General features: G+C 70.3%; 130 protein-coding genes, 3 tRNA genes, 4 pseudogenes and 1 riboswitch (1 of these 138 only partly in view). Of the genes and pseudogenes, 85 read left to right on the plus strand and 52 right to left on the minus strand.

All coding sequences use genetic code 11. From position 1 onward, the window contains the following. On the plus strand, positions 1-370 hold the 3' end of the coding sequence (locus tag RHODO2019_RS10390) for an SURF1 family cytochrome oxidase biogenesis protein (RefSeq protein WP_265381731.1). The gene continues 578 nt to the left of window position 1, outside the view; the window shows 370 of its 948 coding nt (coding positions 579-948); its start codon lies off the left edge, out of view; it ends in the stop codon at positions 368-370. Here RHODO2019_RS10390 and RHODO2019_RS10395 read toward each other — a convergent pair. From RHODO2019_RS10395 to RHODO2019_RS10410, 4 genes are all read right to left on the minus strand, one after another. Next, positions 299-1246, minus strand: coding sequence for a cobalamin biosynthesis protein (locus RHODO2019_RS10395; protein WP_265381732.1), 948 nt, complete (start codon positions 1244-1246; stop codon positions 299-301). The two genes, RHODO2019_RS10390 and RHODO2019_RS10395, sit on opposite strands and share 72 nt — an antisense overlap. Continuing rightward, positions 1243-1809, minus strand: a complete 567-nt coding sequence (locus RHODO2019_RS10400) for a hypothetical protein (protein WP_265381733.1) — start codon at positions 1807-1809, stop codon at positions 1243-1245. Before RHODO2019_RS10400 ends, RHODO2019_RS10395 begins: the two co-directional genes overlap by 4 nt. Positions 1810-2132: 323 nt before the next feature. Further along, on the minus strand, positions 2133-4256 hold the full coding sequence (locus RHODO2019_RS10405) for a DEAD/DEAH box helicase (RefSeq protein WP_265381734.1): 2124 nt from the start codon (positions 4254-4256) through the stop codon (positions 2133-2135). Between the two features lie 533 nt (positions 4257-4789). Next, complete coding sequence (locus RHODO2019_RS10410) at positions 4790-5029, minus strand: helix-turn-helix transcriptional regulator (RefSeq protein ID WP_265381735.1); 240 nt, start codon at positions 5027-5029, stop codon at positions 4790-4792. Between RHODO2019_RS10410 and RHODO2019_RS10415 the strand changes: the two genes are divergently transcribed. After that, positions 5021-5533: a putative inorganic carbon transporter subunit DabA gene (locus RHODO2019_RS10415; RefSeq protein ID WP_265381736.1), complete on the plus strand. Its 513-nt coding sequence runs from the start codon at positions 5021-5023 to the stop codon at positions 5531-5533. The genes RHODO2019_RS10410 and RHODO2019_RS10415 overlap by 9 nt on opposite strands. Then, entirely contained in the window at positions 5530-5853 is a 324-nt protein-coding gene (locus RHODO2019_RS10420; protein ID WP_265381737.1) for a P-II family nitrogen regulator, read from the plus strand. Before RHODO2019_RS10415 ends, RHODO2019_RS10420 begins: the two co-directional genes overlap by 4 nt. Positions 5854-6326: 473 nt before the next feature. Here the strand turns inward: RHODO2019_RS10420 and RHODO2019_RS10425 are convergent, their stop codons facing one another. Beyond that, positions 6327-7661 (minus strand): phosphatase PAP2 family protein, encoded by a 1335-nt coding sequence (locus RHODO2019_RS10425; protein ID WP_265381738.1) that lies wholly within the window; start codon positions 7659-7661, stop codon positions 6327-6329. A 165-nt stretch (positions 7662-7826) separates the two neighbouring features. Here RHODO2019_RS10425 and RHODO2019_RS10430 point away from each other — a divergent pair, with 165 nt between their 5' ends. From RHODO2019_RS10430 to RHODO2019_RS10465, 8 genes and pseudogenes are all read left to right on the plus strand, one after another. Further along, positions 7827-8123, plus strand: coding sequence for a putative quinol monooxygenase (locus RHODO2019_RS10430; RefSeq protein WP_265381739.1), 297 nt, complete (start codon positions 7827-7829; stop codon positions 8121-8123). A gap of 208 nt (positions 8124-8331) precedes the next feature. Beyond that, positions 8332-8463: pseudogene (locus RHODO2019_RS10435) on the plus strand (CoA transferase); the annotation flags it as partial. A 105-nt stretch (positions 8464-8568) separates the two neighbouring features. Further along, the gene (locus RHODO2019_RS10440; RefSeq protein ID WP_265381740.1) at positions 8569-9585 is read left to right on the plus strand and encodes an LCP family protein; all 1017 of its coding nucleotides are present in this window, start codon (positions 8569-8571) and stop codon (positions 9583-9585) included. Between the two features lie 936 nt (positions 9586-10521). Further along, the gene (locus tag RHODO2019_RS10445) at positions 10522-10767 is read left to right on the plus strand and encodes a cupredoxin domain-containing protein (protein WP_265381741.1); all 246 of its coding nucleotides are present in this window, start codon (positions 10522-10524) and stop codon (positions 10765-10767) included. After that, positions 10764-11201, plus strand: a complete 438-nt coding sequence (locus RHODO2019_RS10450) for a hypothetical protein (RefSeq protein WP_265381742.1) — start codon at positions 10764-10766, stop codon at positions 11199-11201. Before RHODO2019_RS10445 ends, RHODO2019_RS10450 begins: the two co-directional genes overlap by 4 nt. Before the next feature lie 166 nt (positions 11202-11367). Then, positions 11368-12138 carry a hypothetical protein gene (locus tag RHODO2019_RS10455; RefSeq protein WP_265381743.1) on the plus strand — a complete coding sequence of 257 codons (771 nt, stop codon included), beginning with the start codon at positions 11368-11370 and terminating at the stop codon, positions 12136-12138. Between the two features lie 51 nt (positions 12139-12189). Continuing rightward, complete coding sequence (locus RHODO2019_RS10460) at positions 12190-12879, plus strand: class F sortase (protein ID WP_265381744.1); 690 nt, start codon at positions 12190-12192, stop codon at positions 12877-12879. Positions 12880-13207: 328 nt separating this feature from the next. Then, positions 13208-13762 carry a hypothetical protein gene (locus tag RHODO2019_RS10465; protein WP_265381745.1) on the plus strand — a complete coding sequence of 185 codons (555 nt, stop codon included), beginning with the start codon at positions 13208-13210 and terminating at the stop codon, positions 13760-13762. A 255-nt stretch (positions 13763-14017) separates the two neighbouring features. Here RHODO2019_RS10465 and RHODO2019_RS10470 read toward each other — a convergent pair whose 3' ends face one another. The 4 genes from RHODO2019_RS10470 to RHODO2019_RS10485 form a co-directional block, all read right to left on the minus strand. Then, the gene (locus tag RHODO2019_RS10470; RefSeq protein ID WP_265381746.1) at positions 14018-14746 is read right to left on the minus strand and encodes a TVP38/TMEM64 family protein; all 729 of its coding nucleotides are present in this window, start codon (positions 14744-14746) and stop codon (positions 14018-14020) included. Between the two features lie 95 nt (positions 14747-14841). After that, entirely contained in the window at positions 14842-15009 is a 168-nt protein-coding gene (locus RHODO2019_RS10475; protein WP_265381747.1) for a YbbN family protein, read from the minus strand. Between the two features lie 207 nt (positions 15010-15216). Continuing rightward, positions 15217-15771, minus strand: a complete 555-nt coding sequence (locus RHODO2019_RS10480) for a MerR family transcriptional regulator (protein ID WP_265381748.1) — start codon at positions 15769-15771, stop codon at positions 15217-15219. Positions 15772-16198: 427 nt separating this feature from the next. Next, the gene (locus RHODO2019_RS10485) at positions 16199-16372 is read right to left on the minus strand and encodes a hypothetical protein (RefSeq protein WP_265381749.1); all 174 of its coding nucleotides are present in this window, start codon (positions 16370-16372) and stop codon (positions 16199-16201) included. A 133-nt stretch (positions 16373-16505) separates the two neighbouring features. Between RHODO2019_RS10485 and RHODO2019_RS10490 the strand changes: the two genes are divergently transcribed. Further along, positions 16506-17213 (plus strand): HAD hydrolase-like protein, encoded by a 708-nt coding sequence (locus tag RHODO2019_RS10490; RefSeq protein ID WP_265381750.1) that lies wholly within the window; start codon positions 16506-16508, stop codon positions 17211-17213. A gap of 30 nt (positions 17214-17243) precedes the next feature. On the opposite strand, the gene RHODO2019_RS10495 is transcribed toward RHODO2019_RS10490, so the two are convergent. After that, the gene (locus RHODO2019_RS10495) at positions 17244-17825 is read right to left on the minus strand and encodes a TetR/AcrR family transcriptional regulator (RefSeq protein ID WP_265381751.1); all 582 of its coding nucleotides are present in this window, start codon (positions 17823-17825) and stop codon (positions 17244-17246) included. Positions 17826-17901: 76 nt separating this feature from the next. Here RHODO2019_RS10495 and RHODO2019_RS10500 point away from each other — a divergent pair, with 76 nt between their 5' ends. Continuing rightward, on the plus strand, positions 17902-18519 hold the full coding sequence (locus tag RHODO2019_RS10500; protein WP_265381752.1) for a hypothetical protein: 618 nt from the start codon (positions 17902-17904) through the stop codon (positions 18517-18519). A 163-nt stretch (positions 18520-18682) separates the two neighbouring features. Here the strand turns inward: RHODO2019_RS10500 and RHODO2019_RS10505 are convergent, their stop codons facing one another. Continuing rightward, positions 18683-19567, minus strand: a complete 885-nt coding sequence (locus tag RHODO2019_RS10505) for a sensor domain-containing diguanylate cyclase (RefSeq protein ID WP_265381753.1) — start codon at positions 19565-19567, stop codon at positions 18683-18685. A gap of 409 nt (positions 19568-19976) precedes the next feature. Between RHODO2019_RS10505 and RHODO2019_RS10510 the strand changes: the two genes are divergently transcribed. Beyond that, entirely contained in the window at positions 19977-20621 is a 645-nt protein-coding gene (locus tag RHODO2019_RS10510; RefSeq protein ID WP_265381755.1) for a GNAT family N-acetyltransferase, read from the plus strand. Positions 20622-20658: 37 nt separating this feature from the next. On the opposite strand, the gene RHODO2019_RS19340 is transcribed toward RHODO2019_RS10510, so the two are convergent. After that, on the minus strand, positions 20659-21867 hold the full coding sequence (locus RHODO2019_RS19340) for a mycothiol transferase (RefSeq protein ID WP_354005529.1): 1209 nt from the start codon (positions 21865-21867) through the stop codon (positions 20659-20661). A gap of 135 nt (positions 21868-22002) precedes the next feature. Between RHODO2019_RS19340 and RHODO2019_RS10525 the strand changes: the two genes are divergently transcribed. The 3 genes and pseudogenes from RHODO2019_RS10525 to RHODO2019_RS10535 all read left to right on the plus strand — a co-directional run bounded on the left by RHODO2019_RS10525 (position 22003) and on the right by RHODO2019_RS10535 (position 25213). Continuing rightward, the gene (locus RHODO2019_RS10525; protein WP_265381756.1) at positions 22003-22233 is read left to right on the plus strand and encodes a ribbon-helix-helix domain-containing protein; all 231 of its coding nucleotides are present in this window, start codon (positions 22003-22005) and stop codon (positions 22231-22233) included. Beyond that, positions 22220-22562: pseudogene (locus RHODO2019_RS10530) on the plus strand (type II toxin-antitoxin system PemK/MazF family toxin). Before RHODO2019_RS10525 ends, RHODO2019_RS10530 begins: the two are co-directional and overlap by 14 nt. Before the next feature lie 383 nt (positions 22563-22945). Further along, a complete protein-coding gene (locus RHODO2019_RS10535) occupies positions 22946-25213 on the plus strand; it encodes a glycosyltransferase family 2 protein (protein ID WP_265381757.1) in 2268 nt (755 codons plus the stop codon). Between the two features lie 510 nt (positions 25214-25723). Here the strand turns inward: RHODO2019_RS10535 and RHODO2019_RS10540 are convergent. From RHODO2019_RS10540 to RHODO2019_RS10550, 3 genes are all read right to left on the minus strand, one after another. Next, positions 25724-26464, minus strand: a complete 741-nt coding sequence (locus tag RHODO2019_RS10540; protein WP_354005599.1) for an ABC transporter permease — start codon at positions 26462-26464, stop codon at positions 25724-25726. Positions 26465-26552: 88 nt separating this feature from the next. Further along, positions 26553-27593 (minus strand): aliphatic sulfonate ABC transporter substrate-binding protein, encoded by a 1041-nt coding sequence (locus RHODO2019_RS10545; RefSeq protein WP_265381759.1) that lies wholly within the window; start codon positions 27591-27593, stop codon positions 26553-26555. Between the two features lie 65 nt (positions 27594-27658). After that, positions 27659-28450 (minus strand): ABC transporter ATP-binding protein, encoded by a 792-nt coding sequence (locus tag RHODO2019_RS10550; RefSeq protein WP_435532111.1) that lies wholly within the window; start codon positions 28448-28450, stop codon positions 27659-27661. 313 nt (positions 28451-28763) lie between these two features. Beyond that, positions 28764-28876, minus strand: a riboswitch (SAM riboswitch). 204 nt (positions 28877-29080) lie between these two features. On the opposite strand from RHODO2019_RS10550, the pseudogene RHODO2019_RS19345 reads away from it, so the two are divergent. Together RHODO2019_RS19345 and RHODO2019_RS10560 are read left to right on the plus strand one after the other, a co-directional pair. Further along, positions 29081-29427 (plus strand): annotated as a pseudogene (locus tag RHODO2019_RS19345) (heme-binding protein). Positions 29428-29871: 444 nt separating this feature from the next. Then, a complete protein-coding gene (locus RHODO2019_RS10560; RefSeq protein WP_265381761.1) occupies positions 29872-30357 on the plus strand; it encodes a hypothetical protein in 486 nt (161 codons plus the stop codon). A gap of 71 nt (positions 30358-30428) precedes the next feature. Here RHODO2019_RS10560 and RHODO2019_RS10565 read toward each other — a convergent pair whose 3' ends face one another. Next, positions 30429-32543: a phosphoinositide-specific phospholipase C-related protein gene (locus RHODO2019_RS10565; protein WP_265381762.1), complete on the minus strand. Its 2115-nt coding sequence runs from the start codon at positions 32541-32543 to the stop codon at positions 30429-30431. A 14-nt stretch (positions 32544-32557) separates the two neighbouring features. Then, a pseudogene (locus tag RHODO2019_RS10575) lies at positions 32558-33354 on the minus strand (SDR family NAD(P)-dependent oxidoreductase). Positions 33355-33636: 282 nt separating this feature from the next. Here RHODO2019_RS10575 and RHODO2019_RS10580 point away from each other — a divergent pair. The 4 genes from RHODO2019_RS10580 to RHODO2019_RS10595 all read left to right on the plus strand — a co-directional run bounded on the left by RHODO2019_RS10580 (position 33637) and on the right by RHODO2019_RS10595 (position 34954). Then, a complete protein-coding gene (locus RHODO2019_RS10580) occupies positions 33637-33906 on the plus strand; it encodes a hypothetical protein (RefSeq protein WP_265381765.1) in 270 nt (89 codons plus the stop codon). Continuing rightward, positions 33903-34271, plus strand: coding sequence for a hypothetical protein (locus tag RHODO2019_RS10585; protein WP_265381766.1), 369 nt, complete (start codon positions 33903-33905; stop codon positions 34269-34271). The genes RHODO2019_RS10580 and RHODO2019_RS10585 overlap by 4 nt, the downstream gene beginning before the upstream one ends. 147 nt (positions 34272-34418) lie before the next feature. Next, on the plus strand, positions 34419-34694 hold the full coding sequence (locus RHODO2019_RS10590) for a type II toxin-antitoxin system Phd/YefM family antitoxin (RefSeq protein ID WP_265381767.1): 276 nt from the start codon (positions 34419-34421) through the stop codon (positions 34692-34694). Next, positions 34691-34954: a type II toxin-antitoxin system RelE family toxin gene (locus tag RHODO2019_RS10595; protein ID WP_265381768.1), complete on the plus strand. Its 264-nt coding sequence runs from the start codon at positions 34691-34693 to the stop codon at positions 34952-34954. Before RHODO2019_RS10590 ends, RHODO2019_RS10595 begins: the two co-directional genes overlap by 4 nt. An 88-nt stretch (positions 34955-35042) precedes the next feature. On the opposite strand, the gene RHODO2019_RS10600 is transcribed toward RHODO2019_RS10595, so the two are convergent. Then, complete coding sequence (locus RHODO2019_RS10600; protein WP_265381769.1) at positions 35043-35348, minus strand: hypothetical protein; 306 nt, start codon at positions 35346-35348, stop codon at positions 35043-35045. 361 nt (positions 35349-35709) lie between these two features. On the opposite strand from RHODO2019_RS10600, the gene RHODO2019_RS10605 reads away from it, so the two are divergent. Beyond that, positions 35710-37118 (plus strand): IS3 family transposase gene (locus tag RHODO2019_RS10605; protein ID WP_265381770.1). Its coding sequence is split into 2 segments (ribosomal slippage): positions 35710-36070 and positions 36070-37118, totalling 1410 coding nucleotides; the frame shifts between segments, so codons are not numbered across the junction. A 176-nt stretch (positions 37119-37294) separates the two neighbouring features. Here RHODO2019_RS10605 and RHODO2019_RS10610 read toward each other — a convergent pair. Beyond that, positions 37295-38281, minus strand: a complete 987-nt coding sequence (locus RHODO2019_RS10610; RefSeq protein ID WP_265381771.1) for an alpha/beta hydrolase — start codon at positions 38279-38281, stop codon at positions 37295-37297. Positions 38282-38536: 255 nt separating this feature from the next. After that, entirely contained in the window at positions 38537-39151 is a 615-nt protein-coding gene (locus RHODO2019_RS10615; RefSeq protein ID WP_265384914.1) for a hypothetical protein, read from the minus strand. Between the two features lie 561 nt (positions 39152-39712). Between RHODO2019_RS10615 and RHODO2019_RS10620 the strand changes: the two genes are divergently transcribed. Further along, positions 39713-40315, plus strand: a complete 603-nt coding sequence (locus RHODO2019_RS10620) for a Pr6Pr family membrane protein (RefSeq protein ID WP_265381772.1) — start codon at positions 39713-39715, stop codon at positions 40313-40315. Positions 40316-40497: 182 nt separating this feature from the next. Here the strand turns inward: RHODO2019_RS10620 and RHODO2019_RS10625 are convergent, their stop codons facing one another. The 4 genes from RHODO2019_RS10625 to RHODO2019_RS10640 all read right to left on the minus strand — a co-directional run bounded on the left by RHODO2019_RS10625 (position 40498) and on the right by RHODO2019_RS10640 (position 43678). Further along, on the minus strand, positions 40498-41652 hold the full coding sequence (locus RHODO2019_RS10625; RefSeq protein WP_265381773.1) for a DUF2252 domain-containing protein: 1155 nt from the start codon (positions 41650-41652) through the stop codon (positions 40498-40500). Positions 41653-42537: 885 nt separating this feature from the next. Then, positions 42538-42609: transfer RNA gene (locus RHODO2019_RS10630), tRNA-Val, on the minus strand. Between the two features lie 90 nt (positions 42610-42699). Beyond that, positions 42700-43164 carry a peroxiredoxin gene (locus RHODO2019_RS10635; protein WP_265381774.1) on the minus strand — a complete coding sequence of 155 codons (465 nt, stop codon included), beginning with the start codon at positions 43162-43164 and terminating at the stop codon, positions 42700-42702. A 94-nt stretch (positions 43165-43258) separates the two neighbouring features. Continuing rightward, on the minus strand, positions 43259-43678 hold the full coding sequence (locus tag RHODO2019_RS10640) for a DUF3052 domain-containing protein (RefSeq protein WP_265384730.1): 420 nt from the start codon (positions 43676-43678) through the stop codon (positions 43259-43261). 303 nt (positions 43679-43981) lie between these two features. On the opposite strand from RHODO2019_RS10640, the gene aceE reads away from it, so the two are divergent. Beyond that, entirely contained in the window at positions 43982-46744 is a 2763-nt protein-coding gene (gene aceE, locus RHODO2019_RS10645) for a pyruvate dehydrogenase (acetyl-transferring), homodimeric type (protein ID WP_265381775.1), read from the plus strand. Positions 46745-46859: 115 nt separating this feature from the next. On the opposite strand, the gene bluB is transcribed toward aceE, so the two are convergent. Next, a complete protein-coding gene (gene bluB, locus RHODO2019_RS10650; protein WP_265381776.1) occupies positions 46860-47504 on the minus strand; it encodes a 5,6-dimethylbenzimidazole synthase in 645 nt (214 codons plus the stop codon). Then, a complete protein-coding gene (locus tag RHODO2019_RS10655) occupies positions 47501-47980 on the minus strand; it encodes a hypothetical protein (RefSeq protein WP_265381777.1) in 480 nt (159 codons plus the stop codon). Before RHODO2019_RS10655 ends, bluB begins: the two co-directional genes overlap by 4 nt. 142 nt (positions 47981-48122) lie before the next feature. Between RHODO2019_RS10655 and RHODO2019_RS10660 the strand changes: the two genes are divergently transcribed. From RHODO2019_RS10660 to RHODO2019_RS10685, 6 genes are all read left to right on the plus strand, one after another. Next, a complete protein-coding gene (locus tag RHODO2019_RS10660) occupies positions 48123-49298 on the plus strand; it encodes a PucR family transcriptional regulator (protein WP_265381778.1) in 1176 nt (391 codons plus the stop codon). A gap of 240 nt (positions 49299-49538) precedes the next feature. Continuing rightward, positions 49539-50462, plus strand: a complete 924-nt coding sequence (locus tag RHODO2019_RS10665; protein ID WP_265381779.1) for an ACP S-malonyltransferase — start codon at positions 49539-49541, stop codon at positions 50460-50462. Continuing rightward, positions 50459-51448, plus strand: a complete 990-nt coding sequence (locus tag RHODO2019_RS10670) for a beta-ketoacyl-ACP synthase III (protein WP_265381780.1) — start codon at positions 50459-50461, stop codon at positions 51446-51448. Before RHODO2019_RS10665 ends, RHODO2019_RS10670 begins: the two co-directional genes overlap by 4 nt. A 37-nt stretch (positions 51449-51485) precedes the next feature. Then, the gene (locus RHODO2019_RS10675) at positions 51486-51725 is read left to right on the plus strand and encodes an acyl carrier protein (RefSeq protein WP_265381781.1); all 240 of its coding nucleotides are present in this window, start codon (positions 51486-51488) and stop codon (positions 51723-51725) included. After that, a complete protein-coding gene (locus RHODO2019_RS10680) occupies positions 51722-52978 on the plus strand; it encodes a beta-ketoacyl-[acyl-carrier-protein] synthase family protein (protein ID WP_265381782.1) in 1257 nt (418 codons plus the stop codon). The genes RHODO2019_RS10675 and RHODO2019_RS10680 overlap by 4 nt, the downstream gene beginning before the upstream one ends. A 40-nt stretch (positions 52979-53018) precedes the next feature. Further along, the gene (locus RHODO2019_RS10685; protein ID WP_265381783.1) at positions 53019-54479 is read left to right on the plus strand and encodes an acyl-CoA carboxylase subunit beta; all 1461 of its coding nucleotides are present in this window, start codon (positions 53019-53021) and stop codon (positions 54477-54479) included. A 94-nt stretch (positions 54480-54573) separates the two neighbouring features. Here the strand turns inward: RHODO2019_RS10685 and RHODO2019_RS10690 are convergent, their stop codons facing one another. Both RHODO2019_RS10690 and RHODO2019_RS10695 read right to left on the minus strand, forming a co-directional pair. Beyond that, complete coding sequence (locus tag RHODO2019_RS10690) at positions 54574-55089, minus strand: DUF3145 domain-containing protein (protein ID WP_265381784.1); 516 nt, start codon at positions 55087-55089, stop codon at positions 54574-54576. 129 nt (positions 55090-55218) lie between these two features. Continuing rightward, complete coding sequence (locus RHODO2019_RS10695; protein ID WP_265381785.1) at positions 55219-56127, minus strand: SCO6745 family protein; 909 nt, start codon at positions 56125-56127, stop codon at positions 55219-55221. A 3-nt stretch (positions 56128-56130) separates the two neighbouring features. Between RHODO2019_RS10695 and RHODO2019_RS10700 the strand changes: the two genes are divergently transcribed. Beyond that, positions 56131-56307 carry a hypothetical protein gene (locus RHODO2019_RS10700; protein WP_265381786.1) on the plus strand — a complete coding sequence of 59 codons (177 nt, stop codon included), beginning with the start codon at positions 56131-56133 and terminating at the stop codon, positions 56305-56307. 86 nt (positions 56308-56393) lie between these two features. Here RHODO2019_RS10700 and RHODO2019_RS10705 read toward each other — a convergent pair. Both RHODO2019_RS10705 and RHODO2019_RS10710 read right to left on the minus strand, forming a co-directional pair. Next, a tRNA-Ile gene (locus RHODO2019_RS10705) sits at positions 56394-56468 on the minus strand. Between the two features lie 251 nt (positions 56469-56719). Beyond that, a tRNA-Asn gene (locus RHODO2019_RS10710) sits at positions 56720-56792 on the minus strand. A gap of 141 nt (positions 56793-56933) precedes the next feature. Between RHODO2019_RS10710 and RHODO2019_RS10715 the strand changes: the two genes are divergently transcribed. Next, on the plus strand, positions 56934-57179 hold the full coding sequence (locus RHODO2019_RS10715) for a hypothetical protein (RefSeq protein WP_265381787.1): 246 nt from the start codon (positions 56934-56936) through the stop codon (positions 57177-57179). A 110-nt stretch (positions 57180-57289) separates the two neighbouring features. Here RHODO2019_RS10715 and RHODO2019_RS10720 read toward each other — a convergent pair whose 3' ends face one another. Both RHODO2019_RS10720 and dnaG read right to left on the minus strand, forming a co-directional pair. Continuing rightward, positions 57290-57820 carry a hypothetical protein gene (locus tag RHODO2019_RS10720; RefSeq protein ID WP_265381788.1) on the minus strand — a complete coding sequence of 177 codons (531 nt, stop codon included), beginning with the start codon at positions 57818-57820 and terminating at the stop codon, positions 57290-57292. Positions 57821-57850: 30 nt separating this feature from the next. After that, on the minus strand, positions 57851-59740 hold the full coding sequence (gene dnaG / locus RHODO2019_RS10725) for a DNA primase (RefSeq protein WP_265381789.1): 1890 nt from the start codon (positions 59738-59740) through the stop codon (positions 57851-57853). Between the two features lie 85 nt (positions 59741-59825). Here dnaG and RHODO2019_RS10730 point away from each other — a divergent pair, with 85 nt between their 5' ends. The 3 genes from RHODO2019_RS10730 to RHODO2019_RS10740 all read left to right on the plus strand — a co-directional run bounded on the left by RHODO2019_RS10730 (position 59826) and on the right by RHODO2019_RS10740 (position 63516). Further along, positions 59826-61457 (plus strand): long-chain fatty acid--CoA ligase, encoded by a 1632-nt coding sequence (locus RHODO2019_RS10730; protein WP_265381790.1) that lies wholly within the window; start codon positions 59826-59828, stop codon positions 61455-61457. Next, positions 61454-62863: a recombinase family protein gene (locus tag RHODO2019_RS10735; RefSeq protein WP_265381791.1), complete on the plus strand. Its 1410-nt coding sequence runs from the start codon at positions 61454-61456 to the stop codon at positions 62861-62863. The genes RHODO2019_RS10730 and RHODO2019_RS10735 overlap by 4 nt, the downstream gene beginning before the upstream one ends. Positions 62864-63048: 185 nt before the next feature. Beyond that, positions 63049-63516: a hypothetical protein gene (locus tag RHODO2019_RS10740; protein WP_265381792.1), complete on the plus strand. Its 468-nt coding sequence runs from the start codon at positions 63049-63051 to the stop codon at positions 63514-63516. A gap of 540 nt (positions 63517-64056) precedes the next feature. On the opposite strand, the gene RHODO2019_RS10745 is transcribed toward RHODO2019_RS10740, so the two are convergent. The 18 genes from RHODO2019_RS10745 to RHODO2019_RS10830 all read right to left on the minus strand — a co-directional run bounded on the left by RHODO2019_RS10745 (position 64057) and on the right by RHODO2019_RS10830 (position 76504). Continuing rightward, on the minus strand, positions 64057-64677 hold the full coding sequence (locus tag RHODO2019_RS10745; protein WP_265381793.1) for a DUF6378 domain-containing protein: 621 nt from the start codon (positions 64675-64677) through the stop codon (positions 64057-64059). Then, positions 64670-65128, minus strand: a complete 459-nt coding sequence (locus RHODO2019_RS10750) for a hypothetical protein (protein WP_265381794.1) — start codon at positions 65126-65128, stop codon at positions 64670-64672. Before RHODO2019_RS10750 ends, RHODO2019_RS10745 begins: the two co-directional genes overlap by 8 nt. A gap of 14 nt (positions 65129-65142) precedes the next feature. Continuing rightward, positions 65143-65562: a hypothetical protein gene (locus RHODO2019_RS10755; RefSeq protein ID WP_265381795.1), complete on the minus strand. Its 420-nt coding sequence runs from the start codon at positions 65560-65562 to the stop codon at positions 65143-65145. 1 nt (position 65563) lies between these two features. Beyond that, positions 65564-65803, minus strand: a complete 240-nt coding sequence (locus RHODO2019_RS10760) for a hypothetical protein (RefSeq protein ID WP_265381796.1) — start codon at positions 65801-65803, stop codon at positions 65564-65566. Between the two features lie 37 nt (positions 65804-65840). Beyond that, positions 65841-67559 carry a hypothetical protein gene (locus tag RHODO2019_RS10765; protein ID WP_265381797.1) on the minus strand — a complete coding sequence of 573 codons (1719 nt, stop codon included), beginning with the start codon at positions 67557-67559 and terminating at the stop codon, positions 65841-65843. 85 nt (positions 67560-67644) lie between these two features. After that, entirely contained in the window at positions 67645-68214 is a 570-nt protein-coding gene (locus tag RHODO2019_RS10770; RefSeq protein ID WP_265381798.1) for a hypothetical protein, read from the minus strand. Positions 68215-68231: 17 nt separating this feature from the next. Next, positions 68232-68501, minus strand: coding sequence for a hypothetical protein (locus RHODO2019_RS10775; protein WP_265381799.1), 270 nt, complete (start codon positions 68499-68501; stop codon positions 68232-68234). 204 nt (positions 68502-68705) lie between these two features. Then, positions 68706-69143 carry a hypothetical protein gene (locus tag RHODO2019_RS10780; RefSeq protein ID WP_265381800.1) on the minus strand — a complete coding sequence of 146 codons (438 nt, stop codon included), beginning with the start codon at positions 69141-69143 and terminating at the stop codon, positions 68706-68708. A 102-nt stretch (positions 69144-69245) separates the two neighbouring features. After that, positions 69246-70439 (minus strand): DNA polymerase III subunit beta, encoded by a 1194-nt coding sequence (dnaN, locus tag RHODO2019_RS10785; RefSeq protein ID WP_265381801.1) that lies wholly within the window; start codon positions 70437-70439, stop codon positions 69246-69248. A gap of 111 nt (positions 70440-70550) precedes the next feature. Continuing rightward, positions 70551-71177, minus strand: a complete 627-nt coding sequence (locus tag RHODO2019_RS10790) for a hypothetical protein (RefSeq protein ID WP_265381802.1) — start codon at positions 71175-71177, stop codon at positions 70551-70553. A gap of 13 nt (positions 71178-71190) precedes the next feature. Beyond that, positions 71191-71457 (minus strand): hypothetical protein, encoded by a 267-nt coding sequence (locus RHODO2019_RS10795; RefSeq protein WP_265381803.1) that lies wholly within the window; start codon positions 71455-71457, stop codon positions 71191-71193. 13 nt (positions 71458-71470) lie between these two features. Then, a complete protein-coding gene (locus RHODO2019_RS10800; protein ID WP_265381804.1) occupies positions 71471-71623 on the minus strand; it encodes a hypothetical protein in 153 nt (50 codons plus the stop codon). Continuing rightward, positions 71620-71910 carry a hypothetical protein gene (locus RHODO2019_RS10805; RefSeq protein WP_265381805.1) on the minus strand — a complete coding sequence of 97 codons (291 nt, stop codon included), beginning with the start codon at positions 71908-71910 and terminating at the stop codon, positions 71620-71622. Before RHODO2019_RS10805 ends, RHODO2019_RS10800 begins: the two co-directional genes overlap by 4 nt. Further along, on the minus strand, positions 71910-72443 hold the full coding sequence (locus RHODO2019_RS10810) for an antirestriction protein ArdA (protein WP_265381806.1): 534 nt from the start codon (positions 72441-72443) through the stop codon (positions 71910-71912). Before RHODO2019_RS10810 ends, RHODO2019_RS10805 begins: the two co-directional genes overlap by 1 nt. A 103-nt stretch (positions 72444-72546) precedes the next feature. Next, the gene (locus RHODO2019_RS10815) at positions 72547-73230 is read right to left on the minus strand and encodes a hypothetical protein (RefSeq protein WP_265381807.1); all 684 of its coding nucleotides are present in this window, start codon (positions 73228-73230) and stop codon (positions 72547-72549) included. A gap of 85 nt (positions 73231-73315) precedes the next feature. Next, a complete protein-coding gene (locus tag RHODO2019_RS10820) occupies positions 73316-74008 on the minus strand; it encodes a hypothetical protein (RefSeq protein ID WP_265381808.1) in 693 nt (230 codons plus the stop codon). Between the two features lie 96 nt (positions 74009-74104). Continuing rightward, positions 74105-74275 (minus strand): hypothetical protein, encoded by a 171-nt coding sequence (locus RHODO2019_RS10825; protein ID WP_265381809.1) that lies wholly within the window; start codon positions 74273-74275, stop codon positions 74105-74107. Between the two features lie 2085 nt (positions 74276-76360). Further along, entirely contained in the window at positions 76361-76504 is a 144-nt protein-coding gene (locus tag RHODO2019_RS10830; protein WP_265381810.1) for a hypothetical protein, read from the minus strand. Positions 76505-77030: 526 nt separating this feature from the next. Here RHODO2019_RS10830 and RHODO2019_RS10835 point away from each other — a divergent pair. From RHODO2019_RS10835 to RHODO2019_RS10975, 28 genes are all read left to right on the plus strand, one after another. Continuing rightward, positions 77031-77438, plus strand: coding sequence for a phage terminase small subunit (locus tag RHODO2019_RS10835; RefSeq protein WP_265381811.1), 408 nt, complete (start codon positions 77031-77033; stop codon positions 77436-77438). Positions 77439-77463: 25 nt separating this feature from the next. Beyond that, positions 77464-78009 (plus strand): HNH endonuclease, encoded by a 546-nt coding sequence (locus RHODO2019_RS10840; protein ID WP_265381812.1) that lies wholly within the window; start codon positions 77464-77466, stop codon positions 78007-78009. A gap of 9 nt (positions 78010-78018) precedes the next feature. Next, on the plus strand, positions 78019-78291 hold the full coding sequence (locus RHODO2019_RS10845) for a hypothetical protein (protein ID WP_265381813.1): 273 nt from the start codon (positions 78019-78021) through the stop codon (positions 78289-78291). A gap of 157 nt (positions 78292-78448) precedes the next feature. Continuing rightward, entirely contained in the window at positions 78449-79654 is a 1206-nt protein-coding gene (locus RHODO2019_RS10850; RefSeq protein WP_265381814.1) for a terminase large subunit domain-containing protein, read from the plus strand. 14 nt (positions 79655-79668) lie between these two features. Next, positions 79669-81120: a phage portal protein gene (locus RHODO2019_RS10855; RefSeq protein WP_265381815.1), complete on the plus strand. Its 1452-nt coding sequence runs from the start codon at positions 79669-79671 to the stop codon at positions 81118-81120. Further along, complete coding sequence (locus RHODO2019_RS10860) at positions 81117-82256, plus strand: VG15 protein (protein ID WP_265381816.1); 1140 nt, start codon at positions 81117-81119, stop codon at positions 82254-82256. The genes RHODO2019_RS10855 and RHODO2019_RS10860 overlap by 4 nt, the downstream gene beginning before the upstream one ends. Next, on the plus strand, positions 82253-82858 hold the full coding sequence (locus RHODO2019_RS10865) for a hypothetical protein (protein ID WP_265381817.1): 606 nt from the start codon (positions 82253-82255) through the stop codon (positions 82856-82858). The genes RHODO2019_RS10860 and RHODO2019_RS10865 overlap by 4 nt, the downstream gene beginning before the upstream one ends. Before the next feature lie 87 nt (positions 82859-82945). Further along, entirely contained in the window at positions 82946-84001 is a 1056-nt protein-coding gene (locus RHODO2019_RS10870; RefSeq protein ID WP_265381818.1) for a phage major capsid protein, read from the plus strand. Positions 84002-84076: 75 nt separating this feature from the next. Next, complete coding sequence (locus tag RHODO2019_RS10875; RefSeq protein ID WP_265381819.1) at positions 84077-84553, plus strand: hypothetical protein; 477 nt, start codon at positions 84077-84079, stop codon at positions 84551-84553. Further along, a complete protein-coding gene (locus RHODO2019_RS10880; protein ID WP_265381820.1) occupies positions 84550-84885 on the plus strand; it encodes a hypothetical protein in 336 nt (111 codons plus the stop codon). Before RHODO2019_RS10875 ends, RHODO2019_RS10880 begins: the two co-directional genes overlap by 4 nt. Beyond that, entirely contained in the window at positions 84885-85208 is a 324-nt protein-coding gene (locus RHODO2019_RS10885) for a DUF5403 family protein (RefSeq protein ID WP_265384731.1), read from the plus strand. The genes RHODO2019_RS10880 and RHODO2019_RS10885 overlap by 1 nt, the downstream gene beginning before the upstream one ends. A gap of 37 nt (positions 85209-85245) precedes the next feature. Continuing rightward, positions 85246-85728, plus strand: a complete 483-nt coding sequence (locus tag RHODO2019_RS10890) for a hypothetical protein (RefSeq protein WP_265381821.1) — start codon at positions 85246-85248, stop codon at positions 85726-85728. Between the two features lie 11 nt (positions 85729-85739). After that, positions 85740-86492, plus strand: coding sequence for a phage tail tube protein (locus tag RHODO2019_RS10895; protein WP_265381822.1), 753 nt, complete (start codon positions 85740-85742; stop codon positions 86490-86492). A 129-nt stretch (positions 86493-86621) separates the two neighbouring features. Then, complete coding sequence (locus RHODO2019_RS10900) at positions 86622-86981, plus strand: phage tail assembly protein (protein WP_265381823.1); 360 nt, start codon at positions 86622-86624, stop codon at positions 86979-86981. A 110-nt stretch (positions 86982-87091) separates the two neighbouring features. After that, the gene (locus RHODO2019_RS10905) at positions 87092-87349 is read left to right on the plus strand and encodes a hypothetical protein (protein ID WP_265381824.1); all 258 of its coding nucleotides are present in this window, start codon (positions 87092-87094) and stop codon (positions 87347-87349) included. Positions 87350-87351: 2 nt separating this feature from the next. Then, positions 87352-90840, plus strand: a complete 3489-nt coding sequence (locus tag RHODO2019_RS10910) for a phage tail protein (protein ID WP_265381825.1) — start codon at positions 87352-87354, stop codon at positions 90838-90840. Further along, a complete protein-coding gene (locus RHODO2019_RS10915) occupies positions 90837-91691 on the plus strand; it encodes a phage tail family protein (protein ID WP_265381826.1) in 855 nt (284 codons plus the stop codon). Before RHODO2019_RS10910 ends, RHODO2019_RS10915 begins: the two co-directional genes overlap by 4 nt. 1 nt (position 91692) lies before the next feature. After that, a complete protein-coding gene (locus RHODO2019_RS10920; RefSeq protein WP_265381827.1) occupies positions 91693-92997 on the plus strand; it encodes a siphovirus ReqiPepy6 Gp37-like family protein in 1305 nt (434 codons plus the stop codon). After that, positions 92998-93306 (plus strand): hypothetical protein, encoded by a 309-nt coding sequence (locus RHODO2019_RS10925; protein WP_265381828.1) that lies wholly within the window; start codon positions 92998-93000, stop codon positions 93304-93306. It abuts the gene before it with no gap. Beyond that, positions 93306-93647 carry a hypothetical protein gene (locus tag RHODO2019_RS10930; protein ID WP_265381829.1) on the plus strand — a complete coding sequence of 114 codons (342 nt, stop codon included), beginning with the start codon at positions 93306-93308 and terminating at the stop codon, positions 93645-93647. Before RHODO2019_RS10925 ends, RHODO2019_RS10930 begins: the two co-directional genes overlap by 1 nt. 12 nt (positions 93648-93659) lie before the next feature. Then, a complete protein-coding gene (locus RHODO2019_RS10935; RefSeq protein ID WP_265381830.1) occupies positions 93660-94037 on the plus strand; it encodes a hypothetical protein in 378 nt (125 codons plus the stop codon). Next, positions 94031-94249 (plus strand): hypothetical protein, encoded by a 219-nt coding sequence (locus RHODO2019_RS10940; RefSeq protein ID WP_265381831.1) that lies wholly within the window; start codon positions 94031-94033, stop codon positions 94247-94249. The genes RHODO2019_RS10935 and RHODO2019_RS10940 overlap by 7 nt, the downstream gene beginning before the upstream one ends. 75 nt (positions 94250-94324) lie before the next feature. Next, positions 94325-95761: a tail fiber domain-containing protein gene (locus tag RHODO2019_RS10945; RefSeq protein WP_265381832.1), complete on the plus strand. Its 1437-nt coding sequence runs from the start codon at positions 94325-94327 to the stop codon at positions 95759-95761. Continuing rightward, entirely contained in the window at positions 95758-96252 is a 495-nt protein-coding gene (locus RHODO2019_RS10950) for a hypothetical protein (protein ID WP_265381833.1), read from the plus strand. Before RHODO2019_RS10945 ends, RHODO2019_RS10950 begins: the two co-directional genes overlap by 4 nt. Further along, positions 96240-96656 (plus strand): hypothetical protein, encoded by a 417-nt coding sequence (locus tag RHODO2019_RS10955; RefSeq protein ID WP_265381834.1) that lies wholly within the window; start codon positions 96240-96242, stop codon positions 96654-96656. The genes RHODO2019_RS10950 and RHODO2019_RS10955 overlap by 13 nt, the downstream gene beginning before the upstream one ends. 78 nt (positions 96657-96734) lie before the next feature. Continuing rightward, positions 96735-97577: a peptidoglycan-binding domain-containing protein gene (locus RHODO2019_RS19220; RefSeq protein ID WP_290428869.1), complete on the plus strand. Its 843-nt coding sequence runs from the start codon at positions 96735-96737 to the stop codon at positions 97575-97577. Then, positions 97574-97708, plus strand: coding sequence for a hypothetical protein (locus RHODO2019_RS10970; RefSeq protein ID WP_265381835.1), 135 nt, complete (start codon positions 97574-97576; stop codon positions 97706-97708). The genes RHODO2019_RS19220 and RHODO2019_RS10970 overlap by 4 nt, the downstream gene beginning before the upstream one ends. 20 nt (positions 97709-97728) lie before the next feature. Further along, positions 97729-98010: a hypothetical protein gene (locus RHODO2019_RS10975; RefSeq protein ID WP_265381836.1), complete on the plus strand. Its 282-nt coding sequence runs from the start codon at positions 97729-97731 to the stop codon at positions 98008-98010. 73 nt (positions 98011-98083) lie between these two features. On the opposite strand, the gene RHODO2019_RS10980 is transcribed toward RHODO2019_RS10975, so the two are convergent. Beyond that, on the minus strand, positions 98084-98320 hold the full coding sequence (locus tag RHODO2019_RS10980; RefSeq protein ID WP_265381837.1) for a hypothetical protein: 237 nt from the start codon (positions 98318-98320) through the stop codon (positions 98084-98086). 121 nt (positions 98321-98441) lie between these two features. On the opposite strand from RHODO2019_RS10980, the gene RHODO2019_RS10985 reads away from it, so the two are divergent. From RHODO2019_RS10985 to RHODO2019_RS11080, 20 genes are all read left to right on the plus strand, one after another. Next, positions 98442-98891, plus strand: coding sequence for a hypothetical protein (locus RHODO2019_RS10985; RefSeq protein WP_265381838.1), 450 nt, complete (start codon positions 98442-98444; stop codon positions 98889-98891). A gap of 275 nt (positions 98892-99166) precedes the next feature. Then, positions 99167-99520: a hypothetical protein gene (locus RHODO2019_RS10990; RefSeq protein WP_265381839.1), complete on the plus strand. Its 354-nt coding sequence runs from the start codon at positions 99167-99169 to the stop codon at positions 99518-99520. Then, a complete protein-coding gene (locus tag RHODO2019_RS10995) occupies positions 99517-100419 on the plus strand; it encodes a PD-(D/E)XK nuclease family protein (protein WP_265381840.1) in 903 nt (300 codons plus the stop codon). Before RHODO2019_RS10990 ends, RHODO2019_RS10995 begins: the two co-directional genes overlap by 4 nt. Before the next feature lie 40 nt (positions 100420-100459). Beyond that, complete coding sequence (locus RHODO2019_RS11000; RefSeq protein ID WP_265381841.1) at positions 100460-100978, plus strand: hypothetical protein; 519 nt, start codon at positions 100460-100462, stop codon at positions 100976-100978. After that, positions 100975-101241 (plus strand): hypothetical protein, encoded by a 267-nt coding sequence (locus RHODO2019_RS11005; protein WP_265381842.1) that lies wholly within the window; start codon positions 100975-100977, stop codon positions 101239-101241. The genes RHODO2019_RS11000 and RHODO2019_RS11005 overlap by 4 nt, the downstream gene beginning before the upstream one ends. Before the next feature lie 13 nt (positions 101242-101254). Continuing rightward, positions 101255-101452 carry a hypothetical protein gene (locus RHODO2019_RS11010; protein WP_265381843.1) on the plus strand — a complete coding sequence of 66 codons (198 nt, stop codon included), beginning with the start codon at positions 101255-101257 and terminating at the stop codon, positions 101450-101452. Positions 101453-101501: 49 nt separating this feature from the next. Further along, positions 101502-101942, plus strand: a complete 441-nt coding sequence (locus RHODO2019_RS11015; RefSeq protein WP_265381844.1) for a hypothetical protein — start codon at positions 101502-101504, stop codon at positions 101940-101942. A 74-nt stretch (positions 101943-102016) separates the two neighbouring features. Further along, positions 102017-102775 carry an AAA family ATPase gene (locus RHODO2019_RS11020; RefSeq protein WP_265381845.1) on the plus strand — a complete coding sequence of 253 codons (759 nt, stop codon included), beginning with the start codon at positions 102017-102019 and terminating at the stop codon, positions 102773-102775. 15 nt (positions 102776-102790) lie between these two features. Further along, a complete protein-coding gene (locus RHODO2019_RS11025) occupies positions 102791-102952 on the plus strand; it encodes a hypothetical protein (RefSeq protein WP_265381846.1) in 162 nt (53 codons plus the stop codon). After that, the gene (locus RHODO2019_RS11030; protein WP_265381847.1) at positions 102949-103494 is read left to right on the plus strand and encodes a RuvC family protein; all 546 of its coding nucleotides are present in this window, start codon (positions 102949-102951) and stop codon (positions 103492-103494) included. Before RHODO2019_RS11025 ends, RHODO2019_RS11030 begins: the two co-directional genes overlap by 4 nt. After that, on the plus strand, positions 103491-103880 hold the full coding sequence (locus tag RHODO2019_RS11035) for a CHC2 zinc finger domain-containing protein (RefSeq protein ID WP_265381848.1): 390 nt from the start codon (positions 103491-103493) through the stop codon (positions 103878-103880). The genes RHODO2019_RS11030 and RHODO2019_RS11035 overlap by 4 nt, the downstream gene beginning before the upstream one ends. Next, complete coding sequence (locus RHODO2019_RS11040; protein WP_265381849.1) at positions 103867-104370, plus strand: toprim domain-containing protein; 504 nt, start codon at positions 103867-103869, stop codon at positions 104368-104370. Before RHODO2019_RS11035 ends, RHODO2019_RS11040 begins: the two co-directional genes overlap by 14 nt. After that, on the plus strand, positions 104371-104709 hold the full coding sequence (locus RHODO2019_RS11045) for a hypothetical protein (protein WP_265381850.1): 339 nt from the start codon (positions 104371-104373) through the stop codon (positions 104707-104709). Next, entirely contained in the window at positions 104706-104876 is a 171-nt protein-coding gene (locus RHODO2019_RS11050) for a hypothetical protein (RefSeq protein ID WP_265381851.1), read from the plus strand. The genes RHODO2019_RS11045 and RHODO2019_RS11050 overlap by 4 nt, the downstream gene beginning before the upstream one ends. A 235-nt stretch (positions 104877-105111) precedes the next feature. After that, on the plus strand, positions 105112-106293 hold the full coding sequence (locus RHODO2019_RS11055; protein ID WP_265381852.1) for a hypothetical protein: 1182 nt from the start codon (positions 105112-105114) through the stop codon (positions 106291-106293). A 14-nt stretch (positions 106294-106307) separates the two neighbouring features. Beyond that, positions 106308-106604: a hypothetical protein gene (locus RHODO2019_RS11060; RefSeq protein ID WP_265381853.1), complete on the plus strand. Its 297-nt coding sequence runs from the start codon at positions 106308-106310 to the stop codon at positions 106602-106604. Further along, positions 106601-106999 (plus strand): RNA polymerase sigma factor sigma-70 region 4 domain-containing protein, encoded by a 399-nt coding sequence (locus RHODO2019_RS11065; protein WP_265381854.1) that lies wholly within the window; start codon positions 106601-106603, stop codon positions 106997-106999. The genes RHODO2019_RS11060 and RHODO2019_RS11065 overlap by 4 nt, the downstream gene beginning before the upstream one ends. Beyond that, on the plus strand, positions 106996-109125 hold the full coding sequence (gene nrdJ / locus RHODO2019_RS11070) for a ribonucleoside-triphosphate reductase, adenosylcobalamin-dependent (protein WP_265381855.1): 2130 nt from the start codon (positions 106996-106998) through the stop codon (positions 109123-109125). Before RHODO2019_RS11065 ends, nrdJ begins: the two co-directional genes overlap by 4 nt. A gap of 81 nt (positions 109126-109206) precedes the next feature. Continuing rightward, a complete protein-coding gene (locus RHODO2019_RS11075; RefSeq protein ID WP_265381856.1) occupies positions 109207-109359 on the plus strand; it encodes a hypothetical protein in 153 nt (50 codons plus the stop codon). Between the two features lies 1 nt (position 109360). Continuing rightward, entirely contained in the window at positions 109361-109582 is a 222-nt protein-coding gene (locus RHODO2019_RS11080) for a hypothetical protein (protein ID WP_265381857.1), read from the plus strand. A 55-nt stretch (positions 109583-109637) separates the two neighbouring features. Here RHODO2019_RS11080 and RHODO2019_RS11085 read toward each other — a convergent pair whose 3' ends face one another. Then, positions 109638-110180: a hypothetical protein gene (locus RHODO2019_RS11085; RefSeq protein ID WP_265381858.1), complete on the minus strand. Its 543-nt coding sequence runs from the start codon at positions 110178-110180 to the stop codon at positions 109638-109640. Between the last annotated feature and the right edge of the window lie 291 nt (positions 110181-110471).

Consider the following 110471-nt stretch of genomic DNA (forward strand, 5'->3'; position numbering starts at 1 on the left):
CGGCGACGGCGCACCCGGCGTGCTGGGCGTGCTCCCGCTGCCGCCGACCGACTCGGGGCCGTACCTGTCCTACGGGCTGCAGTGGCTCGCGTTCGGGATCATGGCCCCGCTCGCCCTGGCGTACTTCGTCCGGGCCGAGATCAAGGAGCGCCGGCGCGACGACGAGGACGCGGATCCCTCCACGACACCCGAGCGCGAGCTCGTCGGCGCCGCGAGCGGTGGACGGGCGCGCAGCAAGGAGCGCAACGCCGCCCTGCGCGACGCCCTCGCCGGGGAGTCGCCGCCCGTCGAGCCCGTGTCAGCGCCGACGGAGCCGGTGGAGAGCAGCGTGCAGGCCCGGATGAGCGACCGCTACGGCAAGCGCCGCTGAGACCAGCGCCGCCCCCGCCTGCACCGCGGTCGACAACCGCACGGCCCGCTCCAGGTCCGCGGGAACGGGGCCGCGACCGGAGCCCAGGCGTGGCCGCTGCTCCACCCGGTGCGGGTACACCGTCTCCCCGCCCAGCTGCACGCCGAGCGCACCCGCGGCCGCGGCCTCCACCACGCCCGCGTTCGGGCTCGGGTGTGCAGCCGCGTCCGCCCGCCACGCCGCCCGGGCCGCGCGGGGCGAGCCGCCGACCACCGGGGCGCACAGGACGGTGAGCACCCCGGCCACCCGGGCCGGCACCAGGTTCGCCACGTCGTCCAGACGCGCGGCCGCCCACCCGAAGCGGGTGTAGCGGTCGTTGCGGTAGCCGACCATCGCGTCGAGGGTGTTCACCGCGCGGTAGGCCAGCAGGCCCGGCACCCCTGCCACCGCACCCCACAGCAGGGGCGCCACGGTGGCGTCGGAGGTGTTCTCGGCCACCGACTCCAGCGCGGCCCGCGCCAGGCCGTCGGTACCCAGCGACGCGGGGTCCCGGCCGCACAGCGAGGGCAGCCTGCGCCGGGCTGCACCCAGGTCGGCCGCCCCCAGCTCCGCTGCCATCCCGCGCCCCTCGCGCACCAGCGACGTGCCGCCCAGCACCGCCCACGTCGCCGCCGCCGTGGCCAGCGTGGAGCGGGGCGGGGCCAGCGCACCCAGCGCCGCCGCCCCACCGACGAGCACCAGCACGTGCAGGGCCCCGGCCGACCGGGCGTCGGCGTAGGTCCGCCGCTCCAGCGCCGCGGCCACCGTGCCGAAACCCGCCACCGGGTGCCCGCGACGGGGATCACCCAGCGCACGGTCCACCGCCACTCCCAGGAGCAGCCCTGCCGCCCGGCTCACGGGTGTGGTGCTCCCCGGGTGGCGGTGAGCAGCGCCCCCGTCCCGCCCAGCGCGGTCAGCGCCGCACCGAACAGCGCCAGGTACCCGCCCAGCCCCAGGCCGAGGGTGAGGCCGAGATCGGCCTGCGGCGCCGTGGACGTGCCCAGCACCTTCACCACGGCGACCACCAGCAGCGCGACGGACGCCACCCCGGCCCCGGCGGTGACGGCCAGTACCGGGGTGCGCTCCCCCACCACCAGCCCCGCCAGCGCGGCGATGCCCGCCAGCACGCCCGCAGCGATGCCCACCAGCAGCACCGTGGTGGGCCAGTCCGACTCGACGGCGCGCACGCCGTCGGTGTCGGCCAGCACGGCGGTGAAGTCGCCGGTGGAGCTCAGCCCGGCCCCGCCGAGCTGGTCGCCGAAGGTCGGGTCGACGGTGAACGAGGCGTGCCCGCGTGCGCCCACGTCCATGGCGTAGCCGAGGTCCGCCGTCAGCGGGCTCGACGCCCACGCCACGAACGCCGACGTCCCCACGATCACCCCGCCGAGCAGCGCGAGCACGAGCGCGGCCGTGACTGCCACGCTGCGCGGTCGCAGGGCAGGGGGCCGCCGACCGCGCGGGCGCCCCTCGGGTCGACGTGGAGGAGGGGGCATTCCCCAGACGGTCCCAGGCCGGCGCCTCCGGGGCCAGTCCCGCCGCGCGGTCCGCACCGGCATCTACCCCCGGGCCGCCCCGGGCTCGGGACGGACCGGGTCTCCCCCACCGCCGCCCACCAGCGCGGAGCACGTCACACGGGTGGTCCACCGGGCGGCCGCCCGTCCCCGGCGAGGCCGTGACGTCGACGCCGTGGGCGGGCTCGCGAACGTGGGCCGGCGCGCCGTGGCGGTGCTCGGCGCGACAACCGTCACAGCACGTCGACCCCGGCGAGGAGGTCGGGCCCGGGCGCCGAACCGGTCTGAACCCCCACCTGCGCCTCCATCAGCGCCTCGGTCAGCAGGCCCACCAGCGCCTCCAGCTGGACGTCCACCGACGAGCCGACCTCCTCCTCGGACCCGTCCAGCGCCCGGGCGGCCAGCCCGGCCTTGCTGTCGATCAGTGCGGCGATCCGGGCGTCGATGGTCTGGGCGGCGATGATCCGCCAGGCGGTGACGGGCTCGGTCTGCCCGATGCGGTGGCAGCGGTCGATGGCCTGGGTCTGCTCCGCCGCCGTCCAGGAGAGCTCGGCCAGCACGATGTCGGAGGCCACCTGGAGGTTCAGGCCCACCCCCGCCGCGGTGAGCGAGCAGACCGCCACGGCCACCTCGGGGTCACCCACGAACGCATCGATGTTCGCCTGCCGGACGGTGGGGGTCTGGTCGCCGCGGATCGAGGAGAAGCGGACCCCGAGCCGCGTGAAGGTCTCCTCGGCGGCGTCCATCACGTCGACGTGCTTGGCGAAGAACACGACCTTGCCGGCGCTGCGGGCGAGCTGGGCGGCGTAGTCCGCCGCGAGCCCGGCCTTGGCCCGGCCGATGTGGCGCATCATCGTGAACACGTTCTCGCCGGCCTTGGACGAGCTCGCGTCCTTCTGCTCCCACCGGGCCACCTGGCGGACCAGCCCGTGGTCGACGCCCTCGACGACGACCCCGGACGTGCGGTTCGCCAGCGCCGTCTCGTACCGGGTGACCATCCGACGGGCGAGGTCGCGCTCGGCGGCACGGAGGGAGCGCCCGGCCCGCTCGTCGAGCTCCACCGGCAGGTCGGCCACCCGGCGGGCGGGGATGTCGGCGGCGACGTCGACCTTGCGGCGCCGGACGATGCCGAGGTCGATGACGCTCTGCCGGGCCGCGAAGTAGAAGCCCTGGTCGGCCGGGCTGAGCCCGTCGTCCTCCAGGGAGTCCATGAGCTCGTCGAGCGGCTTGGTCTCGTCGATCCAGCCCAGGAAGCGCCAGATCGCGCGGAAGTCGTCGATGTCGTTGATCAGCGGGGTCCCGGTGAGGGCCATGAGCAGCGGCGCCGGTCCCCGGGAGCGGATGCGCGCGGAGAGCTCCAGGACGTGCCGGGAGCGCTGGGAGGCGGTGTTCTTGATGAAGTGCGCCTCGTCGACCACCATGCCCCGGAAGCCGAAGTCCCCGATCCACCCGACGTGGCGGTCGAGCACCTCGTAGTTGACCACCACCACGTCGGCGAAGCCGTCGATGCTCTCGCCGTCGCCGTGGATCACCGTCGCGCCGCGGTGCGGGATCCAGCGGGCGGCCTCGCGGGCCCAGTTCGTCTTGACCACGTTCGGGACCACGACGAGCAGCGGGTAGGCCCCCGCCACCTCCGCGGCCAGCAGCGCCTGCGCGGTCTTGCCCAGCCCCGGCTCGTCGGCGAGCAGGAACGTGCGGTGGCCGTCGGCCGCGGCGCCCACCAGCTGTGCCTGGTGGGGCATCAGCTGGTGGCCGGCGGGCACCCGCACCGACGACGGGGCCGGCAGCTCCATGCAGGCCGGCGCACCACCCCCGGCCCGCTCGAACGACCGCAGCAGCGGTTCGAGCAGCTCCCAGCCGGCCAGCCGGTGGGGCCGCGCGGGCTCGTCCCGCACGGCCGAGTAGTCCGGGGCCAGGAAGGGGTTGGCGAGCTGGCGGGAGACCACCGACTGCGGCACCACCCGTCGCTCGGGGGCGGGCGCCGGCGCCGTGACCGCGACGGCCTCGGCGGGTGCCACCTCGACCGCGGCGGGCTCGACGCCACCGGTGCGGAACATGTCCCGGGCCAGGGAGCGGGCGGCCTCGGAGACCACCGCGTCGGCGGCGAGCAGCGCGAGCAGGCGGGGGTCGCGGACGGCGGTCCTGGCCAGGGTGGTGGCCAGCCCGTCGAGCCGCTGGAGCTGGGCGGCGCTGCCGGTGCCGTCGGCCCTGATCCGCGCGTGCTGCTCGCGGGCGAGGAGCGCGGCGGCCTGGAACTCGGTGCGCACCGCTGGAGTCACCCGCCCGCCCGCTACGGCGCCCTCGATCCGGCGCACGGCTCTGGCCAGCACCGAGATCACGTCCTGGCTGCCCCGCACGGGCCCCTGCGTGCGGGGACCACCCCGCGTCCGTCGACCTGTTCTACCCACGTACCCCTGCTTCGCCGGGCCGCCCGGGGCGGCGCCTGTGGTCCCGGTGCCGCGGAGCAGCACCTTCTCCTGCCGGTGCGGCTCAGCCGCACCCGTCGTCCCGGTGCCGCGGAGCAGCACCCGTCGTGCCGGTGCCGCGGAGCAGCACCCGTCGTGCCGGTGGCACCGATCCGGGCCCGGGGGCCGGGGGTGTTCTCCCGTCCCGGCAGGCGGTCGGCCTCGGGACGGGGGCGCTGGTTCTCCGACCGTGCTCGCGAGACCGCCGTGGGCCGAGACGCGATCACCGCCCGCGCTACCGACAGGCCGAGGATAGCCTGCCCGGCGCCGGCTCCGCTGCTCGGCCCTCTCGCGGGCTCGGCCGGGTGTGCCCACGACCCAGGCACTCCGCGACGTCCTTGCCCTCCGGCGCGGGGTTCCGTGCGCCGGCCGTGCTCCGTGGCTGGAGCGGGTGGGGCCGTCTGGATGGGCTTCGTCGAGCGCGGTCAGCTCGAGCGGTCCGACCTGGCCTCGTCACCGATCGGCTGCAGCACGGCGAGGATCTCGCCGATCTGGTGGTCGTGCTCGAGGGGGTGCCGCATCTGCAGCTCGGGGTGCAGCCGGTAGCGGTTGCGCCGGCCCTCGCGCACCACGTCGAGGTACCCGGCCTCCACCAGGTCGGCGACGATCCGCTGTGCGGCGCGCTCGGTGATCCCGATCAGCTCGGCAAGGTTGCGGTGCCGCACCCCGACGGCTCGGCGCTGGAGACGATCCTCACCGCACCGATGGTCGTCGCGCAGTGGATCAGCTGCCAGTACTACTTCTCCACCGTCGCCCCGGACGTGTTCGGAGCGGGCACCAAGACCATCCACAACGTCCTCGGCGGGGTCGGTGTCCTCGCCGGGCACGACGGTGACCTCCAGCTCGGCCTGCCCTGGCAGTCCGTCGCCCACGGCGACCGCCTCGTCCACGAGCCGATGCGGTTGTTCACCGTGGTCCAGGCGCCGCTGTCGATGGTGCAGTCGGTCATCGACCGGAACCCGGTGCTCGCCCGGCTGTTCGGCAACGAGTGGGTCGCCCTCGCCGCACGCGAGGACGCCGAGGCGCCCTGGCAGCGGTGGACCCCCGGAGGGTGGCGCCCGTGGGCCGGCCCCGTCGACACCACCTCAGCCACACCCGCCACTGCCACCGCCGCGGGCCCCGGACCCTCCGGGGCCACCCCGCACCACGCCCCCGAGGAGACCCCGTGAACCGCGACCACCTGGCCCGGATGACCAAGATCGAGGTGGTGGTGACCGGCTCGGACGCGGCAGCGGTCCGCGACCTCTGCGCCTCCGCGGGCGCCACCGGGTTCACCAGCCTGTCCGGGGTGTCCGGTCTCGGCCACCACGGCTACCACCAGGGACGGCTGCTGTTCAACCAGCAGGCCACCCTCGAGCTGATCATCACCGTGGTCCCCGACGACCTCGCCGAGACCCTCCTCGCTGGTCTGCGCCCGCTGCTCGACTCCTCCTCGGGGGTCCTGTTCGTCACCGACACCTGGGTCAGCCGACCCGAGTACTTCACCTGACCCGCGGCCCCGAACCCGGAGGTCCCCCGTGCTCACCGACAAGCGGTGGGCTCCGCCCCCCGCACCAGTGCCGTCACCTCCGCAGGGCTGGCCTGCGTGGTGCGTGACCTCGCTCCGCCCTGGGGTGGTGCGCTGCTGGGCCTGGACTTCGGTGCAGCCCGCGGGCTGTCGACGGGATCACCACGACCTGGACGAGCGGCTGACCCCGGCCGCGCGCGAACACCTGGAGCTCCACCCCCACCTCGTGCCGCCCACGTCCCCGCACAACCACCCCGGACTGCACCTCCCGCACGCCCCAGCCGCGGTCCAGCCGGTGCCACCCCGGTAGGTCCGCAACCGCAGCACATCCGTTGCACCAGGCCCGCGGCCCCCTGCACCCGCGCTGAGCGCACCCGCACCCCGCTGGTGGCGGTGGTGGGCATCGTGCCGGGCGTGCCCGGTCCTGCGGTGCGGGCCAGACCGCCACCACGGTGTCATCCGGTCCGCGGCGCGCAACCTGCTGGCGGCGGCAGCAGGGTCGGCCAGGACGGGCCGCCGAGCTCGTGTCGTCCCGGACCTGCGCCCAGCTGAGCGGCGAACACCCGTCGGAACTCCCAGCCCAGCGCGCCCACGGCGCCGAGCGCGAGCACGCCCGAGAACCACGGGTGATCGGCGATGGTCGGCGCGCCGTGTCGGACGGCGAGCAGGACCGCGGCGAACACCGTCGCGCCGGCGCCGACCAGGACTACCCCCTCGCGTCGCCAGCCCGTCCGCTGCGAGCGCACCGCAGCCTCGACGGTGAGCCCGAACACCGCGCCCACCACGAGGTCCACCCCGTAGTGGTAGCCGAACCCGAGGGTGGCCAGCAGCGTGACGACGAGCCACACCGCACCACCGATCCGCAGCCACCGGGCCGCGGAGCGGGTGTGCAGGAACAGCACCACCGCCCACGCCGTGTGCAGGCTGGGCACGCAGTTGCGGGGCGTGACCGCGTCGAAGCGCATCGGTACGGGGTTGGTCAGCACCAGCGACCGGCCGGGCCAGGCGGTGCTGACGGCGAACGGTCCGCCCCCTGGTCCGAACGCGAAGGCCGGGCCGACGACCGGGAACAGCAGGTACACCAACGGACCCACCGCACCGACGACCACGAAGGTCAGCACCACGTTGTGCCTGACCCACCCACCGCGCAGCTGCACGACGGCCACCACCACGGCAGCGACGGGGAGCATGGCGTAGACGGCCAGGAAGGGCGCCCGCCCCACCGGACCCAGCACCTCGAACACCTGTCCCACGGCCCAGGACGGGCTGCCCAGCGCCCGGTCGGCGAGCGCGACGTACTCGTCGAGCACCTCCGGCCGAGCCTGCGCGGTGACCTCCAACCAGACGTTGCCGACCGTCGTCGCCGCGACGAAGGCCCACGCGCACGCGAGACCCCGCACTGCCTCGTACCTCACCGGCCCCCGCAGCCGGACCACCGAGCACGCCGTCAGCAGGGTCAGCGCCACGAGTGCCCCGTTGCCGAACGACGTCACCCGTCCGTGGACCAGCAGCCGCTCCAGCGCGAAGCCGAGGTCGATGACGACCGCCACGCCCACCGTCGGAACCCGCAGCCGCCGGGGTGCGAGAACCAGGGCCAGGGCGAGCGCACAGTAGAACGCCGGGGCTGCCGGCTCCTCCCGGGAGTAGGACCGCGCCAGCGCGAGGGCGGGTCCGCGCACGCCGAGCCGGGCACACACCACCTCGATGACCGCCAGGGCCACCACGGCGACGGCGACGCCCCACCACGGAGACGGCCGGCGCACCACTGGGGCAACCCGGTCCTGGAGCACGCGCCACACGGTAGCGACCGCCGTCGTCCCGCGACCAACCCTCGGGAAGCGCGACCAGACGCACCACCGTGGGGGCGTGGTGCGAACCGGTCGTCCGGACCTGACGGCCTACGGTGACGGGACCGCAGCGCCTCCCGCCCTGCGGACGGACGAGAGGACACGTCGATGAGCGTCGACCGAGGACTGCTGGCCCTGCTCGAGGCCAAGCCCGGAAAGGGCGACGAGCTCGCCGCCTTCCTGCAGCAGGGCCGTGAGCTGGCGGTCGCCGAGGAGGGCACCGTCACCTGGTACGCGTTCAAGATCAGCGACACCACCTACGGCATCTTCGACACCTTCGAGGGTGAGGACGGCCGGCAGGCGCACCTCAACGGCCAGATCCCCGCCGCCCTGGGCCAGGTCGGACCCGACCTGCTCGCCGCCGACCCCGACATCAGGACCGTCGACGTCCTCGCCGTGAAGTAGCCACCGCACCCCGCCGGGCACCGTGCGAGGCGGTGGAGCTGCGGCTTGCCGTCGGTGCCCGGGCCGGCGAGCTGCTCCCACATCGCGCAGCGTCGACACCCGGTCGGCGGAGAGGTCGGTCAGCGTCTCCAGGATCCGCCCCTTGTGGCCGGTCGGGTCGAGCACCGCGCGCCGCAGGTAGCCGACCACCGCGGGGTTCGCCGCGAGCATGCCGGCCACGGACTCGTCGCTGGCCGTGAACCTGCCCGGTCCGGTCGCGGCTGCACAGCTGGTCCGCCTCGGCGCGCGGATCACCAAGGTCGAGCCGCCCGCCGGCGACCTGCTGGCCCGAGTGACCGCGCACTATCGCTCCCTATGATCTCGGCTACCCTCGGGAGAGCATCCAGTAGGACGCCGCTCTCGAAAATTGGACGTCATGGCAACGGTTCCCCAGGTCGATGGTGGCGTGACGAAACGCAGGGCGCGACGTCGGCGCGGGTTGCGTCGACTCGCTCTGCTGCTGGTCGCGACCTCCGCGGCGGTGGCCCTGCTCGGTGCGGGCGCGGCCTGGTTCTTCCTCGACCGCTACGCCGGTAACGTCAGCCGGCTGCCCAACGTGTTCGTCGGCCTCGACCAGCGTCCGGCCGAGACCCCGGGCAGCTCGACGACATTCCTGCTCGTGGGCGCCGACACCCGGGCAAATGGGCAGACCACCGGCAGCGCGGCCGTGGCGACGGCCACGAACACCCGGTCGGACACGATCATGCTCGTCCGCCTCGCAGCCGACGGAACGCACACCCAGGTGGTCTCGATCCCGCGGGACAGCTGGGTCGAGGTTCCCGGGTACGGCAAGAACAAGATCAACGCCGCTTATGCCTTTGGTGGTCCCCGGTTGCTGGTGCAGACCGTTGAACAGCTCACGGGGGTGCGGATCGACCACGTTGCCGTCGTCGACTTCGTCGGGTTCACGGCGGTCACCGACGCTCTCGGCGGGGTCGACGTCGCGATCGCTGCACCCACCTCGCAAGGCGGCGTCAGCTTCAACGCCGGGGTCAACCACCTGGACGGTGCCCAGGCGCTGGCGTACGTCCGGGAGCGCTACGACTTGCCCGGTGGTGACTTCGATCGGGTTGCTCGCCAGCAGAACTATCTGCGGTCAGTGCTGAGCAAGGCGAAGTCGGACGGGCTTCTGACCGACCCGGGCCGGCTCGACAACTTCATGCGCACCGCGACCGCTTCGATCAGCGTTGACGACCAGCTGAGCAACGTCGACCTGGTCCGGCTGGCACTCGACCGTCGCAACGCGTCACCGTCGGACTCGTCATTCCTCACGGCACCCGTTGCCGGTACAGGGATGGAGGGTGACCAGAGCGTGGTGTACCTCGACCAGGCCGCAGACGCGCCGTTGTGGGACTACCTGCGCCAGGACACGCTGCAGGTCCACCTGGGCGAGTTCACGCTGCTGCCGACAATCCCCAGCTGAACCGTGGGTGGGCACCTGGTGGTTGGACGACGACCAGGGACGGTGGGGTCCGCGGCGGGAGTGGGCCCTCATCCCGAGGGTTGACGCCGCCAGGGCAGCGCTGCGCCCCACGTCTTCGATGCACTCGTGGGGGCCGACGACCACGAGCACGGGGTCCTGGTCCTCGCCAGGGAGAACGGCTCCTCGCTCCGCGACCGCAGAGGCTCCTCACCACGCTTCCGCTGGTGAGGGGCATTTTTCGTGGGTGGGCTGGACCAGCAGGGCCCCGCCGTGTGACCACCTCCAGCCCATCGGGGCCGTCGCCAGCTACTTCATGGCCCCCGAGACCAAGGGCCGCAACCTCGCCGACACCGCCCGACTCTGAACGGGAACCAAGCGAAACGATCGGCACGATCGGCAGCCCCGCCCCGCCTCACAGGCGAGGCGGGGCATTGCGCGAAAGGTCTCGAACCTGCGACCACCCGTGCGCAAGAAGATGCGACGGCATCCCGGACGGTTCCACCTGATGCCATCGGCGCAGGTCGGGCACCGAGAAGTTCCCATCCGCCGCCCCCGGTCCCCGCGGTGGTTGAGTCCGTGCTCGCTGCTGGTCGGAGCGGGATGATGACGGTGCCCGGTGAAGCCAGAAAGATGGCGTCTGACGGGCGGGGTGCGCCGCCGCGTCGGTGATCACTGGTGTCGACTGGTGGAGCTGGGCCAACCGTTGATGGGTGTGGCTGCGAAGGCCGGGGTATGAGAGTCGAGTCAGCACGACGGGTTTCGGTGTTGGTGGGCGGACTTGCGCTGGCGGTGGTGGTGGCCGGGTGCGGTTCGTCGGGCCCGGGTGGGCAGTCGACCGGGTCGACGGCGCCGGGTTCTTCCTCGCAGGGATCTGTGGCGACGAGCAGTCCGGACAGCACCGCCTCGGCCGGGGGTACCTCGTCCCCGGTCGAAGCGGTGGTGATCACGGTGAAGGACTTCGCCTACCAGGTGCCGACGACGGTGGCGGCGGGGGCGACGGTCATGGTCACGAACACGGACCGGGTCGCGCACACGGTGACGGCGGACACGAGTGCCAGCCTGTTCGACGTGAACATCGACGCCGGTGGCAGCGCCTCGTTCACGGCGCCGACCCAACCGGGCACGTACGAGTTCCACTGCATCTACCACGGGAACATGCACGGCACCCTGGTCGTGTCGTGAGCCGCGTCGGGGTGCTGTCCTGGTCGATCCGGTTGCTCACCGCCGCCGGGCTCGGTGTGGACGCCGTTGTCCACGTCGTCCTCGCCCCGACGCGGCCGCCCGCGGCGCCGGGTCAGTGGAGCCAGGCCGGACTGTTCTACGCGGAGGCGGCGGTGGCGGTCGTGGTTGCTGTGCTCCTGCTGGCGACCGGGGCGCGCGTGGTCCACCTGGTCGCGGTGCTCGTCGCGGCGAGCGCCGTCGTCGCGGTCCTGGTCTCCCGCTATGTCGACACCGGCCCGCTGGGGCCGATCCCAGACCTGTACGAGCCGTTCTGGTACACCAGCAAGGTCGTGGCCACGGTCGCGGAAGCGGTCGCCGCGATGACCGCTGCTGCTGGTGTGCTGCTGGGGCGCCACCACGCGGTGGCCCACCGCGGCCAGGCGGCCACCCCGTAGATCGGTCTGCACCTCACCGGGCGCGAGCTCACCGGGCCGCGTCCGGCTGGCGCCGTGTCGGGGGCTGGGGTGGTGGCCCGGGCGAACCGGGGGCTGTCGGGGAACGATGGCAGGGGTAGGCGGTGTGCGTCCGCACTCGTTGGTGGTCCAGTGAAGGAGCTCTGCGATGAAGAAGTCCTTGAGGTTGTTGGCGCCGGTGGCGGCTCTCGGTGTGATCGGTCTTCTCCCGGGGGTTGCCATCGCGCAGACGTCGGGGGCCTCCTACCAGGCTCAGCTGGACGCGTTGAACGGGTCCGGGGCCAGTGGCACCGTCACCCTGCAGCTCACCGGTGACCAGGCGACGATCACCGAGAAGGTGTCGGGTCTGGCTGCGTCGTTCATGAACGCCCCGTACCCGCACGTGCAGCACATCCACGGCGGCGGGATGGGCCAGTGCCCGACCGCGGCGGCCGACAAGAATGGTGACGGTGTGGTGAACGTGAAGGAGGGTGCCCCGTCCTACGGGGGCATCCAGACCACGCTGAGCACCTCGGGGGACACGAGCCCGACCGCGGGCACGGAGCTGAAGATCGCCCCCAGTGGCGGCAGCTTCACCTACAACCGCACGATCACCCTCGACGCGGCCACCCTGGCCTCGGTCAAGGGCGGCACGGCGGTCGTGGTCGTGCACGGGTTGGACCCGGCGAGCCTGAGCGCGCAGGCCCAGGGCGAGATGAGCGAGATCGTGCCGTCGCTGCCCCTGGCGGCGACGTCCCCGGCGGTGTGCGGGGTGCTGCAGGCCTCGCAGATGTCGACCATCCCCTCCGGGGCCGCGGACACCGGTAACGGGTCCAGTGGTGGTGTGAGCACCGAGCTGCTCGCCGTGGGTACCGGGGCGCTCGCCGTCGCCGCTGTCGGTGGTGTGGCCGTGGCCCGCCGCCGTCGCACCGAGGGCTGAGAGATTCACCCGGGTGAGCACGACCGTGGCCACCGCCCCAGCATGGTGGTGGTGGCCACGGTCGTGCTTGCCCTGGTCGGGGTGGTCCTGGTGGGGGTGGGCCTGAGCTCACCGTCGGCCCCCGCGGTGCCCCCGGCTGCTGTGCTCGCCCAGGGCCAGGCCGGGCCCACCCCCTCCACCGGTGAACCAGGGACGGTCGCCCCCCCGTCGTCCCCGGTGGCGCCACCCGCTGCGGGCCCCCCCGCGGCACCGCCGACGACGGGTCCGATCCTGGCCGCCTCGACCCCGGTGCGGCTGAGCGTGCCGACCCTCGGGGTGGAGGAGGACCTCCTCGCGCTGGGACTGAACCCCGACGGCACCGTCGCGGTGCCCCCGCTGTCGCAGGTCCGCATCCCCAGCTGGTACGACCAGTCCCCGACCCCGGGCGCCCTGGGTCCGGCAGCGATCTACGGCCACATCGACTCCGCCCAGTACGGGCGCGGGGTGTTCTACGACCTGGGCGCGATGCGCTCCGGGGACCAGATCTCCATCACCCGCGCCGACCAGACGGTGGCCGTGTTCACCGTCACCGCAGTGCGTGAGTACAAGAAGCAAGCCTTCCCCACCCTCGAGGTCTACGGCAACATCGACCACGCCGGGCTCCGGCTGATCACCTGCGGCGGACCCTTCGACGCCACCACCGGCAACTACCTCGACAACATCGTCGTCTACGCCCAGCTCACCAGCTCACACCCAGCCTGAGACAACGATCAGCAGCACGGCCCGTCGTGCTGACGTTCCACGAGGTGCGATCGTTGACTGGTCGCCGCACGCCGTACGGCAGGGTCTGGTCCGGGTTCGTGGACGCGTCGAGCGTCGACGGGCTGCGGAGCCGGGACCAGAGCCCTTCGTGCGGCGCGGGTGTCCACCGCACCGCTTGGTCACTGCTGCAGCAGGATCGAGCCTGCCGCAGCCAGCCGACGCGCGACGTGATCTGGTCGCTCAGCGGCGAGGAGGGCCCGCCCTGTCCAGTACGACGGCCGACCCAGCATCTGCCGAGCGCGCTGCTCCCGGTGGACATGGGACGAGCATGGACATCGGGGCGGTGCTCAGCCGCGGAGCGGTGGCCGGGCTGGCCGGCGGGCTGATGTTCGCGTTGGCCAACATGTGGTTCTCCGCGGCGCACGGCAAGCCTCTGGTCGCGCCGTTCCTGGCGATCTCGACGATCTTCCACGGCTCGAGCGAGCTGGTCATGGATCAACCCGACGTCATCGCCGGCCTCGTGCTGCACCTGGGACTGTCGCTGGTGTTCGGAATGGTGTTCGCCGTCGGCGTCGCAATGCTGCACCTGGGGTCACCCCCTGACCTGCTCGCCGCTGCCTCGATCCTCTACGGGTTGGTGCTGTACGTGGTGAACTTCCAGATCATCGGTCGGATCGTGTTCCCCGTGGTTCGTCAACCCCAAGGGCCCCAACCAGCTCTTCGAGCTGTGGGTCCACCCCGTTGCCTTCGGCCTGCTGCTCGTCCCGTTCTTCCTCGGGTTCCGCGCCTCGTCGCGGCCTTGACGGGTCACGGCAAACCCCCGGGTGGAAGAAATCCTCGACGTCGAGGCGGTTCACCCGGGTATGAGGTTCGTCCCGAGTGACGCGACGACCAGCGGCGGGCCGACACCCGTGGGCGCTCAGATCGACGGGCACCACCCCATGATGACGTGAGTGTTCGCGAGTCCGTCCCTCAGTGCCCTGTCGGCGTCCGGTCGACGATCCCCTGTGATCGACAGCGGTCCGGTGGGTCGGGACGCGACCACAGGCGCGACGTCATCGCGCTCGGTCGGAGTTGGGCCCGTGCCGTGGAGCCCCTTCCGCGTTGGCTCGAAGGCAGGCAGCTGGGGAGTGCGTCATCAAAGCTTCGACCCCGTTCCAGGGGACGGGCCAGCCTTTGCGCTCACGCGGCTCGGCGTCTTCGCTGCGGCTGCGTCTTGGCCGCGATCGACGCGAGTGGACGGGACGGCGACGCTGTGGTCGCGGCGAGATCTCCGGGCGACGAGGAGGCCGCCGCCGGTGAGGATGATCAGCGCGGTGACCGCGAGCACGAAAGGCCATGATCCTGGTGTGGTGCCGAAGGCACCGAGTGCCACGAAGGAGACCGTGCCAGGGACGATGCCCGCCGCGGTGCCGATGGCGTAGTCCCGCTTGCGGACCGACGTCAGTCCGGCGGCGTAGTTGATGACGGTGAACGGCAGTACCGGGACCAGCCTCACGGCAAGGACGGCAAGCATCCCCCGACGGTTCAGCACGGCCTCGACGCGGGCGATCCGTGCTCCGGTGATCCGTTCGATGGCGTCACGTCCCAGCACCCTGCTCAGGGCGAACGCCGCCGCCGCCCCGAGGAGTGCCGCGAGCAGGACCACGACGATGCCAAGCAGCAGACCGAACAGCACGCCGGAGAGCGCAGCGAACACGTTCTTGGGCGGTGGCAGCAGCGTCACCAGCGCGTAGAGGAGGACGAACAGTGCAGGGCCGGCCGGACCGGCCTCGGTGACGCGCACCCGAAGATGCTGCGCGTCCGGCAGGCCCTCGACAGCCACGAACACTCCTCCGGCGGCGAGGATCGCGACCAGGGCGAACATTCGCACCCAGGCCGCTCGACCAGAGGGGCGCGGCGGTTCGGCATCACCGGGGTGCTGGCGCGGCGAGACGGGTCCTGCCCGCGGGCGCGACCGCCTCACTGCGGGGACCGGGCGAAGGTGGGTGGCCGGTGAGCATCCACCACCTCCTCCACGTCGTGGCCCCCGATCAGGCCGTCGAGGTGGGTCACCTCGCCGCCGTCCCGAAGCAGGATCAAGGTGGGGCTGGAAAGGGTCTCGTCACCCATGGCCAACCGTCTCGTCACCAAGACCGACCAGGCATGCCTGGACGCCTGCGCCGAGCGGGGCGGGGCTATGGACCACCGGACGACCATCCGCGCCCTGGTCAGGAGTCCCAGAAGGCGCCAAGGATGGGCTCGTCGTCGGCGGCTGTGTGCGCTGATGGTCGTCCATGTCGACGTGTCCCTTCCCGTGCGGTCGCGTACCCGGCCCCCGGGCCGGGGCGCCGCCGTCTACGGTGCCGCCGAGGTGGGGCCACAGCCACAGCCGCAGGCGCCGGTCTGGATGGTCTCGAGTTCGCCGTCACTGTCCTCGACCGACGGAAGATCCAACGGGAGGCAGCCGCAGGATCCCAGGTGCCGGCATCCACAGCCGGGATTGCCGCTGAGCCGTTGGTGTACCCGCTGCAGCTGACTGGTGAACTCCTGCAGCTCGGTGATGTGCTGCCGGGTGGTGACGAGCTTGTGGCCCACCAGGTGGCGGAGCCGGTCTCGGGTGGGCACCGGGTCGTCGCTGTCCACCGCGGCGAGCAGCTCGCCGACCTCGGCCAAGCTCAGGCCGAGGCGCTGCGCGTGACGGATGAACCGCACCCGGGCGATCTGCTCAGGATCGTAGAGCCGGTAGCCGACCGCCGTCCGCCCAGCAGGTATGACCAGGCCCTCGGCTTCATAGAAGCGCAGCGCGGACGTGGCCACGTCCGCGGCCCGAGCGACCTCGCCGATGGTCAGGAGAGCGCCCACGGGCGTGGTCAGATCAGGTTCCGGCTCGGCAGGTGCAGCCCCGATCACGGGCGACACCGCCGTCACACCCGCACGAGACACGCTGGCGCTGCCCCCCGTGGGTGCCGGGTCGCCGGGGACACAGCACCCGCAGTCGCACCCCTGGTGCTGCTCGGTAGCCGAACGGGTCATCGAGGTCCTTCCTTCCAGCCGGCTTCCTGGTCATCGCCGGCACCTCCGAGTCCCCTCGGTGGCCGTCGACCAGGCGCGTCACCAGGTGGGGATACAGCTCGTCGAGTTCCGCGGGGTGGCGATCGGCCAGCGCGCACACGTCGACGAGTGCCCCACGCAGCGCTTCGGCGACGAGCACCGTCCGGGCGAGCTCACCCTTCCTCGGCCAGGTCGAGGTAGCGCACGTCCACCGGCCGGGCCGGTAGACAGCCGCGAGCGCGCATGCAGCAGCTCGCACATGGCGGTCCACCACACCCCTGCCCGGTCAGCCGCAGCCGCAGCCGCAGCCGGCACGGGCGGCCTGGCCGTTGCCCGCCTGCTCGGCGCTGGCCTCGGCCGGAACGGCGCCGGCATCGACTGGGGTGCAGCAGACGCAGCCGCAGTCGCAGCCGCCGGCGCCGGCGGCTGGGGCCTGTTCGGTGCTTGGCGTGACGCTCATGATCTCCTCCTCGGATCGACAACAACAACAACACCACCATGGACCTTCAACACGGGTTGAAGGTCAAGCGGAAGGCAGGCGGGCGTGCGGGCCGTCGACGTGGCGAAACTGCCGCGCACGCTACCGTCGGAACGTGCTCGTGCTTCTGGACCTCGACGGGACCCTGACCGATCCCTACGACGGCATCACGAGGTGCGTCAGCTACGCCCTCGAGGGTCTGGGGCTGCCGCGGTTGGGGCCGCGGGAGCTCCGATCGTTCATCGGGCCACCGCTCCAGGACCAGTTCGCCTCGCTCGGGCTGGACGAGAGCGAGGTGGGACGGGCCGTCGCGCTCTACCGTGAACGATTCCGGGACGTCGGCCAGTTCGAGAACCGCGTGTACGACGGCATCCCCGAGGCGCTGGACGCGCTGGCCGCCGTCCCTCTGCGCCTGGCCGTGGCGACGTCGAAGCCGACACTGTTCGCCCAACAGATCGTGGAGCACTTCGGTCTGGACGTGCACCTGGACCTCGTGGCTGGTGCCACCCTCGACGGCAGCCGGCGCACGAAGGCCGACGTCATCCAGCTCGCGCTCACGACACTGGCCGCAGCGCCGGGCGACGCGGTGATGGTCGGGGACCGCGAGCAGGACGTCGTTGGTGCTCGCACCGTGGGTCTGTCGAGCATCGGAGTCACCTGGGGCTACGCGGAAGGGGGCAAGCTCGAGACCGCAGGCGCCGACCAGCTCGCAGCGACGCCGCAGGAGCTGGTCGATGCACTCGTGGACCGTCACGGTCGGCTCACCGGCCACACGTGGTCGGCTTCGGCTCGGCGACCGGTCAGCGATCCGCTATCGGAGTAGTTCCCGGGCTTCCGAGGGGTTGTGGGCTTATCAGTCCCCGAGGGCGAGGATCCCCTCGGTCGCTGCCACGCAGATCTCGTCGAACTCCCGTGGGACGTCGCCACCGATGAGGGGTCGGACGAGCCCGTAGGGGCACTGTCGGGTGCCGACCAGTGCGAGGCGGTACCGCTGGTCGGTGAGCCGTACGTAGCGACGGGCGGTGACGCGACGCAACCCGGCGTCGACGTCGTCGTTGATCGTGGCCAGCTCGGCCCGCTGCTCGACCGGGACCTTCTGCAGCAGGTCGGGCAGCCGGTACAGGGTCATCGCTTTGGCTTCACCCGGGTTCTCGCGACAGAACTGGGGGATGTGCCGCGCCATGGCCGCCATCGAGGCCACAGGGTCCTCGATCTCGGCGGCCACGACGAGGCCCTCGTGGAAGCGGCGGATCGACCGGGCCCAGAGCGATCCGAACAGCGCATCGCGGGAGGGGAAGCGGTGGTAGATCGATCCCACTGGCGCGCCGACCCGCTTCGCCACGTGGGTAATCGTGGTGTCCCGCCAGTGCACGACGGTTGCGTCGCGAGCGGCGTCGAGGATCTGATCGGCAGTGTACTTGGCGGGTCTTGCCACCGTCGAAGGCTAGAGCTAGTTTACGAACGTGGCAACTAGAACAAGTACTCTAGAACCGGCCCGGTGGGCTGTTCTGGTGGCGTGGGGCACCTTCGTGGTGACCGTGCCATCCGCCGTCTGGCGGGTGCTCATGATCGTGGGGCTGATGCCCGGCACGACGGATCTACGGCAGTTCGAGCTCGCCGGGGACGCGGCGTTCGCGTACGGCTACGTCGTGACGTTGAGCGTCGTCCAGCTCACCGCGGGGTTTCTCACCGTGGGCCTCGTCCGCCCGTGGGGGGAACGCCTGCTCGGACGACGGGTACCCCTCGCGCCGGTCCTCGTTGTGGCGACGCTGGGAGGGCTGGCCGTGGTCTGGCTCTTCGACATCTCGATGGTGGGGGCCCTGCTCAGCGGTCAGCGCCCAGACGCTGGACTGGTGTCGGGGCTGCCGCTGGCGGTGATGGTCACCTGCTACGCACCCATCCTGTTGTGGGGGCCTCTTGAGCTTGCTGCCACTGCCGGCTACGGGCTGCGGCGGCGCCCACGCCGAAGGCCTCCCCATCACCACCAAGAGGTTCTGCCCACGGGCGGCAAGCAACCGTCGCCGCATACTGCGAACCCGTCCGCACGTTCGCGCGCCACCCCCGCGGTGGTCGGAACCAGCGAGCACCAGATCGCCAGCCGGAAGCCAGGGCGGCAGGAGTCGATGTAGAGCAGGCGGGGCCGTCAGACCAACGTGTTCCAGCTGGGGATCCCCTGCGGTACGGCGAGCCGTGACGGCTCGGCGGTCCTCTACAACGCGCAGGGCCGGTGGGTCGGCTGTCGTGCTCCTGCGGGGTCTCCGTTCGGGCCTCCCCGGCGGGTATCGGTGGTCGTCACGGGCTGGTGGTGCCCGCGATCGGGGTCACCGGGTGGTTGTCGTCGGTGACGGCGCGGCGACGGCCCCGGCGCTTCGCCGTGTACAGAAGGGCGTCGGCCCGGTCCACGGCGTCGGCCACGCTCTCCCCGGCCCGCATGGTGGTGTACCCGGCGGAGAAGCTCTGCCCGTCCGGTACCAGCTGGGCCAGCAGGTTCAAGACCCTGGCGGCGTCAGTGGGTGCGCACCGGGGCAGTGCGAGGGCGAACTCCTCACCACCCCAGCGGGCCAGGACGTCGTCGCCACGCAGCACCGCCTGCGCCCGGGCCCCGAGCTCCCGCAGCAACTCGTCCCCGGCCCGGTGCCCGTAAACGTCGTTGTAAACCTTGAAATGGTCGACGTCGAGCATCGCGATCGTCATCGGCGCCGTCAACTCCCGCCCGTTCAGCAGTGCGCGCATCTCTGCGCGCCAGCCCCGCCGGTTCCACAACCCGGTCAACGCATCGGTGCCGGCCTCGACCCGCAACGTGTCCTCGAGGCGGCGACGGTCAGTGATGTCGTGGACGGTGGCCATCGTCCACCGCCGACCTCCAGCACCAGCCACGTAGGTCATCGACGCCCACGCCCACCGCACGGTGCCATCCGGGCGCACGTAACGCTTCTCCAGCTGCGCCGCCGCCTGCCCCACCTGCACCGCGGACATCATCGCCTCCACCCCTGCGTGCTGGAGGAGGTCCTCAGGATGAGTGAACTCCCGCGAGGACCGGCCCACCAGGTCAGGGACGCTGCGCCCCACGAGCGTGCAGTACGCCGGGTTGGCCTCCACCAGCAAACCATCCTCGTCGGCCAGTGCCATCCCCACCGCGCAGGCCTCGAACATCGACCGGAACCACGGCTCACCCACCGGACCCACAGCCCTCGCAGCGCGAGCACCACCCACCGCCGTCAACGGACGCCTCCTCACTCCGACCGAGCCCCACGATCCGCCGCCACCACTTCGCACCCCAGCCCCCCGGTGACCGGGACGGTGGCGCCGCCTCATTGAGGCGGTGACCAACCAAGGACAACACGGGGCCAAGGGGACCGACAAGCAAGCACGGCGGCGCGTCACGACAGGCACAGACACCACCGACGACACCGACGCCAGTTCGGGATCCCTTCGGAACGGAGACGCGGCAATAGCTGAGGGGCGGAGACGTCGCGGCGGGGTCCCGGGGTCGGGCCGTGCGGACGTGGCCGTGGGTGCTCGCCCCCTGATCACGACAGCGCTGACCCGGTCGCCTCAGAGACGTAGGGCAGCCAGGATTGGTCGGGTGACCGAACACCCCGACCCGTGGCCCCTGCGGCACCTCGTGCTGCGCACCCCTCGGCTCGAGCTCCGACCCGACGACGACGCCGGCGTGGTCGAGCTCGTCGACCTCGCTCACGACGGCATTCACGATCCTTCGTGGACCCCGTTCCTCCACCCGTGGACCGACGCCCCCGCCGCCGAGCTCGGGCCCAACACGCTGCGGTACTTCTGGTCGCAGCGGGCGGCGCTCACCCCCGAGCGGTGGAGCGTGAACTTCCTCATCCGTGTCGACGGCCGGGTGGTGGGGACGCAGGAACTCGCCGGCAGGAACTTCGCCACCACCGGTGAGGTCGTCTCCGGATCGTGGCTCGGGCGGGCGCACCAGGGTCAGGGACTGGGCACAGAGATGCGGGCGGCGGTACTCCTGCTGGCCTTCGACCACCTCGGCGCCCGGACTGCGCGCTCGGAGGCGTTCGTGGACAACCCCGCGTCGCTGCGGGTCAGCAGGAAGCTTGGCTACGCCGCAGACGGCACAAACACCCAGCTCCGCCGGGGAAAAGCCGTTGTCGAGCAGCGGGTTCTGCTCACCCCGACCTCGTTCGTACGGCCGACCTGGCAGATGCAGGTCGACGGGCTCGACAGCTGCCGCCACCAGCTCGGGGTGTGAGGGACTCTCCCACCGCGGAGCAGGTCGGCGCGCGGGACTAGCCGGAGTACGCGGCGTCGGTGAACCGGCCGTCGATGAGGACGGGGACCACCGTGCTGGTGTTGACCTCGGCGGCGATGGTGACCTCGTGGGTGTATCCCTGCTGGTCGAGCTCGCGGCCGCTGGCGCACGCGAGCAGTGCCTCACGCTCACGGCCCCGCACCGCGTCGTACGCCGCCCGCGCCGCGTGACACGGTGCACCTGGGGTGGCGAGGTGGTGGGCGATCGTGGCGCCGTTCGGCGAGGGGAGCACGAGGCGCCGGGGCGGTCGCCCCACCCGCAGCGTCGCCGGCGACAGGCTGACCCGCCCAACACCGGACTGCGAGCGGCCGACGGCGAGGACAGCGTCGTTCTCGCGCGCGAACTGCTCAGCTGTTCCGTCGTCCCAGCGGTACGGGTAGACGACCGCGCCCACGTCCAGGGCGACGGTCAGGGTGGTGGTGAACGACAGCACGTCCACCACCACCGTGGTGGTGACGTCGACGCCCACGGCACGGGCACCGTCAAGGCCCCAGTCCAGGCGCACCCGGTAACCGGACTGCCCGTGAGGTGGCTGCACAAGCCGAGTCTGTCCCACGCGCAGGTGACCGACCCCCGACCGGACGGCCAGCGGTCCGGCGAGACACGGTGGTCGGGGAGCTCGCAGCGCGGCCCGTTCGATGGTTGCTCGGTGGGCGGCCCAGTCGGCATCGTCCTGCTCGGATGACGGTGTGGGATCGGAGTCGAGTGCTCCATCGAGCTGCTCACGCAGGATGTCGGCGTGGCCCAGGTGTCTGTTCGTCTCGGTCACCACGGGGACCAGGACGTTGAGCAGCATCACCTCCGGTCGGGGCCACCAGGGGACGTAGCCGGGTGCGTCGATCGGGAGCGCGTCGATGGTGGCGTCGGCGTGCTCGTACGCGCGGCGGTAGCCGTCGACGATGCTGACCCGCGACTCTTCCTCGGTGACCCACAGGTAGTCACGGTTGCGGTAGCCGGCGTCGTCGAAGGTGGGGAGGGGGTGAGGGAACGGGCGGTCGAAGATCGCCCCGAAGTACCGCGCCTCCGACAGCGTGAGGTGCTTGATCAGGCCAAGCAGGTTGGTCCCGGTCCGAGTCAGAGGCCGACGGACGTCGTACTCGCTCAGCCCGTCGAGCTTGCCCACCACCGTCGCCCGCCCCCACCGCAGCTCCTCGTGGAGGTACTCCTTCGCGAACTCCTCGATCACCAGGTGAGACTGACACACAGCATCCGGAGCGAGAGCGCTCGTCCCGGATCCCGATCGTCGAGTGGGACGCCTTCAGGCACGGTCGGGGGCCACCGTCGGCTGCCCTACCGCAGTAGTACTGCGGTAGTATTTGGCATGAAGATCAGCGTCAGCCTGCCGGACGAGGACGTGGCCGTCCTCGACGATTTTGTTCGCACCTCCGGCCTCTCCTCGAGATCGGCCGCGGTGCATCACGCTGTGAGCATGCTGCGCCTTCCAGGGCTGGAGCAGGACTACGAGGCCGCCTGGAACGAGTGGGAAGCATCGAGCGACCACGCGGCGTGGAGTGTGACCACTGCTGACGGGTTGAACGATGTTGCGCGGTGAGATCCGGCCCGTCGACCTCGACCCTGCCCGTGTTAACGAGGCCAACAATCGGCGTCCGGCAGTGGTGGTCAGCAACGAGGGGGCGAACTGCGACGCGGCTCGGACGCGGAGCGGTGACCGTCGTACCGGTCACCAGCAACACTGACAGGATCTTCCCGTTCCAAGCTCTGCTGACCGCGGCTGCGACCGGGTTGCGCCAAGACTCGAAGGCTCAGGCCGAGCAGGTCCGCTCGATCGCCGTCGAGCGTGTTGGCGCGGTCCTGGGACAGGTCCCTGCAGATGTCATGGCGAAGCTCGATGACGCATTGCGCCTCCACCTACAGCTGTAGCCGCACCACCGTCCCGCGGCAGGAACGGTCCTCGGTGCGACGACCTGGAGCCCACGCTGCGCGTGCGCTTCGACACGGTGTGTGACATCTTCGGCCTGAACGGCGCTACCGTAGCCCTTCGTGCCGACGCGGTTCGCTGACCTACCCGGCAGGATCTGGGCGCGCACCCGACTGCGGTAAACCGAGGGCCTCAGGCCGCCTCAGGCAACCCTGGGAGCAGGGGTTTACCCACGACGCAATCCGTAGACAGGGAGCACGTGACCGCCGAGAGTGAGTTGGTCGCCGACACCGGGTCCAGCCCGGTTTCGTGGCGGCGTGAGCTGGTCGTGACGGCCGTCTCTCTTGTGGTGACCTGCATCATCGCCGGATCCGTTGGTGTCGCCATGACCACCGAGCTGGTGCACCGCCTGAGCAGGGGTGAGGTGTGGGGTTCGCTGACGGCGGCGATATTCGACATGGCGGTCGCGGTGCTGATCTACGGAAACGTGGTGTACCAGCTGGCCCGGTGGGGCAACTACCGGCGCATCGGCAGGGCCCAGGACCCCGACCCGGAGTGTCTCGATGCCCTGTTCGCCCCCGGCTCCGACCCGGGGTTGCTGACCGTGCTCATTCCCTCCTACCGGGAGGACGTGGCGGTCGTCCGCGGAACGGTCCTCTCCGCCGCCTTGCAGGAGTACCCCGATCGTAGGGTCGTCATCCTGGTCGATGACCCGCCCCTGCCGGAGACACCCGAGCAGGCAGCCGGTCTCGCCGCGGTGCGGGCGTTGCCCGCGCAGATCCACGACCTGCTGGCCGGGCCCGCCCGGGAGCTTGCGGCTGAGGCAAGCTCCTTCCTCGCGCGCCGAGGCGCCCACCCCCACATGTCGCAGGAGATCGGGGCCGCGGAGGCCGCGCACGTCGCGGACCTGTACGAGGGTGTTGCCCGGTGGCTCGAAGCCCAAGCGGCGCGGGAAGATGATCACGACCACACCAGCCGCCTGCTCACCGCGTTGACCTTCACCGCCCGGGCCGCAGCCTGTCGGCACCGGGCGCAGCGCACCGCTGCACGCCACCGCGACGACACCCTGACGTCGGAGCATCTTCACCGGGAGTACCACCGCCTGGCCACCATGTTCACCGTGGAGGTGTCCACGTTTGAACGTAAGCAGTTCGTGAACCTCTCCCACGAGCCGAACAAGGCGATGAACCTCAACGCCTACATCGCCCTGCTCGGCCGGGATTGGCGGACAGCGCACCACCCGGACGGGACCCACCTGCAGGCGGTGGCGGGGCCCACCCCGCAGCAGGAGGTCCCGGCCGGGGCCGTGCTGTGCGTCCCGGCCAGCCCCTGGCTGTTGACCGTCGACGCCGACAGCATGCTCGTGCACGACTACGCACTGCGCCTGGTCGAGCAGATGACCCGCCCCGAGCACACCCGCACCGCAGTCATGCAAACCCCGTACTCGGCCATCCCCGGGGCACCTGCCCCGCTGGAACGCACCGCCGGCGCCACCACCGACATCATGCACCTCGTGCACCAGGGCTCCACCCACTTTCGGGCCACCTACTGGGTCGGTGCGAATGCGTTGCTGCGGACCTCCGCGCTCGCTGACATCGCCGCTGTCATCGTCGAACGCGGTCACCTCGTCACCCGGTACATCCAAGATCGGACGGTCATCGAGGACACCGAGTCCACCGTCGACCTCGTCGACGCCGGTTGGGGACTGCACAACTACCCGGCCCGGCTGGCCTACAGCGCCACCCCCGCCGACTACGGATCACTGCTCATCCAGCGCCGACGCTGGGCCAACGGTGGTCTCATCATCCTGCCGAAGCTGCTGCGGTCCTACCTGCGGACCGGCCTGCGTGGCCGACTCGGTGAGGCGACCATGAGGGTGCACTACCTCGTCAGCATCGCTACCGTGAACATCGCGCTGCTGGTGCTGTTGATGGTTCCCTTCACCGAGTCCGTCCCCGGGGTGCTGCTGGTCGCCACCTCCCTGCCCTACTTCGCTCTCTACACCCGAGACCTCCGCCTGGTCGGCCGCCGTCGCCGCGACCTGCTCGAGATCTACGCCCTGAACCTGCTGATGCTGCCAGTCAACCTCGGTGGTGTCGTCAAGTCGGTGCACCAAGCCATCACCGGTGAACGCATACCCTTCGGCCGGACCCCCAAAGTCAGTGACCGCACCGCCGCCCCCGCCCTCTACGTCGCACTCACCCTGCTGCTGATCACCGCGTGGTCTGCGGGTGCCGGCATCGACGCGACCAGCGGCCGGCTCACCCACGCTGTGCTGGGCGGTCTCAACGCGGTCATCCTCGCCCTCGCCGTCACCCGCTACATGGGATGGCGCAACGCCGCCGCCGACCTGACCGCCCCAGCCCGCAACCGCCTCCGCACCCGCCCCGCCACCGCGAACAACGCGAAGGTCGAAGCCACCCCCGGCGCCCACTCACCACGAACCCAGCTGCACCCGGCCCCCACCGCCGCATCGACCGGATACACCCCCACCACGGCCGCCCGCACCCACCCGACCCACACCAAGCATCCCCTGCCGAGGGTCGTCCACGCCCGGTGGGACCAACACCGCACCAACACCCGCCCCAGTTCGACCGCTCCCACCGCGGGCAAACACCATCTCGCACACCGCGACCACCAACGTCTCGGCTGACGTCGCCGCCCCGGGCCACTCCGCTGGGGAAGAACCCCGAGAACTTCGCCGACCGGCAGCAGACCACGTTGGCGTGGGGCGGAATTCAACCATGGGCTGTATCGGGCATACCCGGTCGGGGATCCCGTCGCCGCATGACGAACGGGATCCGGCGACCGCGCCAGCAGTTCGGGCCTCGAGCCGATGCCTCCCGGACGGGTGGTCCACACGGAACGCCGATGAGGGCGATGGCGTCCCCGCTCGCCGTGCTCACCTCAGTTGGGGCTTGTCGTCGCCTCGGCGGCCACCGCCACATCCTGGTCGCGATCTGCGGCGTGGCCTTTCCGATCACCTGGATGGCCTGGTACGCGATCGACACGCGAGCAACGACGAGATCCGCTGCTCAAGCTCCTCAGCACACACCGGCCGCACCGGTGTCGTCGTAGACCGCTGCCGGTTCGCCGAAGCATCGGACACCAGTGTCGGGGCCGCCCGATAGCTGATCGGCGTGCAGGGAGCAGCAGACACCCGTCAGCCGAAGCGGTGGAGCACGGCCTTCTCGAGGAGTCCGAGCAGTCCGTCGGTGAGCTTGCCGAGCACGGCGAGCAGGATGATGGCGAGGATGAGGATGTCGGTGCGGCCGGTGCTCTGGCTGTTGATGAGCAGGAAGCCGAGGCCGATCGAGGAGGCGATGAGCTCGGCGGCGACGAGGAACAACCAGCCCTGGGCGAGGCCGAGACGGAGCCCCGACAGGGTCGCCGGGGCGATGGCGGGCAGCTGTACCTGCAGGAACAGGGGGATGCCGCGGCGGCCGTAGGCGCGGCCGACCTCGACGAGGTGGCGGTCGACGTGGTCCAGGGCGGCGGAGACAGTGGTGTACACGGGGAAGAACGCGCCGATCGCGACCAGCGTGATCTTGGGGGTCTCCCCGATGCCCAGCCAGAGCAGGAGCAGGGGGACCCACGCCAGGGAGGGCACGGCCCGCAGGGCGGCGATGGTGGGTCCGAGAGCGCTGCGGACCGGTCGGGAGAGGCCGACGAGCCCGCCGAGGAGCAAGCCGCTGCCGGCGCCGACGGCGACGCCGAGGAGCACCCGCTGGGTGCTGATGGCGATGTTGTGCCAGAGCTCGCCGCGGTCGAGGAGCTCGCGCAGCGCCCCGAGCACCGCACCGGGGGTGGGCAGCTGGCTGGCGGAGAACAGGCCAGAGGTGGCGAGGAGCTGCCAGCCGAGGAGGAGCAGGACCGGGACGAGGAGCCCGAGAAGTCCGCGCATCAGCACTCCCCGGCCGGGACGGGTGCTGCGTCGGGGCGGTGCGGACACGGCAATCGGTGGGGAGTCGATGTCCTGGGTCAGGGTCATCTCAACGCCCGGTGGAGGGGGTGCCGGCGGCCTTCTGGGCGAAGGTCGGGTCGAACAGGGTGTCGAGCGCCGTGGTGGCGTCGGACGCGCTGCGGACGAGTCCGCCCTGGACGAGCAGCGGGAGGATGTGGGTGAGGACGGTCTTCTGGGTGTCCCCGGGCACCGGGTCGATGTCCAGCGTGGTGCGGGTCTGCAGCTGCTGGCGGGCGACCTGTGGGGCGATCTGCGCGGCGGCGGAGAGGATGTCGACCGTGCGGTCGGGGTTCTGGGCGATCCAGGTTCGTGCGCGCTCGTAGGTGTCGACCACGGTCTGGGCCGTCGCCGGCTGCGCGGCCAGGAAGGACTCGTTGGCGTTGAGCACGCCGAAGGAGTTGAAGGCGAGGTTGCGGTAGATGAGCTTGGAGCCGGCCTGCAGCTCGGTCTGGGCCATGAAGGGGTCGAGTCCGGCCCACGCGTCGACGTCACCGCGCTCGAGGGCGGTCTTGCCGTCGGAGTGCTGCAGGTTGACGATCTCGACGTCGGAGGCGGTGAGCCCGGCGGTGGCGAGGGTCTGCAGCAGGAAGAAGTAGGGGTCGGTGCCCTGGGTCGCGGCGATCTTCTTGCCGCGCAGCTGGGAGACGTCGGTCACGGCGGAGGTCGCGGTGACCACGATCGCGGACCACTCGGGTTGGCTGAACACGTCGACGACCTTCTGGGGGGACCCGTTGGCCCGGGCCAGCAGGGCGGGGGTGCCGGCGGTGGACGCGAGGTCGACGGCCCCGGCGCGGAGGTTCTCGTTGGCCTTGTTGCTGCCGTTCGAGAGCACCCAGGTGACCTTGGTGCCGGGCAGTGCCTGCTCGAGCCACCCCTGGTCCTTGATGACGAGGCTCTCGGGGTTGTAGTAGGCGTAGTCCAGGTGGAGCTCGGCCGTCCCCGAGGGGGCGGTGCCGGTGGCGACGGCTCCGGTGGAGCTCTCCCCGGAGACGCACCCGGCGAGCAGGGCGAGAGCGGCGGCGAGGACGCCGGTGCGAAGCAGCAGCGAGCGGGACGGGGGGCGGTTCACGGGGGTTCTCCTCGGGGAGTGCGGACGGGGGACGAACGGCAGGGCGGCGTGCGGCGTGCGGGGGGTCATCGAACCGGGGTGTGGCGGGGGACGCCGAGCTGGTCGAGCAGGACCACCCGTAGCCGGGCGAGGTCGGGGTCGGCCCGGTCGCGCGGGCGGGCCCCCGGCACGTCGAGGGTGGTGCGCACCGCGACCCCCGCCCCCTCCTCGGCCCCGGGCGCAGCGCCGAGGACGACGATGCGGTCGGCGAGCTGGAGCGCCTCGTCCACGTCGTGGGTGACGAGCAGGACGGTGGTGCCCGAGGTGCGCTGCAGCTCGTCGACCAGGTCCTGCATGCGCAGCCGGGTCAGGGCGTCGAGGGCGGCGAACGGCTCGTCCAGCAGGAGCACACCGGGTCCCCGGACCAGGGCTCGGGCCAGGGCCGTCCGTTGGGCCATGCCGCCGGAGACCTCGCGCGGCCGGTGCCCGGCGGAACCGCTCAGCCCGACGGCGTCGAGCCAGTGCGCGACAGCGGCCCGGCCCTCGGCCCGGCTCGTCCCGTCGGGCAGTCCGAAGGCCACGTTCGCCGCGAGGGTCCGCCACGGGAGCAGCCGCGGCTCCTGGAACACCACGGCCGCCCGCTGCTCGATCCCCCGCACGGGGCGCTGCCCGACGCGGACCTCGCCGGCGGTGGGCGCGTCCAGCCCGGCCACCAGGCGCAGCAGGGTCGACTTGCCGGATCCGGACGCCCCCAGCAGGGCCACCACCTCCCCGGCCCGAACCTCGAGGTCGACGTCGGCGAGGACGACCCGGGCACCAGGACCATGGCCGAAGGTGCGGCCGACACCGGAGAGGACGACACCGTGGGCGGTGCTCACGAGGGGGTTCCCGGGCAGCAGGAGACGAGCGGGGTCACGGGTTCTCCGGTCGGACGGGCCCGCGCACGGGCGCGGACGGGCGGGAGGGAGACGGCACGGGGCCGCGGGGCGCTACCGGCGACGGGCCGGGCGCGGTCAGGGAGAGAGGGTGGGGCGCGTCGAGGTCAGAGCGACGTGGGACCGGGACAGTCCACGTCGGCGACGGCGAGCACGTGCACGGCCAGGAGCACGAGCTCGTGCGGTGGGTGCAGCGCGTCCGGTGACGCAGCCAGCTTCTCGTCCACGTGGTTCTCCTCCGCCGTGGGCCGGACCCGGCCCGTGCTTGCTCCGGACGAATGCCGGAGCCTGGTCGTCACCCGGAGCACCCCGCCACGGAAGGAGGGTTGCCGGCCAGCGAGCCGGGGCTAGACGCTGGCGCTCATGACCGAGGCTGATCTTGGGGAGGTCTTCCGACCCTGTCAAACACAGCCGTCCCGATGTGACCAGGGTCACCGGCGATGGAGGGCGTCGGACAGAGGGCCGCGCTGGGGCCCAGGAACGGCGACGTCGGGTGCGCGAGCTCGACGAGCTTCTCGGCGTTCCCGCCGAGGTTTCCACCCGGGTTCTTCTGAGTGCTGAGGAGGTCACCACATGGCACGACTCATCTCGCTGGAGCAGGCCGAGGCTGTTGTCCGGGCGTGCACGGCGGAGGCGGACCGCATCGGGCAGCCGATGAACATCGCGGTGGTCGACGACGGCGCGAACCTGGTGACGTTCAGCTCGATGGACGGCACGAAGGACCTTGCCCCCTCGTCCAGCCGGGCCAGACCCCGTTCGGCATCGAGTCCACCTCGGGCGGGCGGCTGGTCGTCCTCGGCGGCGGCGTCCTGCTGCGGGACGCCGCCGGTGCGGTGGCCGGTGGGGTCGGGGTCCGCGCCGGCAGTGTCGAGCAGGACCACCAGGTCGCCGACGCCGGACGGGCGGTGTTCGCGCCGTAGCCGGGACCGGCGGGGCCGAACCCCGCTGGCCGCACCACGCGACGGTGGTCACCGCACGGGACACCACCGTTCTGCAGCCCGATCCTCGACCGGGACGCCGCGTCGCGGGGCTGCCAGGCCCGCTGAAGCATCCCGGCAGCGTCGACTGTTGGGTCCGGTCAGCTAGCCTCGGCTCCGTCAGTGGGACCTTCGTGGAGGGTCGAGCAGGCGGCCTGGAGGTCGTAGATGTCAATCACAGGACCGCGCGGTGACTCTGGCTCGACGAGCTCGGCTGGTGGCTCTTCGCGTCGTCAGCGGGCCGAGCCAGGTCTTGCTGATGGGGCTGTTCAGGCGGGGTTGTGGGGGCTCGTCTTCGTGATGCTCCGAGTATTTGCTGTGTCCGGCTACCGCTGGGACACGGCGTTCGTCGTCAGCACGACCCTGACTGTGACGAACGGTCTCACCATGCTCCTGGGATCGCTGCTCGCCGAGCACCTCCTGACGGCGGCGCTCGTCGGGTGCTTGATGCCGCTGCTGGTCGCGGACTACCTGTGGGGGGACGGCAGGCGGCGCACGTCCGTGCTGCTGGTTGCCGCGCTCGCCCTGGCCACGTCCCTCGCGGTCGTGCTGAGCTTCGGCCTGTGGTGGTTGCCCCTGGCCGCGGTGGCGGTGTTCGGGGTGCTGGCCATGGTCCGCCGGACCCCACCGCAGTCGTTCTTGCGCCGACTGCTGGTTGCGCTGTTGGCGCGGGTCTCGGTGGTCGCCGGGGTGGGTGTGCTGCTCATCGCGGCCTTCGGCCAAACCCCCTGGGTCCCCCTGGAGAGGATCCAGACCACCAGCGGCACGGTGGACGGGTACGTGCTCAGCGTGGACCCGGGATACTTGAACGTGCTCACCACGGACCACCGTGTGGAGATCCTGATCAGCGCAGACGTCGTCTCACGGTCCTGAGCCTTTCCTCCCGGGTCCTTGGTCGAGAGGACGGCTGCCCCGCAGCGTGGTCCCGGCGCAGCATGTCGTGCCTACCCGACGCCGTTGAGAGCGTCCACCACCGCGACCACGTCACCCTGGCTGTAGTAGTTCACGGCCACGAAGTTCGGGATCATCCCGCGCTCGCGCCGACACGTCTCCAGCCGCGGGTACAGGCTGCTGTAAGCGTTGACGCGGCCGGCGTCGGTGATGGTGTTCTCGAAGCTGTTCAACCAGTTGTTCACCAGCAGCAGCTGGCTCCGATCGGTGCCACGGTTGCGGGCACAGCCCAGCTGCTCCGGGGTCGCCGCGTCGTAGTTCGTGTCCTGGACCTGGTCGAAGCCCTGCAGCAGCCACGGGTGAGCCGCGCCCCCGCCCTCGTTCTCCATGAGCACCACCAGGCGCCGGTCGGTCTGGATCATCTGGCCCAGCGTGGGCCACGGCTGCCCGACCTGGTGGGTCGCGACCATCGGCAGCAGCCCCGCCTGCCCGAACACCGCGGCCGTGTCGTCGGGGGACACGTAGTCCTCGACGAAGATCGTGACCACCTCGCGGGGGTGCGCCAGCATCCAGTCGTGCACCTGCGCCATCGCCGTCTCCCACCGGGTGGCGCCGATGTCGCAGACCGCGTGGCACAGGTAGGGCTCGACGGGCCCGACGGGGGTCCCGGCGATAGCGCTGCGCAGCCGCAGGGCGCTCTGCACGGTGCCTGCACCGAGCTCGTCGCTCGCCCGGGCCAGGGCCCGGACGTCGGAGGCGTTGGTGACCTGGCCCGGGGTCGTGGTCGCCTGGCCGTACCAGCTGTCGACGAGCAGGACGCGGATGCCGGCGTCCAGCTGGGCGACCAGCCCGTTCGGCTGCTCGGCCAGGAACCATCCCGGCTCGTCCGCGGCGGACATCGCGTTGTGCGTCCCGGCGTAGGCGACCTCGTCGTAGCGGCGGTCGCACAGCTGCGCGAACCCGTTGCACGCGGTGCCCCCGGCCGCCTCGGCGAGGGCCGGCAGTTCGCGGGAGGACGGCACCGCGAGGACGAGCACCAGCGACACCACGACCAGCAGCGGCAGCGCGGTCAGCACCCGCGCGGTCTCGGAGGGTCGACCGCGCGGGTGCCGGGTGCGCTCCGTCCGGCGGCGCTGCTCGAGACGGAGCACCACCCGTGCCCCCTCCCCCAGCCCGAGCAGCAGCACGGCCAGCCCGGCGAGGACGGCGAGGGCCTGGACGGCCAGCGACGGTCGCAGCACGACGACGGTGCCGACGCCCACGAGGACCACCGCGCGCAGCGCCTGGACCCGCTGCGAGGCGGGCCGCAGCGCGAGCCAGTCCCGCCACGCCGATGTCGGGGTCACGGCACCGTCCGCGGCCGCGAGCACCCGCAGGAGCACGCCCGCGGCGAGCAGCACGGCGCCCGGCCCCCACAGCAGGCCCGCGAGCAGGTGCAGCACCGCAGCGCGCAGGGCACCGGGCAGCGAGTCGGTCGCGGTCGTCGAGGCCGCCACGGCTCCGACGCCAGCGAGCACCAGAACCAGCCCGCCTGACGCGGCGACGGCCCGAGCGACCGCCCGCCACGCCCGCGCGCCGAACCCGAGCAGCCACGGCGCCCCGGCCAGGCAGGCCAGCGCCAGGACCGGCAGCAGCCAGGCCAGCAGCGCCACCCGGTGCGCGGCGGCGATGGTCCCGCTCGCGAAGCTCTGGTCCCCGATCCGGGCCAGCGTCACGTCGAGGTCGGACGGCAGGACCGCTGCCGCACCGGGGTCCACCGTGGCGACCACCCCGGCGAGCACCGCGCCGACATCGGCCAGGCGCAGCACGAGAGCGCCGGAGCCGGGTTCGGTGACCGCCGCGTGGGCCTGCCGGACTGCACCCTCCACCACGGGGGTGAACGCCGGGCTGCCGACCACCGAGATGGCCGTCGCCTCGATCAGCGGCCGCACGGCGCTCAGGCTCGGGTCGGCCCGGACGACCGCCTCGGTCATTGCGATCCCGACCTGGCGGGCGACGGCCTCGTCCTGGCGGACCTCGTCGGCGTGGGCAGCGAACCGGGCACCGTCGACCAGCTGCCGGTTCGCGACCCCGGCCACGGTGCCCAGGGCCAGCAGCACCGTACCGAGGACGCAGAGGACGGCGACGACCCGGCGGCGACCCCGCCGGACGACGGGACGAGCGCCCACCCCGGTGCCCATCCTCAGCGCGCGGAGTCCGGGCGGCGGGTTTCCGCGATCGGGCTGTGGCTCATCAGCCCGCCGTCCACCGCGATGACCTGGCCGGTGACGTAGCGGGACTCCGGCGAGGCCAGGAACACCATGACGGCGGCGACGTCCTCGGGGTCGCCGATGAAGGGCACCGCGTTGTGCCGGCGGATGCCCTCAACCATCTCGGCGGGCAGGTTGTCTCGCAGCGACGGGGTCATGACCGCGCCGGGGCGACAGCGTTGCACCGGATGTTCCGGTGCCCGTACTGGGTGGCGACGTACTGGGTCAGCCGGATGACCGCGGCCTTCGCGGTGCCGTACCCGGTCTGGACGAAGTCGCCGGAGAGCCCCCCGACCGAGGCCGTGTTGACGATCGAGCCGCCGCCAGCCTCGATCATGTGCGGGATGGCCAGGCGGCAACCGAGCACGGTGCTGCGCACGTTGAGGGCGATGATGCGATCAAACTCGTGGAGGTCCATGCCGACTACGTCCAGGTCCTTGCGCGGGTTGCTGCCCCCGACGTGGTTGCACATGATGTCCAACCGGCCGAACCTGCTCGCCGCGGTGTCGACCAGCAGCGCCAGCGACGCCTCGTCCATCACGTCCACCGCCATCCCGACGGCGCGCCCGCCGGCGTCGATGATCTCGGATGCAGCCCGGGCAGCGTCACCCTCGCGCAGGTCCCCGATGACCACCGCGGCCCCCTCGGCAGCAAGCCGACCCGCGGCGGCCCGCCCGATCCCGCTCGCACCACCGGTGATCACGGCCACCAGTCCTTCGACCCGCTGCATCCTGTCTCCCCACGTCGTCTCCTGGCCGCTCAGCTGCTGATGATCACCAATGTCAAGTGTCCACCACGAGCTGCCTCCGCCCCGAGCAGGATCGGCAGAAAGCAAGGACACCGTGCTCGGCGGCCGCTCAGGTTCCGTCCTGCCGAGCTGCAACGTGTCGAGCCCCGCCCCGCGCGCGGTTGGGGATCGCTGGTCGGGACGGCTCACACGCGTGGCCCCGGCCGGCGGTGAGGTCAATCCTGGCCCCGGCGACTATTGGGGCGTACATTATTGGACGTAGGGGTGACGTGGTCGGCGGCAGCCGACAAGCACGGTGTGTCCCACGAGGATGCGTTGCACGCGATGGTGAACGCGATCTACGTCGAGACAACGTTCGACGACCCGCGTCCGCCGGCCACGATCAGCCCAACGCTCTACATCGGCCCCCAGCGCGATCGAAGCGCGCCGCTGCTGGAAGTCATGGTCGAGTCGACTCCACCCCGGGGCGTGCACATCTTCCACGTCATGCCCGCACGGGCTAAGCACCTGGCCAGGATGAAGGAGAAACCGTGAACGAGACCCAGACAGGGACCACGACAGCTGCACGCGACCATGCGGCCGCGAGCTGGGCCGAGAACGAGATGGCCTTGCCAGCCAGGTCGGGCACCGCGCTGCGGGGTAAAGCCGCTGCGCAGCACGGCCGCGCCCTGCTCGAGCAGGCACTGGGCGGGCCCGAGGCGGTGCAAGCCGCGGTGCGCGGGCGTAAGACGTTGGGTCGCACCCGCCCGGCGGGGCGCTCCCCCAAGCGGCAGGCGACCCTGCCAGAAGAGCTCGACAAGCGCGGGCTCGCTTTCATACAGGCAGGCGGAGCGAACGACTACTCCGCGCTCATGCGGATTGCGCTGACGGAGTACCTCGACCAGCACGCGAGCGGATAGGACGCCCGGTTGGGGATCCCCTACCGAACGGGGGAGCCCGACCGTCCTCAGCTGGACTTGCTCACCGCGGCGGGTTCGCCCACCGGTCACTGGTGGCCATTCGCGACCCCATCTGTACAAGAGCGGCTATCGATGTACGCTTGGTACATGACGGTCGAGGCCACGTTCGCAGTGTCGGAAGCGCGCCAACAACTGGCCGCGATCATCGACCGCGCCCGTGCTGAGCATGCGCCGGTCTACCTCGCCCGCCGGGGTCGGCGGGTCGCCGCGGTGATCGACGCAGACGACCTCGACGAGATCCTGCAGCTCGCCGAGGACATGTCCGACATCCGGGCTGCCGAGGCGGCGCGGACTGAGATGCGAACGACGGGTGCGACACCAATCCCGTGGGAGCAGGTCAAGGCAGATCTCGGCTTGGCATGACCTACCGCATCACGTTGACCCCTGCTGCAGCGCGTCAGATGCGCAAGTTCGATCCGCAAGTCCGTCGCCAGATGCAGGCAGCGCTGGAGCTGCTGAGCTCCGATCCGCGGCCACCTGCGGCGACCCAGCTCGTCGGCGGCGCTGGCGAGTGGAGAGTTCGCACCGGCGACTACCGCATCGTGTACGAGATCGAAGACGAGGAACTTCTCGTGCTGGTACTCCGCGTCGGACACCGACGTGAGATCTACAGAGCCCGCTGAGCGATCCTGCATCGGGCGGCCGTCAAGTGTTACCCGCAAGGGTTTCCGCTCGGCTGGCGAAGGCGACCAGGGCCGCCTCCTTGTCCGGTTAGTGCTCAGCGGCACCTGTTCCTTCGCGGTGCGTAGATGCGTGAGAGCGGACTTCCCTCAGTTCTGCATTGGTGGCGGTCGTGGCGGCCATCGTGAAGCTCGTCAGCGGTAGGTCCAGGACCGCTTGAGCGTGATGCTTCTCGATTCCGAGGTGCCGCACGATCGCGTTCAGGGCGTTGTCGCGATTCGCCGACTTCGAGATCAACTCGAAGATGGCAGTCCTGTCTGCGAGGGCAGCTGAGATAGCTTCCAGGAAGCCCAGCCGTAGCAAGGCCATCCGGGCGCTCTTGTCGTCAAGGTCCACAGTCGAAGTGTGGCACCGCTGGGCAGGGCCAGCACCGCCTCCACGAGTAGCTGACGTGCGTATGGGCGCTCACTACGGCTCAGGGGGTGCTGCGTCGGATCGACGGTTCGAGGAACCCGTCGTCGCACCGTCGCTCGCGTCTCGCAATCCGAACCCGCTCCGGTCACGCAGCGGCTCTACGGCCGCACCGCGGACGTCCCGCTGCGGATCGCTCTACGGCGCACGTCTCAGGGCCGGGCCCTGCCTGTCAGGGTGAGTTGAGGCCAGTGGCTCGGAGCAAGTCCGCTTGGGCAGGGCGAGATTCAGGGTGATGATCATGTCGAGTTCGATGCTGTCTGTCCCTGTCGTTGATGATGGGTTGATGAGTGGTTCCGGGCCGCGGGCTGGTGGCCCATCGCGGCGCCGAACGTTTGCCGCGGCGGAGAAGCTGCAGCACCTGGCGGCCTACGACCAGGCCTGCCAGGCCTCCCAAGGTGGGGCGTATCTGCGCCGGGAAGGGCTGTACTCCTCGCAGGTCACCGAGTGGCGCAAGCTGCGCGACGCCGGGGTGCTGGAGGGCCGCCCCGCCAGCAGCAAGGTCGGCCGGCTGACCGTGGAGCAGCTCGAGATCGCCCGGCTGCGGGCGCAGTTGGGGAAGGCCGAGCGGCGTCTGGCGCGGACGGAGGTGGCCTTGGACATCATGGGAAAAGCACACGCGCTCTTGGAGGAGATCTCCGAGAGCGCGCAGGAGGACCCGCAGCCCAAGCGGCGCTGATGAACGCTTACCGCTCGTTGACCGCTGCCGGTGTCACAACCCGGGCCGCAGCCGGGCTGACCGGGGTGGCGCGGGCCACCGCGGGGCGAGTGGCAGCGTCGTCGCCACGTCGGTTCTCGCGGCCACTGCCAGCGAACCGGCTCACCGACGGTGAGCGTGCGCAGGTGCTGGCCGTGCTCAACAGCTCTGAGTTCGTCGACCGCACCCCGGTACAGGTCTACGCGGCGCTGCTGGAGGCGGGCCGGTACCTGTGTTCGGTGTCGACCATGTACCGGGTGCTGGCTGCGAACGCCCAAGTCACCGACCGACGCAGGTTGGCGCGGCACCCGGCCCGGGTGCGCCCGGAGCTGGTTGCGACCGGCCCGGGCCAGGTGTTCACCTGGGACATCACCAAGCTGCGGGGCCCAGTCAAGGGCGCCTACTTCGACGCCTACGTGATGATCGACATCTACTCCCGCTACATCGTCGGCGCGTGCGTTCACCCAACCGAATCCGCCGTGCTGGCCGAGGAGATGATGCGCCGCACCTTCACCATCCACGGCACCCCACAGGTCGTGCACGCCGACCGGGGTACCTCGATGACATCGAAGACCGTGACCGCTTTGCTCTCTGATCTCGGCGTGACCCGCTCGCACTCCCGCCCACGGGTATCCAATGACAACCCATTCTCCGAGGCCTGGTTCAAGACCCTCAAATACGCCCCGGTGTTCCCCGACCGGTTCGGGTCGCTGCAGCACGCGCGCACGTTCTTCGACGAGTTCGTGCAGCACTACAACCACGACCACCACCACAGCGGTATTGGTCTGCACACCCCCGCCAACGTGCACTACGGCCTCGCCGCCGACACCGACCAACGCCGACGACGAACCCTCGCTGCCGCCCGCGTTGCCACCCCGAACAGGTTCACCAGCAGCATCAACCCAAGGATCCTCGACCTACCCCAGGCCGCCTGGATCAACCACCCGATCCACCACCCCGAAGATCAACAACAGGAGACCGTCACCGCAGCCGCATAACTCCCACTGGCCTCAACCACCTTGACAACTTCCGGGGGCCGGGTTTGGAGCTGGCTCGTTTGATTGATAAGGGGGCCCACGGTGCTCATGATCAAGTTACCCAACGAAAGTATTTTGTTTGGCTCCATAAACTCTTCCGTTGACCGTGGCAGGCCGCTAGCGGCAACGCGCGGGGGTCACTTGCTGAGGGTGCGGACGAAGTCGACGCTGTCACGCGAGATCTGGGTACGGGCGTCGTCGTGGCTGATCGCAGGTGTCCCGTCACCGGGTTGCGGTCCGTAGTCGCCGAAGAAGGCGTGCACGGACCCGTCGATCGGGGTGAACGTCGACCCGGCCGGCAGCATTGGCCTGGAGGCCTCGACCTTGTCCGGCGTGGCAAGTCCATCGTTGGTCGCCGAGACCGACAGCACCTTCGCACTCAGCGAGGTGCTGAGGTCGGAGATGGGGTAGGAGGCGTAGAGCAGGAGCCCGACGACTGGCGCGGTGGGGTCGTGGTCACCGGAGTTGGCTTGCATCGCGGCGATGGATCCGCCGAGGGAGTGCCCGCCCACGACCCACCGCGTGATGGCCGGATAAGCCGGCTTGGTGGCATCGAAGGTGGTGATGGAGAGAAAGGCGATACCCAGGGGCTGCTTGGGGATGATGACGGTGAACCCGGCTTCGGCCAGAGGTCGCAGCACCGCTGCGTAGGCGCGGGCGTCGACCTTGGCGCCGGGCTGGAAGAACACCCCGGTGTCGCTCGCGGAACCGGTCGGGCTCATGACGATCTGGGTTGGGTACTCCGCGACGGTGACCTTGGCATCGGAGCTCATCGCCGCGAGGGCAGGTTCGACCGCGGTGAAGGGTCGCAGCCACACCATGAGCCCGACCCACCCAACAGAGGCGACGACCAGAACAATGCGGATGGCGCGGCGCCATCCGGTTCGGGTGGCACGGGGGTGCAGCGTTCGCCGGCCGATGAACGCCGATCCGATCAGGGTCGCGAGGAGCAGCACGGCGTAAAGCGGGTGGCCGTGGACGATCGCGCCCCACCCGGTCACGCACGCCCAGGCAACAACCAGGACACCGGCCGCGGCGACGACGCGCACACCCCAGGTGACCCACGACGGATCCGGCGGAGCCGGCGCTGGCGACGAGGTGGCGTCCACGGGGTTCTCGGTCATCGCGGCAGTGTGACAGCAGTGCGGAGTCGGTCGAGGCCGCCGGCTGCACTCCAGCGATCGCCACGGTGCAGCAGACGGCCAGGAGGTAGGAGACAACGTCGTTGCTCGCCTCGATGCCCGCACAGGCAGCGAGGAGCACGTGATCGGCACGGTGCTCGCCGACCCCGGGTATGCCAGCGACACCAACCTCGCCGCGCCCGGCCCGCCACGGCTGATCGCGTTGGGCAAGAACCGGGACCAGCTCAAAGCCGCGCATCAGACGCCGGCATGCAGGAGCGCAGCGGCTTCCTGCGCGGCGCGGACCATGGGCACGAACGAGCTTTGGTCGGTGGTGGCCTGTCCGACCTGGACAGCGACGATGACCTGATGGGCGGTCACCGCGACCTGGGTGTTGTAGCCCTGCACGAAACCCTTGCGTGTAGGCATGATCCGAAGCTGCGGATCGGTGGTGTTCGCAACGATCCGCGGCAGGCCAGCCCTCGCGGAGCGACCGGACCTGGTTGCCGTTGCGCGGACCAGCTCAGCAGCGTCGACCACCCGGCGGGCCCGCGCAACCGTGCTGCTGGCCTCCATCGGCACCGGAGGCCGCCCCGGCAGGGTCCGACCCTCGGCGACGGCGGCCGCGCGCCGGTCAAGCTTGGCCTGATGCTCGGCGACCGCGCGCGCCACGTGCGCCCGGGCCTCGCCGAGGCGGTGCGGCCCGTCCGGGATACGCCCGCGCACCGGTTCACCGGCCTCCGAGCGGCAGCGACGCTCAAGAGCCGCCCTGTCCCGCTCCTGGTCCGCGCGGGCCCGCCGCCCAGCCTGGGTGGCGACCTGCGCAGCCGCCTCGCGGATGCGTCGGGTCCTGCCAGTGCGATCACCGAGCACCCCAGGAACCCGGTCCGCGGGCCCCTGGCTACCTCTCTGATTGATCTTGGTCGGGGAGGACCCCCTGTCGTGGGGTGGGGCTGCTGAATCGACCACTGACGACCTGGAGGTCCTCGTGTCTCGCCACAATGCGGCTCTGACCTCGGTAGCCCGGCTCCGCCTGGCCCGGATGGTCGTCGACGATCCCTGACCGGAAACGGGCCGATGGCGCCCAGGGCCTGAGAGATATCGAGAGCCTGCGTGCGTGGTGAGGCCTGCCGACTTCGAGCAGCCCGCGACGCTCACAGGCCCGAGCAGCGGGGCCCTCGGTGGGGGTCGCGCTGCTCGCCGGCGTCGGCATGTCGGCTCGACGGTTGGTAGGTGGGTGCTCTCAACCGGGTCTGCCGGCGGCGTTGTGGTCGCCAGCGGTGATGTCCACACCGTTCGCGCGGGCTATCGGTACGACATGATTACCACCGGGTTCGACTAACGACACGGAAGGCTGCGGCTGTGGAAGGTGTGGAGCAGTACCAGCCCCGGACGGGGGCGTTGCTGGGGCGCGGGCCTCTCGTGGTGGGTCGGATGGTGTTCGCGCTGCTCGGCTTCAGTGCGCTGGTCACCGAGGTCGCCACCCTGGTGGCTCGTGGTCGGTTCGTGCCCGCCAACTTCTTCAGCTACTTCACCGTCGAGTCGAACGTGATGGCCGTGGTCAGCCTCGTGGTGGGCAGCATCGCCGCTGCGACCGGCTTCACCAGCCGACGCCTCGATGTCGCCCGGGGTGCGGTCGCGCTGTACATGACGACGGTCGTGCTCGTCTTCGTGACACTGCTCTCCAACCGGCCCGCCGACGAGCTGACGGCTGTGCCGTGGGACAACACGGTGCTGCACTACATCATGCCGGTCGTCGTCCTGGCCGACTGGCTGCTGAGCGGGCGCGCTGCCGCCGTCGGCTACCGCCTGGCGTTGTTGTGGCTCGCGGTGCCCTTGGCGTACGCGCTGTACACCCTGGTCCGTGGTCCGCTCGCAGGCTTCTACCCGTACCCGTTCATGGACCCGGCTCTGCACGGTTATCCCACCGTCCTGCTCACCTGTCTCGTCCTGGGGGTCGTCCTCGCCGTGCTCGCCATCGTGGTCGCCGCGGGCCCGCGCTGGGTTCGACCTGCACGCCCGGGCCTGCCCGGCTGAGGGGTTGTCAGGTTGTGGTTCCCCGCCCCACGTTCGGGGTGTGGGGAAGCCGGGGGGGTGCAGGAGCGGACGTCCTCGGCAAGCGATCAGGACGGCCATGCTCCGGCGTCGCGGTGACCGACCGTCGCCCGGCAGACCTGTCTGCTTCTGCTACGGGGTGGTGGTTGGGGTGAGGGCAGCGCTCACCAGCCCGGCGTACTGGGGATGGCTCCGGATCGGACGGCGTCGACGAGCTGCTGGTGATCGACGGCGGTCTGGTCGGCGTAGGCGACCGCGAAGTGACCGAGGGCCTCGTCGAACTTTCGGCCCTTGCCGATGTAGGCGTTGATGGCGATCGGGTCCCCGCTGCGCGCGTGGGATCGGGCCAGGGCGCCGCCGCAGGCGGTGGCGAACTCAGCGAGTCGGGGGGCGAGGATCTCGGCGTCGGCGATGACCTTCATGTCGCGGAACTGCCGGACGTAGAAGTCGTGACCCAGGGCGGTGGTCCAGCCGACGAAGATGTCGGTGGCGCTCTGGATGAGCCGCTGCCCGGTCACCACCCGCTGGCCGTGGTTGGGGTGCAGGCTGGCGCCGCAGAACGGTTCGTACACCGACGGTCCGGCCTGCTTGATCTGCAGGAACAGCGGGTCGTTGTCGTGGCGGCCGTTGAGCAGGATCAGGTACACCCGCATCCCGACGCTGCCGACACCGACGATGTGCTGGACGCCGTCCACCGCGGTGAAGCGGTCCAGCAGGTGCCGACGGTCCTCATCCAACGAGTCTCGGTACGCGCGGTAGACCGACTCGGCGGCGAAGTGCTCCAGGTGGGTGCGGATCGGTGGTTCGTCAGTGATCCGCCACTCCCCGTCGACGCGCTCGGTGAGTTTCTTGGCCGCTCCGGCGCTGGTCTTCTTCGTCGCCGTCCTCGCGATCAGAGAGCTCGCGCGCTTCTGGTCCGCGGTGTTGAACGCGCCGATGAGGTTGTCGACGGTGATCTTGTCGTACCAGATATCGAGCTGCTTGGCGGTGCTGTACCCGGCCATCCGCATCCGGTAGGAGCCCAGACACGCCGCGACCGCCCTGTCCGCCACAGCCTGCTTGAGGCCGGCGTCCCTGGCCAGGACTGCGATGCTGGCGACCAGTCGGGACACGTCCCACTCGAACGGCCCCGGCAGGGTCTCGTCGAAGTCCCGCAGATCGAAGGAGAGGTTGCGCTCCGGGGTGGCCCACAGCCCAAAGTTCAGGATGTGCGCGTCCCCGCAGAGCTGGACGGTGAGCCCGGTATCCGGCCGCGAACCCAGGTCGGCTGCAGCGACAGCCGCGGCACCCCGGTAGTACGTCCAGGGGGAAGCGGACATCCGACCGTGGCGGATCGGGAGCAGATCCTGCTGCCGAATGTTCTCCTGGGCCAACACGGTTTCCAGGGCGTCGTGGCCCCGGGTCCGCGGATCCCACGCGCCGAGGTCGGCAGGCCGCTGGTGATCTCGAGCGGCCACGCCCTTCGCCACCCGCTCCTGCGCTGTGAGGCTGAGCGTCACCGGGACGTCCACGTGGTGGTGCGGCTCGTGTCCCTCATCTGTGTGGTCCGTTCTTCGATGGCGACACCGACGCCATCAGAGCAGGGTCGCAGAACGGCTCGGGACGACGAGTGATCTCAGGCGTTGTCTACCCGATGGGCGTCGCCAGAACCACAGTTGTCGAACAATCTCCCCGAGTGCGACGAGACCGCCACGCCCCGGAAGGAGTCCCACCACGTCGGTCCACGATGCCGATCACACGTCGGTGGGTGTACGTCCCGTAAGCCGAACCCGCTCCCGGGATCGCGGCAGCGAAACGGGGGTGTTGGTGCCGCCGCGTCCCGTAGGCCTCGTCCGGAGAGCGTTTCGGTGGAGGGGCGTCGTACGGCGCCGACCGTCGTCCTACGTCCAGGGAACCGAGACACCCTCCGAGCGGGTCCGGCATCACGTCCGCGCAGGGTCGTCCGCCGCGCAAACCGGCCTGCAAGGGGGCGTGTCGACGGTGGTCATGACGCCGAGCTGCGCGACGCTTCCAAGCAGGAGAACGATCGGCCACGCCCGGCTCAGCACTTCCAGGAATGATCCGCCGGGCCGTCGTCAAGGGGCAACCCTGGGGGCCCTGGCTACACCACGCGTCCGCTTGTCGCTTCAGAACTGCGATGACATGCGACAGCGCAATCCTGTGTGGACAGACTAATCCTTCCGCATCACTGCAGCTCAAGAGGGTGGGCGCGGCAGGTCTCGAACCTGCGACCGCCTGTGTGTAAGACAGGTGCTCTACCGCTGAGCTACGCGCCCGAGTGCGGTCCCGCGGGATCGTCCCGGGACACGGTGCGGTCGACGGGACCGTCCCCGGGAACCGCTGCGGTCCCGCGGGACGGCGTCGGCTCAGGCGACCAGCCTGCCGAGCGCGGCGTCCCAGGCGGACTGGTCGCGGGGCTCGCCGGGGCCGTTCATCTCGGCGAACCGGATGGTGCCCTCCTTGTCGACCACGAAGGTGCCGCGGTTGGCGAAGCCGGTGGTCTCGTTGAACACCCCGTACGCCTGTGCGACGGCACCGTGCGGCCAGAAGTCGGCCAGCAGCGGGAAGGTGTAGCCCTGCTCGGCGGCCCACACCTTGTGGGTGGGCGAGGCGCAGACCGAGATCGCGAGTATCGCGGTGTCGTCGTTCTGGAACTTGGGCAGCTCGTCGCGCACCTGGCAGAGCTCTCCCTGGCAGGTGCCGGTGAAGGCCAGCGGGTAGAACACGACCAGGACGTTCTTCTCGCCCCGGAAGTCCGAGAGGGAGACCTCCTGGTTGTTCTGGTCCTTGAGCGTGAAGTCCGGTGCGACGGCGCCGACGTCGAGCGGCATGGGTGCTCCTCCTGTGTCGCCACGGGGCGAGGTGCGCCCGGGCGGGTGCAGAGTACCGAGCGGGACCGACACCGCCGGTCGGCCGGCCGGAGCCTCAGCGCTTGGCTCGGGCCTTCGGCTGCACGAGGCGGTTGGCCGCCCAGTCACCCAGGTTCATCGTCAGCGTCTGGGTGAGGCCCGCCGTGGGCGCGGCCTCGGCGATCTCGCTGGGCTCGACGTGGCCGGGCTGTCCCGTCTTCGGGCTCAGCACCCACACCGACCCGTCGTCGGCCAGCGGACTGATCGCGTCCACGAGGGCATCGACCAGGTCGCCGTCCCCGTCCCGCCACCACAGCAGCACCACGTCGACGACGTCGTCGGAACCCTCGTCGACCATCTCGCCACCGCACTGCTGCTCCACGGTGGCACGGAGGTCGTCGTCCACGTCCTCGTCCCAGCCGAGCTCCTGCACCACCATCCCGTGCGTGATGCCCAGCTTCTCGGCGTCGTTCCGGGAATCCCCCGCGGCGACCACGGTGTGGTCCTCCTCTGCGTCGTCGTTCACGGTGTCGGGCCCGTCGAAGATGGCCCGGTGTGCTGTCGGTCTCCCCGAGAGCGAACAGGCTGCGAGCGACCTGCGCAAGCCAGCCCCTCTGCCGGGCGCGCCGCGCGCACCTGTCGCTACCCGTCGGTAGACCTCCGGCTCACCCAGACCGACGTCGGTGAGGCACGATCATCGCGTACGTCCGGGCCTCCTGCGGTCGGGCGTCCGGCACCGGAGTGCTCCACCCCCGAAACCCTGGGGACCGGGGCGTTCCCCACCAGTGAGGAGCACACGTTGGCTGATCAGCCGACCGCCGGCAGCACCCCCCGCGTCCGGGTCATCCGGGAGGGCGTCGCCTCGTACCTGCCGGACATCGACCCGCAGGAGACCAGCGAGTGGCTGGAGTCCTTCGACGCCGCGCTGGAGCACGCCGGACCCCAGCGTGCGCGCTACCTCATGCTGCGCCTGCTCGAGCGCGCCGGGGAGAAGCGAGTGGCCATCCCCGCGCTGACCTCGACCGACTACGTCAACACCATCCCCACCGAGAACGAGCCGTGGTTCCCCGGCGACGAGGACGTCGAGCGCCGCTACCGCGCGTGGATCCGCTGGAACGCCGCGGTCATGGTGCACCGTGCCCAGCGCCCCGGGGTCGGCGTCGGTGGCCACATCTCCACGTACGCCTCCTCGGCCGCGCTGTACGAGGTGGGCTTCAACCACTTCTTCCGCGCCAAGGGCCACGCCGGTGGCGGCGACCAGATCTACATCCAGGGTCACGCCTCCCCCGGAATCTACGCGCGCGCGTTCCTCGAGGGCCGTCTCTCCGCCGAGCAGCTCGACGGCTTCCGCCAGGAGCACAGCCACGCGGGCGACGCGGGCGGTCTCCCGTCCTACCCGCACCCGCGGCTGCTGCCCGAGTTCTGGGAGTTCCCCACCGTCTCGATGGGGCTGGGTCCGATGAACGCGATCTACCAGGCTCGGTTCAACCGCTACCTGCACGACCGGGGCATCAAGGACACCTCCGACCAGAACGTGTGGGCGTTCCTGGGCGACGGCGAGATGGACGAGCCGGAGAGCCGCGGGCTGGTGCACGTCGCGGCCACCGAGGGCCTCGACAACCTCAACTTCGTCATCAACTGCAACCTGCAGCGCCTGGACGGTCCCGTCCGCGGGAACGGCAAGATCATCCAGGAGCTGGAGAGCTTCTTCCGCGGCGCCGGGTGGAACGTCATCAAGGTCGTCTGGGGTCGGGAGTGGGACGCGCTGCTGCACGGCGACCGCGACGGCGCCCTGGTCAACCTGATGAACACCACCCCGGACGGGGACTACCAGACCTACAAGGCCAACGACGGCTCCTACGTCCGCGAGCACTTCTTCGGCCGCGACCCGCGGACCAAGGAGCTCGTCAACCGGATGACCGACGACGAGATCTGGAACCTCAAGCGAGGTGGGCACGACTACCGCAAGGTGCACGCCGCCTACGCCGCGGCCACCGCCCACAAGGGGCAGCCCACGGTCATCCTGGCCAAGACCATCAAGGGCTACGGGTTGGGCACGCACTTCGAGGGCCGCAACGCCACGCACCAGATGAAGAAGCTCACGATCGACGACCTCAAGCTGCTGCGCGACCGCCAGCACATCCCCATCTCCGACGAGGTGCTCGACCGTGACCCGTACCTGCCGCCGTACTACCACCCGGGCCAGGACGACCCGGCGATCCAGTACATGCAGGAGCGGCGCCGCATCCTCGGGGGCTACGTGCCCAGCCGCACCCTGGTCGCCAAACCGCTGGCCCAACCGGCCGACAAGACCTACGACGTGGTCAAGCGCGGCTCGGGCAAGCAGGAGGTGGCCACGACCATGGCCTTCGTCCGGCTGCTCAAGGAGCTGCTGCGCGACCCGGAGCTGGGCAAGCGGATCGTGCCGATCATCCCGGACGAGGCGCGGACCTTCGGGATGGACTCCATGTTTCCGACGCTGAAGATCTACAACCCGCACGGGCAGCTGTACACGTCGGTCGACGCCGAGCTGATGCTCGCCTACAAGGAGAGCGAGCAGGGCCAGATCCTGCACGAGGGCATCAACGAGGGTGGCTCCACGGCCTCCTTCACTGCCGTCGGCACCTCCTACGCCACCCACGGCGAACCGATGATCCCGATCTACATCTTCTACTCGATGTTCGGCTTCCAGCGGACCGGCGACGGTCTCTGGGCCGCGGCCGACCAGATGACCCGGGGGTTCGCCCTCGGCGCCACCGCCGGGCGCACGACGCTCACCGGTGAGGGCCTGCAGCACGCCGACGGGCACTCGATGCTGCTCGCCGCGACCAACCCCGCGGTGGTGGCCTACGACCCGGCGTTCGGGTTCGAGATCGGCCACATCGTCAAGGACGGGCTGCGCCGGATGTACGGCGAGAACGCCGAGAACATCTACTACTACCTGACGATCTACAACGAGCCCTACGTGCAGCCGGCCGAGCCCGAGGGCGTGGACACCGAGGGGATCGTCAAGGGGCTGTACAAGTTCAAGGTCGGCTCCGGCGAGGGTCCGCGCGCACAGGTGGTCAGCTCGGGCGTGGGCATGCAGTGGGCGCTCAAGGCCCAGGAGCTGCTGGCCACCGACTGGGGCGTGGTCGCGGACGTGTGGTCGGCGACGTCGTGGACCGAGCTGCGCCGTGACGGGGTGGCCGCCGAGCGTGAGGCCCTGCTGCACCCCGGGGACACCCCGCGCACGCCGTGGGTGACCACGGTGCTGGCCGACGCCCAGGGGCCCGTGGTCGCGGTCTCGGACTGGATGCGAGCCGTGCCGGACCTGATCCGCCAGTGGGTCCCGGGCGACTACGTCACCCTCGGCACGGACGGGTTCGGGTTCTCCGACACCCGCCCGGCCGCGCGCCGGGTGTTCAACGTGGACGCCGAGTCCGTGGTGGTCGCCGTGCTCGCGGCGCTGGGCCGCTCCGGGGAGCTGGATCCGGGCAAGGCCGTCGAGGCTGCGCAGAAGTACCGCATCGACGACGTGCACGCCGCCGGGCCGTCCACCACGGACGCCGGCAACGCCTGAACGCTCCTGCCCCGGCCCCTGAACCGCCAAGTGCGGGCTATTCGCGGTCATCCGCCCCGGAATGACCGCCAATAGCCCGCACTTGGCGGTGGACGAGGAGAGCGGGGACCGGGGCTCAGGAGGGGCGGGGCGACCAGCGCTCGGCGTGCACGGCTTCGGCGAGCGGACGCCGCGCACGCCAGCCGAGCCGCTCCAGGTCCGGCACCGCCTGCACCGCGGCCACGCGGCCGACGCACAACCAGGCGATCGGCCGCACGTGCTCCGGCAGGCGCACCAGCTCACCCAGCACGGGCTCGTCGTAGAAGCTGACCCACCCGACGCCCAGCCCCTCGGCGGTCGCGGCCAGCCACAGGTTCTGCACGGCCAGCACGGTGGAGAACACCCCCGTGTCCGCGACCGTCGCCCGGCCCAGCACGTGGTCCCCGCCGCGCGTCCGGTCGTGGGTCACGACGACTCCGAGCCCGCTCTCGGTGATGCCCTCCACCTTGATGGGAGCGAAGGTCGCCGCTCGGTCTGCCGGCAACGAGGCGCCGAACTCCACCCGCTTCTCCGCGACGTGGGAGGCGAAGCGCCGCAGCGTCTGCGGCGCACGCACCAGGATGAAGTCCCACGGCTGGGTCATGCCGACGCTGGGGGCGGCGTGCGCGGCGGCCAGCACCCGCTCCAGCACGTCCGGCTCGACCGGTTCGCCGGTGAACTCCGCCCGCACGTCACGGCGCGCCCGGACGACGTCGTAGAACGGCGTCGACGGTTCCGTCACAGCCGCACACCCGAGGTGACCCCGGCCGACTCCAGGTGAGTGAGGTGCCGACGCAGGGCAGGTGCGCTCGTGGCGTTGAGCAGCAGCGCCACCACCGCCAGAGGCGCGGCCACCAGGTAGGGCCCGCGGTCGTCGACCACCACCGAGACCGCGAACGCCAGCACGGCCACCACCTCCACCACGACCAGGGCGACGAACGCCGAGCCCCGCACCTGCGCCAGCACCTCCTGCTGCGACTGGTCCACGACCATCGGCGCCGCCCGGCGGGGCGGCACCACCCGTGAGGCGACCAGGGCGGCCACCCCGAGGACGAGCCCGACGCCCAGGCCGACGAGGCCCGTGCCGGACTCCGGCAGGACCACCACCAGCAGCACGGCGGCGAGGGCCACGATCACCGCGGTGACGACCAGTGCGACCAGCCGCAGGGAGGCCACGAGCTGGACCGGGGTCGACGGCGCTGCCGCGGGGGTGCTCACCGCGCCCACAGTAGGGACCGGGCTCCGACGGTGGTCCCCGTGCTCCCCCTGCGGGACTCCGGCCGCGCCCACCGCAGGTCCCGGGCCCGGCCGCTCACCGCCGGAGGCCGGGCCCGGGCACGGCCCGGCGTACGTTCCCCGGGTGGCCGCCGCCGACCGACTCCCCGACGAGGTGCTGCGCCGGCTCGAGCTGGCCTCGGGCGACTTCTCCCACCAGGCCATCGTCACCATGGCCCAGCAGCTCCCCTTCTTCGGGCGGATGAACGCCGAGCAGCGGGCCAGCGTGCAGCTGGTCGTGCAGACGGGGGTGGCCAACTTCGTGGAGTGGCTGCGCGATCCGCGCGCCGCCATCCGGCTCACCGCCGAGGCGTTCCGCGCCGCCCCCCGCGACCTCACCAAGCGCGTCAGCCTGCGCCAGACCGTCGAGATGGTCCGTACCGCCACCGACGTGTTCGAGCGTCAGCTGCCCAGCGTCGCCACCGACGCGGCGCAGCTCGCTGCGCTCACCGAGGCGGTGCTGCGGTACGGCCGGGAGATCGCCTTCGCCGCGGCGACCGTCTACGCCGCGGCAGCCGAGTCGCGCGGGGCGTGGGACGCACGGCTGGAGGCGCTGGTGGTCGACGGGGTGGTGCGCGGGGACCCCGACGAGTCGCTGTTGTCCCGGGCCTCGGCCCTGGGCTGGGACCTCTCGGCGACCGCCACCGTGGTGGTGGGGAACCCGCCCGACCGGCCGGCGTCGAGCGTGACGAGCTCGGTCCGGGCGGTGGCGGCCCGGCACGCCCGTGACGCCCTGGTGGCCGTGCAGGGCTCCCGGCTCGTGGCTGTGGTCAGCGGGGCGCTGCCCGGCACCCCGCTGCTGACCGACCTGTCCGGGTGCTTCGGTCCGGGGCCCGTCGTGGTGGGTCCGGTGGCCGCCTCGGTGGGGGGGGCGAACCGCAGCGCGGTGGAGGCGATGGCGGGGTTGCGCGCCGTGCCCGCGTGGCCCTCGGCGCCGCGCCCGGTGCTGGCCGCCGACCTGCTCGCGGAGCGGGTGCTCGACGGGGACCCGTACGCGGAGCGGGCCCTGCTCGACCTCGTGGTGCGGCCGCTGCTGGGCGCCGGCGGTGCGCTGGCCGACACCCTGGACGCCTACCTCGAGGCGGGCGGGGCCGTGGAGAGCTGCTCGAGGACCCTGTTCGTTCACGCCAACACCGTCCGCTACCGCTTGCGGCGGGTGGCCGAGGTGACCGGGCTGGAGCCCACCGCCCCCCGCGACGCCCACGTCCTGCGCACCGCGTGCGCCGTGGGTCGGCTCGCGGTCGCCCGCGGCACCTTCTGAGCCCAGGGTCGGCTCGAGGACGCACGCCGGCCAGCACACCGGTCCAGGACGGGCGTCGTTGAGCACACGCTTGTGCACCCCGACAACGTCACACTCCGACCTGGACGCCGTTCACCCCGCAGCCGCAGCGTCCCTGTCCTGCTCAGCGGGGTCGCTTGTGGGAACCCCACAACACGCGTCCGCAGAGTTGGTGCACGTCCACACGGTCGATCACGGTGGTGGACGTGTTCCCTGGGACAGGTGATCGCACTCCTCGCTCCCGGACAGGGCTCGCAGTCCCCCGGCATGCTCGCGCCCTGGCTCGCCCTGCCCGGTGCTCCCGAGCGGGTGGAGGCGTGGTCGGCGGCCACCGGGCTCGACCTCGTGCGCCTGGGCACCACCGCCTCGGCGGAGGAGATCACCGACACCGCGGTCACCCAGCCCCTGGTGGTGGCCCTGGCCCTGCTGGCGCACGACGCGCTGCTCGCGGCCGGACAGGTCCCGGATGACGCACTGACCGCGGGCCACTCCGTCGGCGAGCTCGCCGCCGCGGCCATCGCCGGCGTGCTCAGCGCCGACGACGCCGTGGCGCTGGCCGCCGTGCGCGGGGCGGCCATGGGTCTGGCCTGCGCCGCAGAGCCCACCGGCATGTCGGCCATCCTGGGCGGCGACCCCGACGAGGTGCTCGCCCGCCTCGACGAGCTCGGGCTGGACCCCGCCAACCGCAACGGCGCCGGACAGGTCGTCGCCGCCGGGGCCCGAGCCGGCCTCGACGCCCTCGCGGCGGACCCGCCCGCGAAGGCCCGCATCATCCCGCTCGCCGTGGCCGGGGCCTTCCACACCGCGTTCATGGCCCCCGCGCAGGAGGCCGTCACCGCCCGGGCCGCCCAGATCAGCGTCGCCGATCCCACCCGCCCGCTGCTGTCCAACGCAGACGGCACCGTGGTCACCGACGGTGCGGACGTGCTGGCGCGGATCGTCGCCCAGATCACCCGCCCCGTCCGCTGGGACCTGTGCACGGAGTCGATGCGCAGCCGCGCCGTCACCGCCGTCGTCGAGCTCCCGCCGGCCGGCACCCTGGTGGGCCTGGCCCGCCGCGAGCTGAAGGGCACCCCCACGGTGGCGCTGAAGACCCCCGACGACCTCGCGAAGCTGGCGACCGTGCTCGAGCAGGTGTCCGCGTGAGCCCGCGCCTGCTCACCACCGCCGCCCGTCCGGGCGCACGGATCCTCGGCACGGGCTCCTACCTGCCCGAGCGCGTCGTCACCAACGACGAGCTGGCGCTGACCATCGACACCAACGACCAGTGGATCCGCGAGCGCGTCGGCATCGTCAGCCGGCACAAGTGCGCCCCCGGCGAGACCCTGGTCGACATCTCCGCGCACGCCGGCCGCGCCGCGATCGCCGACGCCGGCCTGCAGCCCGGTGACATCGACGCCGTCATCGTCGCCACCTGCACGCCGCCGAGCCCGGTGCCCAACATGGCTGCCCAGGTGGCCACGGCCATCGGCACCGGTGACATCGCCGCCTTCGACCTGAACACCGCCTGTGCCGGCTTCTGCTACTCCACCGCCGTGGCCACGGACATGGTGCGGGCCGGCACCGCGACCAACGTGCTCGTCATCGGCGCGGAGAAGTTCACCGACTGGATCGACCCGAACGACCGCTCGACGGCGATCATCTTCGCCGATGGGGCGGGCGCGGCCGTGGTGGGCCCCTGCACCGAGGAGCAGGGCCCGGCCATCGGACCGGTGTCCTGGGGCAGCTCAGGCGACCAGCACGCCGTCATCCAGATCCGCGACCGCACCACGTTCGTCGAGCAGGAGGGCCAGGCCGTCTTCCGCTGGGCCACCACCAAGGTCGCCCCGGTGGCGCTGCGCGCCCTCGAGCTCGCCGGGCTCACCCCTGCCGACGTCGACGTCCTCGTCCCGCACCAGGCCAACCTGCGCATCCTGGAGTCCCTCGCCAAGGCCATGCGCAAGGCCGGGGCGCGCGAGGACATGGTGCTCGCGCGCGACATCGTCCACACCGGCAACACCTCCGCCGCGTCGGTGCCCCTGGCCCTGGACCACCTGCGTCGCGACGGGCTGGCGCACAGCGGCCAGGTCGCGCTGCTGGTCGGCTTCGGCGCCGGCCTGTCCTTCGCGGCCCAGGCGGTGGTGCTGCCATGATCCGACCCGTACCCACCCCTTCAGAAGGAGCGCAACTGTGAGCAACGACGAGATCACCGCCGGCTTCGCCGAGATCATCGAGGAGGTCGTCGGCATCGAGGCGGCCGACGTCACCCCGGAGAAGTCCTTCGTCGACGACCTGGACATCGACTCCCTGTCGATGGTCGAGATCGCCGTCCAGACCGAGGACCGCTTCGGCGTGAAGATCCCCGACGAGGAGCTCGCGAACCTCAAGACCGTCGGTGACGCGGTGGACTACATCGCGAAGAACAAGTGACCAGTTCCCCCAGCGCACCTGGTGACGGCGGCCGCACGTCGGTCGTCGTCACCGGGTTCGGTGCCACCACTCCGCTGGGCGGTGACGTCGCCTCCACGTGGGAGGCGCTGCTGGCCGGGCGCAGCGGGGTCGGCACCCTGGAGCAGGACTGGGTGGCGCGCTTCGAGCTGCCCGTGCACATCGCCGCGCAGCTCGCCGTGGAGCCCACCGAGACCCTGTCCCGCGTGCAGGCCCGGCGGCTGGACCGCAGCGAGCAGGTGGCGCTGGTCGCCGCCCGCGAGGCCTGGGCCCACGCCGGCTCCCCCGAGGTCGACCCCGAGCGGCTCGGCGTCGTCATCGGGACCGGCGTCGGTGGCGCGGTGGCGCTGTTGGACCAGGACGACCTCCTGGAGAACCAGGGCCTGCGCAAGGTCTCCGTCATGACCATCCCCATGCTGATGCCGAACGGCCCTGCCGCCACGGTGGGTCTGGAGCTGGGTGCCCGCGCGGGCGTGCACGCTCCCACCTCGGCCTGCGCGTCGGGTTCGGAAGCCATCGCCACCGCGTACCGGATGATCGCCATGGGCGACGCCGACGTCGTGGTCTGCGGCGGCGCCGAGGCCTGCATCACGGGCATCACGCTCGCCGGCTTCTCCCAGATGCGAGCCATGAGCACCCGCAACGACGACCCGGCCTCCGCGTCCCGGCCCTTCGACGCCGACCGCGACGGGTTCGTCATCGGCGAGGGCTCCGGCATCGTGGTGCTCGAGCGCGAGGAGTTCGCCGCGGCGCGCGGGGCCACCGTGCTGGGCCGGCTCGTCGGCTACGGCATGAGCTCGGACGCCTTCCACATCACCGCCTCCCCGGCGGACGGCGAGGGCCAGGCCCGGGCCATGACCACGGCCCTCCGCCGGGCCGGCGCCACCGGGTCCGACGTGGGGCACGTCAACGCCCACGCCACCTCCACCCCGATCGGCGACGCCGCCGAGTTCGCCTCGATCACCCGCGCCGTGGGTGACCACGCCGTGGTCACCGCACCCAAGTCCACCCTGGGTCACACCCTCGGTGCCGCCGGTGCGCTCGAGTCGATCATCACGATGCTTTCGCTCAGCGAAGGCGTCATCCCCCCCACCGCAAACCTGGTCCACCAGGACCCCGCGATCACCCTCGACGTCGTGACGGGCGAACCCCGTCGCGTGCAGGTCGATCTCGCGATCAACAACTCCTTCGGCTTCGGCGGGCACAACGTGGCGCTCGCCTTCGCTCGCGTCTGAGCCAGACCGGCTCCGACCCCTCCCTCCACAGGAGCACGCCATGACCGCTCTCGACACCCGCCCGAGCACCCCGGCCGAGCCGGCGGACCCGATCGACCCGCGGGACCCGCTGCACCGGCTCGAGCAGCTGCTCGACACGGGCTCCGTGGTGCTGCTGCGCCCCCGGGACACCTCCGGGGTGCTCGCTGCCCGGGGCACCATCGACGGTGCCAAGGTCGTGGCCTACTGCACCGACGCCACGAGGATGGGCGGGGCCATGGGATCCGCGGGCTGCCTGCACGTCGTCGAGGCGATCGACCTGGCCTCCAAGCTGCGCTGCCCCGTCATCGGGCTGTGGCACTCCGGCGGGGCCCGGCTGGCCGAGGGCGTGGAGGCTCTCGACGCGGTGGGCCTGGTCTTCGCGGCCATGGTCCGGGCGTCCGGGCGGGTGCCGCAGATCTCGGTGGTGCTCGGCCCGGCCGCCGGGGGCGCGGCCTACGGCCCGGCCCTGACCGACATCGTCATCATGAGCCCGGAGGGCCGGGTGTTCGTCACCGGTCCGGACGTGGTCCGCTCCGTCACCGGCGAGCAGGTCGACATGGCCGCGCTCGGCGGTCCGGAGGCGCACGGCAAGAAGTCCGGCGTGGTCCACGTGATCGCCGACAGCGAGGCCGACGCACTGGCCCGGGCCCGGCGCTTCACCGGCCTGTTCGCCCGCCCGGGCATCTTCGACATGCAGCGTGCGGCCTCCGAGCAGACGGACTTGCGTGCCCTGCTGCCCGAGCAGAAGCAGCGCGCCTACGACATCCACCCGGTGATCCGCGAGCTGCTGGACACCGACCACGACCTCGAGGGCCGGGCGGTGTCGACCTTCGACGAGCTGCAGGCCCGGTGGGCGCCCAACGTGACGATCGGTCTGGGCCGCCTCGCCGGACGGACCGTGGGCGTGGTGGCCAACAACCCGATCCGCCTCGGTGGCTGCCTGAACTCCGAGAGCGCCGAGAAGGCCTCCCGCTTCGTGCGCATGTGCGACGCGTTCGGCATCCCCCTGGTGGTGCTGGTGGACGTGCCGGGCTACCTGCCCGGCGTGGGTCAGGAGTGGGACGGCGTGGTCCGCCGCGGCGCGAAGCTGCTGCACGCCTTCGCCGAGGCGATCGTGCCCCGGGTGACGCTGGTGACCCGCAAGTCCTACGGCGGCGCCTACATCGCGATGAACGCGAAGTGCCTGGGGGCGACCCAGGTGTTCGCCTGGCCCGGCGCCGAGGTGGCCGTGATGGGTGCAAAGGCCGCGGTGGGCATCCTGCACCGCAAGGCGCTCGCCGCGGCCTCCGAGGACGACCGCGAGGCGCTGCACGCGCGCCTGGCCGAGCAGCACGAGCGTATCGCCGGCGGCGTGAACCGGGCGCTGGCCCTCGGCGTGGTGGACGAGGTGATCGACCCCGGTGACACCCGGCGGCGGATCACCGAGGCCCTCGCCTCGGCCCCGGCCGGTCGTGGGGCGCACGGCAACATCCCGCTGTAGCCCCTCCTTGCCGCCAAGTGCGGGCTTCTGGCGGTCATCCGGGGTGGAATGGCGACCAGAAGCCCGCACTTGGCGCTGGGTACGGGGGCCGTGCTCAGCCGACGGAGCGGTGCAACCAGGTCACCTCGCAGCCCTCGCCGCCGCTGCGGAACGGCTCCAGGGCCTCGTCCCAGGCGGTGCCGAGCGCACTGTCCAGCTCGGCCGCGAGGTGCTCCCCCGCGCCGGCGGCCATCATCGTGCGCAGGCGCATCTCCCCGAGCACGACGTCGCCGTTGGCGCTGGTGCTGCCCCGCCAGAGCCCGAGACCCGGCACGTGGCTGAACCGCTCGCCGTCCACCCCGTCGCTGGGGTCCTCGGTCACCTCGAAGCGCAGCACGGGCCACGCCCGCAGAGCCTTGGCCAGCCGTGCACCCGTGCCCACAGGGCCTGCCCACGAGCAGGTGGAACGCAGCAGCCCGGGGGCGGACGGCTGCGCGGTCCACTTCAGGCCCGCCCGGGAGTCCAGGGTCCCCGAGAGGGCCCACTCCACGTGCGGGCACACGGCAGCGGGCGACGAGTGCACGTACACCACACCCGTCGTCCGGTCCGCGAACTGTTCTGCAACGCCCACCACTCACCTCCGGCTCCGACGAGGGACGTCTTCCCCAACGACCTCGTGAGCAGGACTCGTGCTGGCTGTGCGTGACCAGTGTGCCTCGTGGGGCGCCTGGTGCGCCAGTGGGTGTCCTCGCGGGTGGGGTCAGCCCGCCGCACGCTTGGCCGGGTCGGCCGGGAAGGCGCCGGCCTCGATCAGGTCGCCGGAGAGGTCCGCCAAGCGCGCGAGCACGTCCTCCAGGTCCTCCCCGATCCCCGCGACCACCGCGTCCTCGGCGTCGTCTGTCATGTCCTCCAGGACCGCTCGCAGCTCCTCGCCGGCCTCCGTCAGCGCCCCGTCGGCGAGCAGCCCGTCGTCGGTGAGGGTGGCCACCGCCGCTCCGATCTCCTCGGGTGACCACCCGCGGCTGGCGGTGTAGCTGCCCAGCGTCATGCCGCAGGTCAGCTCGGTGAGCACGTTCATCCGCACCGGGTCGAGCCCCGCGGACAGGCAAACGGCCAGGTGCGCGTCCCCCCGGTGCTCGCGCAGCAGCTCGCACACCCGCCACAGCGCACCCCACGGGTCGGCGGGCACGGGCAGCGCCGCGAGGGCGGCGTACAGCGGACGGGCCACCAGGTGCGCGCCCGCGAGCCCGCGGCGCAGCAGCGCGGTCAGCTCCGCGACGCCGTCGGGCTCGCCCAGCACCCGGCGCAGCGAGGCCACCGCACCCGCCTCGCGCGCGGCCAGCACGGCGTCCCGGTCGGCCGTCGCCGCGGCCCCGGCGAACACCGACTCCACCAGGGCGGGGGCGAACACGCCGAAGGTGGCGGTGACCAGTGCGGGCGGCGGGGTGCCGAGCGAGGCGGCCCGGCCCCAGACGTACGTACCCAGGAAGTCCAGGCCGAGGTCGGCGCACCGCTCGTTGACCTCCCGGGCCCAGATGCCCTGGGTCGCGATCGGCTCGATCGCGTCACGCAGCCGGCGGGCGCCGCTCGCCCGCAGCGAGGCCGGCGGCGGCTCGGTGCCCGGGGGCGGCGGGGCGAAGAAGGTCGCGACGGCGGTCTCGTAGTCCACCCGGTGATGGTGGCACGGTCGGCCGACCTCAGGGAGACCGTCGGCCCCCCGGGCATCGTGGGGCCGCTCGTGCCGGCCGGCGTGCTCACGCTGGTCGTCGTCACCGCCGGGTCGTTCGCGGTGCCGTCGGAGTCGCCCGTCGTGCTCGTGCCAGCCGACCCGGAGTGGTGGTGCGGCTGACCCCTGGCCGCCGCTCCACCGTCACCGGCGACGACGCGGACACGGCCGCTGTCCTGCTCACGACGCTGCGCGCCCGGGTGTGACGGTGGGGCAGGTGGGGCTCGAACCCACGACCTGACGGATTATGAGTCCGCTGCTCTGACCAGCTGAGCTACTGCCCCGCACAGGGAGGTTATCGGGTGCGCGGGGGCGGAACCGCCGCCCGGCGCCACGGGCGGACCTGGGGTCCCGGCACGAGCTGGGTCGGCCGCCACGTCGCCGGTGAGCACGTCGAGGAGTTGCGCCGCCGACCCGAGCCGGCCCGCACGCTCACCGTCCAGCTCCAGGCCGAGCTCAGGCCAGACCATCTGCTGCCTGGACGGTGCTGGACGATCGCGGCCGAGGACGACCAGCGTCTCCGCTGGTCAGAAGGCTCCTCCAACTGGACTCGAACCAGTAACCTGCCGATTAACAGTCGGCTGCTCTGCCAATTGAGCTATGGAGGACCGCGCTGGGCTCACCGGTGGTGCGGAGCGCAACGGAGCCGAACTCTAGCGCACCCGTGGACCAGCCTCCCCCACGGGCCACCGCCCCGGCATCGGGCAGGATGGTGCCGACGAACAGGTGCGAGGAGAGGTGGTCGAGAAGTGAAGGGTCTCCTGCTGGGAGCAGCTGCGGGGTACGTGCTGGGTACCAAGGCCGGGCGCGGACGGTACGAGCAGATCGTCCGCAGCTACGGGCGCGTCAAGAACAGCCCCGCCACCAAGAAGATCGCCGACGTCACGCGCGACAGGGTGGCCGACGCCCTCAGCACCCAGCCGAAGCTGGAGCCGCTGGAGCCGCTCAACGCGGAGAGCACCGTCTACGGCCGCAAGGGAACCCGCCGCGACTAGCGTGCACCCGGCGGTGCGGCGATCTACCCACCGGCCCATCAGGCCGGGCTGCCCGCGCACCCGCTGCAGCACGGCGTTGCCGAGCAGCGCGTCGGTGTCGGGCCCAGGGGTCAGCCAGCACCTCCGGGCAGGTGGGAGGCGACCGCAGCCGCGATGTCGGTGACGACGTCCAGGTCGGTGCCGGGGTCCACCCGCACCTGCAGCACCACCCCGTCACGGCCCGGCACGCTGCGCTGCACGAACCACGCCCCGCCGCCCGGCAGCTCCCTGCGGTGGCTGGAGCGCACGCTGCCGGTGACGCGCTGGTTGACGACCTGGGGCAGGGCGCCAGGGTCGGCCAGGGCGTAGCTGCGCACGAGCACGTCGACGAGCAGCACGGCCGCACCGGCGGTCCCGGTCTCCTCGGAGACGGTGAGCTCCAGGGTCTCGCCGTCCCAGGTGGCCTTGCTGACCAGCTCCCACCGCACCCGCAACGGCCCGGCGTCCTGCGCGGCGCCGGGAACCCAGACCCCGAGCCGGGTGGCCACGAGGTACCCGGCGCGCACCGCCGCCACGGCCAGCACCTCCTCGCCTGCCTCGAGCGCCCCCGTGGACCCGGCGGGCGCAGCGGTCCTGCGCAGCAGACGGTCGGTCAGTCGCACGTCAGATCGCCTCCGGCTCGGTCGTCACCACTAGATCGCCTCCGGCTCGGCACCGTTGGCCTGCTCGAGCAGGGTGCGGCGGTACTGCTCCAGCGCCACCAGGTCACCGAACAGCGCCCGGTGCTCCTCCGGGTCGTCCGCCGGGGCCACCCGCTGCAGCTTGGACTTCAGCTCTGCCACCTGCTGGCCCACCCACACCTCCTGCAGGCGCGCGAGGACGGCGGACACGTAGCGCTCGGCGTCGCCGGTGGTGCGCAGCGGCTCGACGGCCAGCTCGCTGACCAGGGAGCGCACCCGGGGCTTGCCGGCCACGTCGCTGACCGCCTCCACCCACTGCGCCCCGCCGAGACCGGCGGCCGTGCCCCCCGCGGCCCGCACCGCGGCGTGCAGGGCGGCGTAGGCGGGGTGGCTGAACACGTCCTCGGGCAGCGAGTCGAACACCGGGCCGGCGATCGACGGCTGCTGCAGCGCCGCCTTGAGCACCTCGCGCTGCGGCCAGAGCCGGGGGTCCCGCGGCTCGGGGCGCGCGGGCCCCGCGTCGGCGTCCTCCGGCACGGCGACCGGCCGGCGGCGCACGGGCACCGCGGGCTGCCCGGCGGACTCGCGCACCCGCTTGACCACGGCGGCCGTCTCGTCCCAGCCGACCCACCCGGCGAGCTGGCGGGCGTACTCGTCGCGCAGCGAGTGGTCCTTGATCCGCCCCACCACGCCCACCGTGCGCGACAGCGCGGCCACCCGCCCCTCGGCGGTGTCCAGGTCGTGCTCGGCGAGCAGGGCCTTCACCGCGAAGGCGAACATCGGGCTGCGACGGGCGACGAGGTCGCGCACCGCACCGTCGCCGGAGGCCAGCCGCAGCTCGCAGGGGTCCATGCCGTCCGGGGCGACCGACACGTAGGTCTGGGCCGCGAACTTCTGGTCACCGTCGAAGGCCTTGAGCGCGGCGGCCTGCCCGGCCTTGTCGCCGTCGAAGGTGTAGACAACCTCGCCGCGGAAGTAGCTGTCGTCCATCAGGAGTCGTCGCAGCAGCTCCATGTGGCTCTCTCCGAACGCGGTGCCGCACGTGGCCACCGCGGTGGGCACCCCGGCCAGGTGCATGGCCATCACGTCGGTGTAGCCCTCGACGATGACGGCCTGGTGCCGCTTCTTGATCTCCCGCTTGGCCAGGTCGAGCCCGAACAGCACCTCGGACTTCTTGTACAGCAGCGTGTCCGAGGTGTTGACGTACTTGGCCTCGATGGGGTCGTCGTCGAACAGGCGGCGGGCCCCGAAGCCCACCACGTCGCCGCCGAGGTTGCGCAGGGGCCAGAGCAGGCGCCGGTGGAACCGGTCGATGGGGCCGCGCTTGCCCTCCTTGCTGACCCCGGCGGCGATGAGCTCGCTGACCTCGAAACCCTTGCGCACCAGAGTCTTGGTCAAGGAGTCCCAGCCCGAGGGGGCGTAGCCGCAGCCGAAGGTGGCCGCCGCCGCGGCGTCGAAGCTGCGCTCGGTGAGGTAGGCGCGGGCGGCCTCGGCCTCGGGCTCGCGGAGCTGGGCGGCGTAGAACTCCTGGGCGGCGGCGTTCACGGCGACCAACCGGGAGCGGGTGCCCCGGTCGCGCTGCACGCTGGTGCCGCCACCCTCGTAGGTCAACGTGTAGCCCACCCGCTCGGCCAGGCGCTCGACGGTCTCCACGAAGCTGAGGTGCTCCACCTCCTGGATGAACTTGATGGCGTCGCCGCCCTCGCCGCATCCGAAGCAGTGGTAGTAGCCGTGCGCCGGGCGCACGTTGAAGCTGGGCGACTTCTCGTCGTGGAAGGGGCACAAGCCCTTGAGCGAGCCACCGCCGGCCGGGCGCAGGGCGACGTACTCGCCGACGACCTCCTCGATGCGGGTGCGCTCGCGGACCTCCGCGATGTCCCGGTCCGAGATGCGTCCAGCCACCGGAGGAGTCTAGGCCGCGCCCCCGACGTCGCCGCCGGACGCGGGACAGGTGCGGGTGACAGGGGTCACTGGCACTATCTCAGTCATGCGCGGACTCATGCAGGACTACCCCCTCACCGTCGACTCCATCTTCCGCCGGACCGAGGCGCACTACGCCGACCGCCTGCTGGTCAGCGCCGGCCCCGTGCCGATTCGGACCACCTACGGCGCGTGGGCCGAGCGCACCCGCCGGCTGGGGGGCGTCCTGGACACCCTCGGCGTCAGCGCGGACGGGCGGGTGGGCACCTTCGCCTGGAACTCCACCCGGCACCTCGAGCTGTACTTCGCCGTCCCCGGCACGGGCCGCGTGCTGCACACGCTGAACATCCGGCTGTTCCCCGAGCAGCTCACCTACATCGCCAACCACGCCGGCGACGAGGTGGTCTTCGTCGACCGGTCGCTGCTGGGCCTGCTCGCCCCGCTGCTGCCGACGATGCCCGGGGTCCACCACGTGGTGGTGATGGACGACCTCGGCCCGCAGAACCCGGCCGCGCTGCCCGAGATCACCACCGCGCAGGTGCACGACTACGAGGACCTGCTCGCGGCCGCCGAGCCGGTCGACTTCCACGTCACCGACGAGAACCAGGCCGCGGCCATGTGCTACACCTCCGGCACCACGGGCAACCCGAAGGGTGTGGTGTACAGCCACCGCTCGACCTGGCTGCACTCGCTGACGGCCACCACCGCCTCCGTCGCGGGGGTGACCGACGCCGACGTGGTCCTGCCGATCGTGCCGATGTTCCACGCCAACGCCTGGGGCCTGGCCCACGCCGCCCCCATGGTCGGGGCCGCCATCGCCTTCCCCGGCGCGGACATGTCCCCGGCCGGGCTGCTGCGACTGATGCAGGCCGAGCACGTCACCCTGGCCGCGGGCGTGCCCACCATCTGGCAGGGCGTGCTCCCGCTGCTCGACGGGGTGGACCTGCCGGACCTTCGGATGGTGCTGTGCGGCGGATCCGCCGTGCCCCAGGCGCTCTCGGAGGCCTACCGCCGGGCGACCGGGCTGCCCATCACCCAGGCCTGGGGCATGACGGAGACCCACCCGATCGCGACGACCGGCAGCATCCCGGCCCGCAACCTCGACGACGGGGACGACGCCCTGGCCCGACGTCGGTCCCGCCAGGGCACGGCAGTGCCCGGCGTCGAGCTGCGCATCGTCGAGCCCGGCACCACCGAGGCCCTGCCCTGGGACGACGAGGCCTCCGGCGAGCTGCAGGTGCGCAGCCCCTGGGCGGCCTCGGCCTACTACAACCCCGACGAGGGCGTCACGCTGGCCGCGGAGGACGGCTGGATGCAGACCGGCGACGTGGCCGCGATCGACTCCTTCGGCAGCGTCCGCCTGGTCGACCGGACCAAGGACCTGGTGAAGTCCGGTGGGGAGTGGATCAGCTCGGTGGAGCTGGAGAACGAGATCATGGCGCACCCGGAGGTCGCCGAGGCCGCGGTCATCGGGGTGGCCCACCCCAAGTGGGACGAGCGCCCGGTGGCCTTCGTCGTCCGCAAGCCCGGCTCGGAGATCACCGCCGAGGACGTCCTGGAGCACCTGCGCACCCGGGTGGCCAAGTGGTGGCTGCCCGACGCGGTGGAGTTCATCGACGAGGTGCCCAAGACCAGCGTGGGCAAGTTCAGCAAGAAGGACCTGAGGTTGCGCTACTCAGACTATCGTCTGGATACATGACCCGTGCCCTCATCTACACCCGTGTGTCCCTCGACCGGACCGGCGACGGCGCAGCGGTAGAGCGCCAGCTCGAAGCCTGTCAGAAGCTCTGCGAGCTGCGCGGCTGGACGGTGGTGGGCGAGGAGAGCGACAACTCGATCAGCGCCTTCTCCGGCAAGGAGAGGCCGGCGTGGAAGCGCGTGCTGGAGGCGCTCGAGCGCGGGACCATCGACGTGGTCGTGGCCTGGCACCTGGACCGCATGACGCGCTCGATGCTCGACCTCGAAGCGCTCATCCTGCTGGCCGAGGGCAAGGGCGTGGGCATCGCCACGGCCACGGGCGACATCGACCTGACGACCGACGTGGGTCGCATGGTGGCGCGCATCCTGGCAGCCGTAGCTCGGGCCGAGGTGGAGCGGAAGGCAGCACGGCAGAAGCTGGCGAACGACCAGCGGGCGGCGCAGGGCAAGGCCAACACCGCCGGCCGGCGCACGTTCGGCTACACCCGCGAGCACGAGCTGATCGAGGAGGAGGCGGAGCAGATCCGAGACGCCGCAGCTCGCGTCCTCACGGGCGGGACGGTCAGCTCGATCACGAGGCTCTGGCTGGAGGCCGGCAACACCTCCGAGGGGGACGAGCCGCGCAAGTGGTCGCGCCAGGGAGTGAAGGAGCTGCTGCTCAACCCGAGGCTGGCCGGCATCCGCATCCACCGGGGCGCCGACATGGGCCAGGGCGAGTGGGAGCCCGTGCTCGACATGGAGACGCACCTCGCGCTGAAGCGGGTCCTCGACGGGCCGGCGCGGAGCGTGCTCGGGCACACGGGCGGGCGCGAGGCGGGGACCCTGCTCTCCGGCATCCTCCAGTGCGAGGTGTGCGACACGGACATGACGGGGAGCACCAGGGCCAACGGGGTGGGCGTCTACCGCTGCCGGAACAACCGGCACTCGACCGGCGCCCGCGCAGAGGCGGACGCGGTGGTGCTCGGGCTGGTCGCAGCTCGCCTGGCGGCGCCGGACGCGCTCGGGTTCATCGCTGGGCCGGAGCGGACGGAGGAGGTGGCCGAGGTGCAGGCGGAGCTTGCCGACATCGCCTCCAGGAGGGCCGCTCTCACCTCCCTGTTCGCCCAGGGGGACATTGGCAAGGACGACCTCGACGGGGCGGCACAGACGCTCTCAGCGCGCCGTGAGAAGGCCCAGGAGCGCCTCGCAGAGATCGGTGGGGTGATCGGTACCGGGCTGGAGCACATCGGCACGCCCAAGGTGGCCGCAGAGCTGGAGCTGAAGCCGCTGGCGCAGCAGAGGTCGGTGCTGGAGGCGGTCGGGCGGTACACGGTGGTCCCGGGCGAGTTCCCTCGCGGTGGGCGGGGCAAGGGCTTCAAGGCGCGCGAGCGGATCAAGGCGGAGTTCGCGTCGAGCTGGGTGAACTAGCCCCGAACGCACGAAAGCCCCCGACCCGTGAGGGCAGGGGGCTTCGCTGGTTTGTAGACCTTGACGCAGACTGAGTCTCAGTCCACGGACAACTTCATTTGTAGCCGTGGGTGCCTCGGGCCGGGCGGTGCGGCCTCGGAGTCGGAGTTCCATGTACCGTCTGCATCGTCTGATATGCTCTGTCCATGAAGCAGCCCGTAGACATTGAGGCCTTTGTGACCCGCCTCGAAGGGGAGATCGCAGAGGCCGAGCGGCGGCTCAGCGAGCTGCGCCTGGCCCGCGTAGGAGCCCTGGCCTTCCGGCAGTATGCGTACGCGGACGCCAACGGTTCCAGGATCATCGACGCCGACGCTCCCGACGCCAACACCGTGACGGAACCGCCTTCGCACGAGACCGCCGGTCCACCGCTCAGTCCTACAGAGCTGGTGCTCCACGTTCTGGACGACATCGACGATGCCGAGTTCGACATCGACCGGCTGTGGGTCGAGATGGAGGCAAACCCGGGCGAGGTCACCCGAGAGCAGGTGCGGAGTTCGATCCACTACCTGATCCGGCAGAAGCGACTCATCGCCGTGCGACGTGGCGTGTACGCGCGCCCCACAAACACCGAAACCCCCGCTAGGACGGGGGTTTCGGAGGCGATCAGCTTCTAGTGGCTGATCCAAGTAGAGAGGAGAAATGGGCTATGCGTAGACCGATTTTGATCACGATCTGCATCCTCGTCGCAGGATTGCAAATCGTTGTCACGGTCTCGGTGCCGCCATGATGATGGCTACCTAGATCGTGATAGCGGGTGGTCTTCCAGCGCCAACTGGGGGGCCACCCGCCCTCGTCTTGCAAATTGATTGTAGCCAGTCATGTCCCGCGCGGCTAGATGGGGTCAGGCGGACAGTCGGCCAAACCGGCGGCGTAGCTCGTGGCCCAGGCTGGGCTCGATCGGTGGTGGAGGGTTGCGCTCCAGCTCGGCCTCGGCCCAAGCCAGAACCTCGGGGGTGAGGATCATGGGACTTCCGTCCACGGCCCACGGCTGACCGTTCGGAACTCGACGCTGTCGCCGGGTCCGATCGCGTGCTGCCATGCGTCTTCGGCGCTGCCACTACCGCTGCGACTGCCGTCCGAGTGGAGGATCGACCACTCGGTGTAGACGGGGCACACGGAACCGTCCGACTCGCTGTACCGCTGCATCAGGTCTCTCACAGCGTGCCTGCCCGGAGCTGGGGCATGAGGCCGGCGTAGCCGGCGAGGTCGAGCGCGGTGTCCTCGTGGTAGCCACCCGCCAGGCGGGAGACCTTCATCAGCACCATCATGGCCGCGATGTCGAGGCCGGCGAGGTGCCGGTCGGAGAGCATGACGCCCTCCCCCTTCAGGTAGGTCGACCAGTACGCCGCGATCCGCTCGAAGCTCACGCTGGCCTCGCCGTACTCGTCCTCGCGGTCGCCGTTGATCGTGGCTTCCGCTCGCTGGAGCAGGGACAGCTCGGGCTCCCGCTCGACGAACGACGGCTCGAACTCGCGCTCTACGGCGAGCGCCTCCACGCGCAGCGCTCTCGCGTGACCGGCCGACAGGCCATGCTCGTCGAGGTGATCCGCGACGTCTCGCATGTGGCCGGCGACGACCTTGACGATCTCTGCCCGCTGGAGCAGGGATCGCCCGTCCTGGGGTGGCTGCACGGGCGCCGGCTCGGGGGCCGGACGCTCCAGCTCGTTCGCGTCGGAGCGCAGTTCGCCGGCCAGGCCGTAGAGCTGGCGCCGTTCGAGCCGCAGGGCTGCGAGACGCATGGTCGCGGTGATCTGCGACAGGTCCCGGTCAGCCACGGTCCATCACCCCCGGACGTGCCGGCAGGCGGACCTCGTGGAAGCTGCATCCCCAGTGGAGCGCGTCCCCCCACGAGCTGCTGGCGTAGAGCGCGTGGCCCCACCAGCGGGTCGGGGTGTCGACTGCCCGCTGCCAGAGCCGGCCGTACTGGTCGAGCAGCGCGGTGACGTCGATCCCGGGCTGGTCGGTGGTGCTGTCGTAGTAGCCCGGCGCCGGCTCGGCGAAGGTGACCGTGTGCGTGGAGATCGCCAGCTCGCGCAGAGCGACCGGCACGCGGGCCATGTTCTCCGGCGACCAGCGGTGGAACAGCATGTCCTCGTCGCTCAGGTCCAGCCCGAGGATGCCGGCGCAGCGGGCCACGATGGCGCGGGCCTCTCCCCCGGTCGCGTTCTCGGCGTAGACGGCGTCCTTGACGGCCTCCAGGGCCTCCTCCAACGGTATCGGTGACACTTGCACTCCCTTCCCTAGACCTTGGTGTCGCGCTTGCAGGTGCACTTCTTGATCGAGCACTTGCCGCCCTGCTTGGGGTGTTCGTGTGCTCCGTGCGGATGTCCGCAGGTGGCACACATGGGGCTCGGCGCCTTCGCGTCCAGCCGCTCGGTCATCGCTCCCACCGAGTACAGCTTCAGCGTCATGTGATCGCCGCCGAGCCCCGCCTTCTTCGCCATGGACCTGACCTCGAACTCGGAGGAGAACGGCCCCCAGGCAAGCTGGTAGGACCCCTCCTGCGCTCGCCAGACCCAGGCGTACATCTCCCGCTCGGAGAGCTGCTCACCCACCGTGCGGATGATGTCCTTCGCCAGCGCGGTGGCGCTGTCGTAGCCATCGCTCTCCAGCAGGGCGACAACCGCCTTGACTTCGTCAGCACGGGGGGTGAGCTTCACGTCAGCCCTCCAGCTCGGTGATCTGACCGTGGAGGCTGTCGTTCTCGTCCTCCAGGTAGCTCACCTCGTTCTCGGCCGCGCTGAGGTCGTTCTGGGCCTGGAGCAGGTCGTCACGGAGCTGCTCGATCTCGTCGAGCGCCCAGATCAGCCCCTCCAGGGCACCGTCGAAGTCCTCACGGCTGAGCAGGATGGGGCTCGTGCTCTCGCGCTGGCCCCGCTCCGCCAGGAGCTTCTCGATCACGGCGTCCATCGTGGTGCCACTTGCACACTCAGCCATGTCAGATGCTCCCCGTGAGCAGCACCTGCGGGCCGAGGGCCGAGACGTACACCAGGCTGCCGACCGGCAGCTCGGACAGCACCACCGGGGTCACCACGGCGATCTCGTACGCGGCCAGGGGGAAGCTGTGCCCCTCCGTGCTGTAGGAGACGTCGATGTAGGTGAGTTCGGCGTTGTTCCGCCTGACCACGCACCGGTCGCCCTTCGCAAGCCCTGTCTGGTCCTTGAAGTCGTCGGTGAGGATCTCCACGACGGTGCCGGGGGTGAAGATGTCACGCGGGTTGGCCGGGGCCGGCTCGACCGCCTCGGGCTCGGTGTACAGCTCGACCACCGTGGGGTCGACGAACTGCGTGCGCGGGTAGATGTGCTCCTCGCCCTTGACGGACACCGTGATGTTGCCGGCGTAGTAGTAGGGGTCCTCGACCACCACCAGCACGGCGTCGTGGTCGGAGAAGTACACGCCCCCGCCAGTCGACGTGGTCAGCTCCTTGACGCCCGCCTTCTTGCGGACCAGGTCGCTCGCCTTGAACTCGGGCGCCGGCTCGGGCGCCAGCTCCAGCTCCTCGGGCTGGACGTACTGGCAGACGCCAGTGGCCGCGCCAGGCGTGACGTCCTGGATACGGCAGTCTCCGTCCTCGTCCTCCAGGTCGGTGATCTCGAACAGCGTGGCCGTGTCGTCGAAGTAGCAGCCGGTGAGCGGCTTGCTGTCGATGGCGCGGACCTTGTCGCCGACCTCGAAGGCCGGGGCGACGGGCTCGGGGGTGGGCTCGGGCTCGGACGCCACGCTCAGCGCGCGGCCGGCCGGCTCGTTCGGGTCGAGCACCTCGGTCAGCTCGCGGTCGGACAACCAGGAGCCGTCCCAGATCCAGGAGATGCTCGACCCGATGGACAGGTCCAGGGAGCCGAAGGCGTGGGAGCCCTCACCCTCCCGGGGCACGCCGACGTAGCGCTTGGAGCCGTCCTCCGCGCTGACGTAGCTCCAGCGGGAGCCGACCTCGGGGCACGGGGAGCCGCCCGGCAGGACGCGGACGTCGTCGATGGCGACCAGGCCCGAGCCGTGCACGGTCTGCCGCGAGCCCTTGCCCAGGCCCTCGCCGAAGCGGGTGGCGGGGCCGGTGCCGTTCTCGGCCTCCACCAGCCAGACGTCCGCGCCATGCCCGGTGCCGACGATCCGGCCCAAGGTCACGTCGTCACCGAAGTAGACGTAGCCGTTGCCGGCGGTGGAGCCACCGAGCGGACGGACCAGCTTGACCCGCTGGCCCACGGCCAACGGGGCGGGCGCCGGCACGATGTCGAACTCCGTGACGTGCACGCCCAGCTCCGTGATCTCCAGCGGTCCGTAGCGGACCACCGTGGTGGCCAGGTCCGGGGAGCAGGTGTTGCTCATGCTCCAGCCGGCGTCCTTCTTGACCCAGATGTCCTCGTCCTCGTCCACGACCCTGGAGCCCACCGGCAGGGCGTCGATGGAGTCCGCGTCGTCGAGGTCGATGTCGAGCTGGACCCGGAGGAGGCTCTGGTAGCCGATGATCTCCGTGTCGTAGAGATCTCCGTCGAACAGGCACGGGGTCTCCACGATCTTCAGACCGCCGTCGACCTCCTTGCGGAACAGGTAGTGGCCGTTACTCACGAGGGAGCCGGGCTCCAGCGCGTCGAGCTGGGCCTTCTTCTGGTAGCGGTCGCCGTGCATCTCGTAGGTGGTGGACTCGGTGGTGATGGTCATGCGTGTGTGTCTCCTCTGCTCGGGGTCATGCTTGCTCGTGCTGGGTCCAAGTTACACACTAGTCAGGGCGTGTGCAACTTGCAGGTCAGGAGGCGCGGAAGCTCTCGGCCAAGCGCGCCATGGCGATCATGGTCTCTCCGTCCGCCGGGTTGCCGGCCATGGCGAACACCAGGCGCAGCGCCTCCACGTCCACGGTCTCGCGCTCGGGGGCCGGCTCGGGCTCGGCGGGGATCAGCTCCAGGCAGTCGAGGTCGACGAGCTGGTCCGTGCCGGCGCCGTAGCTGTCGGCGCCCTGGTTGGTCCCGTCGACGGCCACCACACTCGCGCAGTCCGTGTTCACGGAGAGCACCACGGCCTCGGTCACGTCGTCGCTGAAGTAGACCGAGGACTGCTTCCCGCTCAGCGTGGGCGGGGTGACGAAGCGGACCTTGTCCCCGGCACTCAGGACAGGGGGCTCGACCTCGGTCAGGTCGGACAGGCGCATCCAGAGCCCGCGCGTGCCGTACTCGGCGTCGGCCTTGCTCCGGTAGGCACGCACGTCTCCGTCGTCGTCCGGCGTGGGCCGGGGCACGAGGTAGACGGCGTTCGGCTCGGCCTGGTCCTGGATGACCGAGCGGCAGTAGTAGGTGGTCGATCCGGTACGGAACTTCTTCATGGTGGGGGCTCCTCTGCTCAGGGGTTGGACAGGATCGCGGCGATGACCCGGACGGGCATCCCGTAGGCGTCGAACTCGATGACGACGTTCTCTCCGGCGTAGCCGGTGGCTGAGCACTGGTGGTTGCCCATGGTGCGGCAGTCCCAGCGGGGGTCGTCCTCCTCGATCTGGTGCGAGGCACTCGGGGCGGAGGCCGGCTGGATGGCGGGCTCGGAGCCTCTCGCCAGCGTCAGCACGGTCAGCACGCTCAGGACGGCGACCAGGGTGGCGGTCCTCCACTTCCTCATCAGCGTGCGGTGGGGCGCGAGGTGTCGAAGCAGCCCTGCTTGATCGCGCGGACCTGGCGACGACGGATGGTCTCGGCGCGGGCAGCGGTCTTGTTCGTTCGCATGATGTGTCCTCTCGTAGGGGGTGCCCTCTGCACCCCTCGCACCCACCCGGGGAGTCGAACCCCGGCACGATCACCGTCGTGGGTTGTGCCACTTGCACACTCACTCCATGTACACAGGGCCGGGCCGTCCGTCTGTGCCGAGGTTCCCGAACAGGGACACCTCGCCGTACGGCCGAGCCGCCTCGCTGAGCCGGTCCCCCAGCTCTCCGAGCCCTCGGTCCCAGAAGCCGGCGCCGTGCCCGCAGCGGGTCAGGTAAAAGTCGTGGCCCATCTGCTCAGACGGGGTCGCGTTGTGCCGGTCGGCCTCCAGGTACTCCTCGACGTCGTCCGAGTCCAGGTGGGCCATGAAGTCGAAGACGTCCGCCCGCGCTGCGCTCCAGACCTCCTCGGGCAGGTCGTGGATCGAGGCCACGAACTCGTCGAGCTGGACGGGGTTCAGGTCGCTCTCGGGGTGGCCCTCCGGGTGGAAGGCGTGGCCCAGCCACAGGGCTGCCACCAGGTAGTGCTCGGTCACGGTCTCGGTGTCGAGAGTGGGCATGATGTCCTCCAGTGGTGGTTACTCACGGCCGGTCGGCCTGGCGCCTGCCGGGGGACTCGAACCCCCGTGAGATCCCTTCGCAGGCCGCTTTCACTTGCACACTCAGCTCGGGATACGAACCGGCATGAGCAGGTGCCAGAACACGTCACCATCGGCGTCCACGCCGGGCTCGGTGACGACCATGGGGCGGGTCGAACGGGTGAAGCGCAGGACCACGTCGTCGGTGGCGAACGTGCCCAGCAGGTCCAGCAGGAAGCCGGGGTTGAAGCCGATGGTCAGGTCGTCGCCGACCACGCCGCACGGGATGAGCGGGGCCACGGCGCCAGTGACAGGCGGGACAGCGTGGACACCCTCCGGGGTGACCCGCAGGTGCACGCTGGCACCACGGTGGGACTCGACGGCGTCGGCCAGGCACTCGGCCTTCGTGACGGCCTTCGCCAGGTTGGCTCGGTTGACGGTCACGGTGGTGGTGACGTCGGCCGGCGCCGGGCGGAGCTGCCGGAACTTGGGGAAGTCCCCGTCCATCGCGCGGGTGGTGAAGGTGACGTCGCCGCAGGCGAAGGTGACCATCCCCGAGTCGAAGCCGATGACCAGGTGGTCGCCGACCAGGCGCTTCAGCACGGCGCCCAGCATCTTCGCTGGCACCAGCACGGACGCGGTGAAGGCGTCGACAGCGGACGTGTCGACGGAACCGACTGCCAGCCGGAAGCGGTCGGTGGTCGCCATGGTGAGTCGCCCCTCGGCCACCTCCACCTGGACCCCGGTCAGGCTGGGCACGGTGTCATCCCGTGCGGCGGCTGCGCCCACCCGGGTCGCCAGCGCGGTGAACGCTGCCCGGTCCACCACCATCTCCTGCCGGGCATCGGTGCCCACCGGAAGCATCGGGTAGTCGGCAAGGTCCAGGGGCTCCAGCGGCAGGGCGTACCCACCCACGGTGAGGATGGCACCGGCCGGGGTCCCCGTCATGGTGAACCGGAGCCGGTCGGCATCGGCCTTCTTCTCGCCCTTCGCGACGGCAGCCACCAGGCCGGTGACCTGCGCGTGGGACAGCAGGAGCGTGCCATCGGCGTGGCCCACGTCGCGCAGCACCACACGGGCCGAGGTCTCGTAGTCGAAGCCGGAGATGGTCAGGTCCCCGTCTGTCACGCTGAACAGGGCACCGCCCAGCACAGGGACGGCGGGGCGCTTGCCGATGGCGACACCGACCGTGGTCAGGGCTGCCACCAGCTCGGGCCGGGTGGCGGTGAACGCCAGGCTGGTCACGGTGGTGGTGGGGGCGGCGAGGGTGGCGGTCATGGTTCCTCCAGGTGGGGTGGTGCAAGGCCGGTCGGCCTAGCGCCTGCCGGGGGACTCGAACCCCCGTTGCTACCCTTCGCAGGCTACTCACACTTGCACAGACAGTGCAACTTACACGGCCGACGCGAAGGTCAGCTGCCCGAACCTCGGTGCCACGTCGTCCTCCACGGCGCCGGCCAGCATGTCGCGGGCCTCGACCAGGGCGTAGGGGAGTCCGATGAAGCCCCAGCAGGACTCCACCTCGACGTAGTCGCTGGGCTCGTCGACGTCGTCATCCCAGGTGGTGGCGTGCTCCACCACGATCCCGTACACGTCGCCCTCGGCCCAGCTCCGGTACTCCCCGGCCACTGCGACCAGGTAGGCGTCGCGCTCGGCCAGGGTGGTGGGGTACTGGGTCACCTCTGCGAGTCGGGCGTCATCCTCGACCCAGAGAAGGTCAGGGCCGGAACGGTGCGGGCTGGACATGGTGAGCGCTCGGCGCCCCTCGACCAGCCACAGGTAGCGCGGCAGGCTGTCGCGGTCCATCCCCCGACCGACTGCGCCACCCAGGGTGCTGGACAGGTCCTCGTCACGGTCCAGGCTGTCGTAGACGTACTCCCCCACCCGGCCGTCGAACTCCACCGTGTACAGCCACACGCCCGTGTCACCGTCACGCGGGCTCATCGGGTCGTCGTCGTACACCAGGCGGGCTCGGAAGCGGGAGTCCTCGGAGTAGATGGTCTCAGCGGTGTCGCTCATGTCGTGCTCTCTCTCAGCTCGTACGGGTCAGCAGGTCGCGGAGTGCGCCTGCCAGGTCGTGTGCGGAGTCCTTCATGGCGTCGTCGTGGGCCTCCCACTCGCCCGGGGTGAGGTCGACGTACCCCATCGGTGCCTCCTCCAGCGCGTCCTCCAGGTTCTTCTCGTGCCGGGCCACCGCCTCGTCGTAGGCAGTCAGGGCCTCGACGGCGCTCTCCCGGGAGAACAGGGCTCCCCACTGCTCGGCAGCGGTCGTGCTCGGGGTGTCGGTCTCGTTGCTCATGTCGGTCTCTCTCTCAGGTGAGGTCGGCGCCGCACTCGTCGCAGGTGCGGTCGTCGGTGGTGAGGTGCGGCTCGTTGCCGCCGGGCGAGGACGGGCACCCGGCCGTGTCGCAGGCGGGGTGGTGCTCCCCGCCGTAGCCACACTCCGTGCACGGCTCGGCGCTCATGCCAGAGCCCGCAGGGTGGCGACGTAGGCGCCGTGCATCACGGTCGTCAGGACCATGTTCAGGTGGTCCCACTCCTCGGCCTCGGCGACATAGTCTGGCCAGGAGACGTACTCGTGCTGCTCCAGCATCTCCCCGGCCCAGGAGTCGTGACGGTTCTCGAAGGGGTTCCACTCGGGCCAGTCCTCGTCCGGGTCGGACGCGCTGTTGAACAGGTAGTCGAGGGCGACAGCCGCGCCGTGCTGGGCAGCGGCCATGATCGCGGGGTCGGGGATCGTCTGCTCGTCCATCACAGGGACCGGAAGACGTAGATGGACAGGCCGGGGGCGTCCACGCTGTACAGGTCTCCGCCGATGAAGGCGTCACGACCGAACGCCTCCATGTCGAAGTAGGAGGTCACCTCGTCGGGCAGACCGTGGAGCATCCCGGTGCTCTCGACGTACTCCCCCGCCCAGTCGGCCGGGCTGTCGAAGACACCTTCGTAGCACTCGCGGAAGTCCGACACGGTGGACTCGTCGACCTCGGCCGAGCCCTGGTAGGACAGGTAGGCGGCGAACGGGTCGCACTCGAAGTCCTCCACGTCGGCCAGCACCTCGGCCAGCCGGTCCGCGTCGCCCGGGGCGCACTCACCCTTCAGCGCTCCGCCGAACCCCTCGTGGTCCATCACCCACAGTTCCTCGCAGGAGGTGTGCAGGCGACGGGGGGAGCCGGCGTGCACCTGGGCCAGGTCGATCTCACCAGCGCCGAGCGCGTCGAACCACTCGCCGACCAGGGCGCCATCGTTGTAGCAGGCGAGACAGCCGATCCAGACCTTCGGGTCCATGGTGTTCTCCTCCGTCGTGGTGTGCGCTCTGCACACCTAGCACCCGCCCAGGGACTCGAACCCTGGTGACATCCCATCGCGGGCTCCGCTCTCACTTGCACACTCAGGCGTAGAAGCCCGTCACCTCCGCGTCCTCGCTCCAGTCCTGCGCGTTGGTCGTGACGTAGTAGTCGATGACCCGTCCACCCACGGTGGCCTGGAGGACATCCCGCAAGGTCCGAACGTGCTCCCGGGTCGGCCGTCCGCGCACCGGGTCGACCGTCACCCTCACCAGGACGTGCACGGGCTCGTCCGGCTCCAGGGCCTCGCCCCAGGTCACGAACGAGTCACCGTCCGTGAAGGCCAGGGGGAAGTCCCGCACCCTCTCCACGATCTCGCGCTGCTCGGCACCGTGCACCGGGAGCACTCCCAGGTGGATGCAGAGGTCCGCACCGTCCAGCCACTTGTCCCCGGGCAGCATGTCGTCCTCCAGCTTGTCCAGGAACAGTCCCCCGCGCTCCCCGTCCTCCACGAACGCCCACCCCTCGGGGGCGATGTGCTCGGACATCCACTCGACCGCGCTGCGGGAGGCGTCGGCCAGGTACTCGGGGCTCACGTCGGAGTCCCAGCGGTAGTCCGCCATGGCCTCCAGGTCGGAGAAGTCGTCCGGGAACCATCCACGGTCCAGGGCCAGCCCGATGATGTGCAGGTCGACCGCGTCGCTCGGACGGGTCGAGTAGTCCACCCAGCATCCCGCCTGGCACGCCGCGTCGATCTCCGTCATGCGCTCCACCACGATCGTGCCCATGTGTCCCTCTCCTGGGGTGCTACCTGCACCCCTAGCGCCTGCCCAGGGACTCGAACCCTGGTGACTGCCCATCGCAGGCTCTCACTTACACACGCACCCCGATCGACCGGACCTCGGCGATCTTGCGGGGGAGGGTGCCGAACCGGAAGAAGCCACCCACGGCCGTCTCGACCTGCCAGTAGGCCCCGTAGTGGGAGCGCTCGTCCCAGTCCATGTGAGCGTCCAGGTAGTCGTCCGTGATGTCGTCGTCCACGGCGTCCACCACGTCCTCGTCGTCCGTGATCTCACGGAGGGCGTCCAGCACCTCGGCACGGAGGTCGGCCCGGCCGTAGGACTCCCAGTCCTCGCGCTCCAGGTCGGACTCCAGGTCCGACAGGTCGGACTCGTCGTAGACGGGGTAGTCGTCGGCGATCGAGCGCAGGGCGTCGGCCAGGTGCTCGGGGATCTCCAGCGTGGCCGGGACCAGCAGCACGGAGTAGTCGTAGGACTCGGTCATCTCCACGAACACCTCGGGGAAGTCCTCCAGCAGACGACGGTTGTTTGACCGTGTGTAGGAACTCCCGGCGTAGTCACCCCAGGACGTGTCCCGCACCTGGAGGTACAGGGGACCCACGGGGACCTCGCCGATGGTCCGGCGGTAGTCGTCGGTCTGCATCATCGCGGTGAACCCGTAGGACGTCCGGTCACCCGGCTCGGGGGCGTCATCGTCGCCCCTCCACTCCAGCACGTTGAACCCGTGGTGGCCGATCAAGTCCGCTGCAAGGCAGGTGTCCGCCATGAGAGCTCTCCTCCGTCGTGGTGGGTACTCAGGACCCACCTAGCGCCCACCCAGGGACTCGAACCCTGGTGACTTCCCTTCGTGGGCTCACCTCGGCTACTGCAAGCCGACCTGCACCGGCAGGAACACGCCGGTCATCACTCCAGCGATCATGGAGCCCGCGATCTCACGGCTCCGCTGGCAGTACCCCGGGGCGAACCCGAGACCCATCGTCCGGGACCCCTCCAGGGCGGAGCCGTCCACGTTCCGCTTCAACAAGTCGACCATGTCGATCTCCTCTACTCACACGTTACACACAGTGTGCAACGGTTGCGGCTGGAGCCCCGTTCGAGGGTAGGCACATCTCTGCCCGCTCCAGCCTCCCCCCACACTCAGGAGGGGGGTGACGTTGTGTCGTGCTGCCTGTTCCCGGTGCTAGACGGGAATGGCTTCGGGACATGGTCCCGCTTACGGCAGCCCTTCGGTTTATGCGCTAGGCCGATCCTCCTCCTCCCCGGGACATGTCACCGGGGGGTGCTGGTGACCGCAAACCGCTAGCGCCTGTCCAGACGTACCGCGTGCTATGGAGTTCTCAAAGTGCTCGTGCAGGGCCGGGGCCTTCACGTCGGGTCCCTCCCCCTTGGGGGTGACTTCCGGCTGCCCGTTTGCTGTTTCACAACTTACACACGATCTCCAGAGAATGTCAACCCAGCCCGTAGGACCGGCCGTATGGCCGTTCCCACCCGTTGCGGCTTCCTAGTGGCCGCGCCCCATCCGTCCCCCCGCAACCAGCAGGGATGACGTTCGGCGTGACCGGGCGGAAGCCCGGTGTGTGAGTTGACGCTCTGGAGTTCTCAAGGATCACGTCATCCGGGGTGCTGGTGGCCGGTGTGGCTGGCCGCTGCCCTGGTGACAAGAACCAAGTTACACACGGGGTGGGCCGATGGCAAATCGGGGCCGGGCTGGAGCCGTTCCCGCTGGTGGTGGCGCCGGGCTGGAGCCGATCCCCTGGCGCCCTGGTGGCCGATGGGCACGGGCTGGAGCCGATCCCCTGGCGCCCTGGTGGCCGATGGGCACGGGCTGGAGCCGATCCCCTGGCGCCGGGCTGGAGCCGATCCCCTGGTGCACGGGCTGGAGCCGATCCCCTGGCGCCGGGCTGGAGCCGATCCCTGGTGCCGGGCTGGAGCCGATCCCTGGTGCCGGGCTGGAGCCGATCCCTGGTGCACGGGCTGGCGCTCCCCTGGTGCGCTCCCCTCCCCTGGTGGCTCCCCTGGCGCTCCCCTGGTGGCGCGCTGGAGCCGATCCCTGGCGCCCTGGTGGTCGCCCTGGTGGCGCGATGGGCACGGGCTGGAGCCGATCCCTGGTGCGAACGAGTAGCAGCTTCACCCATAAGCGCTGGTCACGGGCTCGGGCTCCGATGGTCCGCCGATAATCTGGCAACGGGCTGGAGCCGATCCCTGGTGCAGCCGGCGGCTGGCGGCTGGCGGGCTGGCGGCTGGCGGGCTGGCGGGCTGGCGGCTGGCGCTGGCGGGCTGGCGGGCTGGCGGGCTGGCGCTGGCGGGCTGGCGCTGGCGGCTGGCGCTGGCGCTGGCGCGCGCTTCCCGCTGCGCTGGCTCTGCCGCTGGCGCTGCGCTGGCGCCCGCCGGTATGTCCCTGGCCGACCGCCCCTCGCGCCGCTCTCCGTGGCTCTCAGGCAGGCGTGCCAGCGTTCCCGCTGGTGGGGTGGGGGGTGGACCCCCTGCGCCTGGAGCGGGCCACCGCCATGTCTTAGCAGCTAAGATCCTGCCACGGTTGCAGGGTCGATCTGGGGGGTCGCAGGCAGCCAGCTCGGGAGGCAGCGGCAAGGTCGACGTGCCGGCCGCGGAGCGCCGAGGAGCCCCCCGAGTCAGGTCTCCGCCGAGGCCCAGACGTCTAGCAGTCTGGAGCTAGGGCTAGCGGGGCCGGAGGCCCCTCAGAGCTCCACCAGATGACGTAGCCCTTCGCCGATGCCACCTCGTCCGGTGGGGCCGGAGGCCCCTAAACGCGCTGGTCAAGAGCTAGAGCTAGGTCTGTCTGTGAACTGGCTCACAGAGCAGAATAATCCCTCCGCCTGAACCCCTAGTAAGAGATAGAGCTAGCCGCTAGCCAGTAAGCGTTAGAGCGTCTGTGGGGTAAGAGAGCCAGCCCCAACCACTGACTCCTAGCTTCATCGAGTCTGTGGGTTGGAGAAGCCAGCCCCAACTCCTAGACGCCTTACCGCTAGAGCTAGGCAGCTCTCCAAGCAGCCCCGGGTCGGCGCGAGTCCTCCTCTCCTCGCAGACGTCGTCGGGGCACTTCTCAGTCCACGTCGGAAGGGGTTCCCTCATGCCCCAGTGGGCCGGTTCAGACCGGCGTTCACGCCTCCCGGCCGACTGGCCCCGCATCCGTCAGCGCGTCTTCAAGCGCGACGGCCGGCAGTGCACCCATCGAGAAGTCGATGGCGAGCGCTGCGTGGAGCGGGCCACCGACGTGGACCACATTCTTCCTGGCGATGACCACAGCGAGTCCAATCTGAGATCACTCTGCTCGTGGCATCACCGCCAGAAGTCCTCTGGAGAGGGCGGCGCAGCTAAGGCCGTCATCTGGAAAAGGAACAACCGGCGCTTCAGGCGCACCGAGGCCCACCCCGGTGCAATTCAGCCTATTTACCACACGCCGCCCGTGCGCTAGCCAACTCGGACACCTTCGCCGCGTAGACGCTGGTTGAATTCGCCTGCGCTTGCGCTTGAAATTGAGGAGCAGACGGCGCAATAGCCCCGGGTCCACGGTCCACCGCCTTCTGGAGATCGGGTATCCGCGCGCAAGCCGCAGAGTTCGACGAACCGCCGGCAAGCGCCGAGACGGCGGCATAGCCGCCAGCTCCGATGGCAATACCCACTACGAGAACTAGGGCCAAAGGCAACCACTGTGGTCCCGGCCGTTTCGCGCCCACACCCTGCTCGCTCACTTGTTCTCCCCTATTGATCATTTCGAGAAGTATACAGCGACGGTTCCAAACCCCAAGGAGGTGACCATGCCAGGCCCCATGCCAGGCCGAGAGGCCGAGCTTGCGCGCCCCCGCTCCCGCAAGGGCAGCGACCAGCCGGCCGTCACCAAGGGTGTCCTGCGCCCCACTAGCCAGCCCGAGCCCGACGAGGGCTGGCACCCCATCGCCACGACCCTCTACGAGTCCCTGGGCAGCTCCGGCCAGGCCGACTGGTACCAGGACAGCGACTGGGCCTTCGCCTTCTCGCTGTGCGACGACCTGAGCTACTACAAGCGGGCCACCAAGCGCAGCGGCCAGATGCTCCAGACCATCTACAGCGCCTTCGAGCGGCTCCTCGTCACCGAGGGCGACCGTCGTCGCGTCCGCATCGAGCTGCACGAGCCCGAGGAGAAGTCCGATGCGGCCGTCATCGCCATCGCTGACTACCAACGCGATCTCGGTGTGTAAGTCGGCCTCTGATAGGGTCGCCGTCATGGACAGGGCGTGTGAAAGTTGTGGAGGCGACCTGGCGCACAAGCGCCGGGACGCCCGCTTCTGCAACCGCACCTGCAAGATGGCCTACTGGCACCAGCTGAACCGCACCAGCCCTGAGGGCAAGGCGTCGGAGCGTGCGCGCAACCTCGCTAGGTACGCCCGCGAGGCTGAGTCCCGCAAGGCCGGCGCTCTCGCCTACTACTGGGAGAACCAGCAGGTCCACGTCGAGTATTCGCGCCAGTGGCGGGCGGACAACCCTCATCGTCGGCGGGAACAGTACGACCGGCGAGCCGACCTCATCCTCAACAACCCCGGCTTCGTAGCCTTCGGCGCGAAGGAGTGGGGGGCGCTGAAGCGCCAGTACGACCACCGCTGCGCCTACTGCGGAACCCGTCCCGAGAAACTGGAGATGGACCACGTCATCCCGGTCACGCGGGGCGGCAGGCACGCCATCGCCAACATCCTCCCCTCCTGCCCGGCCTGCAACAGGTCCAAATTCAACTACCTCCTGAGTGAATGGAGGCTGCGACAGTCGAGGAGGTGATTACACCCTTTGACCACGACAGAGATCGACTACAACGAGCTGGAGCCCATCTTCATCGGCCCCACCTGGCAGCGCTCCGACGACGGCGCCTGGCTGCTCCCCGAGTGCACCCTCGGCTGGCAGATTGCCGGCTGGTGCGCGGAGTGGCTGACCGGCGAAGACGGCAAGCCCTGGAAGTTCACGCGCGAGCAGCTTCGTTTCGTTCTCTGGTGGTACGCCATCGACTCCACTGGACGCTTCGTCCACCGGACCGGCGTGCTACAGCGGCTCAAAGGGTGGTAGCTGAGGCAAAGATCCCCTTCTCGCGGTCCTGTGCTTGGTCGAACTCCTCGGCCCGTCACGGTTCTCGCACTGGGAGGGAAAAGCCCCAGTAGGTAGCCCCCACCCGCAAGCCTGGGTCCAGGTCACCGCCGTCAACCAGTCCCAGACCACCAACACCATGTCGCTCATCCCCTCGCTCATGTCGGACGCCTTCAAGACGGCCTTCGACGTGAAGGACGGCGCCGAGCTGATCCGGGCCAAGGGTGGCCGCGTCCGCCTGGAGGCCGTCACCAGCTCGTTCCGCGCCCTGGAGGGCAAGCGGACGACGTTCACGCTGCTGAACGAGACCCACCACTGGATCAAGGGCAACAACGGCCACCAGATGTACGAGACGATCGACGGCAACGCGACGAAGAAGGACTCGCGCTACCTGGCGATCACCAACGCCTACCTGCCCGGCGAGGACAGCGTCGCCGAGCGCATGAGGGAGACCTACAACAAGATCGTCGAGGGGCGCGCCGTCGAGATCGGCCTCCTCTACGACTCCCTCGAAGCGCACCCGGCCACGCCGCTCACGCCCGAGGCCCTCGCGGTCGTCCTGCCCAAGATCCGCGGCGACGCCGTGTGGCTCCGGGTCGAGACCATCATCCAGTCCATCCAGAACACCCAGATCAGCCCCTCGCGCTCCCGGCGCATGTGGCTGAACCAGATCGTCGCCGAGGAAGACGCCCTGTTCGGCCCTGCCGACTGGGACGCCATCGCTGACGTGGACGCCCAGCTCGACCCGGGCGACGAGATCGTGCTCGGCTTCGACGGCGGCAAGTCCGACGACACCACGGCGCTCATCGCGCTGCGGGTCGTGGACATGACTGCCTTCGTACTCGGCGCCTGGGAGAAGCCAGACGGCCCGCAGGGCGAGGACTGGGAGGTCAACCGCGCAGCGGTCGACACGGCCGTGCACGACGCCTTCAAGAACTTCGAGGTGTCCGGCTTCTACGCCGACGTCGCGCTCTGGGAGAGCTACATCGCCGAGTGGTCTGCGGACTACGGCGAGCAGCTCGCGGTCAAGGCCGACAGCCGCAACGCGATCGCCTGGGACATGCGCCAGGGCAAGGAGAAGGTCACCCAGGCCAACGAGCGCCTGGTCCAGACCATCCTCGACCAGAAGCTCGCCCACGACGGCGACCTGACCCTCCGCCGGCACGTCCTGAACGTGCGGCGGCGCACCAACAACTACGGCGTGAGCTTCGGCAAGGAGTCGCGCGAGTCCCCTCGCAAGGTTGACCTCTACGCCGCCCTCATGCTCGCGCACGAGGCGCTGCACGACCTGCGTACGCGCGGGAAGAAGCCCAAGAAGCAGACGCGACGCGGGTACTTCCTCTAGGAAGGAGTGTAAGTGTGACCACGTCACCCCAGGCCCTCGCAGGCCAGCTTCTCGGCATCCTCGACAAGGACGCCGAGCGGCTCAGCATCATCGACCGCTACTCGCGTGGCGACCACGACGACCCGTACATCCCCGACCTGGCGGATGACGAGTACCGGCTGCTCGCCCGCCGGTCGGTCTCGAACTGGCTGCCCCTGCTCATCGGCACGCCGGCCCAGGCGCTCTACGTCGACAGCTACCGCCCCTCGCGGAAGCCGGCCGAGACCAACGCCGAGCCGTCCGAGCCGTCCGCGAGCTGGAAGCACTGGCAGTACAGCCGGCTCGACGCCCGCCAGGCTGCCGTCTACCGGGGCGCGCTGACCTTCGGCCACTCCTTCACCGTCACCGAGCGTGACGCCAAGGGCAAGGTCACCACCAAGGGCCTCTCGGCCCTGCGGACCGCTGCCCTGTACGAGGACGCGGCCAACGACGACGACGCCTACGCCGCGCTCACCGTCACCAAGAAGCCCCACGGCGAGAAGGGGCGAGGCCAGGCCCGGCTCTGGGACGCCAAGCGCGTCTACAAGCTCACCTACCTGTCGCTGACCGACCCCACGACCATCCGGGTGGACGCCGGCAAGCTCCACGGCAACGCCGAGTGCCCCGTCACCCGCTTCGCGGCTGCGGTGGACCTCGACGGCCGCACAAGCGGCGTGGTCGAGCCCATGATCCCGCTCCAGGACCGCATCAACCAGACCATCTTCGACCTGCTGGTGGCCCAGACCTACGGCTCGTTCAAGGTCCGCTGGGCGACCGGCATGGCCCCGCCGATCATCCGTGACGAGGAGGGCGAGGCCGTTCTCGACGTTGACGGCCAGCCCCAGCCCCTGCCGATCAACCTGAACGCCAAGCGCTTCCTGTTCGGCGAGGACGACACGGTCAACTTCGGCACCCTGGACGAGACCCCGCTGGGCGGCTACATCGAGTCCATCGACATGAGCATCCGCCACCTGGGCGCCATCTCGCAGACACCCCCGCACTACCTGCTCGGCCAGATCGCCAACCTCTCCGCTGAAGCTCTCACCGCCGCCGAGACCGCACTGGCTCGCAAGGTGGAGGAGTTCAAGCACGTCTTCGGCGAGGCATGGGAGCGCGTCTTCCGCCTCGCCGCGCAGCTCGACGGGAACACCGCCGACGCTGAGGACTTCGAGGGCGAGGTCTACTGGCGGGACATGGAGGGGCGCAGCCTCGCCCAGACCGCTGACGGTCTCGGCAAGCTGGCCGAGTCGCTGGGCATCCCCAAGCGCGGCCTCTGGCGCCGTGTCCCCCAGATCACCCAGGGCGAGATCGACGAGTGGGGCGACATGCTGGAGCAGGACCGGCCCGAGGTCGCCATGTCCGGCGCCCTACGACGTGCCGGCGCTGCCAACCAGCCGGCCCCGGTTGCACCCGTCGTGGCTGCCCCTGAGCAGCCCCCTGCGGCGTGACCAGCCCGGTCCCCGCCTACTCCACTGAAGCAGCCTCAGCGGCCTACCTGGCGGCTCTGACGTCCATCGGCGTCGGGACCATCGAGGAGGCCCTGGCGCTGTGGCAGGAGGTCCCGGTCACTCGCATCGAGGAGACCCGGGACACCTGGCTGGAGAAGGCCATCGCCATGATCCTCAGCCGGCGCTCCATGAGCCGGGACCTGGGTGTCGCCTACTACCGGCTCATGCGAGCCCTCACCACCGGCCGCACCACGCCGGACCCCCGCGAGCCCGAGAAGCGCTACGTCACCATGGCGGAGCTCCGCTCGGAGTTCTCCCGGCTCACGGACAAGGCCAGCGCCGGCCCCCAGCGCGACGCTGCCGGCCCCGCAGAGCCTTCCCGGAACGACTCCACCCCAGCACCGCAGAAGCCCTCTCAGCCCCCTCGGCCCGAGCCGGCCCAGCCCAAGCCCGACCAGGTGTCGAGCGACGCAGAGGCCGACCGCATCCTCGTCGAGGAGCTGGAGGGCATCACCGCTGCGGGTGACGCGGAGGAAGCCCGGCTCGAACGCGAAGCCGAGGAAGAAGCCCGACTGGTCCTGGAGACCCTCGGGCCGGACAACCTCAGCCGCAACCTCGACGAGCTGGACAACACCGCACCCGCCTCAGAAGTCGACCAGGCCCGCGAGGCGCTGCACGTCACGTCGGGCAACCGGCAGGCGGCGGCAGCCGCACGGGTCGTCAAGGACGGCGCCAGGGGCACGGTCTGGTCCCACGGGGAGCGCGACAAGCGCTACCTCGGATACGCGCGCATCTCCACCTCAGGAACCCCCTGCGGCTGGTGCGCGATGCTCATTTCTCGCGGCGCTGTCTACCGCTCGGCGAAGTCGGCCACCGCCACCTTCGACGACGGCGACAAGTACCACGACAACTGCTACTGCGTCGCGGTTCCGATCTTCTCCCGCGAGCAGTACGCCGGCCCCGAGTTCGCTCTGAACCGCCGGTACTCCGAGCTGTGGCCGCAAGTGACCCGAGGGCTTTCTGGCAAAGCCGCGGTGTCCGCGTGGCGACGCTTCATCCGCGCCGAGCAAGCCGCTCAGCGTCGTGCTCGCCCAGGTGGCGACGCACCCCGCACACCGAACGTCCAGGAGGCGTGATCTTGAAGCTCATCGACACCGACCAGTCCCTCATCGACTCCATCTTCGCCCGGCGCCGAGCACTGCACGGCGACCTGCGCATGGAAGACCCCGGCACCCCCGTCGTCGACCCCGCCGTTCCGGCCGTCGAGCCCGTCGAGGGTGATCCCAAGGAGGACCCGGCCGAGCCCGTCGAGGACGAGCCCAAGGTCAAGCCCGAGGACGAGCTGCCCGACTGGGCCAAGTCCGAGCTGACCAAGGTGCGCGGCGAGGCGGCGAACTACCGCACTCGCCTGCGGGAGGTCGAGAAGAAGCTCACCGAGGCGAAGACGCCCGAGGAGCACGCTGCCGCCCTCCAGGAGTTCCAGGACAAGAACGCCACCCTGGAGCGCTCGCTGATCGTCAACTCCGTCGCCCGCAAGCACGACCTGCCCGACGCTCTCGCTGCGCGCCTGAACGGCAGCACCGAGGCCGAGCTGGAGGCGGACGCGAAGGAGCTGGCGAAGCTGCTCGCTCCCACCGCACCCGCCGACCTTCGAGGCGGTCTCGACCCGGACGACGAGGACACCGACTCGTCCGACCCCCGCGCGATGGCGAAGCGCTACGGCGGTCGTCGCCGCTAGTTCTACCCCCGCGCCACCAACCACTGAAAGCCCCTGTGCCACACCGGCCCGGGGGCTTCTTCGTACCCCAAGGAGGGTCATCCCCACATGGCACAGCACATGATCGTCAAGCCCGAGAAGCTCATCACGACTGCGGTCGGGATGCTGGAGCAGGAGCTGATCGTCCCCAACCTGTTCCAGAAGGAGTCGGTGGACGCCTACAAGGGCGCCCAGGACGACACCATCAACGTCAAGGTCGAGGGCGTCCTGCCGTTCCGCGAGTACGGGTGGCGCAACGACCGCTCCGCGCCCATCGTCTTCGATGAGCTGGCCGAGCGGAAGATCGCCGTCTCCTTCGGCGGCAACGTCTACAACGCGGTCCGCGTCACCGACGAGCAGTACGACTTCGACCTGGCCTCCTGGGCGCAGCTCCTGCGTCCGCAGGTGAAGGCCGTCGCTCGCGGCCTCTCCCGCCGGGCCGTCCGCACCATGGTCGACCAGGCGTACGAGGTCACCATCGGCAACGCCCAGGTCAACCTTCGCGGTGCGCTCATCGAGGCCCGCCGGGTGCTGAACAAGTTCCAGGTGCCGGGCGAGATGCGGACCCTGCTCGTGGGCTCCGACTTCGAGACCGCGCTGCTCAGCGACGACAAGCTCAACCTGGCCCAGAACGTGGGTGACAGCGCCGCCGAGTCCGCCCTGCGGACGGCCACCCTCGGCCAGCGGTACGGCTTCAACATCGTCGTCGACCAGACCATCCCCTCGGACGTGGCCTACGCGATGGTGGGCTCCGCCTTCATCTTCGCCTCCGGCGCCCCGAGCGTCCCGCAGTCCGTGCCCTTCGGTGCGACCCAGTCCTTCGAGGGCGTCGCGCTCCGCTGGATCAGGGACTACGACACCGCGACCATGCAGGACCGCTCGGTGGTCAACACCTACGCCGGCTTCCGCGAGGTCAAGGACCTCCTGGTCGGCTGGGACGAGACCAACCAGAAGGAGGTCATCTCGACCAGCGAGCACCTCGTGCGCGCGATCAAGCTGACCCTCGACGGCTCCAGCGACTACCCGGCCGCGACCAGCGACCTGGCCGTCATCACGGGCATCTCCGACGCCAGCGTGTGGACCCCGACCGCGCGAGCGCTGGAGACCGACCCGGCGAACGCCTGATCCACTCCGAGCGGGGCTGGTGTCTAAGTGACACTGGCCCCGCTCGGGCTCGATCCTTCTTCGACAGGAGCCCCCATGTACGACCCGCTCGCCTCGCTCGACGAGCTGACGGCGCGGCTGGACTGGAAGCTCGACGAGGACGAGATCGCGGCTGCTCCGGGCTACCTGGAGGAGGCCAGCGACCTCGCTCGCATGTACGGGTCCCCGTGGCCCGATCCAGACACCGCCCCCAGGCTGGTCAAGAGCCTGGTCATCGCCTCCGTTCGCCGCTTCATGCGAAACCCCGAGGGCTACACCCAGTCTCGTGCTGGTGATGAGACCCTCGCCTGGTCGGACCTCGGTCACGAGGCCGGCTCCATCTACTTCAACGAACGCGAGATCAAGCTCCTGAAGGGGCTCTCGAACCGCTCGACAATCACCACCGCACCGACCGTCGCCTGGGGTCCGGTCAAGCGTGGCAACCAGAACCTGTACGTCCCGGTCTCCTATGTGGGCGGCAAGTCGTTCCCGTTCCTCACCGATGACGGGGCCTCCAGCGGCGGCACCTGGTGAGCCGGCAGCGCAGGCGCGGGCAATACGTCTCCGTCTGGCGGACCGAGCTGTTCGCGGACCGACGCGGCAACGAGCAGATCCGCTCCGTGCCGGCGACCCCGCACTCCGTGCGCGCGGCCTTCATCCCCCAGCGGAGCTCCAAGGCCGAGGTGCCCGGCCAGCAGCAGATCAACGTCACTCGCATGATCGTGGACGCCACCCTGGAGGACGTCTCGCTCTGGTCCACCGTGGAGTGGAACGGCCACCTCTGGGACGTCGTGGCGCCGGCCCAGTTCCACTACGGCACGCGCCACACCCGGCACTGGTCCATCGACATCCGCGAGCGTCCGTGATGGCGCAGGTGTTCAAGTCGGTCAACGGCCGCAAGCTCACCAAGCTCATCGCGCTGCACGAGACGGTCCAGAAGCGCCTCGACACGATCGCCCTGGAGAAGGGCGTCCAGGCCCAGGCCAAGCTCGACGCGCACAAGGTGACGGGCGCAGCCCGCATCGACGTCGAGCAGGGCCGGGTGGACCGCTACGTCGTGCTCAACGACGAGCGCGGCCTGAGCGCCGCCCTGTCCATCGAGTACGGCCGAGACGCCGACTCGGAAGGCAGGGGCGCCATGCGCGGCCTCTACATCCTCCACGACACCTTCGGCCTGAGAGGTAGGTGATCCCCTGAACACCTCTGGAGTCGACCTTCCCGCGAGCGTGCTCGAACTGGTCGAGAACGGCCCCGTCGAGGACATCCTGCTGGCTGTCCTCCGTGAGGGCCTGCCCGACATCGAGGTGGTCTCGCTCATCGCTGACGCTCCGCCACCCACCTTCATCCTCGTCCGCCGGCTGCCCGGCCTGGGCGACTGGAGCGGCGACCCGCGCTTCACCGACTTCGGCCGGTTCTTCGTGAACACGTTCACCGCCGACCCGGACGGAGACGAGAAGGGGGCGCTGCTCTCCGAGGCTGCCCGTGTGGTGCTCCGCAACGCCTGGCTGGCTCACCGGAGCTACCCCGGGCTCGGCTCCATCACGAGCATCCGCATGGCTATCGAGCCGAGCCGGCGGACGGACTGGGCAACCAGCTCCGGCCCCGTGCAGTACGCGGACCTCCCGACTGGCTTCTGGCGCTACGACACGCAGTACCAGATCAAGGTGCGCCGGCCCTTTCACTCCCCGCTCCTCACCCCTCCAACCTGATCGGAGACCCTGTGCTCAACGACAACGCCGTGCTCGCCATCGACACCGGCACCTACCTCACCGCCCCCACCGGGACGGCCCTGCCGACCAACCTGCTCGCCCCCGCGACCCCGTGGGACCAGGTGGGGCACACCTCGCTGGACAACGTGTTCAGCCTCAGCTCCGAGGGCGGCGAGGCCACCATCCTCGGCACCCTCCAGAACAAGTCCCTGCGGACCCGCTACAGCGCGCGCAGCGAGACGATGGGCTTCACCCTCCAGCAGTTCGACAAGGAGGGCCTGAAGCTGTTCTACGGCTCCAACGCCCCCGAGCTGGCGGACGGCACCCTGGGCGTCCCCACCGACCCCAAGCCGACCATTGCGGCCTTCCTGGTCGTGTTCGTTGACGGCGAGCACCAGTTCGCCTTCTACGCCCCCAAGGCTGAGATCTACCGGGGTGACGACATGAGCCTGAGCGACACCGAGTCGCTGGCTGGCCTGCCCCTCGCCGTCAAGCCGATGGCCCTGGGCACCAACAAGTGGACGTACGCGGTCACCCCGCTCGCGTCCGTGGCATCCGGCATCAAGGCCCTGAGCGCCACCGCTGGCGCGCCCGGCACCTACCAGCCCTCCAACGCTGACGCGCCGGCCAACCTGACCGCGCTCCAGACCGACGTCACTGCCTCGCCCACGACCGCGTGGACCACGGGCCAGTTCGTCAACCTGGCGGACGCTTCGTTCGCCTACTGGACCGGCACTGCCTGGACCTCGGGCAAGAAGGCGTAACCCCTACTCCCGACGTGTGCATGTGTGGCGGACCCCGTGCACACGTCGGGGCTCCACCTCCCGTGGAGCTAGCTCGACCCGAGTCCGCCGCCCCCCATACACCACACCTACACAGGAGGTCCGCCCCTCATGTCCAACTTCACGCTCGACAACATCCGCGCCGCCGCAGACGCCAAGTACGCCTCCACCTCCATCGAGGTGTCGGAGAGCGACACCGTCGTGCTGCTCAACCCGCTCCGGCTCACCAAGGAGCGCCGCGCCGCGCTGTCCGCCATCCAGACCGAGATGTCCGGCGACGACGACGAGGACGCGGCCGAGGTCGACCAGGTCGACGCCTTCCAGCGCTCCATCCGCTGCGTGGCCGACTCCAAGCGCGGCGCTGAGCTGCTCATCACGGCCATCGGCGACGACCTGGCGACCCTGGCCGAGGTGTTCGAGACCTACGGCTCGGAGACCCAGGTGGGGGAAGCCTCCGCCTCTGCGAGCTGATCGACGAGCTGGGTGAGGGCCTCGTCCCCGACCTGCGCTTCTACTACGGCGTCGACATCGCCGATGTGATCGCAGGCCGGGGGCCGTGCCCCTCCTTCGTCCTCAGTTATGTGCAGAGGCTCCCCGACGACTCGCTCACCACCGCACTGCGGATGGGCGGTCGAGACCACTTCCAGTGGGGCTTGGACCGGCACCTCCTCGCGTCGTTCTACGACGCCCAGAACCTCAACACCAAGGCCACCGGCCAGTGGAAGAAGGGCAAGGCCCCGGACTTCCCGGCGTGGCCCCGCCCTGACACCACCTCCGAGCGCGGCGAGAAGAAGCGCGTCTCGGTCAAGGACATCTACGCCAAGTTCGCCAGGAGGTAGCAGTGCCCGGTTCAGCAATCATCGGGCGGGTCGCAGTCAAGGTTCTGCCCGACACCACGGACTTCCGCAAGGACGCCGAGCGCAAGCTCACCGTGCTGGAGAGGCAGCTCCAACCCGTCAAGGTCCCCACCAAGATCGACATGAGCGGAGCCTCCAAGGAGTTCCTGGAGGAGCTGCGGAAGATCAACGCGCGCAACCGTGCGCTCGACTCCCGCAAGATCCGCTTCCAGACCAAGATCTCCACGGACGGTATGCGCGACGAGATCGTCAAGGCGCGCCGCAAGCTGGAGACGCTCGCACAGCAGCAGAAGATCAAGTTCGCAGTCGACATCGCCTCCATCGAGACCAACAGCGCGGTCGACGTCAAGCTGGAGATCACCAAGGCGTCCGAGGAGGAGTTCAAGAAGCGCCTCGACCACGTCATCTCCAAGAACTCCCCCCAGGAGATCGAGGTCAAGCTCGACCTGCGGAACCGCTCTGTGCTCGCCACCGAGGCCGCGCTCGCGGCCCTCACCCGGCGCCGCACCGTGAACGTGAAGCCGCTCATCGACAAGAAGGCGCTCGCCTCGGTCGTCACCGCGCTCGCCGCCCTGTCGGGCGCCCGGGTGCTGAACAACTGGCTGAGCGCCGCGAAGGACTTCGGCCGGAACCTGGACAAGACGGTGCCCAAGATCGCCGCGATGTCCTCCGGGCTGCTCGGGCTGGGCGCCCTGCTGCTCACCTCGGTCTCGAACGTCGCGGCCTTCGGTGGCGGTCTCGCTGCCATCGGCGGGATCGCGCTCGCCCTGCCCGGCCTGTTCGCCGGCATCGGCATCGGCGTCGGCGTGATGGTCGCGGTGTTCAAGGACTTCAACAAGGTCCTTCCCGAGGTCAAGGGCAAGCTCGCCGACCTCCAGGACCGCATGAGTGCGGAGTTCTGGAAGGGCGCCGAGGGGCCGATCCGCAACATGATCGACTCCCTGCTGCCCAAGTTCTCGGACGGGCTCGCCAGCACCAGCTCGGCCATGGGGCTGTTCTTCGCCAACCTCTCCGACTCCATGACGAAGGCCCTCGGGCCTCGCCTGGCGGGGATGTTCTCCAGCCTGACCCAGAGCATCAACATCGCAGCCGGCGGCACGGACGTCTTCGCGGGCGTCATGGCGAAGCTGGGCACGGTCGGCGCGAGCTACCTGCCCCGGCTGGCCCAGTACGTCAACGACGTCGCCTCCCGCTTCGACACCTGGCTCGGGGCCACCGAGGGCGACTCCCGACTCACCGGCTTCATCGACCAGGGCATCCAGGCGCTCAACGACCTGGCCGGCGTCATCTTCCAGCTCGGCCGGATCTTCGGCGGCGTCTTCAAGGCTGCGGAGGCAGCCGGCGGCTCCACTCTGGGCATCCTCCGGGACACGCTCCAGAGCGTCGCCGACGTCGTCAACAGCCCCGCCTTCCAGGCCGGCCTCGTGGGCGTCTTCACCGCCGCGCACGTCGCCATGGGCAACATCGCCAACATCTCCGGCCCGGCGGTCAAGGATCTGTTCCTCACCATCGGCAAGCTGCTGGAGACGCTGCTCCCGATCGTGGGCACGGTGCTCGGCACGCTGGCTGAGGGCATCGCTACGGCCCTCGCGCAGCCCGAGGTGGGCAACGGCCTCATCGTCATGTTCCAGGGCATCCAGAACGCCGTCACGGCCCTGCTGCCGGCCTTCGGCCCGCTCGGGCTCGCCATCGGTGCACTGGCCCCGGTCATCGGCATGATCGCCCAGGTTCTCGGCCCCATGCTGGCGACCTTCTTCACGATCCTCTCCGACGTGGTGGTGCAGCTCGCATCGCCCATCCAGGCGCTCGTGCAGGTGCTCGGCGGGGCGCTCAACCAGGTGCTCACCGCCCTGGCCCCGGTCATCTCTCAGGTGGTCGGCGCGTTCGTCTCGCTGCTGGAGGGGGGTGTGATCCCGGCCGTCATCACGGCGGTCAACACCCTGGTCCCGGTCATCGAGCTGCTGGCCCCGATCATCGGGGACCTGCTCGTCACGGCCATCACCTCGCTCACTCCGATCCTGCCGGCGCTGGTCGCGGCGTTCGTCCCGCTCATCACGATCCTGGCTCAGGCAGCGGCAGAGATCCTGCCCCAGCTCGCCCCGCTGTTCCCGATCCTGGCTGACGCCATCACCCGGGTGCTCGTGGCGGTCACTCCGCTCATCGCGCCGCTGACCACGCTGCTCACCTCGATCATCCTGCCGCTCATCCCGGTGGTCATCACCCTGGCGACCAGCATCGCTAGCGTCCTGGCGACGGCCTTCGAGAAGCTCGTGCCGGTCCTCATGCCGATCGTCGCCGCGCTCCAGGAACTCTGGAACGTGGTCGGTCCGATCCTCATTCCGATCCTCCAGTTCCTCGCCCAGGTGCTCATCGACACGGTGATGACGGCCATCAACGGCGTCATCAACGTCGTCAACGGCGTGGTGTCGATCTTCAAGGGGCTCATCGACTTCGTCGTCGGCGTCTTCACGGGCGACTGGGAGCGAGCCTGGAACGGCATCAAGGAGTTCTTCTCCGGCCTCTGGGACCTCATCGTCGGCATCATCCAGCTCGCCATGACAGTCGGCGTGCTCGGTGTCGTCAAGAAGGGCCTCACGCTCATCAAGGGCCTCTGGAAGGGCGGCTGGGACGCGGTCAAGGCCGTCTTCACGACCGTCTGGGACGACATCGTGTCGGCCTTCGGCCGGTACATGAGCACCATCAAGGCGGCGCCCGGCCAGGCCCTGTCGGCGCTGAAGACGCTGTTCTACGACGCCTGGACCGCCATCTCCACCGGCCTGCGGATCGTCTGGGACGAGATCATCGCCTTCTTCTCCGGCTACATCTCCTCGGTCGTCGGCTTCGTCACCTCGCTCCCGGGCAGGTTCCGCTCCGGGCTGAGCGGTCTGCGCTCGTCGCTCGGCGGCACCATCCGGTCCGCCTGGGACGACGCGGTCGCTGCGGTTCAGCTCGGCGTGGAGGCAGCGGTCAACTTCGTCCGCAGCCTGCCCAGCAAGGCAGCCTCGGCACTGAGCAACCTGAGCGGCGCCCTCACTGGCGCCGGCCGAGCCCTGATCCAGGGCTTCATCAACGGCATCAAGGGGATGTTCGGCTCCGTCGCCGGAACCCTCAGCGACCTCACCTCCAAGCTCACGAGCTGGAAGGGGCCGTACGAGCTGGACCGGGTGCTCCTGGAGCCCACTGGTGCACTCATCATCAACGGCTTCATCAACGGCCTGGAGTCGCGCTACGACGCGGTCCGCAAGTCCCTGGGTGGTCTCACCTCGGACATCGGCAACACCGACATCGCAGTGCCGAACGTGAACGGCCTCAGCGCCGCTCGGGCTCGCGCGATGGCTTCTGTCAACGGCTCGCTCGCCCCTGCGGGGGCGGGCAGCTCCCGCACGCTCAACTACTACGCGGCGCAGAACAGCTCCCTCGCTGAGGAGGATCTGTTCGCCGCCGCCGGTAGGGCAAGGATGGTGAGCTGGTGAGGCTTCAGCTAGAGAGCGCGACCGACGTGCTCAGCCTGGACGGCATCAACAAGGACGGCTACGGGGTGCAGGCCCTGCCCGGCGCGACTGGGCTCGGCCTGCCCCCCGTCCAGGGGCAGTGGCTGGAGGGGGCCGGCGACGGCGCGGTCTACCGCGGCAAGCGCAACCTCTCCCGCACGATCGACCTGCCCTTCGCCATCCAGGCACGCGACCGCCTCGACCTCCAGGCGTGGCTCCGGCGCCTGTCGCTCATGCTCGCCCAGCCGTGCACGCTGCGGCTGGTCGAGGACGACAACAGCTCCTGGTTCACCGAGGTTGTCCGGGTAGGCGGTGGGGACTACAGCTACGGCGACGACACGATCGGCGAGGACGAGTTCTACTCCGTCATCACCTTCCAGGCGGGCGACCCGTTCTGGACCAGCTCGGAGACGAGCCGGAAGACGGTCGGCGGGGACGGCGGCACACGCGGCCTGCTCCCCCGCCTGAGCGCCCTCCAGGTGTCCGCCTCGCAGGCCATCGGCGACGTCACCTTCGAGAACCCAGGGGACGCGCCGGCCTACCCGCTGTGGGCCGTCCACGGCCCCGGCAACAGCTTCGAGGCCATCTCCCCCAGCGGGGATCGCCTGGCCTGGATGGGCACCGTTGCCGTGGGCGAGTCCGTCTTCTTCGACACCCGCAGGGGGACCGTCTACGACCAGCTCGGCGTGAACCGCTACAGCGGGCTCATGCCGGCGCCCCGGTTCTGGTCGGTCCCCCCGGGCACCACCACGGCATCGGTCGCACTCCTCGACACCAACGCGGAGTCGCAGGTCGTCGTGACCTGGCGCCCCCGACGATGGATGGTGGTGTGAGGTGGAGCTGTCCGACATCACGGTGGAGGTCCGAGACAAGGCGCTCCGGCGCCACGGGCTCGTCCGCCCCGAGGAGCTGATCCTGAAGCTCACGGGCTCCCACAACAACATCGGCACCTGGGAGCTTCAGCTCTCCAGCGAGCACCCGCTCACGCCGATCCTGCGGACCCCGGGCAGTGGCATCGTCGTCACTGCCCTGGGGGACGTCCTCATGTCCGGCCCGACCACCACGCCCAAGTTCACCGCCTCGTCCTCGGACCCCGAGGGCACGGTGAGCTTCTCGGGCGTGAGCGACTCGATCATCCTGGCCGACTACCTGTCCTGGCCCGAGCCGAGCAACGTCGACCCGACCGCGCAGACCCTCGCCCACGACGTCCGCGAGGGCGCGGCCGAGACCCTCATGCACGCCTACGTCAACGCGAACTGCGGGCCTGGAGCTCCGCCCGCGCGCCGCAAGGCCCAGCTCGTCATGGGCACCGATGGGCAGCGCGGGCCGACCATCAAGAAGTCCCCGCGCTTCCCTGTGCTGGGCAACCTGCTCAACGAGATCGCCACGCTCGGCGAGCTGGGCTTCCAGATCGTCCAGCGCGGCGAGCAGCTCGTCTTCGAGACCTTCGGGCTGCGCGACCAGGCCCTCGACGTCCGCCTGGACGTCCGCGCCGGCACGCTCGCCTCGCAGATGGTGGCCCTCACGGCTCCCGGTGCGACCCAGGTGATCGTGGCCGGCCAGGGCGACCTCGTCGACCGGCAGTTCTACGCAGCCACCACGCCCGAGGCCACCGAGGCTGAGGTCGCGTGGGGCCGGCGCATCGAGCGCTTCCTGGACCAGCGCCAGACCGACGACCCGACCGAGCACAAGCAGGCAGCCGACGAGCTGCTCTCCAAGGAGGGCTTCACGGGCGTCTCCGTCCAGGTGGTCCCCACCGACGACGCCACCATGCGCTACGGCATCGACTGGGCCATGGGAGACATCGCCTCGGTGGTCGTGGACGGTGGCGAGGAGCAAGCGGTCGTCACGGGCTTCGTGCTCGCCGTCGACTCGGCCGGCGTCCGCCTGGGCGCCGTGCTCGGAGACTCCTCCGAGTTCACCCGCGAGTCCGCGCTCACCGCCCGCCTCTCCGACGTGGAGAAGCGCACGAGCGCCCTGGAGCGCAACGCCGAGAACACCACCGGCGTCCCAGCCGTCGTCACGGCTGCCATCACCAACGCGGCGGCCACGGCTGCGGCTTCCACCACCGACGCACGAGCTGAAGCTGCTGCGGCAGTAGACGACCTCGCCGTCCTGACCTTCATGGGGGTGTACTAGATGCCCAGCTCTCCCACCGCCTTCGTCCGCGAGAACCTCGTGGTGAACGCGACCAAGTCACGCACCGTGCCCTCGGGCGCCAAGTGGATCATCACCAACGTCGTGCTCAGCGCCACCGGGACCACGGCCGCAACCGTCACCGTGCTCATCGACGGGGTCGCGCTCATCCCGGGGGTCAGCATCCCGGCCCTGGGCATGTTCACCCTCGACTGCACCCAGGTGGTCTACGCCCAGTCGTCGGTCGAGGTCCGCAACGGCGCCAACGGCGCGGTCAGCGCCCACGTCAGTGGAGTGGAGGTGACCCCCTAATGGGCGTCTCCTTCGCGGGCGGCTCCGACATCGGGTGGCAGATCCCGACCCTGCTCAACGGCTGGGTGCCCTACGGCTTCGGCTACGTCGGGCCGCGCTTCCGCAAGCTCTCGAACGGCCAGGTGGAGCTCCAGGGCCTCGCCCGAGGTACCACGATCAACACCACGCTGTTCGTACTCCCGGTCGGCTACCGCCCGAGCGACAGGCTGCTCATCCCAGCCCTGTGCGACCCCAACAACGCAGCTCGCATCGACATCCTGAACAACGGCGAAGTCTCCATGCAAGGTGGCGCCGGCATCGAGTACCTCACCATCGCCCACACCTTCTACCCCGACCAGTGAGGAGGCCCGAGCATGGGAGCTTCGCTCTACATCCCGTCGCTGTTCCCCGCGCCTGACGCGAGCTGGATCGGCCTTACCCCGCAGAACGGCTGGTCCGCCTACGGGCAGGGCTTCCCACCGCCGCAGGCCATGCGGTCTGCCGGCGTCGTGCACCTTCGCGGCCTGCTAGCCGGCACCACCGCAGGCGCCAGCACCGAGGTCGTCATGTTCACCCTGCCGCCGGGCTACTGGCCCGACATCGCAGACAACACGCAGATCCACCTAGCGGCGAACTCGAACAACCAGCACGGCTCGATCGGCGTCTACGGAAACGGGACGGTCCACTTCAAGGTCGGTAGCCCCCTGTGGTTCTCCCTCGACGGGGTCAGCTTCGGAGCTGGCCGATGGTGACGCCGCTCAGGCCGACCGGCTGGGAGCTGACCGATGACGGCATGATCGTCGGCAACTTCCAGGAAGCCTGCCCGGACGACCACGAGAACCCCGCCGCCTTCGTGCCCGAGCGCACCTTCCGTGTCGTGCTGAAGGCCGTCTCTGCCAAGGCGAGTCGCATCAGGGGCAAGCCGGTGGTCCTCATCCCCCCTACGCCCTCAGCGCCCCTGTAGCGCCCGCTCCCCCTCTCTCGAGCCCCTCGTGCCCCAGCGGTGCGGGGGGCTCCTCCATGCCCACAGGAAGGCCACATGGCACCCACCAGCTTCCCCTTCGACAACCAGGACGTGACCGAGGCGCAGTACGCCGCGCTGTTCAGCGAGTTCCAGGACAGCGGCGTCGCCGACAGCTCGGACAGCTCCTCGCTGAAGGTCGGCGCCGACAGCTCCGGCATGAAGGTCACCGCCCAGGCCGGCTTCGCCGTGCTCCGCGGCTTCGGCTACAACAACGACGCCGTCCAGACCCTGACCATCGCCGCTGCCGGGTCCGCCTCGCGCACCGACCGCGTCATCCTCCGACTCAACCCCGCCATCAACACGATCGAACTCGCGGTGCTGAAGGGCTCCTCCGACCAGTCCGCCCCGGCCCTCACGCAGACGAACACGGGCATCTACGAGATCGCCCTGGCTACCGTTGCCGTCGCGGTCGGCGCCGTCACCATCTCGGACGCTGCGGTCATCGACTCCCGCACCTTCACCTCCAGCAGGGTCGGCACCTGGTCAACCCTGACCCGCCCCCTGTCTCCCCGCAAGGGCCAGCTCGGGCTCAACACCACCACGAGCCGCTGGGAGTACCACAACGGCGGGGAGTGGGCCGACCTCGCCCCCACGGTCACCTGGACCAACATCCAGGGCAAGCCGGTGAGCTTCCCCCCCGCAGCGCACGCGCACGACTGGAACTCCATCGAGAGCAAGCCGTCGAGCTTCCTGCCCGCGTCGCACAAGCACCCCATCGCCGACGTCACCAGCCTCCAGGGCGACCTCGACGGCAAGGCCCAGGCCACCCACAACCACGACGGGGCCTACGCCTCCAAGGCGGGCCGCTGGGGTGCCGGCTACGTCAACACCGGCACCAGCAACGAGCTGAGCCTGAGCTGGCGCGGCAGCTACCTGGAGGTGAACGTCGACTCCACCTTCTTCCGCCTGGCCGTCTTCGCCGACATCCAGTGGCTCGACAACAAGAAGGCCGAGTGGACCCACGGCCACACCTTCGCCAACAACGCCGACTGGGCCACCAACTCCGGCACCTCCAACCGATCCAACGGCTCGGACCGGGTGCGCGGGTCCACCCCCGCCGGCTCGGGCTGGTACTCGGTGTGGGTGGACGGCAACAACGACTTCTGCCACAACACCAGCTCGCGCCGGTACAAGGAGAACATCGAGGACTTCGGCATCGAGCCCTCGGACGTGCTCGCCATGCGCCCGGTGGTCTACGACCGCAAGCCCACGACCCGCGCGGACGGCACCATCCAGGAGGGCCAGAAGAACGAGGTCGGCCTCATCGCTGAGGAGGTCGCTGAGCACGCGAAGTGGCTGGTCCAGTACAACGAGCACGGCGAGGTCGAGTCCCTGCGCTACGACCTGCTCGGCGTCGCCCTGCTCCCCGTGGTGCAGGCCCAGGCCCGCCAGCTCACCGAGCAGCAGGCCCAGATCGACAGGCTCTACGAGCTGCTCGGCGAGGACAAGTGAGCCCCGCCCAGCGAGCCGTCAGGGCCGTCAAGGGCGACTGGGCACCCGGCGGCAAGGGCTGGATCATCCCGCTCATCATCCAGCTCGCCATCGTCGAGGTCGCCACCGTCCGGGGCTTCGACTACGCCCTGGGCTCGTCCGACGCCGTCCAGCGGCTCGGCCGCGTCGAACGGTCCATGGACCTGGAGCTCTGGGGCCTGGCCTTCCTGGCGGCCGTGGTGCTCATCGTCTTCGGCATGGTCGGGCGCTTCTACGACCCGCAGATCGCCGGCCACCTGGTCCTCGCCGGCCTCTACGGCGGGATCGGCTGGGGCCTCATGTTCGACCTCCAGGGCAACTTCCTGCTCGACGGCATCCGCACCGGCAACGGCCTGCTCGTGGCCGGCGTCATCTTCCACGGCGCCTACGCCTTCGGCACGGCCTCCCAGAAGCGGAGGAAGAAGCTCGCGGCTGAGAAGGCCCGTCTGGGGGTGGGGTTGTGGATGACCTGAGCTTCCTCGGGGAGGCCGTCAAGAACCCGGTCGTCGTCGTCGTCGTCATCGTCGTCGTCCTCTCCAGCTTCATCTCCGAGCGCGCCGCGAAGATCGCTGGCCCTGTCGGTGCCCTCGGGCGCTGGTGGGGCGAGCGGCAGCTCCGGCGGATGGAACGAGAGCAGGCCATCGAGGAGGCGCGCCGCAGGGGCGAGAGCGCCCAGGTAGCCCACCTCACCGCTGAGGTCCGCGGGCTCACCGCGGAGGTACGACGCCTCGCTGACGTGGTCGACACCCGGGAGTCCCTGCTCGTCGAGTGGGACCTCTGGGCCTTCGACGCGGCCCGCATCGCAGCGGCCAACGGGGTGGCTCTGCCTCCCCCGCCGCGAGGCCGTCGACTCCTACCCATCCCCCCATCGCCCTAGCTCCACCACCCCACCCCACCCCCAAGGCCCTGTCTCCCCACAAGGAGGCGGGGCCTTCTGCATGTCTGGAGAACCCACATGACCTGGCGCACTGCTTACGCCCTCGACGACTTCCGCAACGAGACCAACGCGCGCTGGCCCGGCCGGTCCAAGGCCAGCGACGGCACCATCGGCGACGCCCGCCACCAGGCCGAGAGCACGTCGGACCACAACCCCTTCGTCGTCGTCGGCGGTCGCGGGGTCGTGCGCGCTATGGACGTCACCGCCGATGGCATCGACGCCGCCTGGCTCGCCGAGCACATGCGCCAGCTCGGCGCGGCCGGCGACCCCCGCCTGCGTGACCGGGGCTACGTCATCTTCAACCGTCGCATCACCACCTCGGACTTCTCCGGGTGGAAGGCGTACTACGGCAGCAACCCGCACATCAAGCACATCCACGTCAGCTTCGGCCGGACCGCCTTCGACAACCGTGGGGGCTGGAACATCTCCAGCGCGCCGCAGGCGTCCCACGTCGCGCACGCCTCGCTCACCATCGCCGGCCCCGCCGTCTCGCAGGCGCTCGCCAAGGACCAGTGGAACCTCACCGACACGGGCTTCCCCACCGCCAACGATGGCGTCGACGGCCCGTCCACCCAAGCAGCCGCACGAGCCTTCCAGTCCGCCGCCGGCCTCACCGTGGACGGCATCGTCGGCCCGGCCACCCGCGCCGCGCTGCGGAAGGTCCCGCCGATCAGCCAGATGAACGCCCGGTCCGTGCAGCGCTCCCTCGCGGTGGACCACGGCTGGCGCGTCGAGGTCGACGGGGTGTGGGGTCCGCACTCGAAGTCGATCCTGCGGCAGTTCCAGGCGGAGAAGGGCCTGGTCGTGGACGGCGTCTTCGGCCCGGCGACGTGGACCGCCCTGTTCACCCGCTCCCGGTGACCGCCCTCGCCGTCTTCGCCGCCGCCGCCTCCGGGCTGGCGGTGTTCGCGTGGGGCTACACGCGCGAGTGGCAGAACCTCGCGCCCCGGCCCCGCTCGCTCGAAGCGCAGCTCCTCGACGAGAAGTCCTGACCCCAACCTGAAGGAGATCCGTGAACCTCACCTCCCGTGAGCCGCTCGCCATCCGAGCAGCCATCACCGCGGCCATCACCGGCCTCATCCACGTCCTCGTGGTGACCGGGGTGCTCGGCATCGACGCCGACTCCGAGGGCGCCATCGCTGGCGCTGTCGACGTGGTCGGCGCCCTGGTGCTCACCCTCTGGTCCCGGGCCAGCGTCACGCCCGTCGCCACACTCCCCCCGGACGTGGACGAGCCGCGCAACCCGGACGCCATCCCAGCCTCCGAGTTGATCGCCCGGTACGGCTCCGAGTAGCACCCTCTGACACGAGGAACGCCCCGCTGGCCCTAGTGGCTGGCGGGGCGCTCTCGTGCGCTCACAGGGCCTCTCAGCCCTTCTTCTTCTCGATGTCCTCCAGCGTCGTCACCCGTGCCGCACTCCGGGTGTTGCGGCGCTTGGGCGTTACACCGCTGGCCCGCACCTGCTCGAACAGCACCTCGATCGGCTCAGCGTGTTCGGTGCACAGGTCCACCGAGATCATCTTGCCCTGCTTGGTCATCCGGTACGAGGTTGCCTCCCGGTCCCTGTCCTTGCACACGTCACACACCATCACGTTCAGCTTCACAGCACTCCCTCACAGTTGGACTGCACCTACCATAGATCACGTCTTGACAGACCGCGGCGGCGTTGTCACACTTTCACAGACCATCAGGGTGATGGAGGCAAGAGACCAAGGAGTGATTGCGATGCCTGCCAGCAAGATCGTGAACGAGCAAGAGGTGGTGCGCTGGTTCGAGGAGGGGCGCACCTACCGCTGGATGGTGGAGGAGTACCGCCGCAAGTACGACATCGAGACGGTGGTGTCCATGTGGTCCAACTTCAGGCGACGTCGGGGCCTGGATGTCCGCATCATCCGCGACGTCGCGCTGATCCCCTGGGCGGTGAAGGCCGAGCACCGCTGGCTGTACCCGGTGCAGATGCTCCGCCACGAGGGCCGGCGCCGAGCCGGAGCTGAGCTGCGCGAGGCTGACGACGTCCGCCTGGACGCCTGGATCGCCAACCTGGCCAAGGAGAACCTGGTCGTGCACTACGACCCGGACACCGAGGAGGGCTTCTTCTACATCCCCCGCGAGGCCCGGGACACCGACATCATCCGCGAACCCAAGGTGAGAACCGGGAGGGCCACATCGGAGTGAAGATCAACTTGCCTGCCGTGTCCACGCCGTGCTAGAGGGTTTCCGCCACATGCATCTTGCACACCCTAACGATCCGATCACGGAGCACCCTTACTCCAGAGTAACCACTGGATGAGGGTGCTTTTTGTTGCCCACGGCAGGTAACGTCCACCCCAAGGCGCCCAGGGATGGGGACGCGCCGTAGACAGTCCAGGTGGTGCACCAGTTGCACACAAGGTAGAAGCGTGGTCTACTGGTGGCTCGGCCACACTCACACACCTGGAGGTCCACTGCCTATGCTCGAAGCACGCAAGCACCCCACGCTCGGCAACCCCGATCACCCCTACCCGTACGTCCCCGGCGTCAACTTCGACGACGTGGAGCACTCCACCAGCTTGTGCATCGACGAGGCCGAGTTCGACTTCCACCTGGACGCCCACTCCTGGGCACAGCCGCTGGTCTTGACCCAGGTGCTCATGGAGGCCCACCAGCGGGGCTACGAGCTGGTCCCCGACTACGAGGACCCGGGCGAGCTGTTGGACAACGGCATGTGGCGCCGCTACCTGGTGCCCATCGAGCCGGTCAACGACATGGGCACCGCCGACCACGGTCTGGCCGGCGTCGCCGGCACCTTCGGATGCCTCCAGTGAGCGTCACCGAGCTGGGCGCCATCACGGTGCCCGCCAGGCTGAGCTACAGCTCGCTGAACAGCTACGCCGAGTGCGGCGAGCGCTGGAAGCTGGAGAAGGGCTATGGCCTGAACAAGGCCACCTGGTTCGCCACCGTCGCCGGCTCAGCCATCCACACCATCACCGAGCAGATCGACATGGTCGAGGTCGGAGCCTTCATCGGCCCCATCCCCACCTTCCAGCAGATGTTCGACCACCTGCTCGCCATCGAGAAGCGCAACGACGTCCTGGTCAAGCCCTCGGGCAAGAAGCAGAAGACGGTCACCATCAACGGCGGTCCCGACAAGAAGGACTACGACTGGTGGCTGGAGTTCGGTCCGCTCGCGCTGGAGCAGTGGGAGACCTGGAAGCAGTCGTCCAACTGGACCCTCGCGGTCATGCCGGACGGCTCCCCCGGCGTCGAGGTCGTGCTCCGGCAGCAGATGGCCGGCGAGAACCACCTGGGCTTCATCGACCGGGTGTACATCACCCCGCAGGGCCAGGCGGTCATCGTCGACCTGAAGAACGGGGCGGTGCCCACCTCCCCCGCGCAGCTCGGTACCTACCGGGTCGGCCTGCTCCGCGAGTTCGGCATCGACGCCCAGTGGGGCGCCTACTGGATGAGCAAGGACGGCGAGCTGACCGGGCTGAAGGACCTGACGATGTACACCGAGGAGTACATCGACTCCCAGTACGCCCAGGCATGGCGCGGCATCCGCGCTGGCGTCTTCCTGCCCCACGTCACCGGCATGTGCGTGGGCTGCGGCGTCAAGGACTACTGCCGCGCCGTGGGTGGCTCGAAGTCCCACGACGTGCCGGTCAACCCCGACATCGTCCTCCGCGAGGCGGACGGAGTTGCATCTTCCGCCCCGAGTGTGTAACTTGCACATCGAACCAAGAACACGAACGAGAGGAGCACGCATGAGCGACACCACGACCACCGACTTGCCCCGCGCACTCGGAGTCACCATCAAGTACGGCAAGGGCTACGAGGAGACCTGGGCCAACTTCACCGGCTCGCTGGAGCAGATCCGCGAGAACCTCATCTCCTACTTCGGCCTGGAGAGTGCAAGTGTGGCTGAGATGACCATGCACGAGCTGGTCTCGGATGTCACCTCCATGGCCCACGGCAGCCAGCACGTCATCCGCGCGCTCGGCGGCACCTTCGCTGGAGCCAAGGACGCGCCGGACACCACCACCGCTGCGGCGCCCGCCGAGGGCACCGACCCCTGGGGCGAGGGCGACAAGTCCTCCGAGGTTCAGTGGCCGAACAGCACGCCGGTCGAGGAGAACCCCGCCCTCGTGCTCATCCGCAACGCCACGGACGTGCCGACGCTCCAGCGTGTGTGGGCTGAGAACCAGCAGGCGTTCACCGACGCCGCCGTCTCCGCTGCCTACAAGGCCCGGGGCAAGGCGCTCACCGAGGCGGCAGCCGCGTGAGCCTCGCCGTCCCCGGCCTGCCGTCCGACGTGGAGGCCACCTTCAACGAGGCCCAGGCTCTGCGCGAGTACGCGCTGGCCCAGATCGCCGCCAGCGTCGCCGACCTGAAGCTCGCCGCCGACATGGTGGCCGGACTGATCGAGCCCGCCCTGCGGTGCGCCGAGGCGCTCAGCGAGTTCGTCGACATCTTCGACGCCGAGGCCGCAGCCATCCACCACGAGGCGGGGCTGGCCGGCCGGCTCATCCCCTACCTCGACAACTGAGAGGGGTCCTCACATGCCCGCACTGCCCGTCCTGCTGTTCCTCGTCTTCCTGGTCCTGAAGCTCACCGACGTCATCGCCTGGGGCTGGCTCTGGGTCACCTCGCCGCTCTGGATCTCCGGCGCGCTCGGGCTCGTCATCTTCCTGGTCGCCCTGGTGGTGACCATCGGCACCGCCGGCAAGGCGATGTCCCGCAGCTTCCACCAGTTCTGAGCTACCGCAACACCTTCCACATAACAACTACAGAGCGGAGATCACTCACATGGCATTGAACTTCAAGGACATCCCCACGCAGGGCGGCGGCTGGTTCAAGCCGGACACGGACAAGGTCGAGTTCGCCGGCTTCCTCGTGGAGGTGCACGAGTGGGAGCGCCAGCGCCCCACCCAGCACGGACCCAAGGACTCGGCCCTCTGCGACATCACGATGTTCGCCACCATGGAGGAGCTGGAGGCCGGCGAGCCGACCGAGGTGCTGAAGGGCACCCGCGTCGAGAACTCGATCCTGGCCCGGGACCTGGAGTCGGTGAAGGGCGGCGCCACCATCGTCACCCTCGCGCAGATCCCCCCGTCCAAGCCCGGCCGGCACCCCGCGTGGGTCTGGCGCCAGGCGTCGAACATGGTCAAGGGCAAGGTCATGGCCTACGGCGAGAAGCGCGAGGCTGCGGTCACCGAGGCCATGGCTGACGCTCCGAGCTTCGACTGATCGGGGGCGTGTAGATGCTGACCCCCTCACGGTCGCTCAGCCTGCACGCCGAGTCCGGTCGTGAACTCCCCCGGGTGCCTGCCTTCGTCGACCTGTACAAGGCCGGATGCAGGCCCCGTCACGGGGAGGTCGTCATGGTCGCCGGACGGAGCGGCACGCAGAAGTCGGGCTTCGCCCTGTTCTGGGTGGCCCAGATGAACCTCCCCTCGCTGTACTTCTCCGCCGACATGAGTGCCTTCACGGCGTCGTCGCGGCTGGCCTCGATGGAGACCGGCGACACGACCGAGGAGTTAGAGGCGGGGATGGCCTCCGGGGGCGAGCACCGCGAGCGCTACCTCCAGGCTCTCAACGGCTCCAACATCACCTTCTCCTTCGGCAGCCCGATCTCGTGGCGGCAGATCGACGAGGAGATGGAGGCGTACGTCGAGCTGTGGGACTGCTACCCCGAGGTGATCGTCTTCGACAACCTCATGGACTTCGACGGTGCCGAGTCGGACTACACCGCGCAGATGGAGGTCATGTCGAACGTGACCGAGCTGGCCCGAGCTACCGGGGCCACGGTGATCCTCCTGCACCACGCGAGCGACAAGAGCTGGGAGGCCAAGGCCGACCCTTGGGCTCCCCCCTCGCGCGACCAGATCAAGGGCGGGCTCAGCGAGAAGCCTGAGCTGTCCCTGTCGGTCGCGCTGGACCCGATGAGCCTGGACTACCGGGTGGCCGTGGTGAAGCAGCGCATGGGGCCGTCAGACCCCACCGCGCGCAGCTACACGACCATGCGGTGCGAGCCCAGCAGGACGCGGTTCCACCCGTACGTGCTGTACCCGCGCAACTAGAGAGGAGTGTGCAAGTTGGACAAGGAACAGAAGGCGCAGGCCGCGCTCGACTACTTCGACTACCTGACCGAGGACATCGAGGGCATGGACGTCGCTGCGGTGTCCCCCGACGACGCGACCGAGGAGGAGCTGGACGAGATCGCCGGCTTGGTGCGCTGGGCGACGGTGCGGGTGTGACCCGGGTGATCGGGCTGGACCTGTCGCTCACCTCGACGGGCATCGCCTACGCCTCGAAGGCGGACGGGCTGATCGACACCGCCGCCGTGAAGACGCTCGGCCGCAAGGGCGACACCCTCACCGACCGGGCGCACCGGCTCGGCACCATCGTCGGCCACCTGGCCGAGGGCATGGCCGGGTTCAAGCCCGACCTGCTCGTGGTGGAGAACCCGAGCTACGGCAGCCAGCACGGTGCCCAGCACGACCGCTCCGGGCTCTGGTGGCAGGCAGTGCAGGCCGCGCTCCGCGTCTGTCCCGTCGCCACGGTGGCGCCCACGGCTCGTGCCAAGTACGGCGCCGGCAAGGGCAACGCCGACAAGAAGACGGTGCACGCGGCGGTCAAGGAGAGGTACGCCGGAGAGGGCCTGCCGATCAAGACGAACGACGAGGCCGACGCCGTGATCCTCGCGGCCATGGGTGCCCGGCACCTGGGCTTCGCCTTCGACGTCGGACTGCCCGACGCTCACCTGGAGGCCATGGCGAAGGTGGCCTGGCCGGCATGAGCGAGGAGGAGAGGCCGGACCTGGGGGCACTGCTCGACCACTACGACGTGCAGCGCACAGACCGCGCAGTGCAGATGGTCCAGTGCCCTCTCCATGAAGACCGCACCCCCTCGTGCTCCGTGCACCTGGAGAAGGGGCTGTGGAACTGCAAGAGCTGTGGCGAGGGCGGAGATCCCTACACGCTCATCGAGCTGAAGGAGGAGACCAACTTTGTCGGAGCACGAACCATTGCAGCCACTCTCGGACTCGCAACGGGAGTCGATGGAGGAGGCGGTGTCGAGCTATCAGGCAGCGCTTACGCATCCCGCCGCCGCGTATCTGCGCGCAAGGGGTCTGGACCGCGCGACGGCGGCTACGTTCCGGCTTGGAAGCGTGGTCGATCCTGAGCCAGGCCACGAGCGGTTCCGGGGCTTCCTCGCCCTGCCCTACCTGGGCAAGGACGGCCAGGCCCTGAGCCAGCGCTTCCGCTGCATCCAGGAGCACGACCACCGCGCCTTCGGGCACGGGAAGTACATGAGCATGACCGACGAGCCGTCGAGGGTGTTCAACATCCGAGGCATCCACCAGGCGGACTCGACGATCAGCGTCACCGAGGGCGAGTTCGACGCCATCACGCTGAGCATGGCCGGCCTGCCGGCCGTCGCCATCCCGGGAGCTACGGGCTGGCGCAGCCACCACCGCCGGATGCTCGCCGGCTTCAACCGCGTCTTCGTCTGGGGCGACCCCGACGACGCAGGCGCGGACTTCGTCCGCAAGGTCACGCAGTCCCTGCGCTCTGCCAAGGGCGTCCGACTGCGCGACGGCGACGTGAACGAGACCTATCTCGCGGGCGGGGCTGAGGCCCTGCACGCGCTCATCGACGAGGGGAGTGTGTAAGTGAGACTGCATGACATCTTGGACGCCGTCAGGGACGAGCGCCAGAACCAGGACGACGAGTGGGGCGTCCAGAACCACCCGAGCACGGGCAGCTCCACCCCGGGCCAGCGGGTCGACGACTACGGCCGGCTGGCCGACTGCTACAAGGAGGTCAACACCGACCTCGTGAAGGCGGGCCGGCTGGGCTGGGACACCATCCTGCTGGAGGAGGTCTACGAGGCTCTCGCCGAGCACGACCCGCAGCGCCGGGTGGACGAGCTGATCCAGGTCGCGGCTGTGGCCCTGGCCGAGGTCGACATGCTCATGCGCCAGGACTTCGGCATCGAGCTGCCCGAGTGATCCGGGTCGAGTTCAACGCCTACGACATCCGCGAGTACCACGGCACCGGCTTCGAGCTGCTGGAGAACGGGACGGTCGTCATCGTCCGGGCCGAGCGGCTGAAGCCGACCGAGACCGTGGTGACCATCGGCGCCGGCCAGTGGAAGACGATCGAGGTCGTGGAGTGAGCGGGGCTGAGAGCGCCTCTGCCGTACTCCCCCTCCCCGTACTCCCGGGCGCACCCGGGGAGCGGCTCAGGGCCACATGGAGCGCGCTGAGCGGCACGGAGAAGGCCGCACTGCACCCGCACCTGGTGGGGACAACCAGCGCTGAGTGGATCGCGCTCGTCCTGACCGAGCACGGGCACCGGATCTCGGCATCGAGCATCCGCAACTACCGCCGCTCGACGAAGGGAGCGACCACATGAGCGACCTGAGCAAGGAGCTGCTGGCGAAGCCGGTAGGGCCGGTCGTGACCGCCCGCAGCCGTCCCGAGGAGGACGCCTTCACCCGCAAGATCGAGGTGAAGGGCAACGTGGCCGAGGTCGTGGTCCGAGGTGCCGAGTCCGACGTGGACGAAGACGCAGCGACCACCTTCCTGCGCGAGCGCGGCGAGGACCCGGACCTCTGGGTGCCGACCGGCTTCCGGTCGAGCGAGTGGACGATGGCGAACGGCGAGACCGGCGTGAGCACGCGCTTCAGCTTCGCCCGAGCGGCGCACGCCGCGGAGTCGGTGCGACCGCCCCTCGACGAGCTGCTGGCCGAGCTGGAGCTCCACATCCCGGTGGCTGAGCGCCCCCGAGGCGACCACGGCTTCATCGTGGCCCTGGGCGACATGCAGTTCGGCAAGATCGACGGCGACGGTGTGGAGGGCACGCTCGCCCGCACCATCGGCTGCCTGGACCGGGCGGCGGACGTGCTGAAGCACTACCGCTCCCGCTTCGACATCGGCCACGTCCACATCGCCTGGCTCGGTGACCACATCGAGGGCTTCGTCTCCCAGGGCGGGGCGAACGTCTGGCGCACGCCGCTGACGCTCAACGAGCAGATCCGGCTCACCCGCCGCGTGATGCTCTACGCGCTCCGGCTGTTCGCCGACGCGGCCACGACCGTGACCATGGCGGCGGTGCCCGGCAACCACGGTGAGCCCCAGCGCTTCTCAGGCAAGGGTCTCACCCGCTACGACGACAGCCACGACACCGAGTCCCTCATCGCGGTCGCCGACGCTGTCGAGCTGGCGCCCGAGGCGTTCGGCCACGTCGGCTTCTTCGTGCCCGACACCGACGAGATGACCGTCGTGCTCGACGTGGCCGGCACTCGCGTGGCCCACGCCCACGGGCACCAGTGGAAGCCAGGCAAGCACTTCGACTGGTGGAAGGGCCAGGCGTTCGGCTCCAGCCAGCTCACCCACGCCGACCTGCTGCTCGCCGGTCACCTGCACCACGAGAACGTCGACAGCGACGGGCGCCGGCTGTTCGTGCAGCCCCCGGCCATGGAGAGCGAGAGCACCTGGTGGCGCCACTCGACCGGCACAGGGGGCAACCCCGGCCTGGTCGTCGCCATCACCAAGGACGGACAGACCTCCCCGCTGGAGGTCGTCCGATGACGAGAGGAGACACCGTGAAGGAGTCCGCAGACTGGACCGTGCTCGACACCCCCGAGGTCATCGAGGTCGCCAACAAGGTGGCCTCCAAGCTGGCCTCGCAGTTCAGCCACATCGCCGAGCAGGGCGACGCTCTCCAGGAGTGCTTCATCCTGCTGGCCCTGAACGCCGACCGGGTCCGGGGCTACCTGGAGAACGACGAGCTGGGGTTCCTCTACACCTGGCTCTACCACCTCACCCGGGACAAGGCGTTCGCCACCGACGACGACCGGGCCTCCCGTCACGTCGACCTGGACGAGGTCTCACTCGCGTGAGCTACAAGGCCGACGAGGTGGAGCGGATGCTCCCCTACATCTGGGGGCGCATGTACGTCTGGGGCGTGGCGAACCCGACCGCACCGCCGGCTGACATGCCCAAGGGCGCCACGGACAAGACGACCTCGAACACGAGCTGGGCTGTGGGCATCGACGTCCGCGACGCCTGGGACACCTCGCTCATCCCACTCGACGAGCGACGGGCGACGCTCCTGCACTTCGGAGCCGGCTGGACCCAGGAGGACATCGGCATCTACGAGTCGGTGTCCCAGGGCGCGATCTCCAAGCGCATCAAGCGCTGCCTGAACCGACTGACAATCAAGCTCAACGGCCCAGCCTACGAGCACGAGGGTGTGCAACTTGCACTCGAAGAACTGGAGGACCACCACCTGTGAACGCACCGACCATCGACATCCCCTGGGGACCGACCGGGGAGACCGTCTACGACCGCACCTACTCCCGCGTGAAGGCCAACGGCCAGCGTGAGACCTGGCCCGACACCGTCGCCCGCGTGGCCGAGGGCAACCTCGCCCTGGTCTACGGCGAGCGAAGCGTCTGGTCCACCAACACCGAGGCCGAGTACGACGACCTGGCCCGCATGATGCTGGAGTTCAAGCTGCTCCCCGCCGGACGTCACCTCTGGGCCTCGGGCGTCAAGGGCCGGCAGTACCTGTTCAACTGCCACGTCTCGGGCTGGGGCGTGAAGCTCAGCGACCACTTCGAGTTCACCTTCCTGCGGCTCATGGAGGGCGGGGGCGTCGGGGCCAACTACAGCTCGCGCTTCCTGGAGCCCTTCGGTGCACCGCGCCGCGCGCTCGACGTGCACCTGGTCTGCGACCCCGAGCACCCGGACTACGCGGCCATGGTCGAGGCCGGCCTGCTCAGCTCCGAGTTCAACGCTGACTGGCACGGTGCCTTCGAGGTGGAGGACAGCCGGGAAGGCTGGGCCAGCGCCCTGGTGGACCTGCTGGACACCTACATGACCGACGTCGAGGTGCGGCACTCCAGCCGGGTCTACGACGTGAGCCGGGTCCGGGCCAAGGGCTCGCGCCTGAAGACGTTCGGTGGCACGGCCAGCGGCCCGCAGCCCTTCGCCCGCATGATGACCGAGGTCGGCTCCGTGCTGAACAAGGCCCACAACCAGGTGGGCGAGTGGGGCGTGACCCCGTACCTCATGCCGACCGAGGCCATGGAGATCGACCACGCCATCGCCGAGTGTGTGGTGTCCGGTGGGGTCCGGCGCTCGGCCCGCATGGCGATCTGTGCCTGGGACGACCCCTTCATCGAGGAGTTCCTGAGCTGCAAGGCGGACTCGGGCAAGCACTGGACGACGAACATCTCCGTGGAGATCGACCAGGACTTCCTCGACCAGCTCTCTGACGTGGACTCCCCGGCCTACAGCCTCCACGAGCGGGTCGTCACGGCCATGCTCACCAACGGGGAGCCGGGCTACTGGAACAGCACCCTCTCGAACGTGGGCGAGCCGAACGAGGTGACGGCCACCAACCCGTGCGGCGAGATCGCGCTGGAGGCGTGGGAGAACTGCAACCTCGGCCACGTCAACCTCGACGCCTTCGCCCCCACCACGCGGGGCGAGGAGCTGGACGTGCACGAGCTGGCCCTGGCCCACCGGCTCATGGCCCGCTTCCTCATCCGTGCCACCTACGGCGACGTCAACGACGCCGGCCAGGCGGAGAAGCTCGCCCGCAACCGGCGCATCGGCGTAGGCCACCTGGGCGTGCAGGGCTTCCTCGCCAAGGCCGGCGTGCGCTACAGCGACGCCCCCAAGGACACCGAGTTCAGCCAGCTCCTCGCCGGCCTCTACTCGGTGGTGCGGCAGGCCGCGCACGAGTACGCCTTCGACCTCCGCATCCCCGCGCCGGTCAAGGTGACGACGGTGGCCCCGACCGGGTCCATCGCCAAGCTGCCCGGCGCCACCGAGGGCATCCACCCGATCTACGCCCGGTACTTCAACCGGCGGGTGCGCTTCTCCCTCACCGACGAGGCCCAGGCCGCGCAGGTGGCGGAGCTGCTCGCGCAGGGGCACGGCTACGAGCTGGACTCCTACGACGCCTCGGGCAACACCGGCATCGTCGTGTTCCGCACGAAGGAGCGCCTGGTCGCTGAGGTGGAGGCGCTCGGCTACACCGCCGACACCGTCGAGTCCGCCGACGAGATCAGCCTGGAGGACATGCTCGCCTTCCAGGCGATGTACCAGAACTACTGGGCGGACAACGCGGTGAGCTTCACGGTGAACATGCCGGCCGAGGACCACCAGGAAGCGGCCATGGCCTCCGGGGAGATGGTGCCCGCCCCGACGTACGGCTACGTCGACGAGGTTGCCACCACGCTCGCGCGCTACCTGCCCCACCTGAAGGGCACGACCCTCATGGTCGACGGCGCCCGCCCGCAGGCCCCGTACGAGCGCATCACCGAGGCCGAGTACGAGGCGGCTGGGGTGCAGCTCATCGAGGACGGCACCGACGAGGACTGCGCGAACGGGTCCTGCCCGGTCCGCTAGTGCACGGGGGCTTCGACAGGCCCCCGCCCATGGTGTAACTTGCACCGGACATCGGACGAACGGGAGGAGCAGGACATGGGCATGATGAGGAAGCTGACGGCAGTGAGCACGATGGGGGTCGTGGACTACCGCTCCGACAAGGAGCGCACGGCCCGCAGCACGCGCCTCACCAAGCGCGCAGCCAAGTCCCAGGCAAAGTCCCTGAAGGAGATCGCCAAGCAGGGTCGCGCCTGACATGGGCTACTTCAGCCAGGACAGGATCGACCAGCGCAACGCCCGCAAGGGCGACCCTCCGCCGGTAGCGCCCGAGCCCCAGCAGCCCTGGGGCAAGAGCGTGGTCGGGGGGAAGGCGAGCCTCGTCTGGGAGCGCAAGCTCATGGAGGAGCAGGTCGTCCTCCAGCGCGAGACCAACCGCCTGCTCCACGAGATCAGCGCCAAGCTGGACCGCACCACCTGAGTACGTACAGAAGCCCCCTAGCCTCATGGCTGGGGGGCTTTCTGTCGTTCGGGGCCTAGCTGGTGAAGATGGCCGGCTTGTACTCGAACCCGGGCCGGAGCTGCATGACCAGGTCGGCCGGGTTGGTGACCGAGAAGGCCAGCTTGAAGGTCGTCTCGCGGCCAGGAAGAACAGCGGTCTGCGGGGAGCCGTTCACCCCGTTCGCCGAGTCGAACAGAGCAGGAGCCTCGGCGTTCCCGCTCTGAAGCGTTGCGTTGAAAAGGGTCGGGTCGTAGTTCGCCTTCGTGCCGTTGACGACGGTGATGTCGAAGATGACGGCGGCGCCACCACCCCTGGCGAAAGCGGACTCGCTGGGCGTGTACGGCTTCGGTGCGCTCACTGTCACCGCAAGCCCGTTGTCGAACGTGAAGGCCGCGCCGAACTTGGGGTTGGCCGGCGCCGCCTCGGTCGTGGCCGTGGCCGCTGCCTGGCTACTGCCGTCCGCCGGGCGGTTCGAGCCAGCGCCGGCACTGTCAGACGCCTTGCCTGCTGTGCTGCCGCAGGCGGAAAGCACGAGCAGGCCGGCGATCACGGGCAGTGCGGCGTGGAGCTTCTTCATGGGGGACCCCTCCGTTGACTAACAGGGGAGCTGCAAGCCGGCCCCCCTCCGGTTTAGAACTCCTTGACCATAGCCATACATACCCACGGAGCACCACTTGCACGCTGCCGACCGCCCCCGTCCCCGCCCTCGCGCAAGCCGGCCGGGGGGCTTCCTGTCGTTCCGGGGTGCCTGGTTATCCCGGCATCGGGCCGGCGCCTGGGCGGATGCCGGGTTATTCCGGCAATGAGCGTCGCAACCGCAGTTTCTTGAAGAAGGACCTGCGCACCCGGTTCGCCGACTACGTGCTGC

The organism is Rhodococcus antarcticus, assembly GCF_026153295.1.
GTDB lineage: Bacteria > Actinomycetota > Actinomycetes > Mycobacteriales > Mycobacteriaceae > Rhodococcus_D > Rhodococcus_D antarcticus.

Excerpts from the sequence above, each read along its gene's own strand:
- RHODO2019_RS10430 (WP_265381739.1), top strand. The coding sequence starts at position 7,827 with ATGAGCGTCGACCGAGGACTGCTGGCCCTGCTCGAGGCCAAGCCCGGA.
- RHODO2019_RS10455 (WP_265381743.1), top strand. The coding sequence starts at position 11,368 with ATGAAGAAGTCCTTGAGGTTGTTGGCGCCGGTGGCGGCTCTCGGTGTG.
- RHODO2019_RS10465 (WP_265381745.1), top strand. The coding sequence starts at position 13,208 with ATGGACATCGGGGCGGTGCTCAGCCGCGGAGCGGTGGCCGGGCTGGCC.
- RHODO2019_RS10470 (WP_265381746.1), bottom strand. The coding sequence starts at position 14,746 with ATGTTCGCCCTGGTCGCGATCCTCGCCGCCGGAGGAGTGTTCGTGGCT.
- RHODO2019_RS10485 (WP_265381749.1), bottom strand. The coding sequence starts at position 16,372 with ATGAGCGTCACGCCAAGCACCGAACAGGCCCCAGCCGCCGGCGCCGGC.
- RHODO2019_RS10525 (WP_265381756.1), top strand. The coding sequence starts at position 22,003 with ATGAAGATCAGCGTCAGCCTGCCGGACGAGGACGTGGCCGTCCTCGAC.
- RHODO2019_RS10535 (WP_265381757.1), top strand. The coding sequence starts at position 22,946 with ATGACCACCGAGCTGGTGCACCGCCTGAGCAGGGGTGAGGTGTGGGGT.
- RHODO2019_RS10540 (WP_354005599.1), bottom strand. The coding sequence starts at position 26,464 with ATGCGCGGACTTCTCGGGCTCCTCGTCCCGGTCCTGCTCCTCCTCGGC.
- RHODO2019_RS10560 (WP_265381761.1), top strand. The coding sequence starts at position 29,872 with ATGCTCCTGGGATCGCTGCTCGCCGAGCACCTCCTGACGGCGGCGCTC.
- RHODO2019_RS10590 (WP_265381767.1), top strand. The coding sequence starts at position 34,419 with ATGACGGTCGAGGCCACGTTCGCAGTGTCGGAAGCGCGCCAACAACTG.
- RHODO2019_RS10595 (WP_265381768.1), top strand. The coding sequence starts at position 34,691 with ATGACCTACCGCATCACGTTGACCCCTGCTGCAGCGCGTCAGATGCGC.
- RHODO2019_RS10610 (WP_265381771.1), bottom strand. The coding sequence starts at position 38,281 with ATGACCGAGAACCCCGTGGACGCCACCTCGTCGCCAGCGCCGGCTCCG.
- RHODO2019_RS10620 (WP_265381772.1), top strand. The coding sequence starts at position 39,713 with ATGGTGTTCGCGCTGCTCGGCTTCAGTGCGCTGGTCACCGAGGTCGCC.
- RHODO2019_RS10625 (WP_265381773.1), bottom strand. The coding sequence starts at position 41,652 with ATGTCCGCTTCCCCCTGGACGTACTACCGGGGTGCCGCGGCTGTCGCT.
- RHODO2019_RS10635 (WP_265381774.1), bottom strand. The coding sequence starts at position 43,164 with ATGCCGCTCGACGTCGGCGCCGTCGCACCGGACTTCACGCTCAAGGAC.
- RHODO2019_RS10685 (WP_265381783.1), top strand. The coding sequence starts at position 53,019 with ATGACCGCTCTCGACACCCGCCCGAGCACCCCGGCCGAGCCGGCGGAC.
- RHODO2019_RS10730 (WP_265381790.1), top strand. The coding sequence starts at position 59,826 with ATGCGCGGACTCATGCAGGACTACCCCCTCACCGTCGACTCCATCTTC.
- RHODO2019_RS10735 (WP_265381791.1), top strand. The coding sequence starts at position 61,454 with ATGACCCGTGCCCTCATCTACACCCGTGTGTCCCTCGACCGGACCGGC.
- RHODO2019_RS10740 (WP_265381792.1), top strand. The coding sequence starts at position 63,049 with ATGAAGCAGCCCGTAGACATTGAGGCCTTTGTGACCCGCCTCGAAGGG.
- RHODO2019_RS10765 (WP_265381797.1), bottom strand. The coding sequence starts at position 67,559 with ATGACCATCACCACCGAGTCCACCACCTACGAGATGCACGGCGACCGC.
- RHODO2019_RS10770 (WP_265381798.1), bottom strand. The coding sequence starts at position 68,214 with ATGAAGAAGTTCCGTACCGGATCGACCACCTACTACTGCCGCTCGGTC.
- RHODO2019_RS10775 (WP_265381799.1), bottom strand. The coding sequence starts at position 68,501 with ATGAGGAAGTGGAGGACCGCCACCCTGGTCGCCGTCCTGAGCGTGCTG.
- RHODO2019_RS10780 (WP_265381800.1), bottom strand. The coding sequence starts at position 69,143 with ATGCCCACTCTCGACACCGAGACCGTGACCGAGCACTACCTGGTGGCA.
- dnaN (WP_265381801.1), bottom strand. The coding sequence starts at position 70,439 with ATGACCGCCACCCTCGCCGCCCCCACCACCACCGTGACCAGCCTGGCG.
- RHODO2019_RS10790 (WP_265381802.1), bottom strand. The coding sequence starts at position 71,177 with ATGAGCGACACCGCTGAGACCATCTACTCCGAGGACTCCCGCTTCCGA.
- RHODO2019_RS10795 (WP_265381803.1), bottom strand. The coding sequence starts at position 71,457 with ATGAGCAACGAGACCGACACCCCGAGCACGACCGCTGCCGAGCAGTGG.
- RHODO2019_RS10800 (WP_265381804.1), bottom strand. The coding sequence starts at position 71,623 with ATGAGCGCCGAGCCGTGCACGGAGTGTGGCTACGGCGGGGAGCACCAC.
- RHODO2019_RS10805 (WP_265381805.1), bottom strand. The coding sequence starts at position 71,910 with ATGGACGAGCAGACGATCCCCGACCCCGCGATCATGGCCGCTGCCCAG.
- RHODO2019_RS10810 (WP_265381806.1), bottom strand. The coding sequence starts at position 72,443 with ATGGACCCGAAGGTCTGGATCGGCTGTCTCGCCTGCTACAACGATGGC.
- RHODO2019_RS10815 (WP_265381807.1), bottom strand. The coding sequence starts at position 73,230 with ATGGGCACGATCGTGGTGGAGCGCATGACGGAGATCGACGCGGCGTGC.
- RHODO2019_RS10820 (WP_265381808.1), bottom strand. The coding sequence starts at position 74,008 with ATGGCGGACACCTGCCTTGCAGCGGACTTGATCGGCCACCACGGGTTC.
- RHODO2019_RS10825 (WP_265381809.1), bottom strand. The coding sequence starts at position 74,275 with ATGGTCGACTTGTTGAAGCGGAACGTGGACGGCTCCGCCCTGGAGGGG.
- RHODO2019_RS10835 (WP_265381811.1), top strand. The coding sequence starts at position 77,031 with ATGCCAGGCCGAGAGGCCGAGCTTGCGCGCCCCCGCTCCCGCAAGGGC.
- RHODO2019_RS10840 (WP_265381812.1), top strand. The coding sequence starts at position 77,464 with ATGGACAGGGCGTGTGAAAGTTGTGGAGGCGACCTGGCGCACAAGCGC.
- RHODO2019_RS10850 (WP_265381814.1), top strand. The coding sequence starts at position 78,449 with ATGTCGCTCATCCCCTCGCTCATGTCGGACGCCTTCAAGACGGCCTTC.
- RHODO2019_RS10870 (WP_265381818.1), top strand. The coding sequence starts at position 82,946 with ATGGCACAGCACATGATCGTCAAGCCCGAGAAGCTCATCACGACTGCG.
- RHODO2019_RS10875 (WP_265381819.1), top strand. The coding sequence starts at position 84,077 with ATGTACGACCCGCTCGCCTCGCTCGACGAGCTGACGGCGCGGCTGGAC.
- RHODO2019_RS10885 (WP_265384731.1), top strand. The coding sequence starts at position 84,885 with ATGGCGCAGGTGTTCAAGTCGGTCAACGGCCGCAAGCTCACCAAGCTC.
- RHODO2019_RS10900 (WP_265381823.1), top strand. The coding sequence starts at position 86,622 with ATGTCCAACTTCACGCTCGACAACATCCGCGCCGCCGCAGACGCCAAG.
- RHODO2019_RS10925 (WP_265381828.1), top strand. The coding sequence starts at position 92,998 with ATGCCCAGCTCTCCCACCGCCTTCGTCCGCGAGAACCTCGTGGTGAAC.
- RHODO2019_RS10930 (WP_265381829.1), top strand. The coding sequence starts at position 93,306 with ATGGGCGTCTCCTTCGCGGGCGGCTCCGACATCGGGTGGCAGATCCCG.
- RHODO2019_RS10935 (WP_265381830.1), top strand. The coding sequence starts at position 93,660 with ATGGGAGCTTCGCTCTACATCCCGTCGCTGTTCCCCGCGCCTGACGCG.
- RHODO2019_RS10940 (WP_265381831.1), top strand. The coding sequence starts at position 94,031 with ATGGTGACGCCGCTCAGGCCGACCGGCTGGGAGCTGACCGATGACGGC.
- RHODO2019_RS10945 (WP_265381832.1), top strand. The coding sequence starts at position 94,325 with ATGGCACCCACCAGCTTCCCCTTCGACAACCAGGACGTGACCGAGGCG.
- RHODO2019_RS19220 (WP_290428869.1), top strand. The coding sequence starts at position 96,735 with ATGACCTGGCGCACTGCTTACGCCCTCGACGACTTCCGCAACGAGACC.
- RHODO2019_RS10985 (WP_265381838.1), top strand. The coding sequence starts at position 98,442 with ATGCCTGCCAGCAAGATCGTGAACGAGCAAGAGGTGGTGCGCTGGTTC.
- RHODO2019_RS10990 (WP_265381839.1), top strand. The coding sequence starts at position 99,167 with ATGCTCGAAGCACGCAAGCACCCCACGCTCGGCAACCCCGATCACCCC.
- RHODO2019_RS11000 (WP_265381841.1), top strand. The coding sequence starts at position 100,460 with ATGAGCGACACCACGACCACCGACTTGCCCCGCGCACTCGGAGTCACC.
- RHODO2019_RS11010 (WP_265381843.1), top strand. The coding sequence starts at position 101,255 with ATGCCCGCACTGCCCGTCCTGCTGTTCCTCGTCTTCCTGGTCCTGAAG.
- RHODO2019_RS11015 (WP_265381844.1), top strand. The coding sequence starts at position 101,502 with ATGGCATTGAACTTCAAGGACATCCCCACGCAGGGCGGCGGCTGGTTC.
- RHODO2019_RS11035 (WP_265381848.1), top strand. The coding sequence starts at position 103,491 with ATGAGCGAGGAGGAGAGGCCGGACCTGGGGGCACTGCTCGACCACTAC.
- RHODO2019_RS11055 (WP_265381852.1), top strand. The coding sequence starts at position 105,112 with ATGAGCGACCTGAGCAAGGAGCTGCTGGCGAAGCCGGTAGGGCCGGTC.
- RHODO2019_RS11075 (WP_265381856.1), top strand. The coding sequence starts at position 109,207 with ATGATGAGGAAGCTGACGGCAGTGAGCACGATGGGGGTCGTGGACTAC.
- RHODO2019_RS11080 (WP_265381857.1), top strand. The coding sequence starts at position 109,361 with ATGGGCTACTTCAGCCAGGACAGGATCGACCAGCGCAACGCCCGCAAG.
- RHODO2019_RS11085 (WP_265381858.1), bottom strand. The coding sequence starts at position 110,180 with ATGAAGAAGCTCCACGCCGCACTGCCCGTGATCGCCGGCCTGCTCGTG.